This is a genomic window from Streptomyces sp. NPDC058464 (assembly GCF_042721035.1).
In the GTDB taxonomy this organism is placed as follows: Bacteria; Actinomycetota; Actinomycetes; order Streptomycetales; family Streptomycetaceae; genus Streptomyces.
Genome location: NZ_JBHXMA010000039.1, coordinates 1 through 105,458, shown reverse-complemented (window position 1 = coordinate 105,458; position 105,458 = coordinate 1). Strand labels below are relative to the sequence as shown.

The window sequence follows — 105,458 nt, the reverse complement described above, 5'->3', positions numbered from 1 at the left end:
GTTCCCCGCGCCCCTGAAGGGGCACTGCTGCAACGCGCCCCAAAGGGGCGCGGGGAACTGCGCGACCAGCCCCCACCGGCCCGCACCCGGCCCGATAACGGTTTGCCCCAGGTCGGGGGTGCCCCGCACAATCCCTCACCATGGGACATCTGGAAGCCGCGCATCTTGAGTACTACCTCCCCGACGGGAGGGCGCTGCTAGGCGATGTCTCCTTCCGGGTCGGCGAGGGGGCCGCCGTCGCCCTCGTCGGGCCCAACGGCGCCGGCAAGACCACCCTGCTGCGGCTGATCTCCGGCGAGCTGAAGCCGCACGGCGGCACCGTGGCCGTCAGCGGCGGTCTCGGGGTGATGCGCCAGTTCGTGGGTTCCGTACGGGACGAGACGACCGTGCGCGACCTGCTGGTGTCCGTCGCACCGCCCGGGATCCGGGAGGCCGCGCGGACCGTCGACCGGGCCGAGCACGCCATCATGACCGTCGACGACGAGGCGGCCCAGCTGCGGTACGCGCAGGCCCTCGCCGACTGGGCCGAGGTGCGCGGGTACGAGCACGAGACCCTCTGGGACATGTGCACCACCGCCGCGCTCGGGGTGCCGTACGAGAAGGCCCAGTGGCGGCAGGTGCGCACCCTCTCCGGCGGTGAGCAGAAGCGGCTGGTGCTGGAGGCGCTGTTCCGGGGCACCGACCAGGTGCTGCTGCTCGACGAGCCGGACAACTACCTCGACGTGCCCGGCAAGCGCTGGCTGGAGCAGCAGCTGAAGGAGACCCGCAAGACGGTCCTGTTCGTCTCCCACGACCGCGAACTCCTCGCCCGCTCCGCCGAGAAGATCGTCTCCGTGGAGCCCTCGCCGACCGGCGCCGACGCCTGGGTGCACGGCGGCGGCTTCGCCACCTACCACGAGGCCCGGCGCGAACGCTTCGCCCGCTTCGAGGAGTTGCGCCGCCGCTGGGACGAGAAGCACGCCCAGTTGAAGAAGCTCGTGCTGAGTCTCCGTCAGGCGGCCGCCATCTCACACGAGTTGGCGTCCCGGTACGCGGCCGCCCAGACCCGCCTGCGCAAGTTCGAGGAGGCCGGACCGCCGCCCGAGCCGCCGCGCGAGCAGGACATCAGGATGCGCATCAAGGGCGGCCGTACCGGCGTACGCGCCGTCACCTGCGCACAGCTCGAACTCACCGGCCTGATGAAACCCTTCGACCTGGAGGTCTTCTACGGCGAACGGGTCGCCGTCCTCGGCTCCAACGGCTCCGGCAAGTCGCACTTCCTGCGGCTGCTGGCCGGCGAGGACGTGGCGCACACGGGGGAGTGGAAGCTGGGCGCGCGGGTGGTGCCCGGGCACTTCGCGCAGACCCACGCCCACCCCGAGCTGGAGGGCCGCACGCTGCTGGACATCCTGTGGACGGAGCACTCCCAGGACCGCGGCGCGGCGATGTCCCGGCTGCGCCGCTACGAACTCACCCAGCAGTCCGAACAGAACTTCGATCGGCTGTCGGGCGGCCAGCAGGCCCGCTTCCAGATCCTGTTGCTGGAGCTGCAGGGCGTGACGGCACTGCTCCTCGACGAGCCGACCGACAACCTCGACCTGGAGTCCGCCGAGGCCCTCCAGGAGGGGCTGGAGGCGTTCGACGGCACGGTGCTCGCCGTCACCCACGACCGCTGGTTCGCCCGCTCCTTCGACCGCTACCTGGTCTTCGGCAGCGACGGCCGGGTCCGGGAGACCTCGGAGCCGGTGTGGGACGAGCGCCGGGTGGAGCGGGTGCGGTAGGGAGGCGCGGTGGGGAGGCGCGGCAGCGCGGCGCCGTAGGGAGGCCCGCGTGCCCGGATGTTCGTACAGTGGAGGCAGGAATCCGGACCGCCGGGACCCACACGACGAGCGGGGTACCACCATGACCGGAGTCGACCCCAGCCGGCTGGACGACCAGCAGCTCATGAAGGAGCTGGAGACCATCCACCGGACGCGCCACGACACCCTGCTGTACGGCTCGAACGACGCGCTGCGGGCCCACAACGAGCGCATGGCCCAGCTGGAGGGCGAGTACCTGCGACGCCATCCGCGCCGTCTCGTCGCCGCCGGCCGGACCCGGGAGGGCGCCCGCGAGCGGAACTGCGCCGAGGCGGCCGCGCCGGGCGCCTCCGCGAGCTGAGGCCGCGGTACCGGAGCCGCGGTACCGGAGCCCCGGACGACTCGGTATCACTCGAAAGAGGGCGCATGTCCTGCGAATGGGTCCGGCCGCGCGCGGCCGGGCGTGGGGCGGGCTGTGATGGCTGCGGGGGTACGGGCCCCGTGCCTCCGAGTCGTCCGTGCAAGGAGCTCCTCCCATGCGCCGCACCGTTCGCGCCCTGTCCGTCGCCGTCCTGACGGGTGCCGCGTTCGGCGCCACCGGTACGGCCGTCGCGGCCGCCGACCCCGCCGCCGAGGTCAGCCCCGGCAGCGCCCGGCCCGGCGCCACCGTCATCGTCTCCGTGACCTGCGAGAAGGCCGACGCACGCGGGAGCGTGCCGGGCGCCGGGCAGGCCCCTTCGGCCATCGACGCCACGTCGTCGGCGTTCGCCGGGCGCACCGTGCGGCTGGCCAGGGTCGAGCAGGGCGGCGGACTCTCCTATCGGGGCACCGCGCAGGTCGTCTCCGCGGACGGTCCGGCGAGTTACGCGGAGGGGGACGCGGCGGCGGGTGACGTGACCGGGGGCGCGCCGGACGCCGGGCCCGACGGCACCCGGAGCGTGGACGGGACCTGCCCGACGGCGAGCGGAGCGCGGGGGCGGGCCTGGAGCACGCGCCTGGCGGTCACCCGCGACGACGCCGGGCCGGCCTCCGTGGGAGACGGTGGCGCGGCCCTTCCGGGCGACGCCGGCCCGGCTTCCGTGGGCGACGGTGGCGCGGCCCTCCAGGGCGGTGGTGGCGCGATGCCGCAGGTCGGTGGCGGCGCGATGCCGCAGGTCGGCGGTGGCGCGTTGCCGCAGGTCGGCGGTGGCGCCGCGTCCCAGGGGGACGGAGGAACGGTCCCGCACGGGGACGTCGGCGCGGTCACCGGTGGGGACTACGACGCGGTCACCGGTGGGGACTACGACGCGGTCACCGGTGGGGACTTCGGAGCGGCCTCGCGCGGAGACGACGGCATGTTCACGCGCGGCGACCAGGGCACCGCAGCCCGTGGGGACGACGGAGGGGCCCCGCGCGGTGACGACGACGCGGCCTCCCGCGGAGACGTCGGTGCCGCCTCCCGCGGTGATGACGACGCGGCCTCCCGCGGTGACGGGCATGCCGTGGATTCTCGGGGCGAGGACGGTGACGTCCCTCGCGGGAACGGCGAGCGGCCCTGCGCCGGTGGACAGCAGGAGTGCGGTGGCGGCGACCGGCAGGAGTGCGGCGGCGGGGCGCACGGCGGTGACGGCTCCTGCGCGGTGGCGGGGGTCCAGCACGGGGTGGAGGCGGGGGACGGGGGCGCCTACAGCCCCTCCGTACCGGCGCTGTTCGCGGGCGGGATGCTGATCGCGGCCGCCTGCTGCGGCGCCGCCTACCGGGTGTGGGGCGGCAGGCCGTACCGGCTGTGGAGCGGGAGGTCCCGCGCGGACGGGTGACCGGGCCGCCACCGGGTACGCCGGGCGACCCCCCGGCATCGTACGCATGACCCGACGACGGGGCCCGGCACCGCCCCGACCGGCCCGGACCGGACAGCACACGGCACCACGGACTGCGCGGAGGCGGACATGCGGCGGACGGATTCCGGGGGCCACCGACCGGCGGACGGCACCTCCCCGGAGGGGAGCGAGCCGGCGGCGCCCGAGGGCCACGGACCCGTCCGCTACGGGCCGCCCCTGCCCGACGACGGGCTGCCCGTCCTGCCCGAGCTCTCCGCCGTACTGGCCGCCGCCGCGAACCGCGGCGCGGAGGAGCCCGTCGGCGGCGGACCGGCACTGCTCGACGCGGCCCGCGGCTACTGGGCACGCCGTGGACTGCCCGCCCCGCCCGACCGGGTGACCGCGGGCCCCGGCGCCCCCGCCCTGCTGCTGGCGCTCACCGCCGCGCTCGGCGGCGACGTCCTGGTGCCGCGCCCCTGCGCCGCCTGGTGGGCGCCGTACGCCAGGCTCCTCGGCCGGCCCGTCTTCCACGTGGCCACCCCGGCCGAGTCCGGAGGCGCGCCCGACCCGTACGCGCTGCTGGAGACCGTGCGCCGGGTCCGGGACGAGGGCGGCGACCCCCGGCTGCTCGTGCTCTCCGTCGCCGACGACCCCACCGCCACCGTCGCCCCGCCCGAACTGCTGCACGAGACCGTGGAGGCCGCGACCGGCGCGGGGCTGCACCTGGTCAGCGACGAGACCTGGCGCGACACCCTGCACGCCCCGGACGCCACCGTGCTGCTCAGCCCCGCCGAGATGCTCCCGGACCGGGTCACCGTCGTCACCGACCTGGCCGGTGCCCTGCTGCCGGCCGGCTGGCCCGCCGCCGTCGCCCGGTTCCCGGAAGGCGCCACCGGTACCGCCCTGCACGCGCGCGTGCTCGACATCCTCACCGCGCTGGGTGCCCGCCTCGCAGGACCGGTGGCGGTCGCCGCGCGCTACGCGCTCGACGAGCCCGAGCCCGTCACCGCCCGCCGGGAGGCCGTCGTACGGCTGCACGCGCGCGTGGCCGCGGCCGTGCACACCGCGGTCGTCGCCGGCGGTGCCCTGGCCCGGCCCCCGCAGGCCGGCCGTCACCTGTACGCCGACCTGGAACCGCTGCGCGCCGCGCTCGGCGCCCACGGGGTCGGCGACGCACAGGAGTTGGAGGACTACCTGACCGTCCGGCTCGGCCTGCCCGCACCCGGCGGCCACCGCTTCGGCGACGATCTCGGCGCGCTGCGCGTCCGGTTCGCCACCGGGCCGCTGCTGGGCGGCACCGACACGGAACGCCTGGAATGCCTCACGTCACCCGCACCGTTGGAACTGCCACACGTGCAACGCGCGTTGATGTCCTTGAGATCAGTACTCGACGGTCTCCGCGACGACGCTCAGCGATGGGAGCCTCCTCGATGACGCAGCAGACGCATGAGTCAGGGTCCGCGACGACGACTGCCACCACAACGCCCGACCTCACGACACCCGACCTCACGACGCCTGTCTCGACGACCGATGAAGCCGATGCCCGTGCCGCCGCCTCCGCGGCCCCGACTCCCTCCGCGCCCCCGACTTCCTCCGCGCCGCCCCCGTTCCCGCCGCTCGCCGAACCCCGCCCGCTGGGCGAACTCCGGGTCTGGCCGCGGACCTTCCACGACCGCCTGACCGCCCCCCTGCCCGGCCTCAAGGCGATGGCCCGGTTCGCCCGCGAGGGCTCCGTCCGCCCCGGCCGCGAGGGCCTCGCCGACGTCCGCCGGCTGCCCTTCGAACCCGGCCCGCTGCCCCGCGCGGACGCCGGCACCTTCTCCGTCACCTGGGCGGGACACGCCAGTTGGGTCCTCCGGATCGGCGGCCTGACCGTCCTCACCGACCCGGTCTGGTCCCGCCGCATCCTCGGCACCCCCGCCCGCGTCACCCCGGTCGGCGTCCCCTGGGAGACCCTGCCGCGCATCGACGCGGTCGTCATCAGCCACAACCACTACGACCACCTCGACGCCCCCACCCTGCGCCGTCTCCCGCGCGACACCCCGGTGTTCGTGCCGGCCGGGCTCGGCCGCTGGTTCCGGCGCCGCCGTTTCACCACCGTCACCGAGCTGGACTGGTGGGAGGCGGCCGTACTGTCCGGGGTCCGCTTCGACTTCGTCCCCGCCCACCACTGGTCCAAGCGCACCCTCGCCGACACCTGTCACAGCCTCTGGGGCGGCTGGGTCCTCACGGCGCCCGACGGCGGACGCGTCTACTTCGCCGGCGACACGGGCTACGGCCACTGGTTCTCCCGCATCGGCCGCCGCTACCCCGGTATCGACCTCGCCCTGATGCCCATCGGCGCCTACGACCCCCGCTGGTGGCTCAGCGACGTCCACCTGGACCCGGAGGAGGCGGTCCGGGCGACGGAGGACGTGGGGGCACGGCGGATGGCCCCGATGCACTGGGGGACCTTCATCCTCTCGGCAGAACCGGTCCTGGAGCCGCTGACGCGGGTACGGGCGGCTTGGGAGAAGGCGGGACGGGAGCGGCGGGACCTGTGGGACCTGCCGGTGGGAGGGTCGAGGGTCATGGAACGAACTTCACTTTGTAGCGCCGCCGACTAGAACGCCCCCTCGGGGGCGCGGGGCTGTGTCCATTTGCGGCTCCGCCGCGCGGGCGCGCTCAGCCCCCACAACCCGCAGCTACCCCCGCACCGCACTACCCCGAACCCGCCGCCACACACTCGGCGCCACACTGATGACCACCGTCAGCCCCACCGCCGCCACCACCCCTTCCCACGGCTCCGGAAACAGCGACCCGCCCAGAATCCCGATCACCTGATACGTCGCCGCCCACGCCAGACAGGCCGGCGCATTCCCCCGCGCGAACCGCCGCAACGGCCAGTCGGCCAGCAGACAGGCCAGCATCACCGGGATGCGCCCGGCCGGCACCAGCCGTGACAACACCAGCACGGCAACCCCGTGCTCGGCCAACTTCCCCTGCGCCTGCTCCAGCCGCTCCTCCGGCGCCCGCGCCCGGATCGCCTCCAGCCACCGCGACCCGTTCTTCGACCGCAGCCCCCGCCTGCCCAGCCAGTACAGCGCCGCATCCCCCAGGAACGCCGCCAGCGACGCCGTCACGAAGACCAGCGCCAGCGCGAACGGCGCCGTCTGATGGAACGCCACCACCGCCGCCGAGCTCACCAGCGCCCCCGTCGGCACCACCGGCACCAACGCCCCGATCAGCACCAGCAGGAACAGCGTCGGATACCCGATCGCCTGCTGCGTGGACTCGGTCGAGGTGGAGGTCGCCGCCGTGGAGCCGGCGGCGGCCGCCATGACCACCAGCAGTCTCACCGCGCGACCTCCAGCCGCACGCTTTCCCCGTGACCGAGCCGGTGCACCGCCACCTGCGGCGCGTACTCGGCGGCCAGCCGCACGAACTCCTCGCCCGGCGCATGGAATTCGTGCGGGCGCACCGCGTCCATGCCGATCGGCCAGTACGTCCCGTAGTGCACCGGCACCGCGCTGCGCGGCGACAGCAGCGCCAGCGCCCGCGCCGCCCGGCCCGCGTCCAGATGCCCCTCACCGAGGTGCGGTCCCCACCCGCCGACCGGCAGCAGGGCCACGTCCACCGGCCCGACCGCCTCGGCCATCTCGTCGAACAGCCCGGTGTCCCCGGCGAAGTACGTCCGCGCCGCGCCCTCCACGACGTATCCGAGGGCGGGGGAGCGGTGCGGTCCGACCGGCAGCCGGCGGCCGTCGTGCCGCGCGGGCACGGCCCGTACGACGAGGGGGCCGACGTGTATCTCGTCGCCGACGCCCACCTCGGTGATCCGCAGGTGACGGAGCCGGCGGAGCGCGGGGACCGCCCGTGGTGCGCCCCGGGGCACGAGCAGGCGCGTGCCCGGGGCGAGCCCGGCGAGCGAGGGTACGTGCAGATGGTCCGCGTGCAGGTGGGAGACGAGCGCGAGGTCCGCGTGACGGGCCTCGGGCGGCGGCGGGGCACCCCGGCGGCGGCGCAGGTGCGCGAGCCGGCGCGCGAACAGAGGATCGGTGAGCAGGCGTATGCCCGAATCCTCGATCGTGCAGGTGGCGTGACCCCACCAGGTGATCTCCACCGGCACCTCTTTGCCTCCTTCGCGCGACTCCCCGAAGCCTACGTGCAGGAGTAGGGTCGGCGGCGAAACCCGGAGGTGAGGGGGGACGCCATGGGACAGGTGCGGGGTGCCTCCAGCGGGCTCGCGCCGGTGCGGGTGACCGCGATCGCGAGTCTGACGCCCTTGGAGGAACTGGAGATCGACCCCTTCCTGGTCGACTCCCGCAGCCAGCACGCGATGTGCGCGCGCTGGGCCGTGGAGCACGGATACGTCATCGCCCGCGAACTCCTGGTCCGCGGCCTGCGCCCCGACCACACCGCCCTGTGGACGGGCGTCCGCCCGGGCCTGGACGTCTTCGTCGCCCCGAGCAGACGGGTCCTGGAGAGCGCGCTGTCGTCGGTCGAGGACTTCATGGCGGAGTGCGCGCGACGCGGGGTCCGGGTGGAGACGGTGGGCCGCGCGGAACCCCGCTACGACGCCCGGATGAAGGCCATGATCCACCGCCGCCTGTCGATGCCGACGGCGGGCTACGACGGCAGGTAGGGCCCCGCCTCCCCGCAGTGGCCATCCGCACTGATCGCCCCCATCGATCGCCCCGATTGATCGCCCGCATTGATCGCCCGCGTTGATCGACGCTCACACGCATCCGACGCACAGCCGTGTGACAGTGTGGACGGCGGCAGACCCGCGGCCGGCGCGGGTCGCGGACGTGAGGTCGGTGGGGCGTGCGGTGGCGGCGGGTCGTCAGTCAGGTCGGACGGAGCGTCACGGTGTGGGCGGTCTCCACCGTCACCATGCTGGTCCTCGCCGGCATCCTGCCCGACTTCCAGCTCCAGTCCCCCGACGGTGACAGCGCCACCCGCATCGCCATGACCGCGGCCCTCGGCGCCGGCGCCTTCGGTGTGCTGTCGGCCGTCGTCTGGCCCCTCCTCGTCCGGCTGCTGCTGCTCGTGCCCGCCCTCGTCCTCGGCCTGCTCGTCTTCTTCCTCAACGGCTCCCTCCTCCTGGTCGCCCTGCGCATCAACCCCTCGGGGCAGAGCGAAGTCGCCCCGGAGACCGCCGTGATCGTGGCCGCCGTGATGTCCGCCGTCGCCTCCGCCACCGGCGGTGCCCTCGCCGTCCGCGACGACGACGCCTACCGCCGCCGGCTCTCCCGCCTCGCCATCCGCCGCCGCAGATCCCGACCGCCCTGCTCGGCCACCCCCGGCACCGTCTTCCTCCAGCTCGACGGAGTCGGCCACGACGTCCTCACCGCCGCCGTCGCCAAGGGGCTGATGCCGACCGTGGCCGGCTGGCTGGGAGCAGCGGAAGACCGGCCCACCCACCAGCCCACCCACCAGCCCAGCCGCCGGCCCACCCACCGGCTCACCCCCTGGCGCACCGACTGGTCCAGCCAGACCGGCGCCAGCCAGCTCGGCATCCTGCACGGCTCCAACTTCGACGTGCCCGCCTTCCGCTGGTACGAGAAGGAGCACCGGGAGGTGATGGTCTGCAACCGGCCGACCAGCGCCGCCGAACTCCAGCACCGTGCGATCGAGCGCACCGCCGACGGCGGACTGCTCACCCTGGACGGCGCCAGCCGCGGCAACCTCTTCGGCGGCGGCGCCGACGAACAGGCCCTCGTCCTGTCGATAGCCACCCGCCGCCGCGGCCGGGAGAACCGGTCCCGCGCCGGCTACTTCGCGTACTTCTCCGACCCCGCCAACGCCGTCCGCACCGCGCTCTCCTTCTTCGCCGAGGTCGCCCGCGAGATCGGCCAGTCCGCCACGGCCCGTCTCCGCAGGCAGCGCCCGCGCGTCAAACGCGGCGGCCTCTACCCCTTCGTCCGCGCCTTCGCGACCGTCGTGGAACGCGACGTCGTCGTCGCCGCGGTCATGGGCGACCTGCTCGTCGGCCGCACCGCCGTCTACGCCGACCTGGTCGCCTACGACGAGGTCGCCCACCACTCCGGCCCGCACAGCCGGGACGCCGAGAAGGTCCTGCAGCGCCTGGACCGCGCCCTCGCCCTGATCGAGAAGGCCGCCGAGCACGCCCCCCGGCAGTACCGGATCGTCGTCCTCTCCGACCACGGCCAGAGCCCCGGCGAGACCTTCCACACCCGCTACGGCCTCACCCTCGGCGACCTGGTCCGGGCCGGGTGCGGACTGCCCGTGCCGCGGCGCGCCGAGCGCACGCACAGCGGCACGGAGGCGCGGGCCGCCGTCCGCGCGGCGCTGCGCAGACCGGTCGAGGAGGGCGGCGAGAAGCACCGGCCGACCCGGGACTCCGAGCCGATCGTGCTCGCCTCCGGCAACCTCGGCCTGGTCTCCTTCCCGGACGTGCCGCACCGCATGACCAAGGAGGAGCTGGACGCGCGCCACCCGGCCCTGCTCACCACCCTCGCCAACCATCCCGGCATCGGGTTCCTGCTCGTCCGCAGCGAGGAGCACGGCGGGGTGGTGCTCGGCGCGTACGGCGCGGAGATCCCGCTCGACCGGCTCGACGGCTGCGCGGGGCCGCTCGCCGTCTTCGGGACGGGCGCGGCCGACGCCGTACGGCGGACGCACTCCTTTCCGCACACCGCCGACATCATGGTCAACTCGTGGTACGACCCGGAGTCCGGCGAAGTACTGGCCTTCGAGGAGCAGATCGGGTCGCACGGAGGGCTGGGAGGCGCGCAGGGGCGGCCGTTCCTCCTGTCGCCGGTCTGCGTTTCCGAACCGGTGGGGGAAAGAGAGGAGCTCGTGGGGGCCGAGGCCGTGCATCGGGTGCTGCGGCGGTGGCTTCGGGAGGCGGACGGACCGCAGGTTCCCTTGTCTGCGGAGGGGGAGAGGGCCGCGTAGTCGGTCGGGTGCGGGTGGGTGGGGGTTGGTCGCGCCCACGCGGCGGAGCCGCAAATCGATACAGCCCCGCGCCCCCAAGGGGGCGCTTCAGCCTGGCCCCGGATAAATCGGCTGCGTTCCTGCAGCCCCCGGCTCACACTGTTCGAGTCGCAAACCTCTCGAACATCCCCCAAGGAGCAGCCTCTTGCAGGCAGCCGTATCCGTCACCCCCTCCCGCATCCCCGAACTCCTTCTCGGTCTGGCCACCGTGCGGCCCGTGTTCATCTGGGGGGCGCCCGGGATCGGGAAGTCCTCCCTGGTGCGGGAGTTCGCCGAGTCGCTCGGGCTGGAGTGCGTGAGCCTGCTGGGGACCCAGCTCGCGCCCGAGGACCTGATCGGTGTCCCGCAGATCCGGGACGGACGGTCCGTCTTCTGTCCGCCCGAGTCGATCGCCCGGGACGAGCCGTACTGCCTGTTCCTGGACGAGCTGAACGCGGCCACCCCCGACGTGCAGAAGGCGTTCTACTCGCTGATCCTCGACCGGCGCATCGGGAGCTACGAGCTGCCCAAGGGCTCGATCGTCATCGGCGCCGGCAACCGGGCCACCGACAACGCCCTCGCCCGGCCGATCGCCTCCGCGCTCGTCAACCGGCTGGCCCACGTCCATCTGGAGGCCTCCGCGCACGACTGGCTCGCCTGGGCCGCGAGCAACGGCATCCACCCGTGGATCCTGGACCACCTCACCGACCGGCCCGACCACCTGTGGTCCAAGCCGCCGAAGACCGAGGAGCCGTTCTCCACCCCGCGCTCCTGGCACATGCTCTCCGACGCCCTGCACTCCTTCGGGCGCGAGCTGGACGAGGCGACGCTGAAGGTCCTGGCGCACGGCACGCTGACGCCCGCCCACGCCACCGCCTTCTGCGGATACGTCAAGATCGTGCGCAGCCGGTTCGGGATCGAGGCGATCCTGAAGGGGGACGCGGGATGGCCGAACCGGATCGAGGACCGCGACCTGCTGTACTACCTGGCCGAGTCGTTCCGGGGGCGGCTGGTCAAGGAACTCCCCGCCGACAAGGAGCACATGTCGGCCAACGGCCGGCAGACCGCGTACCGCGCCAAGTCGCTGCTGGTGCAGCTCGCCGAGATCTCCGTCGAGGTCGCCCAGACCGTCATCGCCTCCGACGCCGACGGCAACCCGGTCCTGCCCGCCTGGTTCCTGATCGAGGCGGCCCGGGACATGCCCCGGCTGGTGGAGGCCCGGCGATGAGCCGATCCGCCGCCCGCAAGGAGCAGCCGAAGAAGAAGGACCCCGCCGCCGAGAACTTCGCGGCCGGCGTCGAGCTGCTGCGGGCCAACCCCGCCCTGCGGGCGGTGGAGTTCACCATCTGCCGGCACGAGAAGTGCGAACTCGGGCCCCGCGAGGGGCTGGTGCGTGCCGACTCGGACGGCGTGCTGCACGCGCACCCCACCCGGCGTGCCGAACCCGCCGAATGGGCCTGGGCGTTGGCACACTGCACCATCCATCTCGGGTTCGGGCACCTTCCGGCCGCCACCGGGCCGCGCACCCAGCCCGACCGTTACGACCTCGCCGCCCGCTGCACCGTCGTCAACCGCTTCCTGCAGACCTTCCCGGTCGGCGAGGCCCCCGAGCACCTGCCCGCCTCCTACCCGGAGGGCGACGAGGAGCGGCTCGCCGCGGGCTGGCGCCGGACCGGCGGCATCCCGGCCGCCTACGAGCACGGTGGGACGAGCGGCGGTGAGTCCGACCAGCTCCTGCTCTCCTGGAGCAAGTGGGCCGGCCAGGTCCCCGACTGGCAGGCGGGGTTCGCGCACGCACTGACCCGCGCCATGTCCCGGGCGATGGACCTGGCCGGCGGCCGCCGCACCTCCATGTCCGGTCCGCCGACCCCGCTGCGCCCCTGGGAGAAGGCGCTGAACTGGTTCGTCTCCTCCTACCCGCTGCTCGGCGGCATCGCGGCCGGCATCAGACTGGTCGCCGACGCCGAACTGGCCCGCGCCCACGACATCGCGATCGCCGCCGTCAACCCCGAGGCCGGCGAGATCTACGTCAACCCGCTCCGCACGATGGACGACGAGGAGTGGCGGTTCGTCCTCGCCCACGAGATGCTGCACGCCGCCCTCCGCCACGGCGACCGCCTCGGTGCCCGCGACCCCTACCTCTTCAACATCGCCTGCGACTACGTCATCAACGCCTGGCTGGTCGAGATGCGCGTCGGCACCATGCCCGAAGGGCTGCTGTACGACCCGGAGTTGAAGGACCTGTCGGCGGAAGAGGTGTACGACCGGATCGCCGGCGACCTGAGAAGGATGCGGCGGCTGGCCACGCTGCGCGGCAAGGGGCGCGGTGACGTGCTGGGCGCACCGATCGGGCCGCCCGGCGCATACGTCGACCTCGACGAGTTCTACCGCAGGGGCCTGTGCCAGGGACTCGACCTGCACCAGACGCAGGACCGGGGTTTCCTGCCCGGCGGCCTGGTCGAGGAGATCCGCGCGCTCAGCCATCCGCCACTGCCCTGGGACGCCCGACTCGCCCGCTGGTTCGACGAGTTCGTGCCGCGCCCGGAGGCCGTACGGTCCTACGCCCGCCCCTCGCGCCGCCAGTCGTCCACCCCGGACATCCCGCGTGCGGGCCGGTACTTCCCGCCCGAGGAGGTCGCCCGCTGCACCTTCGGGGTGGTCCTGGACACCTCCGGCTCCATGGACCGCACCCTGCTCGGCAAGGCCCTCGGCGCGATCGCCTCCTACGCCGAGGCCCGGGACGTACCGGCCGCGCGCGTCGTCTTCTGCGACGCGGCACCGCACGACGCCGGCTATCTCCCGACCACCGAGATCGCCGGCCGGGTCCGGGTGCACGGCCGCGGTGGTACGGTCCTGCAGCCGGGCATCGACCTGCTGCAGCGCGCGGACGACTTCCCGCCCACCGCCCCGGTCCTGGTGATCACCGACGGCTGGTGCGACGTCCTGCGGGTCCGCCGGGAGCACGCGTATCTGATCCCGGACGGCGCCCGTCTTCCCTTCAGTGCAAGGGGACCTGTCTTCCGGGTGCGCTGAGCCCGGATGTGATCGGATGGGGGCGAGCGAACCGGTTCATTCGCCTTCATCGCCGAAAGGAACAACCGTGGCCACCACGCGCACCGCACACACCGTCTGGGAAGGCAGCCTGACCGAGGGGAACGGTGTCATCACCTTCGACTCCTCCGGTATCGGCGAGCAGCCCGTCACGTGGGCCTCGCGCTCCCAGGAGGCGAACGGCAGGACCAGCCCCGAGGAGCTGATCGCCGCCGCCCACTCCAGCTGCTTCTCCATGGCGCTGTCGCACGCCCTGACCGGGGCCGGCACCCCGCCCGCCAAGCTGGTCACCAACGCCGACGTCACCTTCCAGCCCGGCACCGGCATCACCGGCATCCACCTGACCGTCGAGGGCACCGTTCCCGGTCTGGACCAGGACGGCTTCGTCGCCGCCGCCGAGGACGCCAAGAAGAACTGCCCGGTCAGCCAGGCCCTGACCGGCACCACCATCACCCTGGACGCGAAGCTCGCCTGAGCGCCCTGCCCGCCGCGCTGCCGCGCCCCTCTTCCCGGAGGGGCGCGGCAGCGTCGTTTACGGCGCACCCGGCATTGACAACAGCCTGCTCAAGTTTTGTGCTGGAGTCGGGGAAGCGCCCGGGCGGAGAGGGGACGGACATGGCACGTGCGGTCGGTATCGACCTCGGTACGACGAACTCGGTGGTGGCCCTGCTGGAGGGCGGTGAGCCCACCGTCGTCGCCAACGCCGAGGGGGCGCGCACCACCCCGTCGGTCGTGGCCTTCGCGAAGAACGGCGAGGTGCTGGTCGGCGAGGTCGCCAAGCGGCAGGCGGTGACCAACGTGGACCGCACCGCCCGCTCGGTCAAACGGCACATGGGCGACACGGCCTGGCGGTTCCCGGAGCACGGGAGCGTCGACGGCACCCGGTTCCGGGCCCAGGAGCTGTCGGCGCGGGTGCTGCAGAAACTCAAGCGGGACGCCGAGGCCTACCTCGGCGAGGACGTCACGGACGCGGTGATCACCGTACCCGCGTACTTCGACGACGCCCAGCGGCAGGCCACCAAGGAGGCCGGGGAGATCGCCGGTCTGAAGGTGCTGCGGATCATCAACGAGCCGACCGCCGCCGCGCTCGCCTACGGCCTCGACCGGGGCGAGGAGCAGACCGTCCTCGTCTTCGACCTCGGGGGCGGGACCTTCGACGTGTCGCTCCTCGAGATCGGCGACGGGGTGATCGAGGTCAAGGCCACCAACGGCGACACGCGACTGGGCGGCGACGACTGGGACCAGCGGATCGTCGAGCATCTCGTGCAGCGGTTCAAGGGGCAGCACGGCATCGACCTGAGCAACGACAAGATGGCCGTGCAGCGGCTGCGCGAGGGCGCCGAGAAGGCGAAGATCGAGCTCTCGTCGTCGACGGAGACGTCGGTCAACCTGCCGTACGTCACCGCCTCCGCCGCGGGACCGCTGCACCTGGAGGAGAAGCTGACCCGGGCCCAGTTCCAGGAGCTCACCGCCGACCTGCTGGACCGGTGCAAGAAACCCTTCCACCAGGCCGTCAAGGACGCGGGCGTGCCGCTGTCGGCGATCGACCACGTCATCCTGGTCGGCGGCTCGACCCGGATGCCCGCCGTCACCGACCTGGTCCGCGAACTCACCGGCAAGGACCCGCACAAGGGCGTCAACCCGGACGAGGTGGTCGCGGTCGGCGCCGCCCTCCAGGCAGGTGTCATCCGCGGTGACGTGAAGGACGTCCTGCTGCTCGACGTCACCCCGCTGTCCGTGGGGATCGAGACCAAGGGCGGCATCATGACCAAGCTCATCGAGCGCAACACCACGATCCCGACGCGGCGTTCGGAGATCTTCACGACCGCGACCGACAACCAGCCCTCGGTGGGGATCCAGGTCTACCAGGGTGAGCGGGAGATCGCCGCGTACAACAAGAAGCTGGGCGTCTTCGACCTCACCGGTCTGCCGCCGGCGCCGCGCGGCGTGCCCCAGATCGAGGTGGCCTTCGACATCGACGCGAACGGGATCATGCACGTCTCGGCGAAGGACCTGGCGACCGGCCGCGAGCAGAAGATGACCGTGACCGGCGGCTCCGCCCTTCCGAAGGACGACATCGACCGCATGATGCGGGAGGCCGAGCAGTACGCCGAGGAGGACCGCAAGCGCCGCGAGGCCGCCGAGACCCGCAACCAGGCCGAGCAACTCGTCTACCAGACCGAGAAGTTCGTCCGGGACAACGAGGAGCGGGTGCCGGACGGCACGAAGGCCGACGTGGCGGCGGCGGTCGCCGAGCTCAAGGCGCTGCTGGAACGGGACGCCGACACCGCCGAGCTGCGGCAGGGGGTGGAGAAACTGGCGAGCGTGAGCCAGCAGATGGGGCAGGCCATGTACGCGGCGGCTGCCGCCGGCGGTTCGGCCGGGGAACAGCGTACGGCGGCGGCCGAAGCCGAGGAGGAGGGGGTGGTGGACGCCGAGATCGTGGACGACGAGAGGGGCACGGGTGGGTGAGGCACCGCCGGATTCCGCCGTCGGAGCTGAGCGCCGCGGCGACGGAAAGGGGGGTCATCGGCGTGCGCCGGTCGGTGCGGCCGGCAGGGCGGCGCAGACCGCGTCCAGGACGGACGCGTACGGGGTGCCGCATTCGGTGAGGCGGCACCGGAGCCGGGCCAGGCAGTCGCGGTGCCCGGTGAGCAGGTCGGTGTTGCCGGTGCGGGCCGTGAACTCCAGCACGGCGGGCAGGAAGTCCGGCAGCTCCTCACCGGTGAACTCCATGCCGTACGCCTTGTAGACGTCCTGGAACCGGACCAGGGACATGCCCCGGCGGCAGGTGTCGCCGTCCTGCCACCAGCTGAGGTGGAGGCTGTGCCGGTTCTCGAAGTCGAAGACCTGCACGTAGTGCGCGGCCAGCTCCTGCGGTGGGGTCACCGTCGCGTGGTCGGTGAACTCCCGCAGTTGCGGGGCGGCTTCGCGCAGCAGCGGCAGCCGGGCGACGAAGTCGTCGTCCGGGTAGGTCAGACAGAGCGCCGCCGCCTGGTAGAACACCGCGTCCGAGGGCATCAGTCCTCCTTCGCCTCGTCGGGAGTGTCGGCGGTCTGCCGTCTGCGCAGACCGTGGAAGTTCTGCACCGACACCACAGGGAGCAGTTTCCGCCCCGCGTCCCGGCCGAAGGGGCCGTCACCGCCCATGCCGGGGCCGCCGTCGAAGTCGAGGCTGCATCCGTCGGGCAGCGCGGACTCCTCCAGGCGGCGGGCGTCGCCGACGGCCGCCGTCGGGATCACGTACCGGTCCTCGTACTCGGCGACCGCCAGCAGCCGGTACATCGCCTCGATCTCCTCCGGCCGCATGCCTGCAGCGGCGGCGATCGCCGGGGCCGGCTGCTCGCCCAGGTCGAGCGCCCGCATGTGGGAGCGCATCGCCGCGAGCTTCTCCAGACAGGCACGGACCGGGGCGGTGTCACCGGCCGTGAACAGCTCGGCCAGGTAGGCGAGGGGGATGCGCAGGGTGTCGATCGCCGCGAACAGGTTGTCGGCGTCCTCGCCGTCGTGGCCGGTCTCGGAGAGCGCGTCCACGACCGGGGACAGCGGCGGGATGTACCAGACCATGGGCAGCGTGCGGTACTCCGGGTGCAGGGGCAACGCCACCCGGTATGTGCTGATCAGCGCGTGGACGGGGGAGCGGCGGGCCGCTTCCGTCCAGTCGTCCGGGATGCCCGCCGCCGCACAGGCCTGTCGCACGGCCGGGTCCTCGGGGTCGAGGAAGACGCCCAACTGGGCCTCGTACAGGGCCTTCTCGTCCTTGGTCTCGGCCGCCGCCGTCACCCGGTCGGCGTCGTAGAGGATCACCCCGAGGTAGCGCAGCCGGCCCACGCAGGTCTCGGAGCAGACCGTGGGCAGACCGGCCTCGATCCGCGGGTGGCACAGCGTGCACTTCTCGGCCTTGCCGGTGGCGTGGTTGAAGTAGACCTTCTTGTACGGGCAGCCGGTCACGCACATCCGCCGGCCCCGGCACCGGTCCTGGTCGACCAGCACGATGCCGTCCTCGGCCCGCTTGTACATCGCGCCGGACGGACAGGCGGTCACGCACGACGGGTTGAGACAGTGCTCGCAGATGCGCGGGAGATAGAACATGAAGGTCTGTTCGTACGCGAACCGCACCTGCTCGGAGGCGCGTCGGCGGGCGCGTTCGACCATCGGGTCCAGGTCGTACGGGGCGGGGGCACCGGCCAGGTCGCGGTACTCGCACGTCCAGGGCTCGTAGTAGTCCTCGATCTCCGGGAGCCCGGGGTCGGCGAAGATCCCGGCCAGCTTGTGCAGGCGGCCCCCCGCCTTCAGCCTCAGTGCGCCCCGCCGGTTCAGCTGCCAGCCGCCGCGCCACCTCTCCTGGTCCTCGTAGCGGCGCGGATAGCCCGGGCCGGGCCGGGTCTCGACGTTGTTGAACCAGACGTGCTCCATGCCCCGCCGGTCGGTCCACGCCTGCTTGCAGGCGACCGAACAGGTGTGACAGCCGATGCACTTGTCGAGGTTCATGACCATCGCGATCTGGGCCATCGGGCGCATCAGTACTCGACCTCCTGCGCCCGGCGGCGGATCACCGTCACCTCGTCGCGCTGGTTGTCCGTCGGGCCCAGGTGGTCGAAGGCCCAGGACGGCTGGGCGTGGTCCGCGTGGACCGTGCCGGCCGGCATCCGGTGCGAGACGGCCGCCCGGGCCGCCACCACTCCGTCGCGGTCGACCGCCTCGACCCAGTCGCCGTCCCCGACCCCGATCGCTTCCGCGTCCTGCGGGGACATCCAGATGTGCCGGCCGCCGCGGGAGAGCGCGAGCATGAACAGGTCGTCCGGGGACGCGGAGTGGATCGACCACTTGTCGTGCGGGGTGAGACGACGGACCGTCACCTCCCGCTGCCCGTCTGGGCCGAGGCGTGGCTCGCCGAGCAGGCTGTTCATGTCCAGCGGCGGCCGGTAGACCGGCAGCGCCTCGCCGAGCTCGTGGATCCAGTCGTGGTCGAGGAAGAAGTGCCGGCGGCCGGTGAGCCGGCCGTCGGCAGTGCCCAGCTGCTCCACCAGCGGGCCGAACGCCGCGAACTCGGCCCCGATCGCCGGGTAGTCCCGCTCGACCACGACCAGGTTCGGCATGGTCTCCCCGGGCACCGGCTCGCACTCCCCGCGCTTCCAGTCCCGCACCACCCCGCCGGGCCGGGCGGGCTCGCCGGGGGTGTCGTGCCCCAGCGGCGCGGCCACCAGGTCCCTGCGTACCCCGAGATGGCGCACGGCCAGCTCGCTCAGCCGCTCCGCGAGCGCCCTGAAGGCGTCGAAGTCGGTTCGCGCCTGCCAGAGCGGGTCCACGGCCGGGGTCGGAGCGTGCACGTGGGGATGCGGGTCGGTGGACGAGAGGCCGTGCTTCTCGTACCAGGTGGCGACGGGCAGCACGACGTCCGACAGCAGGGTGGAGTGGGTCTGCCGGAAGTCCAGGGAGAGGAGCAGGTCGAGCTTGCCCTCGGGTGCCTCGTCCCGCCAGGTCACGTCCCGGGGGCGCCGGTCCGGGCCCGCCTCCTCGGCGCGCAGGGAGGACTGCGTGCCGAGGAGGTGCCTGGTGACGTACTCGGCGCCCGTCGCCGACGAGCCGAGGAGGTCGGCCCGCCACAGGGTCAGGACGCGCGGCCAGTTCTGCGGGGCGTCGGGGTCCTCGTACGCGAACTTCAGGGTCCCCGCCTTGAGTTCGGCGACCGCCCCGGCCACCGGATCGCCGGCCGCCCCGCCCAGGTCGAGGGGGTTGCGGTCGAAGGTCGGGTACGACGGCAGCCGGCCCGAACGGGCCGACAGCGCCAGGCAGTCGGCGCCGGTCATCCCGGTGAGCCTGCCCTCGCCGAGCGGTGAGGCCAGGACGTCGGCGCCGAACCGGTCGTGGCGCCACTGGTCGGTGTGGAGGAACCAGTAGGCGGTGCCGGTCATCCGGTGCGGCGGCCGGGACCAGTCGCCGGCGGAGGCCAGGCGGGGCCTGCCGGTCACCGGGCGGCACTTCTCCTGGCCCGTGTAGTGCGCCCAGCCGCCGCCGTTGCGGCCCTGGCAGCCGGTCAGCTGGAGCAGGGCCAGGAAGGCGCGGTGGATGGTCTCGGAGTGGAACCAGTGGTTGGTGCCGGCGCCCGTCAGGATCACGCAGCGGCCCTGGGAGCGCTCGGCGGTCCGGGCGAACTCCCGGGCGATCTTCACGCATTTGGCGGCCGGGACCGAGGTGTGCCGCTCCTGCCAGGCGGGGGTGCCCGGGGCGTCGGCGTCGGCGTAGTGGGTGGGCCAGCAGCCCGGCAGGCCGTGCCGCCACACGCCGTACTGGGCGAGCAGGAGGTCGTGGACGGTCGTCACCAGCGGGCCGTCCGCGCCGCCGAGGCGGGTCGCCGGCACCGCGCGCCGCAGGACGCCCCCGCCGCCCTGCCCGTGCGCGCCGCCGTCCGTGTCGAAGCGCGGGAGCAGCACCTCGACACCGGCCGCGACCGCACTCCCGTACAAGGTCAACTGAGGGTCGACAGAGTCCAGTTCGAGGTTCCGGCGGACCCTGCCGGCGTCCGTCCGGCGGAAGCCGAGGGAGCCGTCCGGGACGACCGCGCGGCCGGAGGCGGCGTCCAGGACGACCGTCTTCCACTCGGCGCCCTCGCCGTTCTCGCCGAGGTCGGCGGCGCGCAGGAACCTGTCGGGCACGTACGCTCCGGCCCGCTCGGTGAGCGTCACCAGGAACGGCAGGTCGGTGAACTTCCGTACGTGGTCCGCGAAGAACGGCGTCTCGCGGTCGACGAAGAACTCCTTGAGGACCACGTGGCCCATCGCGAGGGCCAGCGCGCCCTCCGTCCCGGGGTGCGGGTGCAGCCACTCGTCCGCGAACCGGGCGTTGCCCGCGTGACCGGGGGAGACGGCCACGACCTTCTGGCCGCGGTAGCGGGCCTCCGCCATCCGGCGCGCCTCCGGGGTGCGGGTCACCGGGACGTTCGAGCCCCACGTCATCAGATAGGCCGCGTCCCACCAGTCGCCCGGCTCCGGTCCGTCCGTCCGGTCGCCGAAGACCCGCGGCCAGGCCACCGGCAGGTCGGCGTACCGGTCGTGCAAGGAGAGCATCGGGGCGCCGATGAGTGAGTGGTAGCGGGCGCCGGCCGCGTGCGACACCGCCGACATCGCCGGGTCGGGGGAGCAGCCCGCGATGCGGTCCGGGCCGTACGTCCTGATCGTGTGCACCTGCGCGGCGGCGACGATCTCCACTGCCTCGTCCCAACTCGCCCGCACCAGGCCGCCCTTGCCGCGCGCCCGCTGGTAACGGCGGCGGCGCTCCGGGTCGTTCTGGATATCGGCCCAGGCCAGCACCGGGTCCGTGAGCCGCCGCTTCGCCTCCCGGTACATCTCCAGGAGCACGCCCCGGACGTACGGACGGCGCACCCGGGCCGGCGGCGGGTACGAGTACCGGGAGAAGGCCTCGCGGTGGCGGGCGTCCGCCGCCCGGCCGCCGGGCAGGGCCACGCCGTGCGGACCGGGCGCGGGCGTGCCGGGCCGGAAGAACCGGGCGGCGCTCAGCAGCGCCGCACCCGGCTCCTTCGGCGGTGTCCGCGTGTCGGTCACGTCCGCTCCCTCGCTCACCCGTCGCTTCGACGCTAGGGGCGGGCCCGGGAACGCACCTGTTCAGGGCACCCGGACGGGTCAGACCTTGCGGGCGACCCCGCCGTACACCGGCACGATGCCCTCCGCCTGGATGGCCACGTCCACCGGCTCCGGACGCCAGCCGGAGACCGGGATCACCCCGGGGCCGAGCAGCTCCAGGCCGTCGAAGAAGCGGTAGAAGTCGGGCAGCGCACGCGGGTGGAAGGGCGTCCCACTGCGCCGGAAGTTCGCGGCCGCCTGCTCCATCGCCTCCGGGCTGAGGTCAGGGGTGACCTGGGACAGGATCAGGTGGCTGCCGGGCGCGAGCGCCTCGACGTACCGGCGCAGCAGGCCGTACACGTCGTCGCCGTCCGGGTCGTCGCCGAGGTAGTGGGTCAGCGCCACCAGCGACAGCGAGACGGGCTCCTTGAAGTCCAGGGTCTCGGCGGCCCGGGCCAGCAGGGTGTCGACGTCCCGGACGTCGGCGTGCACGTACGCGGTGCTGCCCTCGTCCGTGCCCCGCAGCAGGGCCTCCGCGTGGCGCAGCACGATCGGGTCGTTGTCCGCGTACACCACCTTCGACTCCGCGGCCACGCCCTGCGCCACCTGGTGCAGGTTCGGCTCGGTCGGGATGCCCGTGCCGATGTCCAGGAACTGGCGGGTGCCGGACTCGGCGACGGTCCGCACGGCGCGCTGCATGAACCGGCGGTTGGCACGGGCTCCGCGCAGCACGGTGCCGTCCACGGCGAGGATCCGCCGGGCCAGCTCCTCGTCCACCGGGTAGTTGTCCTTGCCGCCCAGCCACCAGTCGTACACCCGCGCCGGGTGCGGCCGGCTCGTGTCGATCGAGATCGGGGCGGGCTCGGGTGCGGTCACAGTCTGTGCTCCTCGGATCAGGGTTTGTCGGGGTGCTCCCGCTCAGGGTTTGTCGCGCTACGTCCGCGCAGGGTCTGTCGCGGTGCTCCGCTCAGATCTTGTCCCGGTACTCGCGCAGCAGCTCCTCGGTCCGCTGCGCCGAGGCGGCCCGTGCCGTCATGTGGTCCAGCACCTCCAGATGCGCCCCGACCTCGTCACGGGAGTCCAGGTAGAGGGCGCCGGTCAGATACTCGGTGAAGACCATGTCGGGCAGCTCCGGCTCGGCGAACCGGAACAGCGTGAACGGCGCGTACGTCCCCGGGTGCGGGCCGCTCGCGAACTCGGCGAGCTGGAGCGTTATCCGGTCCCGCTCGATGTAGGCGAGGAGCTTGTCGACCTGGTCGCGCATCACCTCGCAGTGGATGCTCACCGGGCGCCGCAGCACCGTCTCGTCCATGATCACCCACAGGTGGGGCGGATCGTCCTGCTCCAGCAGCCGCTGCCGCGTCATGCGCAGCGCCACGTGCCGCTCGACGGCGGTGGGGTCGCTGTGGCCGATCGTCCCGGCCTCCATCACGGCCCGCGCGTACGCCTCGGTCTGCAACAGGCCGGGAAAGAAGTGCGGTTCGTAGGAGCGGATGACCCGGGCGGCGCCCTCCAGGCTCACGTACAGGCTGAACCAGTCCGGCAGCACGTCGTGGAACCGCTGCCACCAGCCCGGCTGGTTGGCCTCCTCGGCCAGCCGCACGAACGCGGCCTGCTCCTCCTCGGCCACCCCGTACGTCTCCAGCAGCACCTGGATGTACGGGATCTTCAGCGCGACCTCGGCCATCTCCATCCGCCGCACGGTCGCCTGCGCCACCCGCAGCACCCGTGCCGCCTCGTCCCGCCCCAGGCCGGCCGCCTCGCGCAGCTCTTGCAGCCGCTTGCCGAGCACGACCTGCCCGACCGTGGGCGCAGCACGCCGCTCACTCACGCCACGCCTCCCCTACGTGCCCAAGTACGGGGAGCAGTGTGTCACGCGATGCCGCGTCGCACACCTGGTCGAGGGAACTACTTCCGTCAACTTACCGTCGAGTCGGGGTACTTGGCGGTGGCCGGGGCCGCGGGCAGATTCGGGGGTCTCCGTGGGCTCGCCGGCCGGCGCCGGACAGGCGCCACTCGCGCAGGTTGCGCGCGCAGCAGCGGGCCGACGCCCTCGGCGTCGGGGGCGGTCGGGGTGGCGGCGGGACCGGACGCGGCAAGGGCCATGCCGACGTCCGTGGCCGAGGACCCGGACACGCGACCGTCCCCGCACCGTCCTCGCGGCCCGGCAGGCCTGTTCATGGCAGGCTGACCGCACGTACGGAACTCGCAGGTCACCGGGAAGGAAGCCGCACCATGGCCGTCGCACCGCTGTCGCAGAAGGAGATCGAGGACCGGCTGGCCGAGCTGCCCGGCTGGTCGCTGGACGGCGACCGGCTCGCCCGCGCCTACCGCCTCGACTCGCACTTCGCCGCCCTCGCCCTCGTCGTGCACATCGCCCACATCCAGGACGAGCTCGACCACCACTCCGACCTCACCCTCGGGTACAACACCGTCACCCTCACCGTGAACACCCACAGCGTGGGCGGCGCCGTCACCGCCAAGGACTTCGGACTCGCCCACAGAGTGGAGGACATCGCCCCAGGCCACGGCGCACACTGAGCCATGTGCTCGACTACGACAAGGAAGCCGGCGGCTACGACGCGACACGCGGCGGCGAGGCCCGCGCCGAGGCGGCCGCCGACGCCGTCCTCACCCTGATACCCGACGGCAGCCACGGCCCCGGCAGCACGGAGAGCCCCACGCACCCCGATCGCCCCGCCCGTCTCCTCGACCTCGCCTGCGGCACCGGCATCGTCACCCGCCGGCTCGCCGCGGCCCGCCCCGCGCTCCGGGTCACCGGCGCGGACCGCGCACCCGGCATGGCACGGATGGCGGCGGCCCGGCTGCCGGGCTCGGTCCTGCTGGCCGACAGTCGTCAACTCCCCTTCGCCGACGTGACGTTCGATGCCGTCACGACCGTGTGGCTGCTCCACCTCATCGCGGACACCGCCGAGGTCCGCGCGATCGTCGCCGAGTGTGCGCGGGTACTGCGGCCCGGTGGGGTGTACGTCACCACGGTCGACAAGGCCGCCGCGCACGACGTCGGCAGCGACATCGACGCCGTCCTCGCCGCCCGCCCGCGCCGCCCGGCGTCCGACGCCTCCGCGGACGTGGGCGCGTACGCCCTGGCGAGCGGCCTGCTGCCCGCGGGGAAGGCCGCCTTCACCGGCGTCGGCCAGGGCCGCAGCCCCCGCTCCACCCTCGCCGACCTGCGGCGCGGCTGGTTCACGATGCTCCCGCCCGACGACCCCCGCGTCGAGGACTTCGCCGACCGGCTGGCGGCACTGCCCGACCAGGACCGGCGCCGCCCCGACCCCCGCTTCGCCCTACGGGCGTTCAGGAAACGGGCGGCCTGCTGAAGTCCATCGTCCAGTTGGTCACCCAGGTCTCCCCGCCGTCCACCGAGAACGCCTGCTCCCAGTGCGCGCCGGTGGGGGAGACCCCCGACCACACGAACCGCACCCGTACGTCCTCGTCGTCGTGCGTGTCGTCGCCGTAGAACTCCCCGCGGTCGCCGTCGAACCGACCGACGACCGGCGGGAACAGCTTCCCGCTCCGACTCGCCGCCCAGTTCAGCGACCACTGTCCGGCCTCCGGGTCGAAGAGCCGCAGGGTCACGCCCTTCGCGTCCAGATACGGCATGTCGATCTCGTCGATGTTGGCGGCGCCGTCGAACAGCGGCCGGCAGCGGCTGACGGCGGGGAACTCCACCCATGTGCTGTCCGGGTCGAGGAAGTCGGTACGGCGACGGTTGCGGACCGCCCAGTCGCCGTGGAGGAAGTCGAAGTCGTTCGGGGTGCTCATGCGCGGCCTCCGGTGGTTCCTTCGGGCAGGGAGTCGGCCAGGTAGGCCTCCAGGTCGGGCACTTCGGGCGTGAGCAGGTGCCGTACCCAGGCGTCCCGCTCGTGCTGGATCGGCGGCAGCTCCCAGACGCAGCCGATCCAGGGCCGACCGGGCTCGACGAAGTGCGCCGGGTCCTGGTCCGGACAGCCGAGCACCGGCTGGCCCGCCGCGGCGCCCCGGAAGTGGAGCACGTTGTCCCACACCCAGCTGTACGCGTTGAGGTAGGCGCCGCTGTCCCCGCCCCGGTGCAGGACGACGAAGGTCGCCGGCGGGGTGCCGTCCGGCTCCGGGAGCAGGTCGGGGAGGATCGCGTACGCCGCCTCCTCGACCTCGGGCGCGATGCCCGCGGGATCGGCGGTGACGTGGTAGCGCTTGACGTGCCGGCCGGCCACCGTGATCGGCGGCGGCACGGTCAGCAGTTTCTCCGTGAAGCTCATGGACGGGACGCTAGGTCCGCTTCACTGACATCTCCTGTCAGTGAAGTCGGGGATCCTGGGACGGTGAAGTCCAGCCGGCTCGTCGCCATCCTCCTCCTGCTCCAGACCCGGGGCCGGATGACCGCCGCCCAGCTCGCCGCGGAGCTGGAGGTGTCCGTCCGCACGGTCTACCGGGACGTCGAGGCCCTGAGCGCCGCCGGCGTCCCGCTCTACGGCGACGCGGGTCACGCCGGCGGCTACCGCCTCCTCGACGGCTGGCGCACCCGCCTCACCGGCCTCACCACCGCGGAGGCCGAGGCCCTCTTCCTGGCCGGTGCCCCCGGCCCCGCGGCCGACCTCGGGCTCGGCCCGGTGCTGGCCGCCGCCCAGCTCAAAGTCCGCGCCGCCCTGCCGCCGGAGCTGCGCGCGCACGCCGACCGGATCAGCGGCCGCTTCCACCTCGACGCCCCCGGCTGGTACGCGGACACCGACGAGACGCCGTACCTCCCGGCGGTGGCCGAAGCGGTCTGGAACGGCCGTGCCCTGGACGTCCGTTATCGCCGCTGGCGCGAGCCGACCGAGGTGCGCCGCCGCCTGGAACCGTACGGACTGGTCCTCAAGGCGGGCCGCTGGTACGTCGTGGCGGCCCCCGGCCCGCGCACCTACCGTGTCGACCAGATCATCGAACTGACCCTTTTGGAAGCGGAGTTCGATCGCCCCGAGGGCTTCGACCTGGCCGCGCACTGGACCGCCTACCAACGCGACTTCCACACACGGCTGTACGAGGGCGGCGGCGAGGCCCTGGTCCGGCTTGCGCCGGGCGTGACGCTCCCCAGGGCGGTGCCGGTCGACGCTCGGGACGCCGGCGCCTGGACCGTGGCCCGCGTCCCCGTCGAGTCGCTCGATCACGCGGCAGCCGAATTCCTGCGCCTGGGCGCGGACATCGAGGTCCTCGCCCCGCCCGGGCTGCGCGCACGCATCGCCCGAACGATCGCCGAACTGGCCGAAAGATACGGCAACCGCGGGGACGGCGGCGCCGACTGACAGAGGACCCGTCCGATCTCCCGGAAGGCACCTCACGTGCAGCACCCGCATCGCAGACGCCGCTCTGCCGTCCTGGCGGTCCTGACCGCCGTGGCCGCCCTGATCGCCGCCGGCCTCACCGCACTCTCTCCCGCCACCGCCGAAGCGGCCACCGCCCGCCAGGTCGAGGCCCTCGACCGGGGCGTGGTCAGCGTCCACACCGACGCCGGCAACCTGGTCAGCTGGCGCTGGCTCGGCACCGACCCCGACGACGTCTCCTTCAACGTCTACCGAGCCGGTACGAAGGTCAACTCCACCCCGATCACCGGCTCCACCAACTACTTCCACGCCGGCGCCCCGGCCCAGGCCGACTACACGGTCCGCGCGATCGTGGGCGGCGTCGAGCAGGCCGACTCGGTCCACGCCGTCCAGTTCCGCGCCGGCTACAAGGACGTCCCGATCACCCCGCCGGCGGGCGGCACCACCCCCGACGGTGTCTCCTACACCTACGAGGCGAACGACGCCTCGATCGGCGACCTCGACGGCGACGGCCAACTCGACTTCGTCCTCAAGTGGCAGCCGACCAACGCCAAGGACAACTCCCAGTCCGGCTACACCGGCGACACGATCCTCGACGGCATCAAGCTCGACGGCACCCGCCTGTGGCGCATCGACCTGGGCCGCAACATCCGCTCCGGCGCGCACTACACCCAGTTCCAGGTGTACGACTACGACGGCGACGGCAGGGCCGAGGTCGCCATGAAGACGGCGGACGGCACGGTCGACGGCACCGGCACCGTGATCGGCAGCTCCACCGCCGACTACCGCAACTCCAGCGGGTACGTCCTGTCCGGCCCCGAGTACCTGACCATGTTCGACGGCCGGACGGGCAGGGCGATGGGCACGGTCGACTACGTCCCGGCGCGCGGCACGGTGTCGTCGTGGGGCGACTCCTACGGCAACCGCGTCGACCGCTTCCTCGCCGGCACGGCGTATCTCGACGGATCCAGGCCTTCGTTGATCGAGGCGCGGGGCTACTACACCCGGACCGTCATCGCCGCGTGGGACTGGCGGAACGGCGCCTTCACCCGCCGCTGGACCTTCGACACCAACTCCTCCACCAACAGCGGCAAGGGCTACGACGGCCAGGGCGACCACCAGCTGTCGATCGCCGACGTCGACGGCGACGGCAAGGACGAGATCGTGTACGGCTCGATGGCCGTCGACGACAACGGCTCCGGTCTGTGGACGACGAAGAACGGCCACGGCGACGCCATGCACGTCGGCGACCTCGACCCCTCCCGCCCAGGCCTGGAGGAGTTCAAGGTCGACGAGGACAGCTCCAAGCCGTCGTCCTGGATGGCGGACGCGAAGACGGGTGAGATCCTCTGGTCCACCGATCCGAACGGCGACAACGGCCGGGGTGTCGCGGGCGACATCTGGGCGGGCAGTGCGGGCGCCGAGTCCTGGTCCTCGCACGCGGACGGCGTACGCAACCCGCAGGGCACGGTGGTCGCGAGCCGCAAGCCCTCCAGCACCAACTTCCTCTCCTGGTGGGACGGCGATCCGGTCCGCGAACTCCTCGACGACACCCACATCGACAAGTACGGCACCTCGGCCGACACCCGCCTGCTGACCGGCGCCGACGTCCACTCGAACAACGGCACCAAGGCGACCCCGTCCCTCTCCGGGGACATCCTCGGCGACTGGCGCGAGGAGGTCGTCTGGGCGACGACGGACAACACGGCCCTGCGGATCTACTCCACCCCGTACGAGACGAGCACGAAGATCACGACCCTGCTCCACGACACCCAGTACCGCACGGCCCTGGCCTGGCAGAACACCGCTTACAACCAGCCGCCCCACCCGAGCTTCTTCATCGGCGACGGGATGACGACGGCACCCCGGCCGGCGGTGTACACGCCCTGACCCGAAGTCTCCGGAAGGAGATTCGGATGTGCCGTCCGCCCCGGCGGGCTGCTGCGCCGCAACGCCCGGCCGGCGCCCGCCGGGAGTGGTCCGGTCACGCCCCGGCCGAGGCGTGCACGTCGAGCGCGACACCGGTTTCGCGCTCGGACACCTCCCAGAGCTTCGCTATGGCCCGGTCCATCCCGAACCTGCGCAGGACCGGCCTGCGGACCGGAGCGCCGTTGTTCATGAACAACGGTCCGTAGAACTCGCCGCCCTTGGCCGCGGGGTCGGTGGCGGCGCGCAGTTGCGGCAGCGCGCCGTCGTCGGGGGACATGCCGGTGCGCCGGGCCATGGTGTGGAAGAACCGCTGGGAGACGCCGCCGCCCGAGCCCTCCACGCTGACCGACTGCAGGTCGGTGTCGGACAGGCCGGGGTGTGCGATCAGACTGGCGGTGCCCGCGCCCGCCCGGTCCAGTTCGCGTTGGAGCCCGAGCCCGAAGTGGAAGTTGGCCAGCTTCGCCTGACCGTAGGCGCGCCAGGGCCCGTAGCGGCCCTCCAGGTGGGGGTTGGCCACGTCGACGGCACGGCCCATGTGGTGGGCGGTGCTGGTCACGGTCACCACGCGGGACCCGGGCGTACGCAGCAGTGCGGGCAGCAGGAGGGCGGTCAGCGTCCAGTGGCCCAGGTGGTCGACACCGAACTGCATCTCGAAGCCGTCGACCGTGCGCGTCTCGGCGATCGCCATCACACCCGCGTTGTTGACCAGGAGGTCGAGGCCGTCGTGGGCGGCCAGGATCTGTGCGGCGGCCTCCTTCACGGAGGCCTGCGAGGACAGGTCGAGGGCCACCAGTTCCAGTGAGGCGACCGGGAGGGCCGTCCGTATCTCCTGGACCGCGGCGGCGGCCTTCTTCTGGTTGCGCACGGCCATCACGACGTGCGCCCCCTTCGCCGCCAGCTTCTTTGCGGTCACCAGCCCGAGCCCGCCGTTGGCGCCGGTGACGACGACCGTGCGGCCGTGCTGGTCGGGAATGTCGTGTGCGGTCCAGCTCATTTCTTTTCTCCGAATGGATTGTTCAACCAAGTAAGTCGGGTGGCGGGAACATCGCGTGGAATTCAGTGCGACGACGCCTGCGGGTCCCGGGTGTGTCGAAGCGTGTCCGGGGTCGTGCCGGTCCACATGCGAAACGCCCGGTAAAAAGAATTCGGCTCGCTGAAACCGAGGAGAAACGAAACCTCGGCGATCGACAGATCGGTGTTCACGAGGTAGTGCCTGGCCAGATCGTTCCGCGTGGTGTCGAGGATGCGTTGGTAACTGGTGTCCTCTGCCTCGATGCGGCGCTGCAGCGTACGCTTGCTGAGCGTCAGCTTTCGCGCGATCGTGTCCATCGACGTCGATCCACTCGGCAATGTCTCCAACAGGGCCGCTCGAACCCGTTCGGCGGTCGTCGCCGATGCCTCCAGATCGGCGAGGCGTCGGCGCAGCTCGGGCTCGAAAGCGGCCCACAGCGGCTCGTTCTGGGTGAGGAACGGCAGGGTCGCGTCGGCGGCGGCGAATGCGACCCGGTGAGCGGGGCCTCTCTGAAGAGGAATACCGAGGAATTCTTCATACGGCTGCATCACTTCTGTCAGTGCTGTGGTGGTCACCTCGACCGGGCTCACCTCCTCGCGAGTTCCGATGCGAATGAGGGTCACGAAGAACAGCAGTTCCATCATCACCAGCGAGGTGGGAGGAGGTGGCGCGCCGTCGAGCCAGGACAGTTCGACTGCGACGACCGAATCCGCCTCCGACACGGTCATGCGCATCGGCGCGATCAATCTCTTGTACTGCGCGATCCGCTGGGCGGCGACCACGAAATCGGGGCTGCACAATGCCGCGAACAACGGCGGGGAAAACGACTCGGCGCGGAACATCTCGCACAGCCGGATGGGAAAGACCGGATCTTTGGTCTCGGCCTCGACGCTGTTCCACAGACGGTAGTAGTCGCCGGGCGCGAGTTTCGCCGACGGCTGCACGAACAGATCCTCGGCAAGCCCGGCGCGACGCAGCACGTTGGCGGGTACGACGCCGAGATCCCTCAGAACGGCGCGCCATGTCACGTCCAGTGAATAGCTCTGCATGTGCATCATCTGCCGTCGGTCGAGGAAATTCCCTGTGCTAATTTATCACGCGTTTGTGGCGCCGAGGCCGAACTGTGCGCGCATTCCCGCGAAGAACGTGGCGTCATCGGTACCGGCGCGCGCCTTCAAAAGGTGCTCGGCGTCGGCGCCCGCCACGTACCGCAGTGTGTCGGTGTCGTCGGTCACGGCCTGGTGAACGGTCTCGGCGATGATCTCGGGCTCGGGTGCCTGCGCGGTCATCGGACCGAAGGCGCTGAAAACCGCCTCGACCATGGGCTGGTACTCCGGCAGGGACGGATCATTGCTGAAGTCGAAGGACCGTCCACCGAAATCGGTCCTGATATTGCCCGGTTCGACGATCTTGACGCGCACGCCGATTTCGGTCAATTCATACTGGAGGGCTTCCGAGATCCCTTCGACGGCGAATTTGCTGCCGTGATAGAGGGTGCCCAGAGGGAAGGTGACGCGTCCGCCCATCGACGAGATATTGACGATGGTGCCGCTTCTGTTGGCACGGAAATGCGGCAGCAGCGCCTTCGTCGTGGCGAGCAGGCCGAAGACGTTGACGTCGAACTGCCGGCGGATCTTGTCGAGCGGTGTTGCCTCCAGCGGCCCGTAGGCACCGTAGCCGGCGTTGTTCACCAGCACGTCGATGCGGCCGAAGCGGGTCAGTGCCGCGTCGACGGCCGCATCGATGGATGCGGAATCCTGCACGTCGAGGCGAGCGACGAGCACGTTGTCGAGCTCGGTGAGTTCCCGTTCGGCGCCGGGGTCGCGCATGGTCGCAACGACGTTCCAGCCTCGGGATCGGAAGAGTCTGGCGGTTGCTCGTCCGAGTCCGCTGGATGTGCCGGTGACAAGAATGGTCCGGGTCATGGTGGCGCTCCTTTCGCCGACCACACTAGGAATGCTCACCTGCCACCGCAGTGACGGATGACGCCGTCGTTCAATCCGATCGCGCCACGCGACCGCGGAGCGCGGCCCAGTCGGGCATCGCGTCGGATCGCACGCCCGCCGGACGGGGCGGGGCGCGCGCCCGGTGCGACACGCGCCCCGCCGTCCGTCAGGTGACCGCGCAGGTCCGGCCGCCCAGGGTGAAGGCCGTCGGTTCGGCGTTGCTGCCGGTCCAGGTGCCCGTGAAACCGAAGGACACCGACGACCCGGGTGCCACCGTGCCGTTCCAGCTGACGTTCCTGGCCGTCACGGCCGCGCCGGACTGGGTCCAGTCGGCGTTCCAGAGCTGGCCGACGGTCTGCCCGTTCGGGAAGGACCAGCCGAGGGACCAGCTGCTCCACGCCGCCGAGCCCGTGTTGGTGAGGCGGGCGTCCGCCTGGAAGCCGCCCGTCCACTGGTTGGTGACGGTGTAGGCGACCGAGCAGGCGCCGGACGGGGTGGGATCCGTACCGCCTCCGCCGCCCCCTCCACCACCTCCGCCGGTGTCGGACGTGTCGCCGTAGATCACACCCCGGCCGTTCGTCGAGATGTACACCCGGCCGTACACGCGCGGGTCACCCGTGATGGCCGCGCCCGTCCAACCCCACTGGTGGGCGTCGTCGTTGATGCGTGTCCACGTCGAACCCGCGTCCGTGGAGCGGAAGATGCCACGGACCCCGCCGATCTTCGCGCTGGTGTAGAGCGTCTGGTAGGAGGCTCCCGTCGCCGCCTTGCCGAAGCCGATGGTGTCGGCCTGGTCGACGTTCGCGAGCCTGGTGAAGGTCGCGCCGCCGTTCGTCGAGTGCCAGAGGCCGTAGGCGCCGTCCGCCGCACCGCCGGCCAGCCACATGTCGCCCTTCGTCCCCGGCAGCGCCTTGAACCGGACGCTGTCACCGCTCGGCAGACCGGTCGCGGCGGACGCGGTGAAGGTCGCGCCGCCGTCCGTACTCACGTAGAACTTCCCGGACTTGAAGCCGTAGAAGGTCTTCGGGTCGACCCGGTCGGACTCGACGGTCGCACCGGACGGGATGCCGCTCGACGCCGACCAGGACGCGCCGAAGCCGGTCGTGTACTGCACGCCGGTGCCGGCCGGGCTCCACACGAAGCGGCTGCCGTCCGAGGCCGCGGCCACCGTTCCGCCGCCGCTCACGCCCGAAGGGTCCGTCCCCGCGAACCAGTTGGCGCCGTTGTCCGTCGAGAACGCGATGTGCGGGCCGGAGTCGAGATTGCCGACCCGTACCACCGTGTTCGGGTTCGTCTCGGCGAAGTCCAGGCTCGTGGTCGTGGTGAAGGTCGGCGAAGTGAACATCATCGACGGGACCTTGGTGAGGTCCGTGTGCCGGAAGCCGCCGATGTCACCGAGAGCACTCAACAGGGGTGCCCCGGACGGGGGAGAGGCGAGGTCGTCGACGGCCGTCTCCTCCAGGCCCTGCACCATGGGCTGCACGGTGAACTGGCCGCCGCTGTCCCACTTGGTGAGGTCCTCGGTGCCGTAGAGCGTGGCGCCCGTCCCGTACATCATCCGGTCGGAGTCGAACGGGTCGATCTCCAGCGACTCCGTCATCCAGCCCAGCTTCGGGCTCTGTTCGGGCGGGGACGGGTTCGCGCCGAAGGTCAGCCAGGGGGAGGACGAGACGTCGATCGTGTACCGGTTCGAGCGGTTGGGGTACGACGTGTAGTCCCAGGCCTTCGTCCAGGTCGCCCCGCTGTCCGTGGAGCGGAAGATCTGGGTGTCCGGCCACCAGGAGCTGTACGCCGTCGCCATCACCGTGCCGGGGTGCTGCCGGTCGACCGTCAGCCCGGAGAAGCCGTAGTACGTGTCGGCCTCCGCCACCGGGCTGATGTCGGTCCAGGTGCCGCTCGCCGTCGCGTACCGCCACAACCGGCCCTTGCCGCCGTCGTACGGGCCGCCCTTGTCGCTGTAGGCGAGGTAGAGGTAGCCGTTCTCGGCATCGAGGACGCCCTTGTGGGCGAGATAGCCCGTGGGCTGCCCGGCCAGCCGGGTCCAGGTCGCGCCCGCGTCCGTCGAGCGGTACACCGCGTTGTCCTTGTCGGCGACCCCGACGTAGACCGTCTTCGTCGCCGTACCGGCCGTACCGGTCGACTCGTCGAAGGTGACCCAGACGATGCCCTGGTTGTCGGAGGCGTAGCCGCTGGTGTCGGCCGGATCCTGCACGTAGTCACCGACGTTGGGGAAGTTCGTCACCTGCGACCAGGTCACCCCGGAGTCCGTGGACCGCCACAGCCCCTTGCCACTGGGCGCGCCCAGATACGGCACGCTGTCCTTGTTCGGGTCGATCGCCAGCCGCTCGCCCATGCCCCGGCCGGGCATGTTGCCGCCCAGTTTGAACGGCAGGTCGGTCTTCTGCCAGCTGGCGCCCCGGTCGGCGGAGCGCAGCACGGCGCCGTTGGTCGGGTCCCAGCCGTTGGTGTACGTCCCGACGGCCGCGTACACCTTGTCCGGGTCGACGGAGTCGGAGGCCAGACTGACGACCCCCGTGTGCCCCCACTCGTCCCAGCCGACCGAGTCCAGCAGCGGCGTCCAGGTCTGCGTCGGCTCCGACCAGCGGTAGGCACCGCCGATGTCGGTACGGGCGTAGGCGAGGTTCTTCTCGGACCGGTTGAAGACGATCCCGGGGACGAAGCCGCCGCCGTCGATCCGGGCGTTGCGCCAGCTGTAGGTGTCGGCGGCGAGCGTGACGTGCGCGGCCTCGGGCGCGGCGAGCGCGGGCGGGGTGCCCGCGAGCAGCCCGGCCGCGAGGGCAAGTACGGCGGTGAGGATACGGGTTCTTCGCACGAGAGTCCTTCCGCAATGGAGATGGGAAGCGCTTACTTCGTGAGGTGAGAAGTGCCGGGCGATCCCCCAGTGCGGGTGGGGGACCGCCCGGCCGACCTGGCTGTCGCGCCCCGTCAGGGGCGCGGGGAACTGCGCGACCAGCCACAACGAAACCCGCAGCCGGCCACGCAGCCACCGGAACTACTCCAGCAACTCCGCATACGACCCCATGGCCATCGCGACATCCGCCTGCGCCCAGAACCGGTGATACGTGAACACGGGCGCGGCCCCGCCCGCCAGATAGCTCTGGATCTTCGACCACGCCGGGTCGTTCTGGTAGAAGGACCGCAGCGAGGCGAACGTCGACGACGAGTTGACCGCGTCGCCGTTCGGCATCTTGCCGCTCCACCCGCTCGGCACGTACACACCGTCGTCGAAGCGGTTGTAGTCGGCCCGCGTCTCCGGCACCGCGATCCCCAGGCTGTCCTGGTAGTTGTTCCACATGCCGTCGAGCAGCGCCTTGGCCGTGGACTTCGCCGTCGCGTCACCGGACCTGGCGGCGTAGTACGTCAACGTCTTTGCGTACGCGGCGGCCACGCCCACGTCGTTGGTGTAGTCGGCGACCGTGACGTGAAGTCCGCTGTTCGAGCCCGGACTCGACGCGTTCCAGGTGTCGGGCTGCCCCGACCACTGGAGTGTCGACGGGATCAGGTACGTGCCGTCCGGGTTGATCGTGGTCCTGGACAGCGCCCACGCCACCCACTTGTCGAGGATCGCCTTCGCCGAGGCGTTGCCGGTCTGCTGGTAGTACTCGGCGACCCGCTCCATCGACCAGGCCTGGAAGCCGAACCACTGGTTGGACGGCGGGTCGTGGTACACCGGCTCCCAGTCGTAGTACATGCCGTAGAAGGTCGACGTACCGGACGGCGGGCTCGCGTACCGCCCCTGCCAGCTGTTGGTCGCACCGCCCGCGATGGCGCCCTCGGACGACTGCAGCCAGCGGTAGAACTCCAGCTGCCGGGTCAGGGACGTGCCCCAGTCCGTCGCGCCCGTGGCCGACTTGGGCTTCAGATCGGCGTACGAGCTGAGCGCGTATGCGGCCAACGGGTTCTGGTAGCCGCCGTGCACGTGGCTGGACCCGATCCGCCACGCCCATCCGGCACTGCTGTCGGTCGCCCCGCCCCACGCGTAGTACCAGGAGAGCAGGTAGTCGGAGGCGTCCTTGCCGGTGCCGGCCGCGCAGGTGGTCGGACCCACGCAGTTGCCGATCTTCTTGAAGTACTTGTCGTACATCGCGTAGCGCAGATAGTCGCCCATCTTCGCCGCCTTGCCCACGGTGGCGGAGACGTCGGAGCCCTTGCCCTGCTCCTTCGCCCACACGTCCGCCCAGTACGCGGCCTGCACCGCACGCGCGTCGGCGTCCGGGGCGTCCGTGTACTTCCACTGCCTGGCGTAGGACGAGTCGCCGGTGAACAGGTCCAAGTAGCCGTTCGTGCCGCCGTACTTGAAGGCGTCGCAGGTCGGCTGCGGAACCGTCTCCCACACCGACTCCTGCGGACCGCGCTGGAAGGTGTTGATGTACGACGGCCCGTCGGCCGTCGGGCCCGCCTCGCAGCCGCCGCCCGGAGTGTCGCCGTAGCCGTAGACGTTGTCGACGTCCTCCAGCCAGTGCATGCCGTACACGTCGTCCGTGCCGTACGCGCTCTTCAGCTCGGCGGCGATCGGGTCCGAGCCCACCGACACCGACGTGTCCAGCTTCGCCGGGTACTCGTTCGGGGTGTCCAGCTCCGGCGCGTACGTCGCCGGTTTCGACGCGTTGTAGAAGGAGTTGGTCGGCTGGTCGGCGTGGGTCGGGATCATGTACTTCTCCATGAGGGCCCACGCGCCGTTGAACTTGGACCAGTCACCGGTGACCTTGCCGTACATGGCCTGCAGCCAGAGAAGGTAGCTGTACGCCTCCGACGTGGTCTCGTGGCCCTGGTCGGGGGCCTCGACGATCAGCGTCTCGACCGAGTGGTAGGGGATGCCCTCGGGGGAGAAGTAGCCGTTCGCCGGGCTGGTGATCCTCCCGTACAGGTCCAGGAAGCGTGCGTCGTACGCGTTCGACGCGGCCAGCTCGGTCACGGTGACCGTGGCACCGGTGTAGCCGGTCGCCGAGGCCGTGAAGGTCGCGGTGCCGGTGCCGGCGGAGTCCGCGGCCACGGTCACGTTCTGCGCGGTGCTCCAGTTGGACGGTGTGAACGTGAGCGACGATCCTGCGCTCACCGACAGCCCGGTGTTGCCGGCCGTGCGGGCCACGGACACCGTCACGTTGGCGGTCGGCTGTTTCGACAGACTCACGCCGAACCTGCCCGTCGCGCCCTGCTGGACGCCCAGCTGGGTCAGCGAGGCCACGACCGCGGGGCCCGAGGCGACCGTGATACCGACCGGTGTCGAGGACGCGGACGCGCCCAGGCTGTCGTACGCCTTCGCCACCAGGGAATGACTGCCGACGGTCAGGCTGGAGACCGAGAGCGAGTAGGGCGCCGAGGTGTCGGTCCCCAGCAGCGTGGTGTCGTCGTAGAACTCGATCTTGCTGATCGTCGCGCCGTCGGCCGCCGCCGCGGTCGCCGCCAGCGGGACCGCGTCGCCCTGCGTGTAGACCGCTCCCGCGCTCGGGCTGGTCAGCACGGTGATGGGCGGCTGGTGGGCGCCGGTGCAGGTCGTACCGTTGATCGCGAAGCTCGCCGGGGCCGCGTTGCTGCCCGTGTACGAGAACTGGGCGCCCGTCGACACGGCCGCGCCCGCCGCGATCGTGCCGTTGTACGACGCGTTCTGCACGGTGACCGAGGTACCGGACTGGGACCAGGTGCCGTTCCAGCCGCTCACCAGCTTCTGGTTGCCGGTGTACGCGTAGGTCAGCGTCCAGCCGTTGATGGCGTCGGTGCCGCGGTTGGTGAGGGTGAGGTCGGCCGTGAAGCCGGTGCCCCAGTCATTGGTCTTGTAGTCCACGCTGCACTGGACTGTCGCCGCCTGGGCGGGAGTCGTGCCGGTCGCGAGCATCGACACGGGCAGGGCCAGGGCCGCGACGACGGCCGTCCACAACCGTCGCACGGCTCTACGCCTCCGCCCGGAGTGCATGGCATATCCGGGTCGCATGTGCTGGTTCCTCCTTGCGCTTGCGGCTCGGGGAGAAGTCAAGGCTTGAACCAGTGGGAGCGCTCCCATAGTGGAGACGTGGCATGGTGCGGTCAAGGCCGTTGAAGAGTCGAAAAGATTCGACGGACGTCACTGCGGAAAAGTCAAGCAACTCCCCTGTTCTTTGCCCGCACTTGGCGCTACCTTCCTTCGCACCAGTGGGAGCGATTCCGTTCAGTCGACGCGTCCGTCACGACGCGCCCGAGCTGCAAGGAGTCGCTCATGCGACACCCCCCGCGTTCAGTTCTTTTAGCCGTCGCCGGTGCGGCCGCCCTCGTCGGGTCCGCGCTGGTGCCGGTCGTGTCGGCGTCCGGGGCGACGCCGGCCTGCACGGTGGAGTACGCGGTCACCAGCCAGTGGGACACCGGTTTCCAGGGCTCCGTGACCATCACCAACAACATGGCCGCCCTGAGCAGTTGGAGCCTGGGCTTCGACTTCGCGAACGGCCAGAAGGTCACCCAGGGCTGGAGCGCCAAGTGGTCCCAGTCCGGTACGACGGTCACCGCGGCCAACGAGAGCTGGAACGGCTCCCTGCCCACCGGCGCCGCCGTCAGCGCCGGGTTCCTCGGCTCCTGGTCGGGGAGCAACGCCGTACCGACGGCGTTCAGGCTCAACGGCACGACGTGCAACGTCGATACGCAGCCCACCCCGACACCCACCCCCACCCCGACGCCGACCGAGCCGCCCGCCGGCGGGACCGCACCGGCCCTGCACGTCTCCGGCACCAGGCTCGTGGACGCGGGAGGCACGACCCACCGCCTCCTCGGCGTGAACCGCTCCGGCGGCGAGTTCATGTGCGTGCAGGGCTACGGCATCTGGGACGGCCCGGTCGACGACGCCGCCATCAAGGCGATCGCCGACTGGAAGGCCGACGCGGTCCGCATCCCCCTCAACGAGGAGTGCTGGCTCGGCCTGTCCAACGTCAAACCCGAGTACGCGGGCACCAATTACATCAACGCGGTGAAGGACCTGGTGGCCCGCGTCGAGTCGTACGGCCTGACCCCGATCCTCGAACTCCACTGGTCCTACGGCCAGTACACGGGCAACTCGGCGGGCTGCTCCGACGTGCACGCCACCTGCCAGAAGCCGATGCCGGACGCGCAGTACACCCCGTCCTTCTGGTCCTCGGTGGCCGGCACCTTCAAGGACGACCAGGCGGCTGTCTTCGACCTGTTCAACGAGCCCTACCCGGATCGGGCGACCTCCACGGTCACCCAGGCCTGGCAGTGCTGGCGGGACGGCGGCACCTGCCCGGGGATCGGCTACGAAGTCGCCGGCATGCAGGACCTGGTCGACGGCATCCGGGGCGCCGGAGCGAGGAACGTCATCATGATCGGCGGGCTCGCGTACTCCAACGACCTCAGCCAGTGGCTGACGTACCGGCCCACCGACCCGGCCGGCAATCTCGTCGCCGCCTACCACGTCTACAACTTCAACACCTGCGCCAGTGAGAGCTGCTGGAACTCCACCCTCGCGCCGGTCGCGGCCCAGGTGCCGCTGGTCGCCGGGGAGATCGGCGAGAACACCTGCTCGCACGCCTTCGTCGACCAGGTCATGAAGTGGTTCGACGACCGCGGCCTCTCCTATCTGGGCTGGACCTGGAACACCTGGGACTGCTCGTCCGGCCCGTCCCTGATCTCCGACTACAGCGGTACGCCCACGGCGTACGGCGTCGGGCTGCGCGACCACCTCAAGGCCATCAACCCGTAAGCACGCCCACGAAGAAGCACGCCCACGAAGAAGCACGCCCACGGAAGAAGCACGCCCACCGAAGAAGAAGGAAACCCGCACTCATGAGTCGTACCAGAACAGCGGTGTTCGCCGCCCTGGCGCTCGTCGCCGGGGTCTCGGGTCCGGCGGTCGCCGTGACCCCCTCCTCCCAGGCGGCGATCTCCGCGATTCCCTGCACCGTCGACTACAAGATCCAGAACGACTGGGGAGCCGGCTTCACCGCCGCCGTCACCGTCACCAACAACTCTGCGGCCAAGTCGAGTTGGTCGGTGAAGTGGTCGTACGCCGGGAACCAGCAGGTGACCAGCTACTGGAACACCAAACTCACCCAGAGCGGCACCGCCGTGACCGCCAACAACGAGACCTACAACGGCACCCTGGCGACCGGTGGTTCGGTCAGCTTCGGCTTCAACGGGTCGTACACCGGCACCAACGCGGTCCCGACCGCCTTCACCCTCGACGGCGTCACCTGCAACGTCGACGACGGCAGCAGCGGTGGCGGAGGCGGTGGCGGCGGGGGCGGCGGCACCCGCGTCGACAACCCGTACTCGGGCGCCAAGGTGTACGTGAACCCGGAGTGGTCCGCGAAGGCCGCCGCCGAGCCGGGCGGCACCCGCGTCTCCAACCAGCCCACCGGCGTCTGGCTCGACCGCATCGCCGCGATCAACGGCACCAGCACCAGCATGGGCCTGCGCGCCCACCTCGACGCGGCGCTCGCCCAGAAGGGCAGCGGCGAGGAAGTCGTCCAGCTGGTCGTCTACGACCTGCCCGGCCGTGACTGCGCGGCCCTCGCCTCCAACGGCGAGCTCGGTCCGACGGAGATCGACAAGTACAAGACGCAGTTCATCGACCCGATCGCGGCGATCCTCTCGGACAGCAAGTACGCCTCGCTGCGGATCGTCACCACCATCGAGATCGACTCGCTGCCCAACCTGGTCACCAACACCGGCAGCCGGGCCACCGCCACCGCCAACTGCAACACCATGCTGGCCAACGGCAACTACGTGAAGGGCGTCGGCTACGCCCTCGCCAAGCTCGGCGCGATCCCCAACGTCTACAACTACCTCGACGCCGGCCACCACGGCTGGCTCGGCTGGGACGACAACTTCGCCCCCGCCGCCCAGCTCTTCTACCAGGCCGCCAACGCCGAGGGCGCGACCGTCGCCGACGTCCAGGGCTTCATCACCAACACGGCCAACTACAGCGCCCTGAAGGAGAACAACTTCACCATCAACGACACGGTGAACGGCACCTCCGTCCGCCAGTCCAAGTGGGTCGACTGGAACCGCTACGTCGACGAGCTCTCCTTCGCCCAGGCCTTCCGCACCCAGTTGGTCTCGGTCGGCTTCAACTCCGGCATCGGCATGCTGATCGACACCTCCCGCAACGGCTGGGGCGGCAGCGCACGGCCGACCGGCCCGGGCGCGACGACCAGCGTGGACACGTACGTCGACGGCGGCCGCTACGACCGCCGGATCCATGTCGGCAACTGGTGCAACCAGTCCGGAGCCGGCCTCGGCGAGCGCCCGCAGGCCGCCCCGGCCGCCGGGATCGACGCCTACGTCTGGATGAAGCCGCCGGGTGAGTCCGACGGCTCCAGCTCCGCCATCCCGAACGACGAGGGCAAGGGCTTCGACCGGATGTGCGACCCGACGTACACGGGCAACGCGCGCAACGGCAACAGCATGTCCGGCGCGCTGCCGAACGCGCCGTTGTCCGGGCACTGGTTCTCGGCGCAGTTCCAGCAGCTGATGGCCAACGCGTACCCGCCGCTGTCGTGATGACGGGTTGAGCTGGGATTGACACTGCTGGCCGGTGGGGGCTGGTCGCGCAGTTCCCCGCGCCCCTTCGGGGGCGCGGTTGTCGCCGGGGTCAGCTTTGCGGGGCAAGGCCTCGGCGGATGGCGATCTCCACCGCCGAATAGTCACCGTCCGGCCGCTTCAGCTCGCAGGGAGCGGCCGGCATCAACGGCGGCTGGGCCAGGAAGCGGGGGCGGGTGCCGTGGTGCGGCTGGGCCGCGTGGACCAGGAAGGGGTGGCAGAGGTAGACGTCACCGGGGCGGCCGGTGGCGTATGCGAGGGGGCGGTGCGCGGAGGCCTCGACGACCTGCGGGGCGATCTCCAGCATCGAGACGCCCTCCTCGCCGTACGGCTCCAGGACCGCGGGGATGTCGAGGTGCGAGCCGACGCGGATCCGGGTGGGCGCGTCCTGCTCGGTCACCTCGGAGAAGAGGAACAGCATCAGCAGCGCGCGGTCGCGGGAGCGCAGGTTCGTGTAGTACCAGCGGGTCTCGACGCCGTCCGGGAGGTAGCTGCCTTCTATGTGCCAACCCGCGTCGTCCGGCTCCTCCGCGTGCGGGAACCGCAGGGGGAAGCTGCCCAGCGAATAGCGCGGCGCCCAGCGGCCCTCGCCCACCAGCAGGTCGAACGCCCGGTGCAGCACAGGGGAGTTGACGGCGGCGGCGAACGGGCCCTGGGCCATCCCCGCCACCCACACCACGGGGTCCTTCCAGGTGCCGGGATCCGCCGGGTCGTACCCCGTCTCCCGCCACAGCAGCCGGGCGCAGTCCTCGGCGACGCGCGGCGGGAACGCGCCCTCGATCTTCACGAAACCGTCGGTCAGGAAGTGTTCCACCAGCTCGTCGTCCACCCGGTCATCGTGGACCGGCCGCCTTGCCGTCCGCATCCGGTTTTTTGCCGTACCGGCAACAGGACTGGCTTCCGGACGGTGCGTCGGCGCACGCTGGCGACACCCAGGACGAGAGGCTGACCCATGGCGCACGACCACCACCACGACCACAAGAGCACCCACGCGCACTCCCACACCCACACCCACTCGAACACCGACATCGACTGGGCCGAGATGGCCGGTTCCCTGGAGTCACAGGCGGAGCTCTTCGCGCCCCTCTACGAGAGCGCGCTGAGCTGGCTCGGCAAGGAGGTCACCGAGCCGGGACTGATCGTCGACGTCGGCAGCGGACCGGGGGTGGTGTCGTGTCTGTTCGCCGAGGTGTTCCCGGGCGCGCGGGTGCTGGCCGTGGACGGCAGCGAACCGCTCCTCGACCGGGCCCGGGCCCGTGCCGAGCGGCAGGGCGTGGCCGATCGCTTCGGTGTGCTCCACGGTGAACTGCCGGGAATTCTGGGCGAGTTGGACTACCCGGCGGATCTCCTCTGGGCCGGGCACAGCCTGCACCACCTCGGTGACCAGCGGGCCGCGCTCACCGCGTTCGGCGAGCGGCTGGCCCCCGGCGGCACCCTGGCCATCCTCGAAGGGGGCCTGCCGAGCCGCTTCCTGCCCCGAGACTTCGGGATCGGCCGCCCCGGCCTCCAGGCACGGCTCGACGCACTCCAGGAGGAGTGGTTCGGGCAGATGCGCACCGAACTCCCCGGCTCGGTCGCGGAGGCCGAGGACTGGCCTGCGCTGCTGTCCTCCGCCGGCCTGAAGTACGCCCGCACCCGCAGTTTCCTGCTGGACCTGCCCGCCCCGGCCTCCGACCGCGCTCGCGCCTACGCGGCCGAGATCTTCTCCCGGCTGCGGGACTCGGTCGCGGACGGCCTCGACGCCGACGACCGCGCGACCCTGGACCGCCTCCTCGACCCGGCCGACCCGGCGAGCGTGCACCGCAGGCCGGACCTGTTCGTCCTCGGCGTCCGCACCGTGCACACGGCGGTCCGGCCCGCCTGACCGCTCCGCTGGAACTGCCGCGACATGTCGTCTGTCGACTGCGGCGCCGTCGTGGCTGGTCGCGCAGTTCCTCCCTCAGGCTTCGGCCGGGGGTACCCCCAGCGCCCCTCACGGGGCGCTGCCGAACCCCAGCGGCCCGGTACCGTGCGGTACCGGGCCGCCCGCCCTCCCCGGGTCGGTGGGGCGCGAACGCGCCTCGGGGGTCTAGTTGTTGGAGAGGAACTGCTTGGCCAGCTGGTCGCCGAGGGTCACGGCCGCGCTGTGGCTCTCGATGGGGGAGACCTTGGAGTTCTTGAACAGGATGTAGGTCACGCCGGAGTCGGCGCCGCCGGTCGCCGGGTCGGGGTCGATGCCGAGCGCCTTGGCGGTGGCGTACGAGGCCTCGCCGATGATGTTGGTGGGGCCGGTGTCGCCGACCACCGCGTACTCCACCTTGTTGTTGTAGATCACGGCGACCACTCCGCCGCCCTTGATGCCGGCGCTGGAGTAGTTCCAGATGCTGCTGGAGCTGGGGACCACGATGTACGGCAGCGACTCGGCCTTGAGCGGCTTGCCGTCGGACTGGTGGAACGCGGTGTCGTCCTGGTACCAGGGGTCGCGGTCCTCGTTGCAGTTGGTGGTGCGCTGCCCGTCGCAGTCGATGTCCATGTCGGCCTTCCAGAAGACCGCGCCGTTCTTGCCGCAGACGGGGATCGTGGCCGACGTCTCGTCGTCGGTGCGGTACTTGCCGCTGGAGATCTGGGAACAGGACGTCACCTTGGCGAGCAGGTCCGCCGCGCTGACCGAGCCCTCCTGGGCGGACTTCGGGACGGCGGCGCCGGACGCGCTCGCGGGAAGCACTCCGGCGGCGAGCAGTGCGGCCCCGGAGGCCGCGGCAAGGGTCAGTGTTCGGATGCGCACTGTGGGGGGTCCCCTTCTGTTAGGAAAGTTTCCTGACCGGGTGTCGTACAAGGTGGACCCGGCTGCATGTCCGCGTCAACCCCTGGATGTCAACTCGGCGGTTTCTCGCGCATTGCGGTGATATGGGTGCCGGGGAACACTGGTGGTGCAGGACATTCGGGATATTTGCGCAGGAGCCGTGCGGGGGTTGGGCGGTGGCTCCGGTGGCTCCTGGGAGGCGAGGGGTCATGTTCGTACGCGCGGTGTACGTCACCGGCGATCCGGCGAAGGTCGAGGCGGCCATCAGGTCCCTGAACAGCCAGGGGCGTGAACTGCTCGAAGAACGTCCCGAGTACCGGGGTGCGGACGTCCTCGTCGACCGGGAACTGGGCAAGTTGCTCGCGGTGAGCTGGTGGGGCTCCGAGGAGTCCCGGCGCAACAGCGACCAGGTGATGCGCGAGCGGCGCAGGCCGATGCTGGAGCCGTTCGCGGGCACCGTCGCCGTCGAGAACTACGAGGTGGCCGTCTTCCACTCGGTGCAGCTGCCGAGGGCGGGCGGCGGCATGCGGTCCACCCGGGTGGAGTTCGACCCGGCCGACACGGACCTGTTCGCCGAGACGTTCCGCTCCTCGGCGATACCCCGGCTCGAAGCGCTGCCCGGCTTCGCCCGGTGCGCCGTGTTCGTCGACCGGCAGCGGGGCCGCGGCATTGTCGGCTCGCTCTTCGTCGACCGCGCCGCGATGGCCGGCTCGCGCGCCGGGCAGGCGGCGGCCCGGCGCGCGGACGCCGCCAAGGCGCACGTGACCGTGGTCGGCCTGGAGGAGTTCGAGGTCGTCCACGCGGACGTACGCTCCGACTGACGTGCCCCGTACGCTCCGACTGACGCGCCCCGCGCGGGAGTCCGCGAACGCGAACGGGGTCGTGGTGGGCGGGAACGCGAACGAGCCGGGGAGGGCGGGAACGCGAACGGCCGCCCCACCGTGCGTGCGGCGGGGCGGCCGAGGCGGACCGGGCTCTCGCTCAGCCCATGTCGAAGGTCGCCGGGTCCGGTCCGATGCGCCGGTCCTCGTTGAGCGCGCTGATCGCCGCGAGGTCCTCGGTGTCCAGGCTGAAGTCGAACACCGCGATGTTCTCCTTGATCCGCGACGGCGTCACGGACTTCGGGATCACCACGTTGCCCAGCTGGATGTGCCAGCGGAGCACGACCTGGGCCGGGGTGCGGTTGTGCTTCTGCGCGATAGCGACGATCGCCGGTACTTCCAGCAGCCCCTTGCCCTGGCCGAGCGGCGACCAGGCCTCGGTGGCGATGCCCTGCTCGTCGTGGAACTCCCGGGACGCGTGCTGCTGCAGGTGCGGGTGCAGCTCGATCTGGTTGACCGCCGGGATGACCGAGGTCTCCGCGATCAGCCGCTCCAGCTGCTCGGGGAGGAAGTTGGAGACGCCGATCGCCTTGACCCGGCCGTCGGCGTACAGCTTCTCGAACGCCTTGTACGAGTCGATGTACTTGCCCCGGGCCGGCAGCGGCCAGTGGATGAGGTACAGGTCCAGGTAGTCCAGACCCAGCTTCGCCAGCGACGCGTCGAAGGCGCGCAGCGTGGCGTCGTACCCCTGGTCGGCGTTCCAGAGCTTGGTGGTGACGAAGATGTCCTCACGCGGTACGCCGGAGACGGCGATCGCCTTGCCGGTGCCCGCTTCGTTGCCGTAGATCGCCGCTGTGTCGATGCTGCGGTACCCGGCCTCCAGTGCCGTGGCGACGGCCTGCTCGGCCTCGTCGTCCGGCACCTGCCACACGCCGAAGCCCAGCTGGGGCATCTCGACACCGTTGTTGAGGATTTTCGGGGGGACCTTGCTGCTCACGAGCTCTCGATCCTTAGGTTGTCGACAGGTGTTACCTCCATCGTCAACGATCACCGGCGTCGATGCATTCCTGACTGCCCAATCCGCCGGAACTGACCGGTGGGTCAGCCGCTGCGGGCGGAGATTGGCCGGAAATGGATCCGACGTTATGGGTCCGGACCATTGACCGCGGCCGGTTGCTGCGGAGACTCTGGTGCGCATCGTCGGACGTATCACTGAACCAGATACAGGGATGTGAACATTCCTGTGGGTTTTCCGGCGGAACCCTGTGAACGCATCACCTCTCTCTGCGCTCTGAGACCCCCCAACCTCAGGAAAGCAGGTACGCACCCATGAACGAGACGACGCCCGAGGACCGCCAAGCGGAGCCCGCCGCCGTACAGACATCGGATGAAAAGGTCTGGCGAAGCCCCGGCTACCAGGTCGTGGAGACCGCCCTGGAAGTCACCGGCTACGCCCTCGGCGACCGCTGACCCGCCCGGGCGGCCCGCCATGACCGTCACCGCCGCCGACGCCGGGACGGCCGCCGACCCCTGGCCGGCCCCGGAGTTCACCGAACGGCTGCGCGCCGTCACCGCCGACCGCTACCACGACCGGCACCCCTTCAACCAGCGCATGCACCGGGGCGAGTTGACCCCGGCCGAACTGCGCCGCTGGATCACCAACCGCTTCCACTACCAGCGGCACATCCCCGTCAAGGACGCCCTGGTCCTCGCCAAACTCGACCGGCCCGAGCTGCGCCGTCCGTGGCTGCGCCGCATCCGCGACCACGACGGCACCGCCGACGGCGAGGGCGGCATCGAACGCTGGCTGCGCCTCGGCGAGGCGGCCGGCCTTCCCCGCGAGCAGCTCTGGGACGGCTCCCGGGTGCTGCCCGGGGTGCGCTTCGCGGTCGAGGGGTACGTCACCTTCTGCCGTCTGCGCCCCGCACTGGACGCGGTCGCCGCCTCTCTCACCGAACTGTCCGCACCCGGTCTGATGCGCACCCGCATCACCGCCTTCGAACACCACTATCCGTGGATCGACCCGGTCGGCCTCGCCTACTTCCGTTCCCGCGTCGACCAGGGCGCCCGGGACGGCGCCGAGGCCCTCGAACTGGTCCTGGCCTGGGCCCGCACCCGCGAGGCGCAGCAGCGCGCCGTCGCCGCCCTCACCTACAAGTGCGAGGTGCTGTGGGCACTGCTCGACGCCGTGGACCGGGGAGACACCCGGGGCTGGGGCGAGGCCCGGGACGGAGGCGGGCCATGACCTGGCGGCCCGCCCTCGGCCGCACGGTCGTGCTGCGCCACGACCGGGTCCGCGGCACCGATCTGCTGTTGCTGCCCGAGCGCGTCGTCGTGCTGCACGGCCGGGCGGGCGGCGTGCTCCGGCTGTGCGACGGCCGTCGGGCGGTGGCCGAGATCGTCGCCGAACTGTCCGAGGCGTTCCCGGGTGCCCCGGTCGCGGCCGAGGTCCCGGAGTTCCTCACGGCGTTACGGAAGGAGGGGTGGCTGCGATGACCACCACGGGACCGGCCCCGCCGGCCGGCGTCGAACCGCCCTGGGCACTGCTCGCCGAGCTCACCCATGCCTGTCCGCTGCGCTGCGGATATTGTTCGAACCCGGTCCGACTGATCGGTCGGTCAGTGGAACTGGCATCCGGACAGTGGGCGGAGGTGTTCCGGCAGGCCGGTGAGCTGGGCGTCGTCCAGACCCACCTGTCCGGCGGCGAACCGCTGCTCAGACGGGATCTGCCCGAGCTGGTCGCCGCCGCCGACACCGCCGGCCTGCACACCCAGCTCGTCACCAGCGGGGTCGGGCTGAGCGAGCGGCGGCTGGCCGGACTGGCCGGGGCCGGGCTGCGCGGGGTGCAGCTGTCCGTGCAGCACGCGGAGCCGACGGCCGCCGAACGCATCGCCGGCGCCCGCTCGTTCGCGGCCAAGGAACGCGCGGCCCGGCTGATCCGGGCGGCGGGCCTGCCCTTCGGGCTGAACGTCGTCCTGCACCGGGGCAACCTGGACGCCGTCGAGGATCTGGTCGCGCTCGGCGTGGCCTGGGGCGCGGACCGGATCGAGCTGGCCAACACCCAGTACCACGGCTGGGCGGCCCGTAACCGTGCCGCCCTGCTGCCGCTGCCCGGACAGGTCGAGCGAGCCCGCGAGACGGTGCTCCGCCAGCGCGAACGCCTGGGCAAGGCAACGGAGTTGGTCTGGGTCACCGCCGACCTCCTCACCGGCACGGCGAAACCCTGCCTGGGCGGCTGGGGCCGGATCTCGCTCACCGTGACCCCCGACGGCACCGTCCTGCCCTGCCCGGCCGCGGCCGCCCTGCCCGGCCTCGACCCGCCCAACGTCAAGGACCGCCGACTCGCCTGGATCTGGCGGGAGTCCAAGGCCTTCAACGCCTACCGCGGCGAGTCCTGGATGCGCGAACCCTGCCGCGGCTGCGCCCTGCGCACCACGGACTTCGGCGGCTGCCGCTGCCAGGCGTACGCGCTCACCGGCGACGCCCGCAACACCGACCCGGCCTGCCGCCACGCCCCCGACCACCACCTCGTACCCCTGCGGCGGACCTCGGCCGCCGCCGTCCCCAGAGAAGCTCCTGCAGAAGGAGGACCATGAAACGCCTGCGAGCCGCCCTCGCGGCCGTCGCACTCACCACCGCCACCCTGGCCGCGCTCCCCGCGGCCCTGCCCCCGCCCGCCGTCGCGGCCGTGACCTCTCCCGTCGCCCCGGCCAGGCCGGCCGTCGCCACCGACTGGTCCACCGCGGTCGTCGACTCCACCATGGCCCGCTACACCCCGAGCACCATAGGCGGCTGGTCCTACCCGGTCGGCCTCTACCTCTACGGCCAGTACCTCACCTACCGGCGCACCCACGACGCCCGCTACCTCACCTACATCAGGAACTACGTCGACCGGTTCGTGAAGAGCGACGGCTCGATCGACCAGTCCTTCAACAGCCTGGACAGCATGCAGGCGGGCCGGCTCCTGGTGATCCTGCACCACGAGACGGGCCAGGACCGCTACCGCAAGGCGGCACAGAAGATCCGCGACCGCCTCGCCGCCTACCCGCGCACGAGCGACGGCGGCTTCTGGCACGCCGACACCAGCAGCCGCGCCCATCAACTGTGGGCGGACGGCGTCTACATGGTGAACCCGTTCCTCGTCGAGTACGGCAAGGAGTTCGGCGACAGCGCGTACACCGACGACGAGGCGGCCAGGCAGCTCGCCGTCTACGGCGGCCACCTCCAGGTCGCCAGCGGCCTGCTCAAACACGCCTACGACGAGTCGAAGACCGCGAGTTGGGCGGATCCGGCGACCGGGCTCGCGCCCGAGCACTGGTGCCGGGCCGTCGGCTGGTACGCGATGGCGATCGTCAACGTGCTGGACGCGATCCCGGCGAACCAGCCCCGCCGCCCACAACTGCTCACCATCTTCGGCAAGTTGGCGGCCGCCCTGGAGAGGTACCAGGACCCGGCGACCGGCCGCTGGTTCCAGGTGATCGACAAGGGCGGGCGCGCCGACGACTGGACCGAGACCTCCTGCTCCAGCATGTTCACCTACGCCCTCTCGCGCGGCGCCCAGCAGCACTATCTCGACCCGCACTACGCGGACGTCGCCCGCCGCGGCTACCAGGGTGTGCTCGCCGAGCTGTCGATCGGCGCCGACGGCCGCACCGACCTCGCCGGCATCTCCGTCGGCACCAATGTCGGCGACTACGCGTACTACGTCGCCCGCACCCGTGCCGTGAACGACTTCCACGGCCTCGGGGCCTTCCTGATCATGAACGAGCAACTGCGAGGTGATCTGGTGTCATGAGCACAGCATCCAGAAGGGCGGTTCTCGGCGCAGCGCTCGCCGGTGCCGCCACGGCCGCCGTCGGCCTGCCCGCGACCACCGCCCAGGCGGCGTCCTGGCAGCTCAAGTGGTCCCCGTCGGCGAGCGGCGACGGCCTCGGCGCCTTCGAGACCGTAGAGGACGACCGTGCCGACTCCCACCCGGCCGGGCAGCCGCACATCTACGCCACGGGAGACGACTGGCGCTTCAACATGCACACCGTCGACCGCGACACCTCGACCGACCGCCAGCGCCAGGAGGTCACCGGCCTGCGCACGGGTGCCGGCAGCTACCTCAAGTGGAACGAGGGCCAGACCTGGCGGGTGACGTACTCGATGTACATCCCGAGCTCCCTCAAGGCGACCACCACCTTCACCCACATCATGCAGATGAAGCAGCCCGGCACCGGTACCTCGCCGATCGTCGTGCAGTCCCTGCGGCGGGTGAACGGCAGACAGACCATCGAGCTGAGGCTCGCCGTCGACGACATCCTGGTCGGCCGCACCGACCTCGACCCGCTGCACGACACCTGGACCGACGTCGACTTCCAGATCAAGGTCGGCAACGGCTCGGCCGGTTCGGTCCGCTGGACCCTCAAGTCCGGCGGCGCCACCGTGACCGACGCCTCGAAGACCGGCGTGGACACCTTCCTGGCCGACCGGGTCCGCCCCAAGTGGGGCATCTACCGCTCCCTCGGCGACACCTCGGGCTCGCTCCAGGACACCTACCTCCTGCTCACCAACCTCCGTGGCTACCAACAGGTGTGAGGAACCGTCACCATGAAACCCCCCACCGCTCCACGGCGCAGTGCTGCCTCGATCCCACGGCACAGTGCCGCCGCTACCGTCCTCTTCGTCCTCGCCGTCGTCCTCGGCCTCTCCCACCCCGCGGCCCTCGCCGCACCGCGGACCGCCGCACCACGTGCCGGCGCCGTCTACGACGTCCATGACTACGGCGCCAAGGGCGATGGCTCCACCAATGACAGCCCGGCCATCGACAAGGCCGTCACGGCCGCCAACGCGGCGGGCGGCGGCACCGTCCGCTTCACCGCCGGCACCTACAAGTCCAAGAACACCATCCACATGAAGAGCCATGTGACGCTCCAGCTCGACAAGGGCGCCACCCTCCAGGGCTCCAGCGCGGACACCTACGACAAGGCCGAGTCGAACCCGTACGACGCCTACCAGGACTACGGCCACAGCCACTTCCACGACGCGATGATCTACGGCGACCGGCTCACCGACATCGGCTTCGTCGGCCAGGGTGTGATCGACGGCGCGGGCAACCTGATCACCGGCAACCCGAAGACCGGCGAGGCCGACAAGATCATCTCGCTGACCCGCTGCGACGGCCTCCGTATCGGCGACGGACTCACCCTCCGCCGAGGCGGCCACTTCGCGGCCCTGATCAACGGCTGCAACGACGTGACCTCCGACCACCTCACCATCGACACCGCGAGCGACCGCGACGGCTGGAACGTCATCTCCACGACGAACGCCACGATCACCGACGCCACCATCCACGCCAACGACGACGCCCTGGTCTTCAAGAGCGACTACGCGCTCGGCGCCAAGCTGCCCAACGGGCATGTCCGGGTGAGCGGTTCGACGCTGGGCGCCAAGTGCTGCAACGCCCTGATGTTCGGCTCCGAGACCTGCGGCGACTTCTCGGACTACCGGTTCGAGAACATCCGCATCGACGGCGCCGACAAGTCCGGCCTCGGCATGGTCTCCATGGACGGCGCGAAGATCTCCGACGTCCACTACCGCGACATCACGATGACGAACGTGCACTCGCCGATCATGGAGAAGATCGGGACCCGCAAGCGCTGCGGCAACAGCCCCGGTGTCGGCTCGATCAGCGACGTCACGTACGACGACATCACGGCCACCGGCAACAGCCCCTCCTTCAGCCCGACCCTGTGGGGCGAGAACGGCCACCGCATCAGCGGGATCACCTTCGACAACGTCGACATCACCGTCCCCGGCGGCAACGGCACCATGTCCACCGGTGTGCCGAGCAACGACCCGAACGACTACAACCCCAAGGCCATCGGTACCCGGCCGGCCTACGGCTGGTACCTGCACAACGCCGACCATGTGCAGTTCACCGACAGCAGCGTGAGGTTCGCCGCGAACGACGGCCGGCCCGCGGTCGTCGCCAACGCGGCGAGCGACCTCCGCCTCACCCGCTTCACCGCCCAGAAGGGCAGCGACTCCCCGTACGACATCGGCCTCCAGGACGTCACCGGGGCCTGCCTGACCGACAGCCACAACACCTCCGGCGGCACGCTCCGGGTCTCCGGCGGCCAGGACTGCGGTACGGCCGCGCGGCCGCTCGATCTGGAGAACCCCCGCCAGGACTTCCTCCGCGCCTCCGTCGGCGGCCTCTTCCTGCACTGGGGCCTGCGCACCGCCCCCGCCCACACCAGCTGCACCGCCTGGGAGAACGACGTCACCAGCGGCGGCTGGACCCCGGACTACTGGGTGAACGAGGCCCAGAAGCTGCACACCCAGTACCTGGTGCTCGCCACCTTCCACAGCCGGCTCGGTTACGCTCGCCCCTGGCCGTCGAAGATCCCCGGCTCCTGCTCCACCAAACGGGACTTCCTCGGCGAACTGATCACCGCGGCCAAGGCCAAGGGCATGAAGGTCATCCTCTACATGACCAACGATCCCCAGTGGCACGACGAGGGCGGCCACGAGTGGCTCGACTCCGCCGCCTACTCCGCCTACAAGGGCAAGAACATCGACCTGACCACCAACGACGGCTTCGGACAGTTCAGTTACGACAACTTCTTCGAGGTCATGGACCGCTACCCCGACCTCGGCGGCTTCTGGATCGACAACGACAACGCGTACTGGGAGAGCCACGACCTCTACCAGCAGATCTACCAGAAGCGCCCGAACTACACGCTCAGCAACAACAACGAGGACACGCCGATCATGGACATGATCAGCAACGAGCAGAAGACGGGGATGACCCCGGCCTACGACTACCCGCAGGCCGTCTACACCGCCCAACCCCGCCTGACCGAGGCCGACTTCAAACTCCCCTCGACCGGTGCCTGGTGGTACGACGGCTCCGACCCGGCCGTCGACCGGAAGCTCACCCTCGGCCGCCTCGTCACCAACGCGGGCTCCTCGGTGAAGGCCCTGATGGCCGAGACCGCCCAGGTCAACGGCAGGTTCCCGGCGAACCAGGCCGCCTTCAACACCTTCGCGAACTCCTACCTCGACCCGATCTGGGAGTCCCTGCACGGCACCGAGGGCGGCGGCTATATGTACGGCGGCCTCAAACCCGGCTTCTGGAACGACGGCGCCCACGGCGTGACCACGATCGCCAAGGACGACCCGGACCGCCAGTACGTCCACGTCCTGACCCCGCCGACGACCAGCACCCTGCGGATCCGCGACAACGGCTACCGCATCGCCTCGGTCACCGACCTCCGTACCGGCAAGGCGGTCTCCTGGTCGCAGTCCGGCGGCGTGCTGACCCTGACCGGACTCGGCGACTGGGACCCGTACGACACCGTCTTCAAGGTCCTCACGGACGGCCGCCAGGGCATCCTCACCGGGGTCAAGGTGACCGCGAGCGCCGCCGCGAGCGGGCACGCCGGTTCGGCCGCCGGCGACGGCGACCACCTCACCTACTGGGACAACAACAAGACGCTCCCCGTGAACCTCACCTTCGACCTCGGCTCGGCCAAGAAGGTGCAGTACCTCGGGCTCAACCAGCGCGAGGACTCGGTCGCCTACGCCCGCTCGGACACCGAGCAGTCGGCGCGCATCAAGGACTACAAGGTGTACCTCAGCAACGACGGCACCACCTGGGGGAGTGCGGTCAAGTCCGGGCAGCTGCCCAGCCGCCGCGGCATCCAGGGCATCGACCTCACCGCCGCCACGGCCCGCTACGTCCGCCTGGAGGTGGACTCCACCTGGGCCGCCGCCACCGACACCACCCGCTACCAGCGACTGCGGATCGACGAGGCCTGGATCGGCACGGCCTACGCGACACCCGTGACCGGAGGACGCCCGTGACCAGGACCAGAACCCTCACCGTGGCGGCCGCCGCACTGCTGGCCGCGGCGGCGGTGCCGCTCCTGAGCCCCGATCACCCGGCCCCCGCCTCCGACAACGGCCAGGCGACACGGCCCGCGATGGGCTGGAGCAGCTGGAGCTATGTGCGCCGGTGGCCCACCCAGGCCAAGATCGAGGCCCAGGCCGACGCGCTCGCCGCGAGCGGCCTGAAGGACCACGGCTTCGTCCAGGTCAACCTCGACGACTTCTGGCAGAAGTGCGACGCGAACGGCTTCACCGTCGACTCCTACGGCCGCTGGGCCGTCGACCCCGCCAAGTTCCCCGACGGCATCAAGGCCCTCGCCGACCACATCCACGCCAAGGGCCTGAAGTTCGGCTTCTACGTCACGCCCGGCATCGCCAAGAACGCCGTCACCCGCAACACCCCGATCGAGGGCACCTCGTACCACGCGCAGGACATCGCGGACACCTCGAAGACCGAGAAGAACTACAACTGCAAGAACATGTACTACATCGACTACTCCAAGCCGGGCGCCCAGGAGTTCGTGAACTCCTGGGCGAAGCAGTTCGCCTCCTGGGGAGTCGACTACCTGAAGATCGACGGGGTGGGCAGCCAGGACATCCCCGACGTCCAGGCCTGGTCCAAGGCGCTGCGCGTCAGCGGGCGCCCCATCACCTTCGCGCTCTCCAACAACCTCGCGATCGCCGACGCCCCGACCTGGAGGTCCCTGGCCAACAGCTGGCGCACCCAGGGCGACGTCGAGTGCTACTGCGGGCCCGGCGACAACGGCAGCGGCTATCCGCTCACCGACTGGTCGCACGTCTTGGCCCGCTTCAACACGGCCGCGAACTGGCAGCAGTACGCGGGACCCGGCGGCTGGAACGACCTGGACTCGCTGGAGATCGGCAACGGCGACCAGGTGGGCCTCACCGCCGACCAGAGGCGCTCCCACTTCACCCTCTGGGCGATGGCCGCCGCCCCGCTGCTCCTCGGTACCGACCTCACCCACCTCGACACCGTCGACAAGGCCATGCTCACCAACGACCGGCTGATCGGCGTCGACCAGGACGGGGTCGCCGCGAAGCGGATCGTGAACAGCGGGGTCAAGCAGGTCTGGAGCAAGAAGGAGAGCGACGGCCAGTACGTCGTGGCCCTCTTCAACACCGGTACCTCCGGCAGCTCCACGGTGAGCGTGGACTGGTCCCAGGTCGGCTTCACCGGCTCCGGGGACGTCACCGACCTGTGGTCCGGCTCCCACAAGGGCACCGTCGCCACCACCTACAGCGCCACCCTGCGCCCGGGCGAGACCCGGCTGATCCGCGTCCGGCCGCTCGGCTGAGGAGGACCGTCATGACACCCAGAACCCTGCTCGCCCGCGCCCTGCCGCTGGCCCTGGCCGTCCCCCTCGTCGCCCTGCTGCCGGGGAGCGCGCGGGCGGCCACCGACTACCAGGCCGAGGACGCGGCCATCTCCCAGGGCACCGTCGCCACCAACCACACCGGGTACACCGGCACCGGCTTCGTCGACTACACCAACATCAAGGGCTCGTACGTGGAGTTCACGGTGAGCGCCGCCACCGCGGGCACCTCCTCGCTGGCCCTGCGTTTCGCCAACGGCACCGACACCGACCGGCCGTTGGACATCTCCGTCAACGGCACGGTCGTCGCCGCCGGCGTCTCCTTCCCGGCCACCGCCGACTGGAACACCTGGGCGACGAAGACCGTGAACGTCCCGCTGACCGCGGGCAGCAACAAGATCCGCGCCACCGCCACCACCGCGAACGGCGGCCCCAACCTGGACAAGGCCAGTATCGCCGCGGCCGCCGACACCCAGGCCCCCACCCGGCCCGGCCAGCCGTCCTGCTCCGGCATCGGCGAGGACGCGCTCACCCTCGCCTGGGGCGCGGCCACGGACGACGTGGGCGTGACGGCGTACGACCTCTACGAGCACGGCAACAAGATCGGTGAGGCGGCCGGGAGTTCGACCTCGAAGACCCTCACCGGGCTCGCCCCGAACACCACCTACGACCTCACCGTCATCGCCCGCGACGCGGCCGGCAACACCTCGCCGGCCAGTCCCGTCGTCGACTGCACGACGAAGCCGAGCAGCGACAGCACACCGCCCACCGCCCCCGGCACCCTGTCCGCGACCGGCATCACCGCGAACACCGCCGACCTGGGCTGGGGCGCGTCCACCGACGACCGGGCGGTGACCGCGTACGACATCCGCAGCGGGACCACCGTCTACAAGACGGTCACCGGCGCCACGACCACCACCCTCACCGGCCTCGCCTGCGACAGCCCCTACACGCTGGACGTCGTGGCCCGGGACGCGGCCGGGAACGTCTCCCAGCCGAGCAACGCCGTCACCTTCACCACCAAGGCCTGCGCCACCGACGGCGGCACGCCCTCCTCCGTCGCCACGCTCTCCAGCGGCTGGACCATCCCCTGGGGCACCTACTGGATGCCCGACGGGAAGACCGCGCTCGTCACCGAGCGGGACGACTTCCGGGTCTGGAAGGTCAGCAAGGACGGCACGCGGACCCAGGTCGGGACCGTCCCGAACGCCGTCACCACCAACGGGGAGGGCGGGCTGCTCGGCGTCGCGGTCGACCCCAAGTGGGAGACCAACCACTACGTCTACTTCATGCACACCGCCGACGAGGGCAACCGGGTCGTGCGCATGACCTACGACGGCAGCACGCTCGGCGACTACAAGATCCTGCTCCAGGGCATCAAGAAGAACCGCTACCACAACGGCGGCCGGCTCCTCTTCGGCCCCGACGGCTACCTCTACGTCTCCACCGGGGAGGCCCAGACACCCGACCTCGCCCAGGACAAGAACTCCCTCAACGGCAAGATCCTGCGGATGACGACCGACGGCAAGCCGGCCCCCGGCAACCCGTTCGGCAACTACGTCTACAGCCTCGGCCACCGCAACCCGCAGGGCCTCGCCTTCGACCGGGGCGGGCGCCTGTGGGAAGCCGAGTTCGGCAACAGCTCCAAGGACGAGCTGAACCTGATCAAGCCGGGCGCCAACTACGGCTGGCCGACCTGCGAGGGCACCTGCTCGGTCGCCGGGATGACCAACCCCAAGGCCACCTGGAACGTCTCCGAGGCGTCCCCGAGCGGCATCGCCATCGTCCGCAACGTCGTCTACATGGCCTCGCTGCGCGGCGAACGGCTGTGGCGCATCCCGATCAACGGAGACGCGGAGAGCGTCGGCACACCGACCGCGTACTACGTGGGCACCTACGGCCGGCTGCGGACCGTGACCAAGGTGCCGGGCGCCGACCAGCTGTGGCTGTCCACCACCAACTGCGACAACAACGGCAACGAGCCGGACGGATCCGACAAGATCTTCCGGGTCGGCATCAGTTGACGGGCATCAGCTGACAGCCGTCGGTCGACGGACCGTCAGGCCCGGTACAGGGCGTCGACCTCGTTGGCGTAGGCGTTCTCGATCGCCTTGCGCTTCAGCTTCAACGACGGGGTCAGCAAGCCGTGTTCCTCGGTGAACGGCTGGGCGAGGATACGGAACGTACGGATCGACTCGGCCTGCGAGACCAGGGTGTTGGCGGCCACCACCGCGCGCCGCACCTCGGTCTCCAGGTCGGCGTCCCGCACCAGCTGGGCCGCGGTCATCTGGGGCTTGCCGCGCATCTGCAGCCAGTGCTCGACCGCCTCGGTGTCGAGGGTGACCAGGGCGGCGATGTAGGGGCGGTCGTTGCCGACGACGATGCACTGGCTGACCAGCGGATGGTCCCGGACCCGCTCCTCCAGGACCCCGGGGGAGACGCTCTTGCCGCCGGAGGTCACCAGGATCTCCTTCTTGCGGCCGGTGATGGTCAGATAGCCGTCCTCGTCCAGGGAGCCCAGGTCGCCGGTGGCCAGCCAGCCGTCGTGCAGGGTGGCGTCGGTGGCCTTCTGGTTGTTCAGGTAGCCCTGGAAGACGTTGCCGCCGTTCAGCCAGATCTCCCCGTCGTCCGCGATGTGCACGGTGGTGCCGGGGATGGCCTGGCCGACCGTGCCGTAGCGGGTCTTCTCGGGCGGGTTGGCGGTCGCCGCGGCCGTCGACTCGGTCAGGCCGTAGCCCTCGTAGATCTGCACGCCCGCGCCGGCGAAGAACAGGCCGAGCCGGCGGTCCATGGCCGAGCCGCCGGACATCGCGTTGCGGATCCTGCCGCCCATCGCCGTGCGCACCTTGGCGTAGACGAGCTTGTCGAAGAGCTGGTGCTGCATGCGCAGCGACGCCGACGGCCCGGGCCCGGTGCCCCACGCCTTCGCCTCGACGGCGTCCGCGTACTTCACCGCGATCTCGACGGCCTTCTCGAACGGCCCGCCCTTGCCGTCCTTCTCGGCCTTCCGCCGCGCCGCGTTGAACACCTTCTCGAAGATGTACGGCACGGCCAGGATGAACGTCGGCCGGAACGCGGCCAGGTCGGGCAGCAGCGCGGCCGCGTGCAGCTGCGGCTGGTGGCCGAAGCGGACCCCGTGCCGGATCGCCGCCACCTCCACCATCCGGCCGAAGACGTGCGCGAGCGGCAGGAAGAGCAGGGTGGAGACCTCCTCGCCCTTCTTCGCACGGAACACCGACTCCCAGCGGGCCACGACCGTGTCCGCCTCGTACATGAAGTTGCCGTGCGACAGGACACAGCCCTTGGGGCGGCCCGTGGTGCCCGAGGTGTAGATGATCGTGGCGGTCGAGTCGGGGGTGACCGCCTGCCGGTGCCGGTGCACCACCTCGTCCTCGAGGTGCGCGCCCGCGTCGTACAGCTCCTGCACCGCGCCCTCGTCGAGCTGCCACAGCTGGCGCAGCTGCGGCAGCCGGTCGATGACGGTGGCGATCGTCATCGCGTGGTCCTCGTGCTCCACGACCGCCGCCGTGCACTCGGCGTCGTACAGCATCCAGAAGCACTGCTCCGCCGACGAGGTCGGGTAGACCGGCACCACCTGGGCGCCGATCGTCCACAGCGCGAAGTCGAACAGCGTCCACTCGTAGCGGGTGCGGGACATGATCGCGACCCGGTCGCCGAACCGGACGCCCCGCGCGAGGAGCCCCTTGGCGAGGGCCAGGACCTCGTCGCGGAACTCGGCGGAGGTCACGTCGCGCCATTGGCCGAGCTCGTCCTTGCGGCCCAGCGCGACGTGCAGCGGGTCCGTCTGGGCATGCTCGAAAACGCAGTCGGCCAGACCGCCGACCGGCGGTGCCGACGCCAACGGCGGGTTGGTGAACTCGCGCAAACCCCGCTCCCCGCTCCTCGCTCCACAGTGACGACAGTGACGCTCCGCACAGCGCCGTGAAAGCTACCCCACCGGAAGACCGTGCGGGAGGGGGTGCGAAAACGAGCATTGCTCTCGTATGACCGCGCTCACGTACGGAAAATACGCCCACATGGGGAAGGGGCGGACAGAATTCCTACGGTTCGGTAAGTTCCGGCTCCGTAATCTCCACGGAATCTGTACGACCCGATTACGGCCCCCGGCCGGTTACCCGCCGGTCAGGGCGGCGTGCCGCAGCACCCTCTGAGGACAGCGCCGACGCGGCCGATTCCGTCACTCCGTCCGAGTACGGTTCAGGGATGCTGGAGCTGGAATCCGACACCCTGGACCCGCTGGACGTGCAACTGCTCAGCGCGCTGGAGGTGGACGGCCGCGCCTCCTTCAGCCGGATCGCGGCCGTGCTCGGCGTCTCCGACCAGACGGTCGCCCGCCGCTACCGGCGGCTGTGCGCCGAGGCCGGGCTGCGGGTCGTCGCGGTCCGCGACGCCGACCGACTCGGCCAGGACCAGTGGATGCTCCGGCTGCGCTGCGCGCCCGACGGCGCCACCGTGATCGCCGACGCGCTCGCCAAACGCCCCGACACCGCCTGGATCGGCCTGGCCTCCGGCGGAACGGAGATCGCCTGCATGACCCGGCCGCGCCACCCCGGTGACCACGACGACCTGCTCCTCGGCAAGCTGCCGCGCACCCCGAGCGTGGTGGAGATCCGTGCGCAGCAGCTCCTGCACCGGTTCTACGGGGGGCCGGCCGGGTGGGTACGGAAGTTCAGGGCGCTGTCGGAGGAGCAGGCGGCGGCGCTGCGACCGGCGCCGCCGGAGGCCGACGGGCCGGCGCGGCTGGAACCGGAGGACGCGCCGCTGCTCGCCGCGCTGGAGCGGGACGGGCGGGCGACGTATCCGGAGTTGCAGCGGGCAACAGGACGGTCCGAGTCGTCGGTGAAGCGGCGGCTGGCCGCGCTGATCGGCTCCGGGGCGGTGTACATCGATGTCGAGTACCGGTCCGAGGTGCTCGGATTCTCGAAGTCCGCGGTGTTGTGGATCACCACGACGCCGGCCGCGATGCACTCCGTGGGGCAGGCGCTGGCGGCCCATGACGAGGTGGCGTTTGCTGCGGCTACCGCCGGGCCGTCGCATGTCGTGGTGACGGCGGTGCTGCGGGACACGGCTCATCTGTACGCGTACCTGAGCGGGCCGGTGGGGCGGCTGGAGGGGGTGCAGCATGTGGAGGCCATGCCGTTTTTGCGGAGGGTGAAGCAGTTGACGTATCAGGGGTTGCGGTGAGTCTGGCGGCCGGTGGGGGCTGAGCGCGCCCGCGCGGCGGCAGCCGCACATCGATTCAGCCCCGCGCCCCTGCGGGGCGCAATTGCTCGCCTCCTTTCAGGATCGCGGCCGCCAACGCATCCGCCGCCGACTGGGCCGGTGATCGCCTCGGGCCGTGCACCAGGACGAAGTCGACCTTGTCCAGTTCCGGCAGCCCTGCCCGGTCCGGGACGCGGAACAGGCCCGGGGGGATCAGGCCCTTCGAGTGGGCCATCACGCCCAGGCCCGCCCTGGCCGCCGCGATCAGGCCGTTGAGGCTGCCGCTCGTGCAGGCGATGCGCCAGTCGCGGCCCGCGCGCTCCAGTGCTTCCAGGGCCAGGGCGCGGGTGATGCCCGGCGGGGGATAGACGATCAGCGGGACCGGGCGGGCGGGGTCCACGCGGAGCCGTTCCGCGCCGATCCACACCAGGTCGTCGTGCCAGACCAGTTCGCCCAGCGGATCCTCGGCGCGCCGCTTGGCCAGGACCAGGTCCAGCTTTCCGGCGGCCAGCTGCTCGTGCAGGGTGCCGGAGAGCTCCACCGTCAGTTCGAGGTCGACCTCGGGGTGGTCGTGGCGGAAACTCTCCAGGATCTCGGGCAGCCGGGTGAGGACGAAGTCCTCCGACGCGCCGAAGCGGAGCCGGCCGCGCAGCCGGGTGCCGGTGAAGAACGCCGCCGCCTGCTCGTGCACCTCCAGGATCCGGCGGGCGAACCCGAGCATCGCCTCGCCGTCCTCGGTCAGCTCCACGGAGTGGGTGTCCCGGGAGAACAGCTGGCGGCCGGCCGCGTCCTCGAGGCGGCGCACGTGCTGGCTGACCGTCGACTGGCGCAGCCCGAGGCGACGGGCGGCCTGGGTGAAGCTGAGCGTCTGGGCCACCGCCAGGAAGGTGCGCAGCTGCGAAGGGTCATACACTCGAACATGTTATCGCGGAACGCGATGGCAGTGAGAGTGGTATACCGGATTCCCGATCAAGTGTCGGAGGAGGACGATGGAGAGGGGCCTTCCGGCTCCGGCGAGACCCCGGCCGTACGAGCCGGCACGACACCCTGACCGACCCGCAAGTGGAGCACCGTGAAACGCCTGAGCCGGCCCAGTCGGATGCCGATCGACCCGTACGTCCTGCTGCTGCTCGGGACGGTGTGCCTCGCCGCGCTCTTCCCGGCCCGGGACACGGCGGCCGACGTGGCCTCCGGTGCCTCCACGGCCGCGATCGCCTTCCTGTTCTTCCTCTACGGCGCCCGCCTGTCCACCCGCGAGGCCGTCGACGGGCTGCGGCACTGGCGGCTCCATGTCACCGTCCTGGTCTGCACCTTCGTGATCTTCCCGGTGCTCGGCGTGGCGGCTCGCGGGCTGGTGCCGGTCCTGCTCACCCATCCGCTCTACCAGGGCTTCCTCTTCCTGACCCTGGTGCCCTCCACCATCCAGTCGTCGATCGCCTTCACCTCGATCGCCCGCGGCAACGTGCCCGCCGCGATCTGCGCCGGTTCCTTCTCCTCGCTGGTCGGCATCGTCCTCACGCCGTTGCTCGCCGCCGCGCTCCTCGGCAACAGCGGGGGCGGGTTCTCCGCCGACTCGATCGTGAAGATCGTGCTCCAGCTGCTGGTGCCGTTCGTGGCCGGGCAGCTGCTGCGGCCGTGGATCGGCGGCTTCGTCGCCCGGCACAAGAAGATCCTCGGCCTGGTCGACCGCGGCTCCATCCTGCTCGTCGTCTACACCGCGTTCAGCGAGGGCATGGTCCGGGGCATCTGGCACCAGGTCAGCGTGGTCCGGCTGGCCGGGCTCCTCGCCGTCGAGGCCGTGCTGCTCGCCGTGATGCTCCTGCTGACCTGGTACGGCGCCAAGGCGCTCGGCTTCGGCCGCGGGGACCGCATCGCCATCCAGTTCGCCGGGTCGAAGAAGTCCCTCGCCTCCGGCCTGCCCATGGCCAGCGTCCTGTTCGGCGCCCACGCCTCGCTGGCCGTGCTGCCGCTGATGCTCTTCCACCAGATGCAGCTCATGGTCTGCGCGGTGATCGCCAAGCGCCGTGCCCACGACCCCGAGGCCCAGGAGACGCCGGAGCCTCCGGCCGCCCCCACGGCGGAGTCACGGCCCGCGGTCGGCACCGGGACACTCCGCCGCTGAGGGCTCCCTGTCCGCTGCCGAACCCGACCGGTTCACGGGCCTGTTGATCCGGATTTCCGGTACGGACGGCTCATGAAGGCTAACGTTCCGTCATGACCGCACCCCTGGAGCTCGATCCGGCGCGCACCGCCCTCGTCCTCGTCGACCTGATGGACCGCATCGTCGCGCTGCCCCTGGAGCCCCGCAAAGGCACCGAAGTCCTGCACACCGCCGAGGAGCTGGCCCACTCCTTCCGCGCCGCCGGCGCGCCCGTGGTGCTGGTCCGCGTCGAGCGGCCCTCCCTGGCGGAGCAGCCGCCGGGCAGCGGACTCGTGGCCGGACTCCGGAAGGAAGGGGACGTGGAGATCGTCAAGCGGACGATCGGCGGCTTCCAGGGCACGGAACTCGACGCCCGGCTGCGCGGGCTCGGCGTCACCCGGCTGGTGTTCGGCGGCATCGCCACCAACCTCGGCGTCGAGTCCACCGCCCGTGCCGCCGCCGACCTCGGCTACGACCTGGTCTTCGTCGAGGACGCCATGGCCGCCCTCACCGGCCCCGAGCACGAGGCGTCCGTCCGGCTCGACTTCCCGCGCCTCGGTACGGTCGTCACCGCCGCCGATCTCCGCCTCAGCCCTGCCTGACCGCCTGACCGCCCGATCGCCGGATCGCTCAGACCAGCGTCCCGCCGCCGTCCACGACCACCACCGACCCGCTGCTGTATCCACCACGCATCAGGTACAGGTACGCCTCCGCCACATCCGCCGGCTCGCCGACCCGCCCCACCGGCAGCGACTCGGCGGACGCCCGGAACAGCCCCTCCCGGTCCGCCTCCGGCAGCTCCCGCCACAGCTCGGTGCGCACCACCCCGGGCGACACGACGTTGACCCGCACGGGCGCCAGCTCCACGGCCAGCGCCCGGGTCAGCGACTCCATCGCCCCGCACAGCGCCGACGCGACGCTCGAACCGGGCAGCGGCCGACGCCCCGCCGTCCCCGTGGTCAGCACCACCGACCCGCCCGGCCGGATCGACCCGGCACCGTACTTCACCGCCGCGTACGCACCCCACAGCCGGGTGTCCAGGAAGTTCCGGGCCGTGGTGATGTCCGTCCCGGGCACGGTCTCCAGCAGGATCGAGTCACCGGCCGTGTACACCAGGTGGTCGTAGCCTCCGATCCGTGTGAAGAAGCCGCGCACCGCGTCCTCGTCCGTCGCGTCGAGCACCTCTCCCTCGGCGCCCTCCGGCAGCACCTTCAGCGCCGCGTCGACACTCTCCTGCCGCCGTGAGGCGACGACCACCCGCGCGCCCTCCCGGGCCGCGCCCTCGGCGACCGCGAGCCCGATACCCGACGTGCCCCCGATGACGACGACGCGCTGTCCCTGAAGACCCATGGCAGATCCCTCTCCAAGCCGGTGTTCCGTCCCGTTCGGACATCTCCACCCTGCGGTCGCGGGGCGTCGGCCGTCCAAGACCTCTTTCGGCTCCGGCGATACCCTGAAGACATCGCCACCCGGGAAGGAGCCGCGGTCATGGACCTGGACCTGCGCAAGGTCCGCTACTTCACGGCGGTCGCCGAACTCCTCCACTTCGGCCGGGCGGCGGAGCAGCTGCACATCGCCCAGCCCGTGCTGAGCCGCCAGATCCGCGCGCTGGAGAAGGACCTGGGCGCCGAGCTGTTCGTACGGGACAGCCACGGCGTGACCCTGACCGACGCCGGGCGTCAACTCCTCGAAGACGCACGCCGGTTGCTGGCCGTCGCGGACGGAACCCGGCGCCGGGTCGTGCAGGCCGCCCGCGGCCGTCGGCGCCTCGTCGTCGGCTTCCGGGCCGGCGTGGTGGTCACCGAGGCACTGCGCGCCTTCACCGCGGGCCACCCGGACATCGAGGCGCGCGCCCGCCGGGTCGAGTGGGACGACCAGGAGCAGCTGATCCTCGACGGCACCGTCGACATCGCGTACGTCCGGCTGCCCGTCCGGGAGGAGGGGCTCGAACTGCGGCCCCTGTACAGCGAGCCCCGCGTGGCCATGCTCCCGGACCGGCACCGGCTCGCAGGGAAGCAGGAGATCTCCCTCTCGGACCTCGACGGCGAGACCTGGCTGCGCTACAACGACCCCCGGCCCGGCGACCTGCCGCTGCGCACCATCGAGGAGAAGTTCGAGTGCGTGGCCGCCGGCACCGCCATCACGATGGTGCCGCGCTCGGCCGCCGAGCAGTACTCCCGCCCGGACATCGTGTACGTCCCGGTCGTCGACGCCGAACCCGACCGGGTCCTGCTGGCCTGGGCGGCCGGCCGCCGCTCCCCGCTGGTCGCCGCGTTCGCCGAGGCCGCGGCGGACATCGGGGCGCCCGGCTCCGACCGAGACGGGACGCCTGGGTCCGACTGAGGCGGGGTGCCTGGGTCCGACTGAGGCGGGGTGCCTGGGTCCGACCGAGGCGGGGCGCCCGGCTCGGACTGAGGCGGGGCCCCTGCGGCGCAGGGGGCGCTCCCCGCCGTTCGGGGCCCCGCCGCCGTGACGCGGGGAACCGGTCAGCCCTGGGCGGCCGCGGCCCGCAGAGCGATGCGGTCCTCGCCCGCGTACACGTTCATGTTGCTGCCCCGCAGGAAACCGACCAGGGTCAGCCCGGTCTCCGCCGCCAGGTCCACCGCCAGCGACGACGGCGCGGAGACCGCCGCGAGCACCGGGATGCCCGCCATCACCGCCTTCTGCGCCAGCTCGAAGGAGGCCCGCCCGGAGACCAGCAGGATCGCCCGGGACAGCGGCAGGTCGCCGTTCTGCAGGGCCCGGCCGACCAGCTTGTCCACCGCGTTGTGCCGGCCCACGTCCTCACGGATGTCCAGCAGCTCGCCGTCCTCCGTGAACAGGGCCGCCGCGTGCAGCCCCCCGGTCCGGTCGAAGACCCGCTGCGCCGCGCGGAGCCGGTCGGGGAGGCTCGCGAGCAGCTCGGGTCCGACCCGGACCGGGGGAGTGTCGGCTATCGGCCAGCGGGCCGTCGTACGCACCGCGTCGAGGCTCGCCTTGCCGCACAGCCCGCAGGACGAGGACGTGTAGACGTTCCGCTCCAGGGTGAAGTCGGGGAGCTGCACGCCCGGCGTGGTCCGCACGTCGACCACGTTGTAGGTGTTGGAGCCGTCCACCGTGGCGCCCGCGCAGTACACGATGTTCTGCAGGTCGCCGGCGGCCGCCAGCACCCCCTCGCTCACCAGGAACCCGGCCGCCAGCGCGAAGTCGTCGCCGGGCGTGCGCATGGTGATGGCGAGGGGTTTCCCGTTGAGCCTGATCTCCAGTGGTTCCTCGGCGACGAGCGTGTCCGGCCGGGCGGAGACCGCTCCGTCGCGGATGCGGATGACCTTGCGTCGTTCCGTGACTCGTCCCATGGTCTGATCAGCCCCGGTTCTGTACGTGCTGGTAGCCGAAACGGCCCTTGATGCAGAGATTGCCGTGGGTCACCGGGTTGTCGTGCGGCGAGGTGACCTTGACTATCTCATTGTCCTGCACGTGGAGCGTGAGGTTGCAGCCCACACCGCAGTACGCGCACACGGTGGTCGTCTCCGTCTGCCGCGACTCGTCCCAGGTGCCCGCCGCCCGCATGTCGAACTCCGACTTGAACGACAGCGCCCCGGTGGGACACACCTCCACGCAGTTCCCGCAGTACACACATGCCGAGTCGGTCAGCGGGGCGTCGTGCTCGACGGCGATCCGGGCGTCGAAGCCGCGCCCGGAAACAGAGATTGCGAAACTGTTCTGCCACTGGTCGCCGCAGGCGTCCACGCACTTGTAGCAGAGGATGCACTTGCCGTAGTCGCGCACGTACAGATCGTTGTCGACCCTGGGCTCCTCGTCCAGCCGGGCCGCGTCGGGGCCGAACCGGTCCGGCTTCGCCTCGTACTCCTTGATCCACTCGGCTGCACGGGGGGTCGTGGACAGGTCCACCGAGGAGGCCAGCAGCTCCAGGACGATCCTGCGGCTGTGCCGGACGCGTTCACCGCCGGTCCGCACCACCATCCCCGGCTCGGCCTTCCGGGAGCAGGCGGGTACGAGGGTCCGTGCCCCCTCCACCTCCACCACGCACACCCGGCAGGCGTTCTTCGGGCGCAGCGTGTCGCCCTCGCACAGGGTCGGCACGTCCTTCCCGGCCGCCCGGCAGGCGTCCAGGACGGTCGAGCCCTCCGGGACCCGCACCTCCTCGCCGTCGAGCGTGAACTCCAGCAGCCGGCGCGGGATCCCCAGCGGTGTGACGGTCATTCGTACGCCCCCAGACGGTCGATGGCGGATTCCACGGCGTTCCAGGCGGTCTGGCCGAGACCGCAGATCGAGGCGTCCCGCATCGCCCGGCCGACCTCGCGCAGCAGCGCGACGTCCCCGGCCGCGTCGGCGCCGGTGCGCGCGACGATCCGGTGCAGCGCCTCCTCCTGCCGGACCGTCCCGACCCGGCAGGGCACGCACTGCCCGCAGGACTCGTCACGGAAGAACTGGGCTATCCGGAGCAGGAGTCGGGGGAGGGGAACGGTGTCGTCGAAGGCCGTCACCACACCCGAGCCGAGCGTGGTGCCCGCCTCCCGGGTGCCCTCGAAGGTGAGCGGGATGCCGAGTTCGTCCGGCCGTACGAAGCCGCCGGCCGCGCCGCCGAGCAGGACCGCCCGCAAGTTCTCGCGCGCTCCGGCCAGTTGGAGGAGCTCACCGAGCGTGGCGCCGAAGGGGAGTTCGTAGATGCCCGGACGGGCCACGCTCCCCGACACGCAGAACAGCTTCGGGCCGGTGGACTTCGCCGTTCCGATCGCCGCGTACGCCGGGGCGCCCATGGTCAGGATCGGCAGGACGTTGACCAGCGTCTCCACGTTGTTCTCGACCGTCGGCTTCCCGAACAGCCCCCTCTCCACGGGGAACGGCGGCTTCGAGCGCGGCTCGCCCCGGTACCCCTCGATGGAGTTGAACAGGGCGGTCTCCTCACCGCAGATGTACGCCCCGGCGCCGCGCCGGATCTCGATGTCGAAGGCGAAGCCCTGGCCGAGGACGTCGTCGCCGAGCAGGCCGCGGGAGCGGGCCTGGTCGATCGCGTGCTGGAGGCGGCGGGTCGCCCGCGGGTACTCGCCGCGGAGGTAGACGAAGCCCCGGTGCGCGCCGATCGCGTAGGCCGCGATCGTCATCGCCTCCACGAGGGAGTACGGATCGCCCTCCATGAGCACGCGGTCCTTGAAGGTGCCCGGCTCCGATTCGTCGGCGTTGCAGACCAGGTGGTGCGGGTGGTCGGGCTGGGACGCCGTGGCCTGCCACTTGCGGCCGGTGGGGAAGGCGGCGCCACCGCGCCCGACCAGGCCCGCGTCGGTGACCTCGCGGATGACCCCGGCGGGGCCGAGCCCGAAGGCGTGCCGGAGCGCCGTGTAGCCGCCGTTCGCCCGGTAGTCGTCGAGCGAGGACGGGTCGACCACGCCGATGCGCTTGAGGAGGACGAGGCCGTCCTGCCCGGCCTGGGGTACGGCCAGGGCGGCCGGGGGCTCTTCGGGCGCCGAGTCGGGTGCGGTGGCCGCGAGGACGGCCGTCTCCACGGTCGCCGGCGCCGCCACCGCCGTACGCACCGGATCCCCGGCCCGGATCGCGAGGGCGGCCGGGGCCCGCTCGCACAGGCCCAGACAGGGGCTGCGCTCGACGTGCACCCCGGGACCGGCACTCTCCTCCACACCGGCGCACAGCGCCGACGCGCCGGCCGCCGTGCACGCCAGGTCCGTGCAGACGTGCAGGACGGTCGCCGGGCGCGGCTTGACGGAGAACATCGCGTAGAAGGTGGCGACCCCGTAGGCCTCCGCCGGGGGGACCGTCAGGCGGCGGCACAGGTAGCCGAGGGCGCCCTCGCTGATCCAGCCGATCCGGTCGTTGATCGCGTGCAGCCCCGGCAGCAGCAGGTCGCGGCGGTCCCGGGCCTCCCGGCCGCCGCGCGCCCACCGCAGGTCCGCGTCGGAACGGTCGGCGCCCTCCCAGGAGGACTCCGGAGGGCCCAACAGGGCGTCGACGGCGGCCCGTTCGTCATCCGTCGGCTTGCTGTCGCCGAAGTGCAGGTCCACTTGCGTCACCTCACGATGGTCGCGACCGGGAGCTTCTCGACACGGATCGCCGACGCCTTGAACTCCGCCGTCCCCGCGATCGGGCAGTTGGCCTCGATGGTCAGCTGGTTGGTGTCCACCTCGTCGGGAAAGTGCATGGTCATGAAGGCGAGACCGGGGCGCAGGGCGGTGTCGATCCAGACGGGGGCCACGACCGAGCCCCGCCGTGAGGAGACCCGGACCTCCTCGCCGACGACCACCCCGTACCGCTCGGCGTCCTCCGGGCACAGCTCGATGTACTCGCCGCGCCGCAGCGGGGAGGCGTAACCGCCGCTCTGGACACCGGTGTTGTACGAGTCGAGCCGCCGCCCGGTGGTGAGCCGGACGGGGTAGTCCTCGTCGGTGAGGTCGACCGGCGGATCGTGCCGGACCAGCCCGAAGGGCGCCGGCGTCCCGCGCTTCGCCGGGTCCGTCTCCCACAACCGGCCGTGCAGGTACGTCGGTTCGAGGCGCTCGGTGCTCGGGCACGGCCACTGGATGCCCTGGTGCTCGACCAGGCGGTCGTACGTCATCCCGTAGTGGTCCGGGGAGACCGAGCGCAGCTCGTTCCAGACGGCCTCCGCGTCCGCGTACTTCCAGTCGTGGCCGAGCCGGGCCGCCAGCGCGCAGAGGATGTCGATGTCCTCCCGGGCCTCGCCCGGCGGGGTGACCGCACGGCGGACCCGCTGTACCCGGCGCTCGCTGTTGGTGGTGGTGCCCTCGGTCTCCGCCCAGCCGGCGGTCGCGGGCAGCACCACGTCCGCCAGCTCCGCCGTCCTCGTGAGGAAGATGTCCTGGACGACAAGGAAGTCGAGGGCGCTCAGCCGCCGTATTGCCTGCTCGCTGTCGGCCTCCGACTGGGCCGGGTTCTCGCCGATGCAGTAGACCGCCTTGAGCGTGCCTTCCTCCATCGCCTCGAACATCTCGGTGAGGTTCAGCCCGTAGTGCGGCTGGATGACGGTGTCCCAGGCCGACTCGAACTTGAGCCGGGCGTCCGGGTCGAGGATGTCCTGGAAGCCGGGCAGGCGGTTCGGGATCGCGCCCATGTCGCCGCCGCCCTGCACGTTGTTCTGGCCGCGCAGCGGCTGCAACCCGGCGCCCCAGCGGCCCACTTGACCGGTGAGCAGGGAGAGGTTGATCAGGGCGCGGACGTTGTCGGTGCCGTTGTGGTGCTCGGTGATGCCGAGGGTCCAGCACAGCTGGGCGCGCTCGGCACGGGCGTAGGCGTGCGCCAACTCCCTTGTCGCACGCGCCGGTACGCCCGTCACCTTCTCGGCGAGGGACAGCGTCCAGGGCTCCACGAGCGCCCTGTACTCCTCGAAGCCGGTGGTCGCCCGCCGGATGAACGCCTCGTTGGCCAGCCCCGCGTGGATGATCTCCCGGCCGATCGCGTGCGCCATCGGGATGTCCGTACCGACGTTCAGGCCGAGCCAGCTCTCCGCCCACTCGGCGGTCGACGTGCGGCGCGGGTCGACGGCGTACATCCGGGCGCCGTTCCTGATCCCCTTCAGCACGTGCTGGAAGAAGATCGGGTGCGCGAAGCGGGCGTTGGAGCCCCACATCACGATGACGTCGGTGTGCTCGATCTCCTCGTACGAGGAGGTGCCGCCGCCGGAGCCGAAGGCGGCGCTCAGACCGGCCACGCTCGGGGCATGACACGTCCGGTTGCAGGAGTCGACGTTGTTGGTGCCCATCACCACCCGGGCGAACTTCTGGGCCACGTAGTTCATCTCGTTGGTGGCGCGGGCGCAGGAGAACATCCCGAACGCGTCCCGGTTGCGGTCCAGGCCGCCGGCCGCGCGCTCCAGGGCCTCCTCCCAGCTCGCCTGCCGGAAGGGTTCGTTGCGGGAGTCCCTGACCAGCGGGTGGGTGAGACGGGTGTACGTCCTCGGTTCACGCTTCCTCATGCGGCACTCCTCAGCGCGAGCAGGTCCGAGATGGCGTGCACGGTGCGCAGGGTGGGCACCTGCACGCCGGTGATCTCCGCCAGCTCGACGACGGCCGCGAGGAGCACGTCGAGTTCCAGCGGCTTGCCGCGTTCCAGGTCCTGGAGCGTGGAGGTGCGGTGGTCGCCGACCTTCTCGGCGCCCGCCAGCCGGCGTTCGATGGAGATCCCGACCTCGCAGCCGAGCGCCTCGGCGACGTCGAGCGTCTCGCGCATCATGATCTCGATGACCCGGCGGGTGCCGCCGTGCAGGCACATCTGCCGCATGGTGGCGCGGGCCAGCGCGCTGATCGGGTTGAAGGAGATGTTGCCGAGCAGCTTGAGCCAGATGTCGTTGCGCAGGTCGGGCTCCACCGGGCACTTCAGCCCACCGGTCTGCATGGCCTCGCTGAACCGCAGGCAGCGCTTGGACACGCTGCGGTCGGGCTCGCCGATCGAGAACCTGGTGCCCTCCAAATGCCGTACCACGCCCGGGGCTTCGAGTTCGGTGGCCGCGTAGACCACGCAGCCGAGGGCGCGTTCGGGGGCGAGTACGGCGCTGACCGCACCTGCCGGGTCGACGCTCTCGACGCGGTGGCCGTCGTAGGGGCCGCCGTGCCGGTGGAAGTACCACCAGGGGATGCCGTTCTGGGCGGCGACCACCGCCGTCCGCTCGTGCAGCAGCGGCTCGATCAGCGGCCCGCACGCCGCGTACGAGTTGGCCTTCAGGCCCAGGAAGACGTAGTCGACCGGGCCGACCTCGGCCGGGTCGTCGGTGGCGTGGGCGTGCGCGGTGAAGTCGCCGCGCGGGCTCAGCACCCGTACTCCGTACTGCCTCATGGCCGCCAGATGGGGTCCACGGGCGATGAGATGCACATCGGCGCCCGCGCGATGGAGCGCGGCACCGACGTAGGCGCCGATCGCACCGGCACCGAGGACTGCGACTTTCACGGAACACTCCGTTCGGTTTGAGGGATACCGCGGAGACGTCGGCCGAATCATGTCGACGAAATATTGTCTACAGTATGGAGTGGGGGCGGACAAGAGTGGCGACAAGAGTTCGGACGGCGACCGTTCGGCGCATTCTGGATACCGCTCAACGCACACGATCGAGTCGTCGGGTTCTCAACCACCCTGGCGCGGCCCTACCGTTCGGGACTCATGAGCAGCCCCCCTGTAGCACCGCCGGGCTGGAGCCGCTGGCTCGTCCCGCCCGCCGCCCTCTCCGTCCATCTCTCCATCGGCCAGGCCTACGCCTGGAGCGTGTTCAAGCCGCCACTCGAATCCGCGCTGAACCTGAGCGGCACCCAGAGCGCGCTGCCCTTCCAGCTCGCGATCGTGATGCTCGGTCTGTCGGCCGCGTTCGGCGGCACCCTCGTCGAGCGCAACGGACCGCGCTGGGCCATGACCGTCGCCCTGGTCTGCTTCTCCACCGGCTTCCTGATCTCCGCGCTCGGCGCCGAGACCAAGCAGTTCTGGCTGATCGTCCTCGGCTACGGATTCGTCGGCGGCATCGGCCTCGGCATCGGCTACATCTCGCCGGTCTCCACGCTGATCAAATGGTTCCCGGACCGACCCGGCATGGCCACCGGCATCGCCATCATGGGCTTCGGCGGCGGTGCGCTGATCGCCTCGCCCTGGTCCGCGCAGATGCTTTCGTCCTTCGGCAGTGACAACGATGGCATCGCGCTCGCCTTCCTGGTGCACGGGCTGTCGTACGCCGTCTTCATGACCCTCGGCGTGCTGCTGATCCGCGTCCCGCGAGCGGAGGACCGCGAAAACACAGCGGACGCGCCGAGCGCCTTCGAGGGCGTGCAGGTCTCCGCGAACAGCGCCATCCGCACCCCCCAGTTCTGGTGCCTGTGGGTGGTGCTCTGCATGAACGTGACCGCCGGCATCGGCATCCTGGAGAAGGCCGCCCCGATGATCACGGACTTCTTCGCCGACAGCTCCACACCGGTCTCGGTCTCCGCGGCGGCCGGGTTCGTCGCCCTGCTGTCCGCCGCCAACATGGCGGGCCGGATCGGCTGGTCGTCCACCTCCGACCTGATCGGGCGCAAGAACATCTACCGCGTCTACCTCGGCGTGGGCGCCCTGATGTACCTGCTCATCGCCCTCTTCGGCGACTCGTCCAAGCCGCTGTTCATCCTCTGCGCCCTGGTGATCCTCTCCTTCTACGGCGGCGGCTTCGCGACCGTCCCCGCCTACCTGAAGGACCTCTTCGGCACCTACCAGGTCGGCGCCATCCACGGCCGGCTGCTCACCGCCTGGTCCCTCGCCGGAGTACTCGGGCCGCTGATCGTCAACTGGATCGCCGACCACCAGAAGGACGCGGGCAAGCACGGCTCCGACCTGTACACCCTGTCCTTCGGCATCATGATCGGCCTGCTCGTCGTCGGATTCGTCGCCAACGAGCTGGTCCGCCCCGTCAACACCCGCCACCACATCCCCGCCCCGAGGGAGGCCGTCGATGTCGAACGAGAGCAGCCGGCCTGAGCCGGACCGCCGCTGGCTGATCGCCGTCGCCTGGGTCTGGGTCGGCGCGCCGTTCGCCTACGGGGTGTACGAACTCGTGCAGAAGGCGACACAACTGTTCAACGGGTGACCTGCGGGAATGCTCGGGCGTCCGAGGGTCTGCAAGAAGCCGACAACTCGGGCGCTCGTTTCCTGTGGCCTTACGTGCCCTCGTACCCGTGAGTCACTGAACAGACTGGTGGGCCCACACCGAGGCAACGAGGGGGACCCACCACCCATGAACGGCTCGCGCATCGCCGCCGTCGGCCACTACCAGCCCGCCAGGGTACTCACCAACGAGGACCTGGCGGGCATGGTCGACACCAGTGACGAGTGGATCCGCAGCCGGGTGGGCATCAACACCCGGCACATCGCCGGACCCGACGAACCCGTCGACGAGCTGGCCGCGCACGCCGCGGCGAAGGCCCTGGCCGCGGCCGGCCTCACCCCCGCGGACATCGACCTGGTCCTGGTCGCCACCTCCACCGCGATCGACCGCTCCCCGAACATGGCCGCCCGCGTCGCCGCCCGGCTCGGCATCCCGCAGCCCGCCGCGATGGACATCAACGTCGTCTGCGCGGGCTTCACCCACGCGCTGGCCACCGCCGACCACACCGTCCGGGCCGGCGCCGCCACCCGTGCGCTCGTCATCGGCGCCGACAAGATGTCCGAGGTCACGGACTGGACCGACCGTACGACGTGTGTCCTGGTCGGCGACGGGGCGGGCGCGGCCGTGGTCGAGGCGTGCGGACCGGGCGAGGAGCCCGGGATCGGCCCGGTCCTTTGGGGTTCCGTCCCCGAGATGAGCCACGCCGTACGCATCGAGGGCACCCCGCCCCGGTTCGCGCAGGAGGGGCAGAGCGTCTACCGCTGGGCCACCACCCAGCTGCCGCCCATCGCCCGGCGCGCCTGCGAGAAGGCCGGGGTCGCCCCCGCCGACCTGGCGGCCGTCGTCCTCCACCAGGCCAACCTGCGGATCATCGAACCCCTCGCCGCGAAGATCGGCGCGGTCAACGCGGTCGTCGCGCGGGACGTCACCGAGTCGGGCAACACTTCCGCCGCCAGCATCCCGCTCGCCCTCTCCAAGCTGGTCGAGCAGGGGCGCGTCTCAGGCGGTGACCCGATCCTCCTCTTCGGCTTCGGCGGCAACCTGTCCTACGCGGGCCAGGTCGTGCGCTGTCCGTGAGAGCGCGTGAGAGCGCGTTCTGCGGTGTGACGTGGTCAACTTCCGCTTCCTCTGGCAGTCGTGCGCCGTAGACTGTAGACGAAAGACAATCGATCCTGACGCTACTGAGTGTCCGCTCGTAACGGGTGTCTGCCGAAGGGGGACCCGATGTTGTCAGCCGGACTGCCGCAGGGCGCGGTGCCGAAGCTCGAACGCCCCGGTCCGCTCCGCGACCGTGTCTACGAGGCGCTGCTGGAACTCATCACCACCCGTTCCCTCCGGCCCGGCCAGCATCTCGTGGAGAGCGAACTCGCGGGCCACCTAGGCGTCTCGCGGCAGCCGGTGCGCGAGGCGCTGCAGCGGCTGAACACCGAGGGCTGGGTCGACCTCCGGCCCGCCCAGGGCGCGTTCGTCCACGAGCCCACGGAGGACGAGGCCGACCAACTCCTCACGGTCCGCACCCTGTTGGAGGCGGAGGCGGCCCGACTGGCGGCAGCCAACGCGGGCAGCGCGGGAGTGGCCGCCCTCGAATCCCTCTGCGCGGAGGGCGAGAAGGCGGTCGCCGCGGACGACGTGGACGGGGCCGTCGCCCTGAACGCCGCGTTCCACGCCAAGATCATGGACCTGGCCGGCAACACGGTCCTCGCCGAACTCGCCGCCCAGGTCGACCGCCGGGTCCGCTGGTACTACACCCCGGTGGCCCGCCAGCGCGGCCACCAGTCCTGGATCGAACACCGCGGACTGATCGCGGCGATCACGGCACGGGACGAGCAGCTGGCGACCCGCCTGATGCGCGAACACACGGAGCACACGCGGCGGTCGTACCACGAGCGGGCCACGTCCTGACCCTGGTCGGGGCTCAGGGCAGCGTGATGAGGGCGATGCGGTTCGCCTGCGCGACGGCCAGCCGGGTGCCGTCGGGGTGGAGGGCGGCGACGGGGGTCGGGTCGGCGCGGCCGAAGCACGCCGATTTTGCCGGTACGCCGACCTCGGGCCACTCGGCGACGACGCGCCCGGTAGCCGTGTCGAGCAGCCGCGGGTGGCCGGGGAACGAGATCACCTGATCGCCGCGGGGCAGGAGCAGGACACCCGGCTCGGCATCGCCGGCGGGGCTGCGGTGGAGCCAGCGTCCCTCGGACACCGACCACACCCCGAGGTGGCGCGGCGGCAGCCCGGCCGTCTCCTCTTCGTCCCACTCCTCCGACCCCGCCGCCAGCACCAGCCGGTCGGCGTCGAGCCAGCAGCCCGCCGTCACCTCCCCGCTCATGACCGCCGCTGTCGGCAACAATCCCTCGCCGTCCAGGGCGCCGGGGTCGCTGAGCGCGAGCGCCGTGTCGTAGACCCTGGCGATCCCGAAAGGCTGCCAGACCCAGCCGACCGAGAGCAGGTACCGGCCGTCCGGGCTCAGGCCGAGCCTGGAGTGGAAGACGTCCTGCGGCTCACGTCCGCCGGCGGTCAACCGCTCGCCGCTCGCCGCGTCCTCGATCTGGAGCACGTTGTATTCGTCGGGGCAGTGCACGACGACTTCGCGACCGTCGCCCAACGCGCCCAGGGCGAGCGGGTAGTCGTAGTCCGGTGCGTGGTAATAGCTGCGGTTCAGCTCTCGCACGATCCGTTCGCCGTCGAGCAGCATGCCCTTGGTCCCGCGCTCCTGGTACACCGCGGCACAGGGTCCCGAGACCGAGGCGGTCCCGGCGTCGAACGGAAACGCCCAGTCCAAGGCCGCCCTCTGCTCCATGCCGTCCAGGCCCCAGCGCCGACCGCCCCCGACCGCGCAGACCAGTTCGTCACCTTGCCAAACCAGCGACTTCGGCGCCGCGCTCACCGGTATCGACTCCACGGTCGTCGATGTTCCCAGATTCGGAGCACCTCGGCAGGCCTCCCGCCGGGAACCTATGGGACCCGCGCAGCCAGCGCGTACGAATTTCGCGGGTCCTGTTCCTCCTCCTACCCGTCGTCCCGGCACAGGCAGAAGGGGTGACCGGCGGGATCGAACAGCACGCGCACATGGTCCTGCGGCTGATCCGGCGCGAGTACCGCTCCCATGGCGACGGCCTCGGCCACTGCCGCGTCCAAGTCGTCCACCTGGAAGTCGAGATGCATCATCGTGCGCTGCTCCCCGTCGACCGGCGGCCAGGTGGGCGGCCGATAGCCGGCGGCCTCCTGGAAGACGATGTAGACGGCTCCCTGGGGCGGAGCGACGACAGCCGTCCCGGGCTCCTCGTGCACGATCGGCCACTCCAGCAGTCCCGCGTAGAAGCGGGCCAGGAGTGCCGGGTCGGGTGCCTCGACGGCCGTACCCCACCACATGCCGCTTGTTCGAGATCGCATGGTTGAACCTATCGTGGCGCGCCGGCCCTGCGTTGAGCAGACCGAAGAGCCCCAGGCCATCGGCGTCCTCCGTCGAGGTCCGCCGCCCTCCGGACCGCGCACAGCGTTGCCTGGGCCTGCGGCGAAGGGCGTGTTGTGGAAGCGGCTGAGTCCCGGACACGGGTCCGGGACTCACCACCGGGAATACCTCGACCTGAGGTTCGGCGGGAACCGTCAGGTAGCCGTCTGCGGCTGTACCGCCCCCACCTTCGCCGTCGTCCCCCTCCCCGGCTGCCGCAGCAGCAGCGCCACCCCCGCCGCCAGCATCGAGATGCCGCCGGCCAGGGCGTACGCGCCGTTGTAGCCCCAGGCGCCGACCACCATGGAGCCGAGGCCGCCGCCGAAGAGGCCGCTGATGAGTTTGCCGCTGTAGACCAGGCCGTAGTTGGTGGCGTTGTAGTTCTCGCCGAAGTAGTCCGGGGTGAGGGCGGCGAAGAGCGGGTAGAAGGCGCCGCCGCCGAAGCCGGAGAGGAAGGCGAAGAACAGGAACAGCCACTCGCTCTTGATGTCACCGGCCCAGATCACGCCGAACTGGGCGAGGCCCAGGACGACGATGACGAAGACGAGGGTCGGTTTGCGGCCGAGGCGGTCGGAGAGCCAGCCGACCACGCCGCGGCCGACGCCGTTGATGACCGCCATCACGCCCATCGAGGACGCTGCGACCAGGGGGCCGAAGCCGACGTCCTTCGCGAAGTCCACCTGGAAGGAGATGCCGAAGATCGACACGCCCGCCGTCATGACGATGGAGATCCACATCAGGGGGAGCATGCCGGTGCGGATCGCCTCCTTGGGGGTGAACTGGCGTACCGCGGGCGGGTTCTTGGCGAGGGCCGTCGCGGTCCTGGTGTCGGTCGCGTGGGCGAGGGGGTCGACGTCGGCCGGCCACCAGTTCTTCGGCGGGTCCTTGAAGAAGAACGCCGAGACCAGGACCACGACCATCACGTAAGCGCCGATGAGGTCCAGGACGCGGTGGTAGTTCGCCGTGTCGAAGGCGTAGTTGAAGATGAAGATGAACGGGAGCGAGCCGTACGCGAAGCCGCCGTTCACGAAACCGGTGCGGGCGCCCCGGCGTTCGGGGAACCACTTGCCGACCATGTTGATGCAGGTCGCGTAGACCAGGCCGGAGCCGAGGCCGCCGATCACGCCGAAGCCTATGATCGCCAGCCATATCTCGCTGATGTGGGAGAGGGCCAGGAAGCCGATCAGGCACATCACGGAGCCGGTGTACATGGCGCGGCGGGCGGTCAGGATGCCCTTCTCGCGCAGCCAGCCCGCCGGGAACGCGATGCCGGCCTGGAAGAACACCCAGACGCTCAGGATCCAGAAGGTGTTGGACTGCGTCCAGCCGTGCGCGTGGGACAGGGTGTCCTCCGCGGAGCCGTACGCGTACTCGAAGACGCTGATGGCCATCATGGCGATCCAGGGGAGGTACACCATGATGTTGCGGGAGTGGCCGAGGATGTCCCGGTCGGTCTCGCCGATCCGGTAGACGCGGCCGCGGGCGTCCGTGACCTCGCGGTACGGGCGTCGTCCGGCGTCGGTGCTGTTCGTGGCTACAGGGTCTGCCGTCATGTCACGCCATCTCCTCGCCGAGCGGCTGCGGGTTGGGGACGATGCGCCGGGCGCTGGGCCTGCCCGGTGCCTTGAGGAAGAGGGCCAGCACTGCGGAGGCCAGGCCGACGGAGCCCGCGAGCACGAACGCGCCGTGGTAGTCCCACTCACCGACGACGACCGCGCCCAGACCGGAGCCCACCAGGCCGGAGATCAGCTTGGAGCTGTAGACCATCCCGTAGTTGGTGGCGTTGTTGTTCTCACCGAAGTAGTCCGCCGTCATGGCCGCGAAGAGCGGGAAGATCGCCCCGCCGCCGAACCCGGAGACCATGGAGCAGAACAGGAAGAACGGCATGCTGTGCATCTGGCCGGAGACCAGCACGCCGAACTGTGCCGTCCCGAGCACGATGCACACGATGATGAGCGTGTTGCGGCGGCCGTAGCGGTCGGAGATCCAGCCGATGACCCCGCGCCCGGTGCCGTTGACGATTGCCTTCAGGGACATGGCGGTGGCCACGATCCCGCCCGCGAAACCCATGTCCTTGCCGAACGGCACCTGGAAGGCGATGCCGAAGATATTGATCCCGGCCGTGCAGAGCAGACAGAACCACATCATCCACAGGACGGGGGTACGGGCGGCCTCCTTCGGGGTGTACTGCTTGACGGCCGGCGGGTTCTTCTCCAACGCCCGCCGTATTTTCGGGTCCTGATCGACCTTCAGGGGGTCGACGTGCGGCGGCCACCAGTTCTTCGGCGGGTCCTTGAAGAACCAGCCGGCCGACGCCACCACCAGACACAGTCCGATGCCGACCGAGGAGAGCAGGACCTTGTAGTTGCCCAGGTCGAGGACCGAGGTGAAGAGGAAGACGAAGGGCACGGATCCGTAGGCGAAACCGCCGTTCACGAAGCCCGTCTTGCCGCCCTTGCGCTCCGGATACCACTTGCCGACCATGTTCACGCAGGTCGCGTAGACGAGACCGGCGCCGATGCCGCTGCACATGCCGAAGCCGAGATAGGCGACGACCACGTTCGGTGCGAACGCCAGCGACACATAGCCCAGCAGCGTGCCCACCGCGCCGATCAGCATGGCCGTACGGGCGGGGAGCCGACCGCTCTCCCGCAGCTGCCCGGCCGGGAAGGCCACGGCCGCCTGGAAGAACACCCAGACGCCCATCAGCCAGAAGATGTGCCCGCTGCTCCACAGATGCGCCTCGTGCAGCGTGTCCTCCGCCGACGTGAACGCGTACTCGGCGGAGCTGATGCCCATCATGCCCACCCAGGGCAGGATGACCATCCACTTGCGTGTCCGGCCCATCAGATCGACATCGCGTTCGCCGATCCGGTACCTGCGGCCGTTGCGGTCCGTCACCTCCCTGAAGGGGACGGACGCCGTTAGATCGATGGATGACATGTTCGCTCAGCACCCCTTGCGTCGAAAGCTCTGGCCAGCGCCCCCTGTCCAATGCCTTTCGTGCGCGCACGGGTCCCGGGGCCGGCCGGGGACGCGCTCCGCCGGCCGGCCCCTTCCTCGGCTACGTCATGACCCGCCCCCCAACCGTCCGCTGCTCGCCCCGTCGCTCCCCAGCAGCCCGGCCGCCCGCGCCCAGCGGTACTTGGCGCCGAGCACGGCCACCGGCCGTTCGGTCGTGTACGGGTACGCCACGACCCCCCGCTCGTACAGGTACTGGCAGGCCTCCTCGACCTCGACGTCCCCCGCGAGCGAGGCGACGACCGGCTTCTCGATGCCCCGCTCGCGGAACTCCGCGACCACGCGGGCCGTCAGTTCGGCGAAGACCATCGGCGGGGTGACGATGGTGTGCCAGTAGCCGAGGACGAGCGCGTGGATCCGCGGGTCCTCGAGACCCAGCCGGATCGTCGCCTCGTACGTCGACGGCGGCTCGCCGCCCGTGATGTCCACCGGGTTGCCGGCGGCGCCGAACGGCGGGATGAAGCGCCGGAACGCCTCGTCCAGGTCGGGCGGTATCTCCATCAGGGTCAGCCCGTTGTCGGTGATCGCGTCGGACAGCAGGACGCCGCTGCCGCCCGCGCCGGTGATGATCACGACGTTGTCGCCCTGCGGGGGCGGCAGCACCGGCAGGCCGCGCGCGTACTCCAGCATGTCGTTCAGGCCCGGCGCCCGGATGACGCCCGCCTGCCGCAGGATGTCGTCGTACACCGCGTCGTCGCCCGCGAGCGCGCCCGTGTGCGAACCGGCCGCCTTGGCCCCGGCCGCCGTACGCCCCGCCTTGAGGACCACAACAGGCTTCCTGGGTACGGTGTTTCGCGCCGCCTCGACGAAGGCGCGACCGTCCTTCAGGTCCTCCAGGTGCATGGCGATGCACTCGGTGTGCGGGTCCTCGCCGAACCAGGTCAGCAGGTCGTCCTCGTCCAGGTCCGACTTGTTGCCGAGGCCGACGATCGCCGACACACCCGTCTTGGTGGTGCGCGCGAAGCCCAGGATCGCCATGCCGATCCCGCCCGACTGGGAGGTCAGCGCCACCCCGCCCTTCACGTCGTACGGCGTGCAGAACGTGGCGCACAGGTCCTGCCAGGTGGAGTAGTAGCCGTAGATGTTCGGGCCGAGGAGACGGATGCCGTACCGCTCGCCGATTGCGACGATCTCCTCCTGGAGTTCGTGTTCGCCGGTCTCCGCGAAGCCGGAGGGGATCAGGACGGCGTTGGGGATCCGCTTCCGGCCCACCTCCTCCAGCGCCGCTGCCACGAACTTGGCGGGAATGGCGAAGACTGCCACGTCCACCTCTCCGGGAACGTCCGTGACACTCTTGTACGCCTTGCGGCCCAGAATGTCATCGGCCTTGGGGTTCACCGGATGGATCTCCCCGGCGAAGCCGCCGTCCACGAGGTTGCGCATCACCGAATTGCCGATCTTGCCCTGCTCGTTGGAGGCACCGATCACGGCGACGGAGCGGGGCTGCATCAGCCGGCGCATGCTCTCCAGGATCTCGTCGCGCGTGTACTTCCTACGCTCGTGCGGCTGCTGCTCCGCGAGGATGATCCGGATGTCGGCGGCGACCGCGCCCTCGGCCGTGGCGATCACCGGGTTGAGGTCCACCTCGGCGATCTCCGGGAAGTCCGCGACCAGTTGGGAGACCCGGCGGATCTGCTCGGCGACCGCCCACCGGTCCACCCCGGCCTGCCCGCGCACCCCGCGCAGCACCTCGGCCGCCTTGATGGAGTCCAGCATCGACAGCGCCTCGTCGGCGGAGACGGGCGCGAGCCGGAAGGTCACGTCCTTCAGCACCTCGACCAGCACCCCGCCGAGCCCGAACGCGACGACCTTCCCGAAGGTGGGGTCGGTGACCGCGCCGACGATGACCTCCGTGCCCTTCGGCAGCAGCTCCTGCACCTGGACGCCCTCGATGCGCGCGTCGGCGTCGTAGGCGCGCGCGTTCTCGATGATCCGGTGGAAGGCCGCGCGTACGTCCGCCGCGCCCGCCACCCCGACGACGACCCCGCCCGCGTCGGTCTTGTGCAGGATGTCCGGCGAGACGATCTTCATGACCACGGGTCCGGCGAAGCGCGCCGCGTACGCCACCGCCTCGTCGACGTCGGTGGCCAGTTCCTCGCCCGGTACGGCGATCCCGTACGCGTCGGCGATCACCTTCCCCTCCGGCGCGGTGAGGGCGGTACGGCCCTGCGCCCGCACCGAGTCGAGGAGTTCGCGGACCCGCAGCTCCCGGTCCTCTGCCATCACGTCAGATCACTCCGTTCGACTTGAGCAGGCGCAACTCTTCGTCGCCGAGGCCAAGTTCGCCGATGTAGACCGCTTCGTTGTGCTCGCCGAGCAGTGGCGAGCTGGTGACGTCGACGGGGGAGTCGGAGAGCTTGAGCGGGCTGCCGACGGTGACGAACTCGCCGCGCTCGGGGTGCGGTACGGTCACCACCATCTCGTTGGCGACCAGCGACTCGTCCTCGATGATCTCCTTGGTGGAGAGGATCGGCCCGCACGGGATGTTGTGGGCGTTGAGCTTCTCCAGCACCTCCCACTTGGGGAGCGTCGAGGACCACTCCTCGATCAGCTGGAACATCTTGTTGAGCTTGGGGAGGCGGGACTCCGGGGTCGCCCACTCGGGGTCGTCCGTGAGCTCCGGCCGGCCGATCAGCTGGGTGATCGGCTGCCAGCCGACGGGCTGCACGATCACGTACACGTAGTCGTTCGGGCCGCCCGGCGCGCACCTGACCGCCCAGCCGGGCTGGCCGCCGCCGGACGCGTTGCCGGAGCGGGGCACCTCGTCGCCGAAGTCCTCGTTCGGGTACTCGGCGAGCCGGCCGTGGGCCAGTCGCTGCTGGTCGCGGAGCTTGACCCGGCAGAGGTTCAGTACGGCGTGCTGCATGGCCACGTTGACGCGCTGGCCGCGGCCGGTGTGCTCGCGCTGGAAGAGTGCCGCCAGTATCCCGGCTACTGTATGCACCCCGGTGCCCGAGTCGCCGATCTGCGCGCCGGTGGCCAGCGGCGGCCCGTCCTCGAAGCCGGTGGTCGCCATCGAGCCGCCCATCGCCTGGGCGACGACCTCGTACGCCTTGAAGTTGGTGTACGGGCCGTCCCCGAACCCCTTGATGGAGGCGTAGACGATCCGCGGGTTGATCTCCTTGATGCGGTCCCAGGTGAACCCCATCCGGTCGACCGCGCCGGGGCCGAAGTTCTCCACCATCACGTCCGAGCGGCGGATCAGCTCGGTCAGGAGCTCCTTGCCGCGCTCGGTCTTGGTGTTGAGGGTGATGCTCCGCTTGTTGCAGTTGAGCATCGTGAAGTAGAGGGAGTCGACGTCCGGGAGGTCGCGCAGCTGCTTGCGCGTGATGTCACCGGTCGGCGCCTCCAGCTTGACCACGTCCGCACCGAGCCAGGCGAGCAGCTGGGTGGCGGAGGGGCCCGACTGGACGTGGGTCATGTCGAGGACGCGTATGCCCTCAAGTGCCTTGGTGGTCATGGGCGTTCCACCTCACTTGTACATGGTCTGGTTCATGGTTCCGGGGGCGTACGCGTCCGGGTCGACCCAGACGTTGATCAGCGACGGCTTGCCGGACTCGCGGGCCCGGCGCAGGGCGGGGCCGATGTCGGCGGGGTCGCGGACCTCCTCGCCGTAACCGCCCAGCATCTGGGCGAACTTGTCGTAGTGGACGTCGCCGAGGGTGTTGCCGACCCGCTCGCGCTCCTTGCCGTACTTGGCGGCCTGGCCGTAACGGATCTGGTTCATCGAGGAGTTGTTGCCGACGATCCCGACGAACGGGAGGTCGTAGCGGACCAGGGTCTCGAAGTCCCAGCCGGTGAGGGAGAAGGCGCCGTCGCCGAAGAGGGCGACCACCTCCTTGTCGGGGCGGGCCTGCTTGGCGGCCAGCACGAAGGGGACGCCGACGCCGAGGGTGCCGAGCGGCCCCGGGTCCATCCAGTGGCCGGGCGACTTGGGCTGCACCACCTGCCCGGAGAAGGTGACGATGTCGCCGCCGTCGCCGATGTAGATCGAGTCCTCGGTGAGGAAGTCGTTGATCTCGCTGACCAGGCGGTACGGGTGGATGGGCGAGGCGTCCGACCTCAGCTGTGGCAACCGCTTCTCGATCGCCGTCTGTTCGGCGGCGCGCAGCTCGTCGAGCCACTCCTTGCGCCGGGACGCCCCGCCGTTGACGCGTCCGGAGGCGGCCTCCGTCACGGACTTCAGGACCAGGCCCGCGTCCCCGACGATCCCGAGGTCGATGTCCCGGTTCTTGCCGACCGTGCGGTAGTCGAGGTCGATCTGCACGACCGTCGCTTCCGGAGAGAGCCGCTTGCCGTAGCCCATGCGGAAGTCGAAGGGGGTGCCGACGATCACGATGACGTCGGCGTTGGAGAAGGCGTACCGGCGGGAGAGCTGGAAGTGGTGCGGGTCGCCGGGCGGCAGGGTGCCGCGACCCGCGCCGTTCATGTACGCGGGGATGTTGAGGGTTCGTACCAGCTCGATGGCGTCCGCGGTGCCGCGGGTCGTCCAGACCTGGCTGCCGAGCAGGACGGCCGGCTTCTCGGCGTGCACGAGGAGGTCGGCGAGCTTCTCGATCGCCTCGGGGTCGCCGGCCGAGCGGGTCGAGGCCCGGTAGGCGCCGGCCTTGGGGACGCGGGCCTTCGACGCCGGGACCTTGGCGTCGAGGACGTCGCGGGGTATCTCCAGGAAGGAGGGGCCGGGCGCGCCGTGGTAGCACTCGCGGAACGCCATGGAGACCATGTCTGCGGCGCGGGCGGTGTCCGGGACGGTCGCCGCGAACTTGGTGATCGGCGCCATCATGTCCACGTGCGGCAGGTCCTGGAGGGACCCCATCTTGTGCTGGGTGAGCGCCCCCTGGCCGCCGATCAGCAGCATCGGGGACTCCGCGCGGAAGGCGTTGGCGACCCCCGTGACGGCGTCGGTCGTGCCCGGTCCGGCCGTGACGACCGCGCAGCCGGGCCTGCCGGTGATGCGCGCGTAGCCGTCGGCGGCGTGGGCGGCCACCTGCTCGTGGCGGACGTCGACGACTTCTATGCCCTCGTCGACGCAGCCGTCGTAGATGTCGATGATGTGGCCGCCGCACAGGGTGTAGATGCGGTCGACCCCCTCGGCCTTCAGTGCCTTCGCAACGAGATGACCACCGGAAATCACGTCCTGGGTGTCGTCGGGCATGGCGAAGTCCTGTCCCTTCGTAGGGGGGTGGGATGCCGTCGTCTTATATTGCATACAGTCGACGAATACTGTATGAACCTTGTTATCCCGCATCCGGTGGGTGGTGTCCAGGGGGCGTGCGGCACTTTTAAGACAGGAGCCGGAATGGACCTGTACGAGCACCAGGCAAGGGAACTCTTCGAGGAACACGGCATCGTGGTGCCGAGGGCCGAGGTCACCGACTCGCCCAAGGAGGCCCGGGAGATCGCCCGCCGGCTAGGCGGCAGGGTCGTCGTGAAGGCGCAGGTCAAGACCGGTGGCCGGGGCAAGGTGGGCGGCGTGAAGCTCGCCGCGGACCCGGCCGCGGCGGAACTCACGGCACGTCAGATTCTCGGCATGGACATCAAGGGGCACACGGTCGGCAAGGTGATGCTGGCCCAACCCGTCGACATCGAGAGCGAGTTCTACGTCTCCTACGTCCTCGACCGGGCGGCCGGCGGCTTCCTGGCGATCGCCTCCGCCGAGGGCGGCATGGAGATCGAGGAGGTGGCCGCGACCCGGCCGGAGGCGGTGGCACGGGTCCGCGTCGACCCCGCGGTCGGCGTCACCTCCGCCAAGGCCCAGGAGATCGCCGCGGCCGCCGGACTGCCGCCGCAGACCGTCGACGTCCTCGTCCGGCTCTGGCAGGTCCTGGTCCGCGAGGACGCGCTGCTCGTCGAGGTGAACCCGCTCGTGCGCACCCGAGAGGGCCGGATCCTGGCGCTCGACGGCAAGGTCACCCTCGACGACAACGCCCGCTTCCGGCAGGTGCGTTGGGGTGCGGAGGAGGGCGAGCACCATGACCCGCTGGAGGCGGCGGCCGCCGCGAAGGGGCTCAACTACGTCAAGCTCGACGGCGAGGTCGGCATCATCGGCAACGGCGCGGGCCTGGTGATGTCCACCCTGGACGTGGTGGCCGGCTGCGGCGCGCGGCCCGCCGACTTCCTGGACATCGGCGGCGGGGCGTCCGCGCAGATCATGGCCGACGGCCTGTCGGTGATCCTCTCCGACCCGTCGGTGAAGTCGGTCTTCGTCAACGTCTTCGGCGGGATCACCGCGTGCGACGCGGTCGCCGACGGCATCGTCCGGGCCCTGGAGACCGTCCGGTTGACCAAGCCGCTGGTGGTCCGCCTCGACGGCAACAACGCGGCCCGCGGCCGGGCGATCCTCGACGGCCGCGCGCACCCCCTGGTCGAACAGGCCACCACCATGGACGGCGCCGCCCGCCGGGCCGCCGAACTCGCCCACACCGCCTGAGGAGCCGGGACATATGGCGATCTACCTCACCAAGGAGAGCAAGGTCCTCGTCCAGGGCATGACCGGCGGCGAGGGCATGAAGCACACCCGCCGGATGCTCGCCGCCGGGACGGACGTCGTCGGCGGGGTCAACCCGCGCAAGGCCGGGCAGACCGTCGACTTCGACGACCGTGCCGTCCCGGTCTTCGGCACCGTCGCCGAGGGCATGGCGGCGACCGGCGCCGACGTCACCGTCGTCTTCGTGCCGCCCGCCTTCGCCAAGGCGGCTGTGCTGGAGGCGGCCGACGCCGGTATCGGACTGGCGGTGGTGATCACCGAGGGCATACCCGTCCACGACTCGGTGGCCTTCACGTCGTACGCCAGGCGGAACGGCACCCGGATCATCGGGCCCAACTGCCCCGGGCTGATCACCCCCGGCCAGTCCAATGCCGGCATCATCCCCGCCGACATCACCAAGCCCGGCCGGATCGGACTCGTCTCCAAGTCGGGCACGCTGACCTACCAACTCATGTACGAGCTGCGGGACATCGGCTTCTCCACCTGCGTGGGCATCGGCGGCGACCCGGTCGTCGGGACGAGCCACATCGACTGCCTGGCCGCCTTCCAGGACGACCCGGACACCGAACTCGTCGTCCTCATCGGGGAGATCGGCGGCGATGCGGAGGAACGGGCCGCCGCCTACATCCGGGAGCACGTCACCAAGCCCGTCGTCGGCTACATCGCCGGGTTCACCGCGCCCGAGGGCCGCACCATGGGCCACGCGGGCGCCATCGTCTCCGGTTCGGCCGGCACCGCACGGGCCAAGCAGGAGGCGCTGGAGGCGGTCGGGGTGCGGGTGGGGAGCACGCCGACCGAGACCGCCCGGCTGGTGCTCGAGCTCCTGGAAGCCGGGGGTTGATCATGGTCCTTGTCTGCAAGCCCGGCACCGGCTGGGACGACGCCTGGGCGCGCTGTCTCGCCCTCGCCCCCGAGGCCTTCCGGGACGACCGCGTCCTCAACCTCTGGGCCGCCGCGTGGCGGCCCGACGGCCGCCCGCTGCCCGCGACCAGTCCCGTCGACGGCAGCCCCATCGCCGGCGCCCCGCGCCTGGACCGGGACACCGCACGCCGGGCCGTCCGCGCCTGCCTCGACCAGCACCGCGCCTGGCGGCACGTCCCCCTGGCGGAGCGCCGGGCCCGGGTGGCCGCCACCCTGGACGCCCTGGCCGAACACCGCGAACTCCTCGCCCTCCTCCTCGTCCACGAGATCGGCAAGCCCTGGCGGCTCGCCCAGGCGGACGTCGACCGGGCGATCGACGGGGTGCGCTGGTACGTCGACGGCATCGAGCCGATGCTCGCCGGACGGGCCCCGCTGGACGGTCCGGTGTCCAACATCGCCAGCTGGAACTACCCGATGAGCGTGCTCGTTCACGCGGTACTGGTCCAGGCTCTGGCGGGCAACGCGGTGGTGGCGAAGACCCCGACCGACGGCGGGGTCGCCTGTCTCACCCTGGCCTGCGCGCTGGCCGCCCGGGAGGGCCTGCCGGTGACGCTGCTCAGCGGCAGCGGGGGCGAGCTGTCGGAGGCGCTGGTGCGGGCGCCGGAGATCGGCTGCGTCTCCTTCGTCGGCGGCCGGGACACGGGAGCGGCGGTGGCCACGGCCGTCACCGACCTGGGCAAACGGCACATACTCGAACAGGAGGGGCTGAACACCTGGGGCATCTGGAACTTCACCGACTGGACCGCGTTCACCGCCGCCGTCCCCAAACTCTTCGACTACGGCAAACAGCGCTGCACCGCCTACCCGCGCTTCGTCGTCCAGCGCGAGCTGTTCGACGAGTTCCTCGCCGCCTACCTCCCGGCGGTCCGCGGCCTGCGGATCGGCCACCCGCTGGCGGTCGCCGACCCCGACGACCCGCTCCCCGAGCTGGACTTCGGGCCGGTGATCAACTCGGCCAAGGCCAAGGACCTGACCGACCAGGTCGCCGAGGCCGTCGACCGCGGCGCCGTCCCGCTGCACCGCGGCAGCCCGGCCGACGCCCACTTCCTCCCCGGCCAGGACACGTCGTCGTACGTCCACCCGGTCACCCTCCTCAACCCTCCCCCCTCCTCACCTCTCCACCACGCGGAACCCTTCGGCCCGGTCGACACGATCGTCCTGGTCGACACCGAGGCGGAACTGCTGGCCGCCATGAACGCCTCCAACGGCGCGCTGGTCGCCACGCTCTCCACCGACGACGAGGCCACCTTCGCGCGGCTCGCCCCGCAGATCCGCGCCTTCAAGGTCGGCCACGGCAAGCCGCGCTCCCGGGGCGACCGCGACGAACTGTTCGGCGGCTTCGGCGCGTCCTGGCGGGGGGCCTTCGTCGGCGGGCAGCTGCTGGTGCGGGCGGTGACACAGGGACCGGCGGGGGAGCGGCTGCCGGGCAACTTCCCGGAGTACCAGCTCATGCCGTGACGCCGGCGAGCACAGGGGCGATGACCTCCTCGGCGAGCCTGTGGACCACCCCGTCCGTAAAGGGACGCGGCAGGCTCGGCACGATGTCGTTCATCCCGGCCTGCCCCATCGCGCACGCCCGGGCACGTTCCAGACGTCCGCGTGCTCGGCCGCCAGCCGCAGCAGCCGGGTGCCCCAGCCGCCGATCAGCAGCGGGGGCCCCGGACGCTGCACGGGCTTGGGCGCGTTCCGCGTCCCGCGGAGCCGGTAGTGCGCCCCCTCGAAGTCGAAGACCTCCCGGGTCCACATCGGCTTCAGGATCCGTACGGTGTCGTCGAGCCGGACCGCCGGCGCAGCCCGCAGGGCCGGCGGCGCAACATCGTCGGGCTGACCGATGCCGGGCGGGCGCGGATGGGGCAGGCCGAGGAGGCGCGGCTGGCGGCCGAGCGGCGGTTTCCGGCCCCGCTGGACGAGCAGACGACGGCGACGCTCATCCGCGCCCTGCGTGCGCTGCCGCCCGGCCGGTAACGTGCTGGATACGTACGGTGAGGGGGTGCCGACCTGCGGGTATACCGACGGAAACGCAGGTGAAAGGCACTCCGAAAGCTTGGTATTGTTGTCCATGTCGCCGCCGGGAACACCCCCGGTCGGGCGGCAGACACCTAGTCCGGGTGGCGGAATGGCAGACGCGCTAGCTTGAGGTGCTAGTGCCCTTTAACGGGCGTGGGGGTTCAAGTCCCCCCTCGGACACAGATGGGACGTTCACGAAATCGTCCCGATACGTTCACGAATTGCCGGTCGAGCCGTGTGGCTCGCCGGTTTTTCGTCGTACCTGGGGCCTTCGGGCCGCGCGGTCGACTCGGTGAGGGGTTGGTGCGGTGGCGTTCCGGGTACTGCGCCTCTCACCTGCGGAAACAGGACATGCCTGTGCGACGGCTGGTGGCCGTGGCACAGGCACGTGGGGTTCTCAAAGGTTGGAACACTGCGGGGGCGCGTCACTCGCGTGACGGAGGCTCGACCGGGTCGGTTGGAACGGGTTGTCCGTGAGGTGGCTCGAGGGGCTGGTCGGATTGGGTCGTGGGGTTCGGGGTGCCAGCTTTGCGGGGTCGGATGCTAGGTGGGGAGACGGTCACGGTCAGGCGGCGGTCTGCAGGGTCGTGTGGAAGGCGGCGAGGGCCCGGAGGCGAGCGGCCAAAGACTGCGGGTCCAGTGCCGCAAGGGCCCGCCGAGCAGTGAGCTGACGACCCGAGGAGTAAAGGCCGCCAGCGGGCGGAACGGCGTCACAGTGATGTCATCCTCACGGAACGTGCGGTGCCGCACGTGGTGCAGGAGGTTCTCGATGCCCCAGTGGCCTCTGATCCAGGTGGCGAGTTCGGTGCAGGTGGCATCGAAGACGCTCAGGCTGGTGATCAGGTAGATACGCTCGATGGTCAGCTTCCTGGTGCTCAAGTCGCGCCGCCACCGCACGACTTGGATCGCCTGCCGGGCGCCGGGGTAGTCCAGGTGACTGAACGCGGCAACTTTGAGCCGGCGGATCTCATCGCGGTGGTGGGCGCAACCGGCGGTTCACCGGGTTCGGGGCGCGACTGTGTCAGTCGGGAGACCTCGCCAGCAGCCATGGTTCGTGCCATCGCGGATATCCGGCGACGAGATTGCTCGCGCCCGCCGGTCCCCAGGTCCCCTGCCGGTAGTGCTCGGGGTCGCCGGGCGCCTTCAGCAGTGGCTGGACGATTCGCCACGTCTCCTCCACCGAGTCCTCCCGGGTGAACAGGCTCGCGTTGCCTTGCATTGCATCACTGAGCAGGCGCTCGTACGGTTCGGGTGCCTCACCGAGCTCGGCCGCGAAGAGGAGGTCAAGGTCCACCAGCTGCGTGTCCTGCTTGCCTGGCTGCTTGGCCTGGATGCGGAAGTTCATGCCTGGGCTCGGATCGATCCGCAGGATCCACTGGTCGGGCTCGGGCGCGAACCGCTCCGCGAACGCAAGCCGCGGCGGGCGCTTGAACACGATCCGGATCTCGGTCACTCGCTCGGGGAGCGACTTGCCGGCGCGGATGAAGAACGGCACCCCGGACCAGCGCCAGTTCTCGACCTCCAGCCGCAACCCGACGAAGGTCTCGGTGCGCGAGTGCGGCCGCACGCCGGGGACCTGCAGGTACCCCTCGTACTGCCCGCGGACGTAGTGGGCCGGGTCGGCGTCGGGGATCGCCCGGAACACATCAACCCGGCGGTCCCGGAGCGCGTCCGCATCGGCGGCTGATGGCGGCTCGGACGCCACCAGGGCGAGCAGCTGGAGCAGATGGTTCTGCACGACGTCGCGGAGCGCGCCGACCGGGTCGTAGAAGTGGCCGCGGTCCTCGACCCCGAAGTCCTCGGCCATGGTGATCTGCACGCAGGAGACGTGGTCGCGGTTCCACACCGGCTCGAACACGGAGTTGGCGAACCGCAGGAACAGGATGTCCATCGCCGGCTCTTTGCCGAGGAAGTGGTCGATCCTCAGCAACTGCTCCTCGTCGAGGAGCTGGCGCAGCTCGGCGTTGAGGGCGCGCGCCGACGCGAGGTCATGCCCGAATGGTTTCTCCACGACAACCCGGGCGCCCTTGGTCAGTCCGGCGCCTGCCAGGCCCCCGACCACCCGGGCGAACAGCGACGGCGGGATCTCCAGGTAGAAGACGGGGTGCCGACTGCCGTTGACCGCCCGGGCGAGGCGATGGAACGTCTCCTCGTCGGCGTAATCTCCCTGGACATAGCTGAGTCGGGCGGCGAACCGGGCAAAGACGCTGTCGTCGAGCGGCTCACCCGCTGCCTTGATCGCCGCGCGGGCGTGGTCACGCAGCGCGTCGTCGGACCAGCCGTCGCGCGCCACTCCGACGATCGGGCAGGTGAGCAGCTTGCGCCGCTCAAGCCGATAGAGCGAGCGAAACGTCATCTTTCGCGCGAGGTCGCCAGTGATCCCGAAAATGACCAGCACGTCTGCGGGAACGTTCGACGAGTTCAAAGCCATCTGATCCCCCTTACGGGGCCGGCACGGCAACAGGGTCGGGCGTCATGGTCATGCGGGCGACTGGGCACCGGCGCGCGGAGGGCTCTGGTCGGCCGCCGCCGCGTCCGCGAGGACGAGCGACGCCGCCGCCTCGACCCGGCCGGCGGGAATCGACCGGTCTCCCGCAACGAGCCTCGAGAGCGGGTCGCGCTTGTCCGCTCCGGTGATGAGCCAGAGCACCTGCTGGGCGCGGGCGAGCGCAGGATAGGTGAGCGTCATGCGCTGGTGACCCATGTAGGGCGCCGTCAGGGCCACCAGCCGGTCCGAGACTTCGAGCACCGGGTCCCGTGGTACCAGCGAGGCGGTGTGCCCGTCCGGGCCGAGGCCCAGGTGAACGAGGTCGAAACGCTCGGGCAGTGACCGTCCGTAGGCGCTGGCCGCCGCGTCAAGGTCGGCGTCGTTCACGGGCATGGCGATGACCTCGGCCGGGGCCGCACCGAGGCTCTCCCGCAGGTGGGTGAGGTTGCGGTCCGGATCGCCGTCGGGCGCGACCCGCTCGTCGACCTGGAACACCGCCACGTGCTCCCAGGGGACGTGCTCATGTGCGAGCCGCGCGAACATCGCCCAGGGCGTGTGCCCCCCGCTGACGGCGAACGTGAATCGGCCGTGGGCTTGCACGCGGGCCCGGGCCAGCCGCGCCACGAACGCCGCCGCGGTGCCGGCGACCTCATCGGGGTCGGCGACGACTTGGAGTTCGTGATGCACAGCCGTCAGCCCTTCTTTTCGGCGTGCCCGCCGAACTCCGAGCGCATCGCCGAGAGGATCTTGTCGGTGAACTCCCCGGCCTGCCTGGACTCGAAGCGCTCGTAGAGCGAGGTGGTGATGACCGGTGCCGGGACGCCTTCGTCCACCGCGGCGAGGACGGTCCAGCGGCCTTCCCCGGAGTCCGAGACCCGCCCGGCGAAGCCGTCGAGGGAGGGCGAGCGGGCGAAGGCGTCGGCGATCAGGTCAACCAGCCACGAGCCGACGACCGAGCCGCGCCGCCAGACCTCGGCCACCTCTCCGACGTCGATGTCGTACTGGTAGGCCCACGCATCGCGCAGGGGCGTCGTCTCCGCGTCGACCTCTTGCCGGCTTGTGCCGGCGTCCGCGCGCTTGATGATGCTGAGGCCCTCGGCGATCGCGGCCATCATCCCGTACTCGACCCCGTTGTGGACCATCTTCACGAAGTGCCCGGCGCCGTTCGGCCCGCAGTGCAGGTACCCGAGCGGGGCGGTGCCGTCGGCTCGGGGCCGGCTCGGCGTCGGCTCGGCGCTGCCCTCGCCGGGAGCGATCGTCTTGAAGATCGGGTCCAGATGGGCCACGACCTCGTCCTCGCCGCCGATCATCAGGCAGTAGCCGCGCTCCAGGCCCCAGACACCGCCGCTGGTCCCGCAGTCGACATAGTGCAGCGACTTGCCGGCAAGACGGTTGGCGCGTGTGATGTCGTCGCGGTAGTAGGAGTTGCCGCCGTCGATGAGGATGTCGCCGGGCTCCAGCAACGGCTCCAGCTGGTCGAGGATGGAGTCGACGATCGCAGCCGGAAGCATGAGCCACAGCGCCCGTGGCTTGTCCAGTTTCGCGACGAAATCCTGGAGTGAGTCCGCGCCCGTCGCGCCCTCGCCGGCCAGTTCGGCGACGGCGTCCGCGTTGACGTCGGACACGACGCATTGGTGGCCGTCCCGTATCAGCCGACGCACCAGGTTCGCCCCCATCCGGCCGAGCCCGATCATCCCTAGCTGCATGGGCTTGTCTGTCGCCATGTGGTGCCTCCTAGTCCTTGAGCGTGCGGTAGTGCCGGATCAGCGCGTTCGTGGACGAGTCGTGGCCGAGCTCAGGTTCGGTCGCGCTGTCGAGCTCCGGGACGATCGCGACAGCAAGCACCTTGCCGAGCTCGACGCCCCACTGGTCGAAGGAGTCGATCCCCCAGATCGCCCCCTGGGTGAACACACTGTGCTCGTAGAGCGCGACCAGCGTGCCGAGCCGGTACGGGGTGAGCACCTCGGCCAGCAGCACGTTCGTCGGGCGGTTGCCCTCCATCACCCGGTGCGGCGCCACGTCCTGAGCCGTCCCCTCGGCACGCACCTCGTCCCCGGTCCTGCCGAAGCCGAGCGCCTGGGCCTGGGCGAAGACGTTCGACGAGAGGATGTCGTGGTGGTTGCCGAGCGGGTTGAGCGACTTGCCGAAGCCGATCAGGTCCACCGGGATCAGCTTGGTGCCCTGGTGGAGCAGCTGGTAGAAGCTGTGCTGCCCATTGGTCCCCGGCTCCCCCCAGTACACCGCGCCGGTCTGGTAGTCCACCGGCACGCCCTCAAGCGTCACGTGCTTGCCGTTGGACTCCATGGTGAGCTGCTGCAGGTAGGCCGGGAAGCGCTTCAGGTACTGGTCGTAGGGCATCACGCCGACGGTCTGGGCGCCGAAGAAGTCGCCGTACCAGACGGCGAGCAGTCCCATCAGGACCGGCAGGTTCTGTTCGAACGGCGCGGTGCGGAAGTGCGTGTCCATCGCGTGGAATCCGGCGAGGAGATCGCGGTATTTGTCGGGGCCGACAGCGAGCATCGTCGAGAGACCGATCGCGGAGTCCATCGAGTAGCGCCCGCCGACCCAGTCCCAGAACCCGAACATGTTCGCGGTGTCGATGCCGAACTCGGTGACCCGCTGCGCGTTCGTGGACACCGCCACGAAATGCCGGGCGACCGCCGCCTCGTCACCGAGCTGCGCCAGGATCCAGTCACGCGCCGAGCGGGCATTGGTCATCGTCTCCAGCGTCCCGAACGTCTTCGAGGCGATGACGAACAGCGTCTCTTCGGCGGCCAGATCACGGGTCGCCTCGACGATGTCCGTCGAGTCGACGTTGGACACGAACCTGAACGTGAGATCGCGCCGGCTGTAGTGGCGCAGCGCCTCGTAGGCCATGACGGGACCGAGGTCGGAGCCGCCGATGCCGACGTTGACTATGTTGCGGATCGGCTTGCCGGTGGCGCCTCTCCAGGCGCCCGACCGGACCTGGTCCGCGAATGCCTCCATCCGGTCGAGCACCTCGTGCACCTGCGCGACGACGTCCACTCCGCCGACGACGAGAGAGGACTCCTTCGGCATCCGCAGCGCCACGTGCAGCACCGGCCGGTGCTCCGAGACGTTGATCCGATCGCCGGCGAACATCTCGTCGATGTGCTCGCGCAGTCCCGATTCCTCGGCCAGCTGGAGCAGCAGCCCCAAGGTCTCGTCGGTGATCCGGTTCTTCGAGTAGTCCAGGTACAGGCCGGTGGCCTCGGCCGTCATCCGCTCGCCGCGTCCCGGATCGGCGGCGACCAGCTCGCGCAGGTGGCGTCCGGCGATCTCGGAGTGATGGTCCGCGAGCGCCTTCCAAGCAGGACGTTCGCGCAGCGCGGTCGATGGCATGGCTGGCTCCTCCGATGAGTTCGGTCCGGCCGCTCGGCGCAGAGGTCAGGCCACGGCCTTGCTCTGCATGTCGATTCGCTCCATGAGGTCGTTCCAGGCCGCGACAAAGGACTTGGCGCCTTCGCTTTGCAACGTGGCGGCAAGCGCCTTGATGTCGACGCCCGCGCTCGCGAAGCGGGCCAGCATTGCCGCGGATTCACCCCCGTCCGATGGCAGCGTCTCGCCGATCTCGCCATGGTCGAAGAAGGCTTTCAGGGTGTCGTCGGGCATCGTGTTGACCGTGAACGGCGCGGCCAGACCGTGGACGTAAAGCGTGTCGGAGGCGGCCGGGTCCTTCGTCCTCGTGCTGGCCCAGAGCAGCCGCTGCATGCGCGCGCCGGCATTCTCCAGCCGCTGGAAGCGCTGCGAGCCCATCACTTCGCGGTACGCCCGGTACACGTCGAGGCCGACGGCGAGGGCGAGGGTGTCGGTGAGGTCGGCCGGTGCGGCGTCCTTGACCGCCACGTCCCAGCGTGACATGAACACCGACGCGACCGAGCCGACAGCGGGGTCGTGCCCGGCCTCTGCCCGGCGCTCGACGCCACGCAGGTAGGCGTCAGCCGCGGCCCGGTAGTGGTCTGCCGAGAACAGCAGCGTCACGTTCACCGGGACGCCGGAGGCGATGGCCTCCTCGATCGCCGGCAGCCCCTCGGGCGTGCCGGGGATCTTGATGAAGAGGTTGCGCCGGTCGGCCCTGGCGTGCAGCGCCTTGGCGGCCGCCACCGTTCGCTGCGTGTCGTAGGCGAGCAGCGGCGAGACCTCCAGCGAGACCCAGCCGTCGACGCCGTCGGTGCGTTCGTGGATGGGCAGGAACAGGTCGGCGGCCCGCTGCAGGTCCTCGATGGCCAGCTCGAAGAACAGCTCCTCGCCCTTGCGCCCGCCCGCCGCCTTCGCGCGGATCGCGTCGTCGTAGTCGCCGGAGCCGATCGCCTTGTCGAAGATCGAGGGGTTGGAGGTGAGCCCTGTCACCGAGTACTGGTCGATGTAGTGCTGGATCTGGCCTGTATCGAGCATCGAACGGGTGATGTTGTCCAGCCAGATGCTCTGGCCCTGCTCATGGAGCGCCTTGGTCACGTTCATGCCTGCTCCCTACCGGCGGCCACGCACTCGCGGGCAACCTGGGTGACCTTCTCGGGAGTGAAGCCGAATTTGGTCAGCAGCATCTTGAGCGGCGCCGATGCCCCGAACGTGTGCATGCCGACGACCGCGCCGCCGTCGCCGACGTAACGGTCCCAGCCGAGGGTCGCCGCCTGCTCGATGGCGACCCGGGCCCTGACCCCGGGCGGGATGACCGAGTCGCGGTATTCCTTGGGCTGGCGGTCGAACAACTCCCAGCAGGGCATGCTGACCACGCGAGCCGCGAGGCCCTCGGCGGCGAGCTCGTCACGGGCCGCGAGTGCGAGTTGCACCTCCGACCCGGTGGCGAGCAGGATGACGTCGGGCTTGCCGTCCGCCGCGTCGACCAGAACATAGGCGCCCCGGGCCACCCCGGATGCGGCCCCCGTCTCGGAGCGGTCGAGGGTCGGCAGTGCCTGACGGGAAAGGACCAGCACCGCCGGTTCGTGCCTGAGCGCGGCGACGACCCGCCAGGTCTCGACGACCTCGTTCGCGTCGGCCGGGCGGAACACCAGCAACCCCGGCATCGCGCGCAGCGACGCGAGCTGCTCGACCGGCTGGTGGGTGGGACCGTCCTCGCCGACCCCGATCGAGTCGTGGGTGAAGATGTGCACGACCGGGATCTCCATCAGCGCCGAGAGCCGGATCGCGCCGCGTGCGTAGTCCGAGAAGATCAGGAACCCTGACCAGTACGAGCGCAGTTTGGTCAGCGCCATCCCGTTCGTGATCGCGGTGGCGGCGTGCTCGCGGATACCGAAGTGGAGGTTGCGCCCCGAGCGGTCATCGGCCTGGAAGTCGCCGGCGCCGGAGAACGTGAGGTTGGTCTTGGTCGACGGCGACAGGTCCGCCGACCCGCCGAGCACCCACGGCACGGCTTGGGCAAGCGCGTTGAGCACCCGGCCGCTGGAGTCACGGCCGGCGATGCCCTTGGGGTCGGCCGGGAAGGTCGGCAGCGCCGACTCCCAGCCCTCCGGCAGGTCACGCCGCTGCATGCGCTCCAGCTCGTCGGCGAGGTCGGGACGGGTGGTTCGGTAGGCCTCGAATCGAGCCTCCCAGCTCGTCCGGGCTTCGCGACCGCGCGCGCCGACGCCTGCGGCGAAGTGCTCGTAGACGCCGTCGGGAACGAAGAAGTCCTTGTCCTCCGGCATCCCGAGGAATCGCTTGGCCGACTTGACGCCCTCCACGCCGAACGGCGCGCCGTGCGCCTTCGGGGTGTCCTCGACCGGTGACCCGTAGCCGATGTGGCTGTGCACCACGATGAGCGTGGGGCGCTCGTTCTCGGACTTGAAGGTGTGCAGCGCGCGGGCCACGGCGTCGAGGTCGTTGGCGTCGGCCACGGTGGTGACGTTCCAGCCGTAGCCGATGAACCGGGCCGCCACATCCTCGGTGAACGCGATGTCGGTGTGGCCCTCGATCGTCACCCGGTTGGAGTCGTAGATCCAGCAAAGGTTCGACAGCCGCTGGTGGGCCGCGATCGAGGCAGCCTCCGAGGAGACCCCCTCCATCATGCAGCCGTCGCCGGCCATCGCGTACACGTCGAAGTCGAAGGCGGTGAAGTCGTCGCGGTTGTACCGGGCGGCGAGCCACTGCCCGGCGATCGCCATCCCGACCGAGGTCGCGACGCCCTGGCCGAGCGGGCCGGTCGTGGTCTCCACGCCGCTGGTCCACCGGTACTCCGGGTGCCCGGGGCAGCGCGAGCCGAGCTGGCGGAACGTCCTGAGGTCGTCGAGGGTCACGGCGGGTCGGCCGAGGACCTCGTAGTCGGGGTCGACAGCCTGCACGCCGGTGAGGTGGAGCAGCGACCAGAGCAACGCGGAGGCGTGTCCTTCCGACAGCACGAAGCGGTCGCGGTTGGGCCAGATCGGGTCGGCCGGGTCGAAGCGCAGGAAGCGTTGCCAGAGCGTGTACGCGACCGGGGCGATTCCCATCGGTGTCCCCGGATGTCCGGAGTCGGCCGCCTGAATGGCGTCCATGCACAGAGTGCGGATCGTGTTGACGGAAAGTGTTTCCAGGTCGTTGCTGCTCAATGCGAGCCTCCCTGAAGGTGCTGCCCCCTGCGCTCATATCGAGCGCGGCAGACTAGGGTTGAGCTTTCCCGGCCGGGGCGAAGAGCGCCGCGCCGACAATGCCCGCATCGTTCAACAGCTGCGCCGGCACGATCTCGGTCCTGAGCTCGATGTACGGCAGGAACTTGTCGGCCTTTTTGCTGACGCCGCCGCCGATGACGATCAGGTCGGGCCACAGCAGCCGCTGGACGAGGTCGAGATACGTCTCCAGACGGTGCGCCCATTTCTTCCAGGACAGATCGTCGTGCTCACGCACCGACTCCGCGGCCCAGTCCTCGGCATCCTCGTGGTGCAGCGGCAGGTGCCCCAGCTCGCTGTTGGGCACCAGGTACCCGTCGGAGAAGACGGCGCTGCCGATACCGGTGCCGAGCGTCAGCATCACGACGACGCCCTTGCGTCCCTTGCCGGCGCCGAAGCGCATCTCGGCGATCCCGGCCGCGTCGGCGTCGTTCACCACCCTCACGTCGCGGCCGGTCGCTCGTGCGAAGAGCTGGGCCGCGTCCGTCCCCATCCAGGCCGGGTCGATATTGGCCGTCGTCTGGACTCTGCCGCCCCGGATGACCGCCGGGAGCGTCAGCCCGACCGGTCCTGGGACGCCGATCTGGGAGAGCACCTGCACGACCACGTCCGTGACTGCCTCCGGGGTCGCCGGATGCGGGGTCGGGATCCGGACCCGCTCAGCGATGAGGCTGCCGAGCTCGAGGTCGACCGGCGCTCCCTTGATACCGGTCCCGCCGATGTCGACCCCCAGCACGCGGGCCGTCTTGTCCTGACTTGCCTGCGCCACTGCCCGCTCCCCTCAGGGGCTGGCCCAAAATGTGTTGCTTGAATTTTGGACATCAAGCCCCATAAGAGCTTCCATGCAATTCTCAATACTCGCACATATCCTTTATGCTCGCCACATCACTCTTATGGGGTTATTTCAAAGCCCAAGGGGTACATTCAGGAATCGCGCACCCTAAAAGGCATCGGCCTTCCCTTCTGCTCGAGAGGAACGCGACTGCGACTCATGCCAGCCGTGACGGTATCCTCCAGCAACTTTCGGAAATCAAGCCGACCGGGAACTCGTCCCCCAAAACCCCCGCATCCACGAGCCGATGCCTCTCGCCACCCGGACCGGACGCGACCAGAGCTTACGGAGGCGTGATGTCAACCCGCCCGATCCGCCTGCTTCTTGCCGACGTCGACGGCACTTTGGTCACGAGCGACAAGGTCCTCACCGACCGGGCCGTCCGGGCGGTCCACAAGCTCTATGACGCCGGCGTCCTCTTCGCGGTGACCAGCGGGAGACCGCCCCGCGGCATGTCCATGATCATCGAGCCCCTGACGCTGGCCACTGAACTCGCCGCCTTCAACGGTGGTCTCATCGTCAACCCGGATATGACCGTTGTCGAGCAGCAGGTCATTCCCAAGGAGGTGGTGGCCCCGGTCGTCGCGCTGATGGAGTCGTTCGGCCTCAGCGTCTGGATCTACCGGGGTGCCGACTGGTACGTCCGCGACGTGAAGGGGCCGCACGTGGATCGCGAGAGCTGGACGGTGCAGTTCGCGCCCACGCTCGTTCCCGGCTTCGACGGACTCGAGCAGGGCACCGCCAAGGTCGTCGGGGTCAGCGACGACCACCAGGTCGTCGAGGCGGCCGCGGTCGCAGCTCGCGCGCAGTTCGGCGAGCACGTCTCGGCCGCCCGCTCGCAGCCCTACTACCTCGATGTGACCCATCCGCAGGCCAACAAGGGTGGTGTCGTCAAGTACTGGTCCGCCAAGCTCCACATTTCCCCCGAACAGATCGCCACGATCGGCGACATGCCCAACGATGTACTGATGTTCGCCCACTCGGGACTGTCCATCGCGATGGGCAACGCCAGTCACGAGGTCCAGCGCGCGGCGAGGCGGGTCACAACGAGCAATGAGGAGGAGGGCTTCGCGAACGCGGTCGAGCAGTTCATCCTATGACCCGCGTCACCGCATGCCCGGGCCTGGCGCGGTCTGCCCCTGCGGTGTGTCGCGACGTCGCCGCGAGCCGAGGAACCTTGGGAGGCTGGACGGTGCCTTTTCCCGAAGAAGGGGCTGTTCCGTTCGCGCTGGGCCGCAGTCAGTTCGGAGCCGCACTGTTCCATCTCGGCGTGTCCCCCGCCGAGGCAGGCACCGGCGCTGTTTGAATCGCAATATGTCTAAGGGTGACGACGCGGCTCTTTTCGGTAACCGATTCTTGACCGTGCCAGCTCCCTCGGAGACCTTTCCCGAGGAGGGCATGGCTGCGACGGACGCAATGAGGCTGTTGGATGTGGACCTCGCCATGGAGGGAGACCCGCAGCGTAACCTCGCCACGTTTGTCACCACTTGGATGGAGCCGGAGGCGCAACGGATCATCGCGGAGAATCTCCACCGCAATTTCATCGACCATGCGGAGTACCCGATTTCCGCCGAGATCGAGCAGCGTTGCGTGCGCATGCTCGCCGGCCTCTTCAACGCGCCGGGCAGGACAACCGGATGCCGGACCCAGGGCTCGTCCGAGGCGATCATGCTCGGGGCGCTGTCGCTGAAGTGGAAGTGGCGGGAGCGCCGCCGGGCGGCCAATCTGTCGGTCGACCGACCCAACTTGGTCTTCGGCGGGGACGTCCACGTCGTGTGGGAGAAGTTCTGCCGCTACTTCGACGTCGAGCCGAGGATCGTGCCGCTTGCCGAGGGCAAGTACACGATCGGCCCGGAGGACGTGGAGCCTCACCTGGACGGGAACACGATCGGCGTCGTCGCCGTCCTCGGCACCACGTTCACCGGCCACAAGGACGACGTCGTCGGGATCGACAAGCTCCTGCGGGACGTCCGCAAGGAGCGGGACCTCGACATCCCGATCCACGTTGACGGAGCCAGCGGTGCATTCGTGTGGCCCTTCCTCTACCCGGACTCGAAGTGGGACTTCCGGCTCGAGCACGTCCGTTCGATCAACGTCTCGGGACACAAGTACGGCCTGGTCTACCCTGGCATCGGCTGGCTGGTCTTCCGCGAGGAGTCCGACCTGCCCGTGGACCTCGTCTTCCACGAGAACTACCTGGGCAAGACCGACGCGACGTTCACGCTGAACTTCTCCACCGGCGCGTCGATGGTGCTCGCGCAGTACTACAACTTCGTCCGGCTCGGTCGCCAGGGCTACACCTACGTCATGAAGATGTTGCAGGAGAACGCCCACGTCCTGGCGGACAACCTGCGTAGCAGCGGCCGCTTCGAAGTGATCGGGAGCGACCTCGAGCAGCTGCCGCTCGTCGCTTTCCGTCTCGCCGGCAAGCATGCCTACGACGAGTCCGACGTCGCCTGGCAACTCTCGGCCGAGCGCGGCTGGATGGTGCCGGCGTACACGCTCCCGCCCAACGCGGAGCGGGTGAAGATCATGCGTGCCCTGGTCAAGGAGACCCTGAGCCGCGAGCAGATCGATCGCCTGAGCCAGGACATCACCGACGCGTGTCGCACTTTGGACGACAAGGGTGCGACCCATGAGATCGAGCGGGCCCAGGTCAAGCGCGGCACCGGCTACTGACGCGCCTCTGCCCCCGGTTGCGCACACCTGCTGGCCCTGAGGGCGTCTCCACCGCGAACCTGCCTCGGGTAGATCTGCTGCGTGTGCGAGACACGTACCCGATCGAACGGTCTGCCCGAACCAAGGGCGCCACGACCGGGCCTCGTCCTCCGGCTGCCGGACGCGCCCCGAAGCGGTGCCGCAGCAAGACACTGAGGTGGCTGAGGTGAGCGCTCCGTTCAGGGTGGTCTTCAGGCACCAGCGACAGCGCGCGGCGGGCCACATCAACTGCCTCGTGCAGATCTGTGACATGCCGGGACAGGAGAAAACGGCGGAGCAGCGCCGTCGCGAGATTGCCGAGGTGGGCGGCCGTCTCTTGGGCGCCCACCTCGGCCAGGGCGGTGCATTCCCGTCCGGCGTCGATCAACGCGTCAAGATCGGTCTGCCTGTTCAATTTCTCGTATCGCGTCCGTAGGAAAACAGCCAGGTGTTCCAGCTGCGCGGCTCTCCTTGGCCCCGGAGTCCGTGCCGCCTTCTCGGCGACTTCGATGGCTTCGTCGAGATGCCGCAGATCGCCGGTCGTCATGAACTGGAGGTACCGACCGGCACCGAGGTTGCCGAGTCGGCCCTGGCGATCGGGATGCCCGGGAGGGGTGTGGACTGCTATCCGCGCGACTGCTTGTACGGCTGTGGAGATGGCGGCTGGATCTTCCCCCCTCAGAGCATCGACGAGGAGCTTCGCGCCCTCCGGGGCCAGCGCGTCGGCCAGCGCGGGAAGGAGGACCGGAGGAATACTGTCAAGCACAGGAGCGTGCAGGAACGCGCGTTTGTGCGTTGAGATGTCTCTTTCGCGCTGTTCATCCGAGGTCGTCATGCCGGTGTCCTTTCAGGCGCCCGAGTGCAGGTGCGCGGCCCATGACGCGGGGAGTGTCGGGAAGGACGCGCGAGCCCTGCGCACGGCCTCGTGCAGGGCCATGGCCGATCGCTCCGGATGCAGGCGGCCAAGGGCCGAGATCTGGGAGTAGAAGTCCTCTGAGACGGTGGTGGCTTCCTCGTCGTCGATCATCCAGAAGGTCCCTACGACATGCGCGTATCCGGCTACCTGAAAGGCGGAGACGAGATGTACGGACTCGTCGGCGAGTTCACGGCGCGTATTGAGAGCGGTGTCGCATGCGGACAGATAGGCCAGCTGGGCGGAGAGACGCAGCCCGGACAAGGCGGTTACGGTGAACGGATCCGTCCGGTGGTCGTGCAGCAGGAGCCTGCTGTCGGAGGGGTGCACAGGATCATTCACGCCGTGGCAGGCGAAGTGCACGATGGGGAAGGACTGGACCTGGGCGAGCACATTCGTGCGTGTGGGCAGTTCGGACAGGCGCGGGTTCGCGTCTTCCGGGTCTGGTTCGACGAGGGCGAGCGATCCGGAAAGCCTCTGCGTAAGTAGAGCCGCCGCCCTTGTGGCATGGGGAAGCGCGGTTTCCGGTGGCAGTCCTGGAGTGAAAGGCATGGCGACGACCAGGGCCGAGGCGTTCCGCGCCGCGGTGGCCTCCGCCGCGCGTTCCCGCGCATGACGCAAGGCCGCGATGGTCGGAGTGTAGGAACTCACGACCCTGTCGATCACGGAGCGGCGGGAGGGATCGTCAGGGTCGTCGTCGTGGTGGCCGGCAGCGTGAAGGGGGAGGAGGGCCATGGGCCCTCCTGGGACCCACCAGACCTGCGGCCACGGGCGGATGCTGTCATGTGCTTGGCCGTAGCCGAGGGCCTGCATGACGGGGGCCGCCGCCACATCCCAGAGCCACCCCAGGATCGAGCAGATCTTCCCCTGCGCCGCCATCCGTACGGCGTGGCTTTCGTGGGCGCGGACGACATCCAACTGGGTGTAGAACTCGGTCACCCGGTCGTTGAGTTCGCTGAGGCTGAACCCGTCCAGTGCAACACTTTCCACCCCCACGGGCGTGAGGATGAGGGCGTCGCTGCGGTAGGCGCTCACGTTGACGGTGATGACGGGGCCGCACTCCGCCTGCTGTCGTATCTCCTCCGGCGTGGGCGGCTGGGCGAAGCGCGCGAAGCCGTCCTTGCTTCTGATCTCCTGAAGGATCCCGGAGAGTTCGTCGGCCAAGGCCCAACGGGCATCCTGTTTGCCAAGCGCCGGCTCTTCCCTCCCCCTTGGAAAGATGGGCTCGACCAGGTCTTGTGTGGGCTCGTCGAGTCGATCGCGAACGTCCCTGAACCGCTCGGCAAGTTCTGGGTGGGCTGCGGCCAACGCGGTCAGATCGCTCCGCATCTGCAGGGTCTGGCCGATCACGACGCCTCGTCCGGCTTCGAGTAGCTGCAGGGCCAGGGTGGCCTTTTGCGCGGGAGGCCTTGAGGTGTCGGCCAGGACCAGGGCGGCCGCATCCGCGGCCAGCCCAGCAACCTCGCCGAGGGCGTGTAACTGGTCGGTCCCGTCAAGTTGCCGTGGAGCGACCTGGGGTAACAGCCAGACCGCCTGCTCCAGGAGGTCTGCCGCAGTCCGCGGCCTGATCGTCGCGGCGATGGCGCTTCCCGCCCTGGCTGCGGCGATCCGCACGGACGGACGGGCTGCCTTGATACCCACGGCCGCACGGTAAGCATCGATGGCTGCGTCGAGGTCCCCGGGCGAGCCGGTGCTCTCACTGCGCAGACGCAGGGCCCCGGCGAGGTTGACCAGGCGGCCCGCCAGGTCCGGAGCGCCGGCGGGGTACAGCTCCCGTGTGATCTGGACAGCCCTCTCGCACGCTGCGATGCCCTCGGACAGGTCTCGCTCGTGCGCCGTGGCCGCGTAGCGCAGTCGGAGGGCGCCTCCCAGGGTGGTGAGTCGGCCGGGCAGGCTTGGTGCGGTAGGGGCCGTCGCCTCAACTGCACGCTTCAGGCAGACAACCGCTTCGTCCAAGTCACCGAGGCCACCGTCCAGCAGGAAACGGGTCAACAGGCACGCCCCCAGATTTCCCAGCGGCTCCCCGTGCTCCTCCGGCGACGCCTCCATGGCTTTCCTGCCGACCACGACCGCTGCATCGAGATCGCCCTTCGCCCCGAGGCGTTGGTAACGGCCCTCCAGAACGTTGGCCAGGTTGCTCAGGACGACCCAATGATCTGGCGACGCAACCGCGGCCTCGGACGAGAGCCGCACCGCCAGGTCGATGTCGAAGCGCGCGCCCGTCAACTCGAAACGGCGCCACAGGGAGATGCCGAGTTCGGTGAGCAAGACGGCGCGGTGCGCGTGGCCCTGCGGGAGCAGTCCTACGGCCTGATGCCCGACGCTGATGGCTTCGTTGAGGAGCCCCGGATCACCCGACCGCACGTAACCGGTCTCCAGCGACGCCCCGAGATTGCAGAGGAAGTTCACGTATTGCGGATCGTCGGCCGAGCCGATGTCGACCGCTGTACGTCCTGCGGCGACGGCCCTGTCCAGGTCGGTGCCGTCTCCGGAGATATCGAATCTGATGCGCAGGGCGGCACCCAGGTCCGAGTGGAGGGCGGCGGCCATGCCCTCGTCCGGAGACGTGGCTGCGATCAGCCGTTCGAAAAGCTTGATCGCCTCCTCGACTTCCTTCAACCGGCCGAGCCGCTCACCCAGCGTGCGCAGGGCGAGCGCGAGATTCGCTGCGCGGGTCGGATAGCTGGGATCGTCTGGAGGCGTCGCGGCCACGATCCGGCGCCATATACGAGCGACATGCCGGGCCAGTTGGGCATCGGGGGTGACAAAGAGGCGATCTACCCACGCGACTGCGTGGTTCGCCAGAGCATCGGCTTCCACGCGGCTCAGCGGGCTGCGATCGTTCATTGTCCTCCGCATCAGTGCTGAGCCTCAGTGCTCAAAGGCCATGATATGGACAGCCCGGGTAAATTTCAGGATTTCATATTGGACTTCGGATAAAGAGGGCTAGTCTCCGGGCTCAGGCAGGAAGCCGAGGAAGGGGGCGGCATGGAGCTGGGGCTTGCGGAGAAGATCGCCGCATTCTGCAGGGAACTGCACGACGAGACTCTGGCAGAGATCGCCCGGAGCAACTCGTTGGCGGACACGTATGAGAGGGTCAGGGCTTCAATCGCCGCCGGGCGGACTGAACCACGGACGGAAGCCGATCTTGACAGCCTGAACAGACTCGTTCGGGACGTCACAGGGTTGGGAATCTATCCCGGCGGTTTCCGAAGCTACCAACCGCTCAGCGGGGCGGAACCGGGCTCCGGCGCGCTGTGGTGGTCGTGCCCGGCGGGCTTGTGCGCAGGGCGCGGGCGGGTACGTCCTGGGCATCCAGCTCCAACCTGTGGGGCGTGTCGGCGACGGCTGAAAAGTGGACCAGTAGCGACGCTTGAAAGTTGACCCCCTCCAAGGGGTCTGGCTCGTTGAGCCAGGCCGGGAGGAGTGGT

At 70.6% G+C, this 105,458-nt stretch carries 85 protein-coding genes and 1 tRNA gene; 44 read left to right on the top strand and 42 right to left on the bottom strand.

All coding sequences use genetic code 11. The annotated features are described in order from the left end of the window. Positions 1-140: 140 nt before the first annotated feature. The 5 genes from ACFWPQ_RS39245 to ACFWPQ_RS39225 all read left to right on the top strand — a co-directional run bounded on the left by ACFWPQ_RS39245 (position 141) and on the right by ACFWPQ_RS39225 (position 6,180). A complete protein-coding gene (locus tag ACFWPQ_RS39245; protein ID WP_384046008.1) occupies positions 141-1,760 on the top strand; it encodes an ABC-F family ATP-binding cassette domain-containing protein in 1,620 nt (539 codons plus the stop codon). A gap of 121 nt (positions 1,761-1,881) precedes the next feature. Next, complete coding sequence (locus ACFWPQ_RS39240) at positions 1,882-2,139, top strand: DUF6158 family protein (RefSeq protein ID WP_217547840.1); 258 nt, start codon at positions 1,882-1,884, stop codon at positions 2,137-2,139. A gap of 175 nt (positions 2,140-2,314) precedes the next feature. Beyond that, positions 2,315-3,574, top strand: a complete 1,260-nt coding sequence (locus tag ACFWPQ_RS39235) for a hypothetical protein (protein ID WP_384046004.1) — start codon at positions 2,315-2,317, stop codon at positions 3,572-3,574. Between the two features lie 129 nt (positions 3,575-3,703). Next, positions 3,704-5,008: an aminotransferase class I/II-fold pyridoxal phosphate-dependent enzyme gene (locus ACFWPQ_RS39230; protein ID WP_384046001.1), complete on the top strand. Its 1,305-nt coding sequence runs from the start codon at positions 3,704-3,706 to the stop codon at positions 5,006-5,008. Beyond that, complete coding sequence (locus ACFWPQ_RS39225) at positions 5,005-6,180, top strand: MBL fold metallo-hydrolase (protein ID WP_384045998.1); 1,176 nt, start codon at positions 5,005-5,007, stop codon at positions 6,178-6,180. The genes ACFWPQ_RS39230 and ACFWPQ_RS39225 overlap by 4 nt, the downstream gene beginning before the upstream one ends. 78 nt (positions 6,181-6,258) lie before the next feature. On the opposite strand, the gene ACFWPQ_RS39220 is transcribed toward ACFWPQ_RS39225, so the two are convergent. Continuing rightward, the gene (locus ACFWPQ_RS39220; protein WP_384046020.1) at positions 6,259-6,894 is read right to left on the bottom strand and encodes a DedA family protein; all 636 of its coding nucleotides are present in this window, start codon (positions 6,892-6,894) and stop codon (positions 6,259-6,261) included. Between the two features lie 14 nt (positions 6,895-6,908). Then, positions 6,909-7,682, bottom strand: coding sequence for an MBL fold metallo-hydrolase (locus ACFWPQ_RS39215; protein ID WP_361295392.1), 774 nt, complete (start codon positions 7,680-7,682; stop codon positions 6,909-6,911). 84 nt (positions 7,683-7,766) lie between these two features. On the opposite strand from ACFWPQ_RS39215, the gene ACFWPQ_RS39210 reads away from it, so the two are divergent. The 6 genes from ACFWPQ_RS39210 (at position 7,767) to dnaK (ending at position 16,018) form a co-directional block, all read left to right on the top strand. Continuing rightward, a complete protein-coding gene (locus tag ACFWPQ_RS39210; RefSeq protein ID WP_361295389.1) occupies positions 7,767-8,198 on the top strand; it encodes a hypothetical protein in 432 nt (143 codons plus the stop codon). 227 nt (positions 8,199-8,425) lie between these two features. After that, positions 8,426-10,477 carry an alkaline phosphatase family protein gene (locus ACFWPQ_RS39205; protein ID WP_384045993.1) on the top strand — a complete coding sequence of 684 codons (2,052 nt, stop codon included), beginning with the start codon at positions 8,426-8,428 and terminating at the stop codon, positions 10,475-10,477. Positions 10,478-10,661: 184 nt separating this feature from the next. Next, positions 10,662-11,723, top strand: a complete 1,062-nt coding sequence (locus ACFWPQ_RS39200; RefSeq protein WP_384045989.1) for an ATP-binding protein — start codon at positions 10,662-10,664, stop codon at positions 11,721-11,723. After that, positions 11,720-13,528: a hypothetical protein gene (locus tag ACFWPQ_RS39195; protein ID WP_384045986.1), complete on the top strand. Its 1,809-nt coding sequence runs from the start codon at positions 11,720-11,722 to the stop codon at positions 13,526-13,528. The genes ACFWPQ_RS39200 and ACFWPQ_RS39195 overlap by 4 nt, the downstream gene beginning before the upstream one ends. A 67-nt stretch (positions 13,529-13,595) precedes the next feature. Then, a complete protein-coding gene (locus tag ACFWPQ_RS39190; RefSeq protein ID WP_189266630.1) occupies positions 13,596-14,021 on the top strand; it encodes an OsmC family protein in 426 nt (141 codons plus the stop codon). A gap of 140 nt (positions 14,022-14,161) precedes the next feature. Next, the gene (gene dnaK, locus ACFWPQ_RS39185) at positions 14,162-16,018 is read left to right on the top strand and encodes a molecular chaperone DnaK (RefSeq protein WP_384045982.1); all 1,857 of its coding nucleotides are present in this window, start codon (positions 14,162-14,164) and stop codon (positions 16,016-16,018) included. Positions 16,019-16,072: 54 nt separating this feature from the next. On the opposite strand, the gene narJ is transcribed toward dnaK, so the two are convergent. The 5 genes from narJ to ACFWPQ_RS39160 all read right to left on the bottom strand — a co-directional run bounded on the left by narJ (position 16,073) and on the right by ACFWPQ_RS39160 (position 22,956). Further along, a complete protein-coding gene (gene narJ / locus ACFWPQ_RS39180) occupies positions 16,073-16,567 on the bottom strand; it encodes a nitrate reductase molybdenum cofactor assembly chaperone (protein ID WP_384045979.1) in 495 nt (164 codons plus the stop codon). Continuing rightward, positions 16,567-18,066 (bottom strand): nitrate reductase subunit beta, encoded by a 1,500-nt coding sequence (locus ACFWPQ_RS39175; RefSeq protein WP_384045977.1) that lies wholly within the window; start codon positions 18,064-18,066, stop codon positions 16,567-16,569. Before ACFWPQ_RS39175 ends, narJ begins: the two co-directional genes overlap by 1 nt. Further along, positions 18,066-21,107 (bottom strand): molybdopterin-dependent oxidoreductase, encoded by a 3,042-nt coding sequence (locus ACFWPQ_RS39170; RefSeq protein WP_384045974.1) that lies wholly within the window; start codon positions 21,105-21,107, stop codon positions 18,066-18,068. The genes ACFWPQ_RS39175 and ACFWPQ_RS39170 overlap by 1 nt, the downstream gene beginning before the upstream one ends. Before the next feature lie 78 nt (positions 21,108-21,185). Beyond that, complete coding sequence (locus ACFWPQ_RS39165; RefSeq protein WP_361295364.1) at positions 21,186-22,001, bottom strand: SAM-dependent methyltransferase; 816 nt, start codon at positions 21,999-22,001, stop codon at positions 21,186-21,188. A gap of 91 nt (positions 22,002-22,092) precedes the next feature. Continuing rightward, a complete protein-coding gene (locus ACFWPQ_RS39160; protein ID WP_361295361.1) occupies positions 22,093-22,956 on the bottom strand; it encodes a helix-turn-helix transcriptional regulator in 864 nt (287 codons plus the stop codon). A 404-nt stretch (positions 22,957-23,360) separates the two neighbouring features. Between ACFWPQ_RS39160 and ACFWPQ_RS39155 the strand changes: the two genes are divergently transcribed. Together ACFWPQ_RS39155 and ACFWPQ_RS39150 are read left to right on the top strand one after the other, a co-directional pair. Further along, positions 23,361-23,666, top strand: a complete 306-nt coding sequence (locus ACFWPQ_RS39155) for a 4a-hydroxytetrahydrobiopterin dehydratase (protein ID WP_384045970.1) — start codon at positions 23,361-23,363, stop codon at positions 23,664-23,666. A 5-nt stretch (positions 23,667-23,671) separates the two neighbouring features. Beyond that, positions 23,672-24,466 carry a class I SAM-dependent methyltransferase gene (locus ACFWPQ_RS39150; protein WP_384045967.1) on the top strand — a complete coding sequence of 265 codons (795 nt, stop codon included), beginning with the start codon at positions 23,672-23,674 and terminating at the stop codon, positions 24,464-24,466. Here the strand turns inward: ACFWPQ_RS39150 and ACFWPQ_RS39145 are convergent. Further along, complete coding sequence (locus tag ACFWPQ_RS39145; RefSeq protein ID WP_384045964.1) at positions 24,444-24,911, bottom strand: hypothetical protein; 468 nt, start codon at positions 24,909-24,911, stop codon at positions 24,444-24,446. The genes ACFWPQ_RS39150 and ACFWPQ_RS39145 overlap by 23 nt on opposite strands. Continuing rightward, positions 24,908-25,387 carry a hypothetical protein gene (locus tag ACFWPQ_RS39140; RefSeq protein ID WP_361295349.1) on the bottom strand — a complete coding sequence of 160 codons (480 nt, stop codon included), beginning with the start codon at positions 25,385-25,387 and terminating at the stop codon, positions 24,908-24,910. Before ACFWPQ_RS39140 ends, ACFWPQ_RS39145 begins: the two co-directional genes overlap by 4 nt. A gap of 63 nt (positions 25,388-25,450) precedes the next feature. On the opposite strand from ACFWPQ_RS39140, the gene ACFWPQ_RS39135 reads away from it, so the two are divergent. Both ACFWPQ_RS39135 and ACFWPQ_RS39130 read left to right on the top strand, forming a co-directional pair. Further along, positions 25,451-26,410, top strand: coding sequence for a helix-turn-helix transcriptional regulator (locus ACFWPQ_RS39135; RefSeq protein ID WP_384045961.1), 960 nt, complete (start codon positions 25,451-25,453; stop codon positions 26,408-26,410). A 36-nt stretch (positions 26,411-26,446) separates the two neighbouring features. Then, complete coding sequence (locus ACFWPQ_RS39130; RefSeq protein ID WP_384045958.1) at positions 26,447-28,318, top strand: rhamnogalacturonan lyase; 1,872 nt, start codon at positions 26,447-26,449, stop codon at positions 28,316-28,318. 94 nt (positions 28,319-28,412) lie between these two features. On the opposite strand, the gene ACFWPQ_RS39125 is transcribed toward ACFWPQ_RS39130, so the two are convergent. The 5 genes from ACFWPQ_RS39125 to ACFWPQ_RS39105 form a co-directional block, all read right to left on the bottom strand. After that, complete coding sequence (locus ACFWPQ_RS39125; RefSeq protein ID WP_384045955.1) at positions 28,413-29,351, bottom strand: oxidoreductase; 939 nt, start codon at positions 29,349-29,351, stop codon at positions 28,413-28,415. A 62-nt stretch (positions 29,352-29,413) separates the two neighbouring features. After that, the gene (locus tag ACFWPQ_RS39120) at positions 29,414-30,427 is read right to left on the bottom strand and encodes an AraC family transcriptional regulator ligand-binding domain-containing protein (protein ID WP_384045952.1); all 1,014 of its coding nucleotides are present in this window, start codon (positions 30,425-30,427) and stop codon (positions 29,414-29,416) included. 36 nt (positions 30,428-30,463) lie between these two features. Beyond that, on the bottom strand, positions 30,464-31,294 hold the full coding sequence (locus tag ACFWPQ_RS39115) for an SDR family oxidoreductase (RefSeq protein ID WP_384045949.1): 831 nt from the start codon (positions 31,292-31,294) through the stop codon (positions 30,464-30,466). 187 nt (positions 31,295-31,481) lie between these two features. Beyond that, positions 31,482-34,148 carry a cellulose binding domain-containing protein gene (locus ACFWPQ_RS39110; protein ID WP_384045946.1) on the bottom strand — a complete coding sequence of 889 codons (2,667 nt, stop codon included), beginning with the start codon at positions 34,146-34,148 and terminating at the stop codon, positions 31,482-31,484. 180 nt (positions 34,149-34,328) lie between these two features. Then, on the bottom strand, positions 34,329-37,247 hold the full coding sequence (locus ACFWPQ_RS39105) for a glycoside hydrolase family 48 protein (RefSeq protein ID WP_384046017.1): 2,919 nt from the start codon (positions 37,245-37,247) through the stop codon (positions 34,329-34,331). A 279-nt stretch (positions 37,248-37,526) separates the two neighbouring features. Between ACFWPQ_RS39105 and ACFWPQ_RS39100 the strand changes: the two genes are divergently transcribed. Further along, positions 37,527-39,014, top strand: coding sequence for a cellulose binding domain-containing protein (locus ACFWPQ_RS39100; RefSeq protein ID WP_384045943.1), 1,488 nt, complete (start codon positions 37,527-37,529; stop codon positions 39,012-39,014). 83 nt (positions 39,015-39,097) lie between these two features. Then, entirely contained in the window at positions 39,098-40,816 is a 1,719-nt protein-coding gene (locus ACFWPQ_RS39095) for a glycoside hydrolase family 6 protein (protein WP_384045940.1), read from the top strand. Between the two features lie 91 nt (positions 40,817-40,907). Here ACFWPQ_RS39095 and ACFWPQ_RS39090 read toward each other — a convergent pair whose 3' ends face one another. Then, positions 40,908-41,720, bottom strand: a complete 813-nt coding sequence (locus ACFWPQ_RS39090; RefSeq protein WP_384045937.1) for a phytanoyl-CoA dioxygenase family protein — start codon at positions 41,718-41,720, stop codon at positions 40,908-40,910. An 87-nt stretch (positions 41,721-41,807) separates the two neighbouring features. Here ACFWPQ_RS39090 and ACFWPQ_RS39085 point away from each other — a divergent pair, with 87 nt between their 5' ends. Next, positions 41,808-42,719 (top strand): class I SAM-dependent methyltransferase, encoded by a 912-nt coding sequence (locus tag ACFWPQ_RS39085; RefSeq protein WP_361295320.1) that lies wholly within the window; start codon positions 41,808-41,810, stop codon positions 42,717-42,719. A gap of 204 nt (positions 42,720-42,923) precedes the next feature. Here the strand turns inward: ACFWPQ_RS39085 and ACFWPQ_RS39080 are convergent, their stop codons facing one another. Then, a complete protein-coding gene (locus tag ACFWPQ_RS39080) occupies positions 42,924-43,619 on the bottom strand; it encodes a glycoside hydrolase family 75 protein (RefSeq protein WP_384045934.1) in 696 nt (231 codons plus the stop codon). Positions 43,620-43,846: 227 nt separating this feature from the next. On the opposite strand from ACFWPQ_RS39080, the gene ACFWPQ_RS39075 reads away from it, so the two are divergent. Then, positions 43,847-44,458 carry a hypothetical protein gene (locus ACFWPQ_RS39075; RefSeq protein WP_384045931.1) on the top strand — a complete coding sequence of 204 codons (612 nt, stop codon included), beginning with the start codon at positions 43,847-43,849 and terminating at the stop codon, positions 44,456-44,458. Between the two features lie 160 nt (positions 44,459-44,618). Here the strand turns inward: ACFWPQ_RS39075 and ACFWPQ_RS39070 are convergent, their stop codons facing one another. Then, positions 44,619-45,455, bottom strand: a complete 837-nt coding sequence (locus ACFWPQ_RS39070; RefSeq protein WP_384045928.1) for an aldo/keto reductase — start codon at positions 45,453-45,455, stop codon at positions 44,619-44,621. A 332-nt stretch (positions 45,456-45,787) separates the two neighbouring features. Between ACFWPQ_RS39070 and ACFWPQ_RS39065 the strand changes: the two genes are divergently transcribed. Genes ACFWPQ_RS39065 through ACFWPQ_RS39025 form a run of 9 tightly spaced genes read left to right on the top strand, consistent with a single transcriptional unit; the run spans position 45,788 to position 56,693 of the window. Continuing rightward, positions 45,788-45,928: a pyrroloquinoline quinone precursor peptide PqqA gene (locus ACFWPQ_RS39065; protein ID WP_384045925.1), complete on the top strand. Its 141-nt coding sequence runs from the start codon at positions 45,788-45,790 to the stop codon at positions 45,926-45,928. Between the two features lie 19 nt (positions 45,929-45,947). Beyond that, entirely contained in the window at positions 45,948-46,703 is a 756-nt protein-coding gene (pqqC, locus tag ACFWPQ_RS39060; RefSeq protein WP_384045922.1) for a pyrroloquinoline-quinone synthase PqqC, read from the top strand. After that, positions 46,700-46,954: a pyrroloquinoline quinone biosynthesis peptide chaperone PqqD gene (pqqD, locus tag ACFWPQ_RS39055; protein WP_384045919.1), complete on the top strand. Its 255-nt coding sequence runs from the start codon at positions 46,700-46,702 to the stop codon at positions 46,952-46,954. The genes pqqC and pqqD overlap by 4 nt, the downstream gene beginning before the upstream one ends. Beyond that, positions 46,951-48,054, top strand: coding sequence for a pyrroloquinoline quinone biosynthesis protein PqqE (gene pqqE, locus ACFWPQ_RS39050; protein ID WP_384045916.1), 1,104 nt, complete (start codon positions 46,951-46,953; stop codon positions 48,052-48,054). Before pqqD ends, pqqE begins: the two co-directional genes overlap by 4 nt. Then, positions 48,051-49,253: a glycoside hydrolase family 105 protein gene (locus ACFWPQ_RS39045; protein ID WP_384045914.1), complete on the top strand. Its 1,203-nt coding sequence runs from the start codon at positions 48,051-48,053 to the stop codon at positions 49,251-49,253. Before pqqE ends, ACFWPQ_RS39045 begins: the two co-directional genes overlap by 4 nt. Next, complete coding sequence (locus ACFWPQ_RS39040; RefSeq protein ID WP_384045911.1) at positions 49,250-50,038, top strand: Tat pathway signal sequence domain protein; 789 nt, start codon at positions 49,250-49,252, stop codon at positions 50,036-50,038. Before ACFWPQ_RS39045 ends, ACFWPQ_RS39040 begins: the two co-directional genes overlap by 4 nt. 12 nt (positions 50,039-50,050) lie before the next feature. Continuing rightward, entirely contained in the window at positions 50,051-53,311 is a 3,261-nt protein-coding gene (locus ACFWPQ_RS39035; RefSeq protein ID WP_384045908.1) for a glycosyl hydrolase family 28 protein, read from the top strand. Continuing rightward, positions 53,308-54,651 carry a glycoside hydrolase family 27 protein gene (locus ACFWPQ_RS39030; protein ID WP_384045905.1) on the top strand — a complete coding sequence of 448 codons (1,344 nt, stop codon included), beginning with the start codon at positions 53,308-53,310 and terminating at the stop codon, positions 54,649-54,651. The genes ACFWPQ_RS39035 and ACFWPQ_RS39030 overlap by 4 nt, the downstream gene beginning before the upstream one ends. A gap of 11 nt (positions 54,652-54,662) precedes the next feature. Further along, positions 54,663-56,693: a PQQ-dependent sugar dehydrogenase gene (locus ACFWPQ_RS39025; protein WP_384045902.1), complete on the top strand. Its 2,031-nt coding sequence runs from the start codon at positions 54,663-54,665 to the stop codon at positions 56,691-56,693. Positions 56,694-56,728: 35 nt separating this feature from the next. Here ACFWPQ_RS39025 and ACFWPQ_RS39020 read toward each other — a convergent pair whose 3' ends face one another. Continuing rightward, positions 56,729-58,555 (bottom strand): AMP-dependent synthetase/ligase, encoded by a 1,827-nt coding sequence (locus tag ACFWPQ_RS39020; protein ID WP_384045899.1) that lies wholly within the window; start codon positions 58,553-58,555, stop codon positions 56,729-56,731. A 338-nt stretch (positions 58,556-58,893) separates the two neighbouring features. Between ACFWPQ_RS39020 and ACFWPQ_RS39015 the strand changes: the two genes are divergently transcribed. Beyond that, the gene (locus tag ACFWPQ_RS39015) at positions 58,894-59,874 is read left to right on the top strand and encodes an Lrp/AsnC family transcriptional regulator (RefSeq protein ID WP_384045896.1); all 981 of its coding nucleotides are present in this window, start codon (positions 58,894-58,896) and stop codon (positions 59,872-59,874) included. Between the two features lie 55 nt (positions 59,875-59,929). Here ACFWPQ_RS39015 and ACFWPQ_RS39010 read toward each other — a convergent pair whose 3' ends face one another. Beyond that, the gene (locus ACFWPQ_RS39010) at positions 59,930-60,805 is read right to left on the bottom strand and encodes a LysR substrate-binding domain-containing protein (protein ID WP_384045893.1); all 876 of its coding nucleotides are present in this window, start codon (positions 60,803-60,805) and stop codon (positions 59,930-59,932) included. Positions 60,806-60,991: 186 nt separating this feature from the next. On the opposite strand from ACFWPQ_RS39010, the gene ACFWPQ_RS39005 reads away from it, so the two are divergent. Together ACFWPQ_RS39005 and ACFWPQ_RS39000 are read left to right on the top strand one after the other, a co-directional pair. Next, entirely contained in the window at positions 60,992-62,014 is a 1,023-nt protein-coding gene (locus ACFWPQ_RS39005) for a bile acid:sodium symporter family protein (protein ID WP_384046014.1), read from the top strand. A 92-nt stretch (positions 62,015-62,106) separates the two neighbouring features. Then, on the top strand, positions 62,107-62,634 hold the full coding sequence (locus tag ACFWPQ_RS39000; protein WP_384045890.1) for an isochorismatase family protein: 528 nt from the start codon (positions 62,107-62,109) through the stop codon (positions 62,632-62,634). 28 nt (positions 62,635-62,662) lie between these two features. Here ACFWPQ_RS39000 and ACFWPQ_RS38995 read toward each other — a convergent pair whose 3' ends face one another. Next, positions 62,663-63,382, bottom strand: coding sequence for an SDR family oxidoreductase (locus ACFWPQ_RS38995; RefSeq protein ID WP_384045887.1), 720 nt, complete (start codon positions 63,380-63,382; stop codon positions 62,663-62,665). A gap of 138 nt (positions 63,383-63,520) precedes the next feature. Here ACFWPQ_RS38995 and ACFWPQ_RS38990 point away from each other — a divergent pair, with 138 nt between their 5' ends. Beyond that, positions 63,521-64,375, top strand: a complete 855-nt coding sequence (locus tag ACFWPQ_RS38990; protein ID WP_384045884.1) for a LysR family transcriptional regulator — start codon at positions 63,521-63,523, stop codon at positions 64,373-64,375. Positions 64,376-64,518: 143 nt separating this feature from the next. On the opposite strand, the gene fdhD is transcribed toward ACFWPQ_RS38990, so the two are convergent. Genes fdhD through ACFWPQ_RS38965 form a run of 5 tightly spaced genes read right to left on the bottom strand, consistent with a single transcriptional unit; the run spans position 64,519 to position 70,942 of the window. Continuing rightward, positions 64,519-65,367 carry a formate dehydrogenase accessory sulfurtransferase FdhD gene (fdhD, locus tag ACFWPQ_RS38985; RefSeq protein ID WP_384045882.1) on the bottom strand — a complete coding sequence of 283 codons (849 nt, stop codon included), beginning with the start codon at positions 65,365-65,367 and terminating at the stop codon, positions 64,519-64,521. A gap of 7 nt (positions 65,368-65,374) precedes the next feature. Then, positions 65,375-66,235 carry a 2Fe-2S iron-sulfur cluster-binding protein gene (locus ACFWPQ_RS38980; protein WP_384045879.1) on the bottom strand — a complete coding sequence of 287 codons (861 nt, stop codon included), beginning with the start codon at positions 66,233-66,235 and terminating at the stop codon, positions 65,375-65,377. Then, positions 66,232-68,049 (bottom strand): NADH-ubiquinone oxidoreductase-F iron-sulfur binding region domain-containing protein, encoded by a 1,818-nt coding sequence (locus ACFWPQ_RS38975; protein WP_384046011.1) that lies wholly within the window; start codon positions 68,047-68,049, stop codon positions 66,232-66,234. Before ACFWPQ_RS38975 ends, ACFWPQ_RS38980 begins: the two co-directional genes overlap by 4 nt. Positions 68,050-68,054: 5 nt before the next feature. Further along, positions 68,055-69,974 carry a molybdopterin oxidoreductase family protein gene (locus tag ACFWPQ_RS38970; protein WP_384045876.1) on the bottom strand — a complete coding sequence of 640 codons (1,920 nt, stop codon included), beginning with the start codon at positions 69,972-69,974 and terminating at the stop codon, positions 68,055-68,057. After that, positions 69,971-70,942 carry a 2-dehydropantoate 2-reductase gene (locus ACFWPQ_RS38965; protein ID WP_384045873.1) on the bottom strand — a complete coding sequence of 324 codons (972 nt, stop codon included), beginning with the start codon at positions 70,940-70,942 and terminating at the stop codon, positions 69,971-69,973. Before ACFWPQ_RS38965 ends, ACFWPQ_RS38970 begins: the two co-directional genes overlap by 4 nt. Before the next feature lie 210 nt (positions 70,943-71,152). On the opposite strand from ACFWPQ_RS38965, the gene ACFWPQ_RS38960 reads away from it, so the two are divergent. The 4 genes from ACFWPQ_RS38960 (at position 71,153) to ACFWPQ_RS38945 (ending at position 74,516) form a co-directional block, all read left to right on the top strand. Continuing rightward, on the top strand, positions 71,153-72,487 hold the full coding sequence (locus ACFWPQ_RS38960) for an OFA family MFS transporter (RefSeq protein ID WP_384045870.1): 1,335 nt from the start codon (positions 71,153-71,155) through the stop codon (positions 72,485-72,487). Further along, complete coding sequence (locus ACFWPQ_RS38955) at positions 72,462-72,596, top strand: hypothetical protein (protein ID WP_256215692.1); 135 nt, start codon at positions 72,462-72,464, stop codon at positions 72,594-72,596. The genes ACFWPQ_RS38960 and ACFWPQ_RS38955 overlap by 26 nt, the downstream gene beginning before the upstream one ends. A 147-nt stretch (positions 72,597-72,743) precedes the next feature. Next, positions 72,744-73,691, top strand: coding sequence for a beta-ketoacyl-ACP synthase III (locus ACFWPQ_RS38950; protein WP_384045867.1), 948 nt, complete (start codon positions 72,744-72,746; stop codon positions 73,689-73,691). A gap of 147 nt (positions 73,692-73,838) precedes the next feature. Continuing rightward, complete coding sequence (locus ACFWPQ_RS38945; RefSeq protein ID WP_384045864.1) at positions 73,839-74,516, top strand: GntR family transcriptional regulator; 678 nt, start codon at positions 73,839-73,841, stop codon at positions 74,514-74,516. A gap of 13 nt (positions 74,517-74,529) precedes the next feature. Here ACFWPQ_RS38945 and ACFWPQ_RS38940 read toward each other — a convergent pair whose 3' ends face one another. The 7 genes from ACFWPQ_RS38940 to ACFWPQ_RS38910 all read right to left on the bottom strand — a co-directional run bounded on the left by ACFWPQ_RS38940 (position 74,530) and on the right by ACFWPQ_RS38910 (position 84,235). After that, positions 74,530-75,510: a hypothetical protein gene (locus ACFWPQ_RS38940; RefSeq protein WP_384045861.1), complete on the bottom strand. Its 981-nt coding sequence runs from the start codon at positions 75,508-75,510 to the stop codon at positions 74,530-74,532. A gap of 107 nt (positions 75,511-75,617) precedes the next feature. After that, positions 75,618-76,001, bottom strand: a complete 384-nt coding sequence (locus tag ACFWPQ_RS38935; protein WP_384045858.1) for a VOC family protein — start codon at positions 75,999-76,001, stop codon at positions 75,618-75,620. A gap of 213 nt (positions 76,002-76,214) precedes the next feature. Continuing rightward, the gene (locus tag ACFWPQ_RS38930) at positions 76,215-77,612 is read right to left on the bottom strand and encodes an OFA family MFS transporter (RefSeq protein ID WP_384045854.1); all 1,398 of its coding nucleotides are present in this window, start codon (positions 77,610-77,612) and stop codon (positions 76,215-76,217) included. A gap of 1 nt (position 77,613) precedes the next feature. Continuing rightward, on the bottom strand, positions 77,614-79,002 hold the full coding sequence (locus tag ACFWPQ_RS38925) for an OFA family MFS transporter (protein ID WP_384045852.1): 1,389 nt from the start codon (positions 79,000-79,002) through the stop codon (positions 77,614-77,616). Positions 79,003-79,128: 126 nt separating this feature from the next. Then, entirely contained in the window at positions 79,129-81,303 is a 2,175-nt protein-coding gene (locus tag ACFWPQ_RS38920) for an acetate--CoA ligase family protein (RefSeq protein WP_384045849.1), read from the bottom strand. Positions 81,304-81,307: 4 nt separating this feature from the next. After that, positions 81,308-82,540, bottom strand: a complete 1,233-nt coding sequence (frc, locus tag ACFWPQ_RS38915; RefSeq protein WP_384045846.1) for a formyl-CoA transferase — start codon at positions 82,538-82,540, stop codon at positions 81,308-81,310. Positions 82,541-82,552: 12 nt separating this feature from the next. Further along, a complete protein-coding gene (locus tag ACFWPQ_RS38910) occupies positions 82,553-84,235 on the bottom strand; it encodes a thiamine pyrophosphate-binding protein (protein WP_384045843.1) in 1,683 nt (560 codons plus the stop codon). 144 nt (positions 84,236-84,379) lie between these two features. Here ACFWPQ_RS38910 and sucC point away from each other — a divergent pair, with 144 nt between their 5' ends. From sucC to ACFWPQ_RS38895, 3 genes are read left to right on the top strand one after another with little or no spacing between them, the layout of a single operon-like run. Beyond that, on the top strand, positions 84,380-85,510 hold the full coding sequence (gene sucC, locus ACFWPQ_RS38905) for an ADP-forming succinate--CoA ligase subunit beta (RefSeq protein WP_384045840.1): 1,131 nt from the start codon (positions 84,380-84,382) through the stop codon (positions 85,508-85,510). A 13-nt stretch (positions 85,511-85,523) separates the two neighbouring features. Then, positions 85,524-86,408 (top strand): succinate--CoA ligase subunit alpha, encoded by an 885-nt coding sequence (gene sucD / locus ACFWPQ_RS38900; protein ID WP_384045837.1) that lies wholly within the window; start codon positions 85,524-85,526, stop codon positions 86,406-86,408. Positions 86,409-86,410: 2 nt separating this feature from the next. Further along, positions 86,411-87,946 (top strand): aldehyde dehydrogenase family protein, encoded by a 1,536-nt coding sequence (locus ACFWPQ_RS38895; protein WP_384045834.1) that lies wholly within the window; start codon positions 86,411-86,413, stop codon positions 87,944-87,946. Positions 87,947-88,036: 90 nt separating this feature from the next. Here ACFWPQ_RS38895 and ACFWPQ_RS38890 read toward each other — a convergent pair whose 3' ends face one another. Beyond that, entirely contained in the window at positions 88,037-88,234 is a 198-nt protein-coding gene (locus tag ACFWPQ_RS38890; protein WP_384045831.1) for an LLM class flavin-dependent oxidoreductase, read from the bottom strand. Positions 88,235-88,590: 356 nt separating this feature from the next. Here ACFWPQ_RS38890 and ACFWPQ_RS38885 point away from each other — a divergent pair. Further along, positions 88,591-88,675, top strand: a tRNA-Leu gene (locus ACFWPQ_RS38885). Positions 88,676-89,038: 363 nt separating this feature from the next. Here ACFWPQ_RS38885 and ACFWPQ_RS38880 read toward each other — a convergent pair. From ACFWPQ_RS38880 to ppgK, 8 genes are all read right to left on the bottom strand, one after another. Further along, positions 89,039-89,374, bottom strand: coding sequence for a hypothetical protein (locus tag ACFWPQ_RS38880; protein WP_384045828.1), 336 nt, complete (start codon positions 89,372-89,374; stop codon positions 89,039-89,041). Positions 89,375-89,516: 142 nt separating this feature from the next. Beyond that, positions 89,517-90,926, bottom strand: a complete 1,410-nt coding sequence (gene zwf / locus ACFWPQ_RS38875; protein WP_384045825.1) for a glucose-6-phosphate dehydrogenase — start codon at positions 90,924-90,926, stop codon at positions 89,517-89,519. A 48-nt stretch (positions 90,927-90,974) separates the two neighbouring features. Further along, positions 90,975-91,670, bottom strand: coding sequence for a 6-phosphogluconolactonase (gene pgl / locus ACFWPQ_RS38870; RefSeq protein ID WP_384045822.1), 696 nt, complete (start codon positions 91,668-91,670; stop codon positions 90,975-90,977). Positions 91,671-91,675: 5 nt separating this feature from the next. Then, a complete protein-coding gene (gnd, locus tag ACFWPQ_RS38865; RefSeq protein ID WP_384045819.1) occupies positions 91,676-92,707 on the bottom strand; it encodes a phosphogluconate dehydrogenase (NAD(+)-dependent, decarboxylating) in 1,032 nt (343 codons plus the stop codon). Positions 92,708-92,717: 10 nt separating this feature from the next. Next, positions 92,718-94,346: a glucose-6-phosphate isomerase gene (gene pgi / locus ACFWPQ_RS38860; RefSeq protein ID WP_384045816.1), complete on the bottom strand. Its 1,629-nt coding sequence runs from the start codon at positions 94,344-94,346 to the stop codon at positions 92,718-92,720. 45 nt (positions 94,347-94,391) lie between these two features. Continuing rightward, the gene (tal, locus tag ACFWPQ_RS38855) at positions 94,392-95,465 is read right to left on the bottom strand and encodes a transaldolase (protein ID WP_384045814.1); all 1,074 of its coding nucleotides are present in this window, start codon (positions 95,463-95,465) and stop codon (positions 94,392-94,394) included. Beyond that, on the bottom strand, positions 95,462-97,528 hold the full coding sequence (gene tkt, locus ACFWPQ_RS38850) for a transketolase (protein WP_384045812.1): 2,067 nt from the start codon (positions 97,526-97,528) through the stop codon (positions 95,462-95,464). Before tkt ends, tal begins: the two co-directional genes overlap by 4 nt. A gap of 52 nt (positions 97,529-97,580) precedes the next feature. Then, positions 97,581-98,354 (bottom strand): polyphosphate--glucose phosphotransferase, encoded by a 774-nt coding sequence (gene ppgK / locus ACFWPQ_RS38845; RefSeq protein WP_384045809.1) that lies wholly within the window; start codon positions 98,352-98,354, stop codon positions 97,581-97,583. A 359-nt stretch (positions 98,355-98,713) separates the two neighbouring features. Here ppgK and ACFWPQ_RS38840 point away from each other — a divergent pair, with 359 nt between their 5' ends. The 4 genes from ACFWPQ_RS38840 (at position 98,714) to ACFWPQ_RS38825 (ending at position 101,913) form a co-directional block, all read left to right on the top strand. Next, on the top strand, positions 98,714-99,517 hold the full coding sequence (locus ACFWPQ_RS38840) for a Cof-type HAD-IIB family hydrolase (RefSeq protein WP_384045806.1): 804 nt from the start codon (positions 98,714-98,716) through the stop codon (positions 99,515-99,517). Positions 99,518-99,731: 214 nt separating this feature from the next. Next, a complete protein-coding gene (locus tag ACFWPQ_RS38835; RefSeq protein WP_384045803.1) occupies positions 99,732-101,096 on the top strand; it encodes a glutamate decarboxylase in 1,365 nt (454 codons plus the stop codon). 205 nt (positions 101,097-101,301) lie between these two features. Beyond that, positions 101,302-101,550: a hypothetical protein gene (locus ACFWPQ_RS38830; protein ID WP_384045800.1), complete on the top strand. Its 249-nt coding sequence runs from the start codon at positions 101,302-101,304 to the stop codon at positions 101,548-101,550. Positions 101,551-101,562: 12 nt separating this feature from the next. Next, positions 101,563-101,913 carry a hypothetical protein gene (locus ACFWPQ_RS38825; protein ID WP_384045799.1) on the top strand — a complete coding sequence of 117 codons (351 nt, stop codon included), beginning with the start codon at positions 101,563-101,565 and terminating at the stop codon, positions 101,911-101,913. 48 nt (positions 101,914-101,961) lie between these two features. On the opposite strand, the gene ACFWPQ_RS38820 is transcribed toward ACFWPQ_RS38825, so the two are convergent. After that, complete coding sequence (locus ACFWPQ_RS38820) at positions 101,962-104,874, bottom strand: CHAT domain-containing protein (protein ID WP_384045796.1); 2,913 nt, start codon at positions 104,872-104,874, stop codon at positions 101,962-101,964. Between the last annotated feature and the right edge of the window lie 584 nt (positions 104,875-105,458).

Coding starts and splice junctions, on each gene's coding strand:
- ACFWPQ_RS39245 (WP_384046008.1), top strand. CDS start 141: ATGGGACATCTGGAAGCCGCGCATCTTGAGTACTACCTCCCCGACGGG.
- ACFWPQ_RS39240 (WP_217547840.1), top strand. CDS start 1,882: ATGACCGGAGTCGACCCCAGCCGGCTGGACGACCAGCAGCTCATGAAG.
- ACFWPQ_RS39235 (WP_384046004.1), top strand. CDS start 2,315: ATGCGCCGCACCGTTCGCGCCCTGTCCGTCGCCGTCCTGACGGGTGCC.
- ACFWPQ_RS39230 (WP_384046001.1), top strand. CDS start 3,704: ATGCGGCGGACGGATTCCGGGGGCCACCGACCGGCGGACGGCACCTCC.
- ACFWPQ_RS39225 (WP_384045998.1), top strand. CDS start 5,005: ATGACGCAGCAGACGCATGAGTCAGGGTCCGCGACGACGACTGCCACC.
- ACFWPQ_RS39220 (WP_384046020.1), bottom strand. CDS start 6,894: ATGGCGGCCGCCGCCGGCTCCACGGCGGCGACCTCCACCTCGACCGAG.
- ACFWPQ_RS39210 (WP_361295389.1), top strand. CDS start 7,767: ATGGGACAGGTGCGGGGTGCCTCCAGCGGGCTCGCGCCGGTGCGGGTG.
- ACFWPQ_RS39195 (WP_384045986.1), top strand. CDS start 11,720: ATGAGCCGATCCGCCGCCCGCAAGGAGCAGCCGAAGAAGAAGGACCCC.
- dnaK (WP_384045982.1), top strand. CDS start 14,162: ATGGCACGTGCGGTCGGTATCGACCTCGGTACGACGAACTCGGTGGTG.
- narJ (WP_384045979.1), bottom strand. CDS start 16,567: ATGCCCTCGGACGCGGTGTTCTACCAGGCGGCGGCGCTCTGTCTGACC.
- ACFWPQ_RS39175 (WP_384045977.1), bottom strand. CDS start 18,066: ATGCGCCCGATGGCCCAGATCGCGATGGTCATGAACCTCGACAAGTGC.
- ACFWPQ_RS39155 (WP_384045970.1), top strand. CDS start 23,361: ATGGCCGTCGCACCGCTGTCGCAGAAGGAGATCGAGGACCGGCTGGCC.
- ACFWPQ_RS39145 (WP_384045964.1), bottom strand. CDS start 24,911: ATGAGCACCCCGAACGACTTCGACTTCCTCCACGGCGACTGGGCGGTC.
- ACFWPQ_RS39140 (WP_361295349.1), bottom strand. CDS start 25,387: ATGAGCTTCACGGAGAAACTGCTGACCGTGCCGCCGCCGATCACGGTG.
- ACFWPQ_RS39125 (WP_384045955.1), bottom strand. CDS start 29,351: ATGAGCTGGACCGCACACGACATTCCCGACCAGCACGGCCGCACGGTC.
- ACFWPQ_RS39120 (WP_384045952.1), bottom strand. CDS start 30,427: ATGATGCACATGCAGAGCTATTCACTGGACGTGACATGGCGCGCCGTT.
- ACFWPQ_RS39115 (WP_384045949.1), bottom strand. CDS start 31,294: ATGACCCGGACCATTCTTGTCACCGGCACATCCAGCGGACTCGGACGA.
- ACFWPQ_RS39105 (WP_384046017.1), bottom strand. CDS start 37,247: ATGCACTCCGGGCGGAGGCGTAGAGCCGTGCGACGGTTGTGGACGGCC.
- ACFWPQ_RS39100 (WP_384045943.1), top strand. CDS start 37,527: ATGCGACACCCCCCGCGTTCAGTTCTTTTAGCCGTCGCCGGTGCGGCC.
- ACFWPQ_RS39095 (WP_384045940.1), top strand. CDS start 39,098: ATGAGTCGTACCAGAACAGCGGTGTTCGCCGCCCTGGCGCTCGTCGCC.
- ACFWPQ_RS39090 (WP_384045937.1), bottom strand. CDS start 41,720: ATGCGGACGGCAAGGCGGCCGGTCCACGATGACCGGGTGGACGACGAG.
- ACFWPQ_RS39085 (WP_361295320.1), top strand. CDS start 41,808: ATGGCGCACGACCACCACCACGACCACAAGAGCACCCACGCGCACTCC.
- ACFWPQ_RS39075 (WP_384045931.1), top strand. CDS start 43,847: ATGTTCGTACGCGCGGTGTACGTCACCGGCGATCCGGCGAAGGTCGAG.
- ACFWPQ_RS39065 (WP_384045925.1), top strand. CDS start 45,788: ATGAACGAGACGACGCCCGAGGACCGCCAAGCGGAGCCCGCCGCCGTA.
- pqqC (WP_384045922.1), top strand. CDS start 45,948: ATGACCGTCACCGCCGCCGACGCCGGGACGGCCGCCGACCCCTGGCCG.
- pqqD (WP_384045919.1), top strand. CDS start 46,700: ATGACCTGGCGGCCCGCCCTCGGCCGCACGGTCGTGCTGCGCCACGAC.
- pqqE (WP_384045916.1), top strand. CDS start 46,951: ATGACCACCACGGGACCGGCCCCGCCGGCCGGCGTCGAACCGCCCTGG.
- ACFWPQ_RS39045 (WP_384045914.1), top strand. CDS start 48,051: ATGAAACGCCTGCGAGCCGCCCTCGCGGCCGTCGCACTCACCACCGCC.
- ACFWPQ_RS39040 (WP_384045911.1), top strand. CDS start 49,250: ATGAGCACAGCATCCAGAAGGGCGGTTCTCGGCGCAGCGCTCGCCGGT.
- ACFWPQ_RS39035 (WP_384045908.1), top strand. CDS start 50,051: ATGAAACCCCCCACCGCTCCACGGCGCAGTGCTGCCTCGATCCCACGG.
- ACFWPQ_RS39025 (WP_384045902.1), top strand. CDS start 54,663: ATGACACCCAGAACCCTGCTCGCCCGCGCCCTGCCGCTGGCCCTGGCC.
- ACFWPQ_RS39015 (WP_384045896.1), top strand. CDS start 58,894: ATGCTGGAGCTGGAATCCGACACCCTGGACCCGCTGGACGTGCAACTG.
- ACFWPQ_RS39005 (WP_384046014.1), top strand. CDS start 60,992: ATGCCGATCGACCCGTACGTCCTGCTGCTGCTCGGGACGGTGTGCCTC.
- ACFWPQ_RS39000 (WP_384045890.1), top strand. CDS start 62,107: ATGACCGCACCCCTGGAGCTCGATCCGGCGCGCACCGCCCTCGTCCTC.
- ACFWPQ_RS38995 (WP_384045887.1), bottom strand. CDS start 63,382: ATGGGTCTTCAGGGACAGCGCGTCGTCGTCATCGGGGGCACGTCGGGT.
- ACFWPQ_RS38990 (WP_384045884.1), top strand. CDS start 63,521: ATGGACCTGGACCTGCGCAAGGTCCGCTACTTCACGGCGGTCGCCGAA.
- fdhD (WP_384045882.1), bottom strand. CDS start 65,367: ATGGGACGAGTCACGGAACGACGCAAGGTCATCCGCATCCGCGACGGA.
- ACFWPQ_RS38980 (WP_384045879.1), bottom strand. CDS start 66,235: ATGACCGTCACACCGCTGGGGATCCCGCGCCGGCTGCTGGAGTTCACG.
- ACFWPQ_RS38970 (WP_384045876.1), bottom strand. CDS start 69,974: ATGAGGAAGCGTGAACCGAGGACGTACACCCGTCTCACCCACCCGCTG.
- ACFWPQ_RS38960 (WP_384045870.1), top strand. CDS start 71,153: ATGAGCAGCCCCCCTGTAGCACCGCCGGGCTGGAGCCGCTGGCTCGTC.
- ACFWPQ_RS38955 (WP_256215692.1), top strand. CDS start 72,462: ATGTCGAACGAGAGCAGCCGGCCTGAGCCGGACCGCCGCTGGCTGATC.
- ACFWPQ_RS38950 (WP_384045867.1), top strand. CDS start 72,744: ATGAACGGCTCGCGCATCGCCGCCGTCGGCCACTACCAGCCCGCCAGG.
- ACFWPQ_RS38945 (WP_384045864.1), top strand. CDS start 73,839: ATGTTGTCAGCCGGACTGCCGCAGGGCGCGGTGCCGAAGCTCGAACGC.
- ACFWPQ_RS38935 (WP_384045858.1), bottom strand. CDS start 76,001: ATGCGATCTCGAACAAGCGGCATGTGGTGGGGTACGGCCGTCGAGGCA.
- ACFWPQ_RS38930 (WP_384045854.1), bottom strand. CDS start 77,612: ATGACGGCAGACCCTGTAGCCACGAACAGCACCGACGCCGGACGACGC.
- ACFWPQ_RS38925 (WP_384045852.1), bottom strand. CDS start 79,002: ATGTCATCCATCGATCTAACGGCGTCCGTCCCCTTCAGGGAGGTGACG.
- ACFWPQ_RS38920 (WP_384045849.1), bottom strand. CDS start 81,303: ATGGCAGAGGACCGGGAGCTGCGGGTCCGCGAACTCCTCGACTCGGTG.
- frc (WP_384045846.1), bottom strand. CDS start 82,540: ATGACCACCAAGGCACTTGAGGGCATACGCGTCCTCGACATGACCCAC.
- ACFWPQ_RS38910 (WP_384045843.1), bottom strand. CDS start 84,235: ATGCCCGACGACACCCAGGACGTGATTTCCGGTGGTCATCTCGTTGCG.
- sucC (WP_384045840.1), top strand. CDS start 84,380: ATGGACCTGTACGAGCACCAGGCAAGGGAACTCTTCGAGGAACACGGC.
- sucD (WP_384045837.1), top strand. CDS start 85,524: ATGGCGATCTACCTCACCAAGGAGAGCAAGGTCCTCGTCCAGGGCATG.
- ACFWPQ_RS38895 (WP_384045834.1), top strand. CDS start 86,411: ATGGTCCTTGTCTGCAAGCCCGGCACCGGCTGGGACGACGCCTGGGCG.
- ACFWPQ_RS38890 (WP_384045831.1), bottom strand. CDS start 88,234: ATGTGGACCCGGGAGGTCTTCGACTTCGAGGGGGCGCACTACCGGCTC.
- zwf (WP_384045825.1), bottom strand. CDS start 90,926: ATGGCTTTGAACTCGTCGAACGTTCCCGCAGACGTGCTGGTCATTTTC.
- gnd (WP_384045819.1), bottom strand. CDS start 92,707: ATGGCGACAGACAAGCCCATGCAGCTAGGGATGATCGGGCTCGGCCGG.
- pgi (WP_384045816.1), bottom strand. CDS start 94,346: ATGCCATCGACCGCGCTGCGCGAACGTCCTGCTTGGAAGGCGCTCGCG.
- tal (WP_384045814.1), bottom strand. CDS start 95,465: ATGAACGTGACCAAGGCGCTCCATGAGCAGGGCCAGAGCATCTGGCTG.
- ACFWPQ_RS38840 (WP_384045806.1), top strand. CDS start 98,714: ATGTCAACCCGCCCGATCCGCCTGCTTCTTGCCGACGTCGACGGCACT.
- ACFWPQ_RS38835 (WP_384045803.1), top strand. CDS start 99,732: ATGTCTAAGGGTGACGACGCGGCTCTTTTCGGTAACCGATTCTTGACC.
- ACFWPQ_RS38820 (WP_384045796.1), bottom strand. CDS start 104,874: ATGAACGATCGCAGCCCGCTGAGCCGCGTGGAAGCCGATGCTCTGGCG.